The following is a 93,322-nucleotide window of genomic DNA, read 5'->3' as shown; positions in this document are numbered from 1 at the left end:
GTGCTGGCGGCGGCAGCGCCGGCGCAACTGTGGCGGGCGCAGGCGGCGGCACCGCGGCCGCCTCGGCGACGGGCGGCGGTGGCGGCTCGGGCCGCGGTTCAGCCTGCGGTTCGGCAAGGCTCGGCGGCGGTTCGCCCGGCGCCTCCGCGGTCGGCGTGGGAGCCGGTGATTCCGGCGGCGGCGCGGCGGGGGGCGTCGTCTCGGCCGAGTTCTCCGCCGGTTCGCCTTCCGCTGCCTCGGACGTCGTCGCGGCGTCGGCGGCGGCGGGCGCATCGGCCGCCGGCTGTTCCCACAGGATGGCAGCCGCGATCGTCTGCGCCCCGCCGCCTGCCGGCGGCGCGAAGGTCCAGTCGATCAGGACCGCCGCCGCGACGGCGACATGCAGCCCGAGCGAGGCGGCGCAGGCGGTCGTCCGCGCGCCGCGGCCGCTGGCCGCGGCGGTCGGCGGAAGGCACGGCGAGGGAAGCGCCGTCGCCATCGCCTAGAAGGTCAGCGTCACCGCGCCGCGGATATTGCGCCCGACCTCGTAGAAGGGCGGCGGCGGGTTGGAGTTCCAGGTCGAGCGCCGGTAGGCGTGGTCGAACACGTTGTCCACGCCGATGTCGAAGCGCAGGTTCGGCGCGAAGTTCGGCCGCCAGGAGGCATACAGGTCGAGCAGCCCGTAGCCCGAGGTTTCCTCCGCGAGGCCCGGGATGTTGGTCGGGTTGCGGTCCTGCGCCGCGACGAGCAGCCAGCGCGCGCCGACCGTGACGCCGTCATCGAGGAAGCGGTAGCCGCCGGACAGCGTCATCCGGTTCGCCGGCACCGAGGCGAGCGGCTGGTCGTCCGTGAGGTTGTCGCCCTTCAGCGCGCTGGCGGACACGGCGCCGAACCAGCTACCGGCATCGTACTGCAGCTCGGCCTCGATGCCTTCGATGCGCGCCGTCCGCACGTTGCGCGATTCGGTGGTGCGGGCGAAGACGAGCTGCTCGATGAAATTGTCGATCTCGTTGCGGAAGGCGGTGACGCGGATGCGCAGCCGGTCGCCGTCCCTCAGCACGTCGCTGAAGCGCAGGTTCACGCCGGCCTCGATGTTGTGCGAGGTCTCGGGCTGGAGGTTGGGGTTGGGCACGAAGCTGTTGCCCGGGAAATGCTGGCCGGAGACGTAGAGCTCGGTCAGCGAGGGCGCGCGGAAGGCTTCGGCGTAGGCGACATAGGGCTCGAGCCAGGGCAGCACCTGATAGGCGGCGCTGACCCGCGGCGAGAACCGGTCCACGCTGCGGTCGTTGGTGTTGCCGTCGGCGCTCTGGTCGAAGCTGTCGTAGCGCAGCGCGGCGACGAGGGTGAGGTCGCCGATCGCGATCTGGTCCTGCACGAAGAACGCCATCACGTCCTGGTTGGCGCTCGGGAACTGCCCGCGCGGACGGTCGTTCTGCGTACCCTCCTGCTCGTCGCGGTAGATCTCGGTGCCGAGGGTGAGGGTGTGGCGGTCCCAACCGAAGAGCTGGAAGCGGCTGGTGTTCTGCGCATCGATGCCGGTCGTCGTCAGCTCGGTCGTGTCGCGCGCGCGCGTGCCGGTCTGGCGCCGTTCGTCGAGCTGCACATGGTTGCGGTAGGCGACCACCTGCGGTTGCAGCAGCGGCATGCCCGGGTCGTTGTAGTTCCAGCGCAGGGTGTAGACCTGCTGTTCGGTGACGCGGTCGGTCACGCTCGTCGTCGTCGCGGTGTTGGCCGCGATGGGGATGACGTGGCTGTCGCGGAACATCTGCGCGGCGAGGTCGAAGGCGTGGAACCCCGGCCGCCACTGCAGGCGCGCGAGGCCGTTGGCCACCTGGTCGCCGGTATAGGGGATGGTATTGCCCGCGCCGTCGGTGACATAGGCGTTGTTGAAGCCGGAAATCGCGCCGAGCGCGGCGAAGTCGCCCGCCCGCGCGGCCGCCGCGGCGGTGCCGCGCCACATGCCGCCCTGCGATTGGTAGCCGCCGCGCAGGAAGCCTCCGACCGGAAGTTCCGATCCGGGGCGGATCAGGTCGTCGGGCTCGATGGTGCGCATCGAGATGACGCCGCCGATCGCGCCCGAGCCGTAGAGCGTCGAGCCCGGCCCGCGCAGCACGTCCACCTGGCGGAGCAGTTCCGGGTCGACGAAGATGCGGCCGCGATGCCCGGCATTGAAGTTGTTCCGCGCGCCGTCGATGCGGAAGACGATGCGGTCGTCGCCGAGGCCGCGGATCATCGGCTGCATCGCCGTGGTGCGCGGCACGCCCGAGATCTCGACGCCCGGCACGTCGCGGATCAGCTCGCTGACCGAGCGGGAATCGCGCTCGAGGATCTCCTCGCGGCGGATGACGGAGACCGGTGCGGCGCCGTCGCCCGAGACGCCCGGCGTGCGCGTGCCGGTGGCCGTGACGGCATCGAGCGGCGTCGCCGCCGGCGCGTTGGAGGTGGCGGTAGGCGAAGGCGTGGCCGCCGGGGCCGGCGGCACTGCCTCCGCTGCACCTGGGGTCTGCGCCGCGGCCGGCGCGGCGGCCAGCAGGGCAATCGTCGTGACGAGGAGCTGTCGCGAGTCCATGGACGGTCCGATCTGGGGTCGGTGCCTGGCTGGCTCACTTGCGGGGGCACGCTCCGCGGCTGGCTGGCTTGGCCGGAGGGTTGGTGGAGCTACTTGGTGAGGATGAGCTTGTCGTTGTTGGTCAGGCGGAGCCGATAGGTCTCGGCACCATGCTGGATCGCCACCTCCCGCGCACCGCGCAGGAGATCCTCGCTGCTCAACACCCGCGGCTCGGCGGGCGGGGTCTTGGTTTCGTCCGTCATGCGGCGAGACGCGGCGTCGCCGGGACACCTCCCTGGCGACGCGGGTGCAGGCCACGTGCCGGCGCCGGCGAGCCGGCACAGGCGGCGGCGTGCGGCGTCCTGGCAGCACGGCTCGGCGTGCGGCGGATCATCGTGTCGGCTCCTCATTCCTGTCGTGGCGCGCCTCGGCGAACGGCGCTGCCGGTCAGATCAGTATCGCTATTGCGAGTCATTCGCAAGACAACCGCGATGGATCGCACGACATCGTCGTCAAGGCTGGCGAAGTGCAGCGGCAGCCGGCCGCGCGGACCGCCGCGGCGGTGGCCCTGGCTTCGCCGGCGGGGATACAAAATCCCTTGGGTCGATCGAAGAAGCTCTCTCATATCGATCAGATGAATTTGCGATCGTTCGACCTGAACCTCCTGGTCATCCTCGATGCGCTGCTCGACGAGGCCCATGTCAGCCGCGCCGCCGACCGCGTGGGCCTGTCCCAGCCGGCAGCCTCGGCCGCGTTGCAGAGATGTCGGCTCCTCTTCCGGGACAGGCTGCTGGAACGCGGGCGCGGAACGATGCACCTCACCCGGCGGGCGGAGGCGCTGCGTGCGCCGCTGAAGTCGCTGCTCGCCGAGGTCCATCGCCTGGTCGATCCGCCGGAGGTGCCCCTCGCCGAGATCCGGCAGACGCTGCGCCTGGCCATGGCAGACCATCCCGCCGGCCTTGTCCTGCCGTCGCTCCAGCTGGCGCTGGCGCGCTCGGCGCCGGGCATCGACCTCGTCGTCCAGCCCTGGCGCGGCGCGGAGGCGGCACGCATGGCGCTGATCGACGGCGACACCGACATCGCCGTCTCCACCTTCCCGCCGATGGAGGACGAGCTGCATCGGACGGAGCTGCTCCACGAGCACTATGTCGTGGTGATGCGGAGCGGCCACCCGGCCGCCAGGCGCTTCTCCCTCCGGAGCTGGGTGCAGTTTCCGCACATTCTCGTCTCCGGCCGCGGGGAGCGGCGTGGCCCGGTCGATACCGCGCTCGCCGAGCGCGGCCTGGCGCGCCGCGTCGGACTCGTCGTGCCGAGCTTCCAGCTCGTGCCGCCGCTGCTGGCGGCCTCCGACATGATCGCCACGCTGCCCTCCCGCTGCGTGCCGAATGGGCCAGGCTTCGCGACCTTTCCTCCGCCGGTGCCGGTGGAAGGGTTCGGACTCCACCTCGCATGGCATCGGCGGCGTCACGGCGACACGGCCTTGCAGCATGTCGCCGGGCTGCTGAGGCAGATCCTGTCGTAGAAGGCGGGTCGAGCGGGCTCGGCCGCCTCGAACTCCTCCGGCAGGGGACACGGTCCCCTGGACCCGCGGTTGCCTGAGCATCGGTCCCTGGGGCCGTCTCCGGCCGCCTGCCGGGGCGGCTGGAGCGGGCTCAGGCCGCGGTCAGCGGCAGCGCCGCGGCGCCAAGCGCAGCCACCGCATCATCCGGTGCGAGCCCGATCTGCAGCCCGCGCCGGCCCCCGTTGAGGAGGATCTCCGCATGGCCCAGCGCGCTCTCGTCGATGAAGGTGCGCAGGCGCCGGCGCTGGCCGAAGGGGCTGATGCCCCCGACGACGTAGCCCGTCGCGCGCTCCGCCTTCGCCGGTTGCGCCATCTCGGCACGCTTGGCGCCCGCCGCCGCCGCCAGCGCCTTGAGGCTGAGCCGCGCGTCGGAGGGGATCGCGACGCAAACCAGTTCGCCCGTGTCGAGCGCCACCACCAGCGTCTTGAACACCCGCGCCGGATCGATGCCAAGGGCTTCCGCCGCCTGCAGGCCGATCGCCTCGGCCGAGGGGTCGTAGTCGTACTCCAGCACGCGGTGCCGGATCGCGGCCGCGGCGACCGCACGGATGGCAGGGGTGACGCGGACGCTCACGAATGGCCTCGGGAAGTTCCGTCCGGTGGACGCTAGCCCCGCGCAATGCCGGGGACCAGACCAGGCCCCGCCGGCACCTTGCCCTCGGTGAGCCAAGCTTAAATATCCACACGATCGATTTGCGATCCGCCAATCAATCGATTGGATGGATCTGATACGGCCGCGCATCCTCCTCTCTCGACAGGAGGTAGCCATGTGCAAGACCCTCGTTCTTCTCTTCCACCCCAATCTGGCGCGCTCGACGGCCAACGCGGCCTTGGCGGCCGCTGCGTCGTCGCTGCCCGCGGTCGGGCTCCGCGACATGCAGGCCGCCTACCCGGACGGCCGCATCTCGATGGAAGCTGACGGCGCCACGGAGGCGGCACGGCTGCTCGCCGCGGAGCGCATCGTCCTGCAGTACCCCGTGCAATGGTACGCGACGCCGCCGCTGATGAAGGCCTGGCTTGATGCCGTGCTGACCCGGATGGTCTACATCCACGCTGGAACCGAGGGTCGCGCGCTGCGCGGCAAGCCGCTGATGGTCGCGGCGACGGTCGGCAACCTCCCGGAAGCCTACACTCCGGGCGGCGCCAATATGTTCACCATGGAGGCCCTGCTTGCGCCGCTGCGCGCGACGGCGCATCGCTGCGGGCTGGCTTGGCACGAGCCATTCATCCTCTATCGCGCCAACCGCCTCGGCGCGGCGGAGCTGGAGAACGCCGCGGCAGCCTATGCGGCGCGTCTGCGCGCCTTCTTGCACTCGGAGCCAGCGCATGTGGCAGTCGAAGGCTGAACCATGGTACGGCTTTGAGATAGGCTGCGGGAACCCGGCGCGAGGCGGCAGTCTCTCCGCCCGATGGCTTTGGATCCGAGAGGCGCGCCGCCCCACCCGGGCTTACCCGGTCAAAGGCTGACGGCCTTTGGAAACCAATACTTGAGTCGCCGCAGGTGCAGGGGACCGTGTCCCCTGCCGGGGGAGCTCGAGGGGGCAGCGCCCCCTCGACACGTCTCGCTCAACCGCTGACGACGTGCGCATAGTGCAGCCCGCGCGCCAGCCAGCATCCGACCGTGACGCCTTCCACCGCGCCATCCGTGCCCCGCCGGAACGCCAGCGTCCAGTCGCCGGGCGGCGTGTGGTCCAGGGCACGCGGGCAGGGCAGCGCCCACACATCCGGCCCGATCGGGTCGAGCAACTCCATGCGCCCCTGCCCGAGGAAGCCCGAGAAGCCGCCATACAGCGCACCGCCGGCATCGGCGACGGTCAGCTCCGCATCGAGCTCCGCACAGCGATACCGGCCCGCACCTTCGACCCGCGGCGCGCCGTCGATGCGGCGCAGGCGTGTGCTCTGGTTCTCGCTCGGGCGATCCATCCAGAGCCCGTCGGCGGCGCGGCGCAGGCGCGTCCTGCCATTGCCCGCCGTGCCGTCGGCCTGAAGGTCAAGCCGTTCCGCGCTATGACCGAAGCGCAGCCGGACCTGCCCGCCTGGCAGTCCGTCGATCCGAACGGCGAGGCCGGTCTCGGGCTCGACATAGGCGCCGAGCCAATCGGGCTCAGGCAGGTCGGGACGCGGCGCCGGCGGCTCGGCGCCGAGCACGGCCGCGAGAACCTCGAGCGCCGCCGCATGGGCGTCGGAGAGATGGTTGAACATGACCACGACGGAGACGCGCTCCGACGGCACGTAGAGCCGATGGCTGCGCCAGCCGCGAAGGGCACCGCCATGTCCCGTGAAGCTCCGGCCGAAGGCGGTGTTCCGCCCCAGCCCGAAGCCGTATTCGGCGGGCGCCCCGTCGATGAAGCGCACCGGCACGGACAGTCGGCCGTACAGCGACTGCGCGTCGTCGCGCGTCGCGTCGACGTGGCGCTCCCAGGCGATCATGTCGTCGAGCGAGGCGCCGAGCCCGGCATCGCCGGTCCACAGGATGCGGTTCTCCGCCGCGCGGAAACCGCCTGCCTGCGTCCCTTCGTAGCCTTCCGTGCCATCCGGCATGGCGCGCGTATCGGCGGCGAGGATGGCAGTCTCCATCCCCACGCGGTCGAAGATGCGCGTGCGCAGCAGTTCGGCGAAGCTGCGGCCCGTGCGCGCCTCGAGGATGTCCGACAGGATGCGGAAGTTCTGGTTGACGTAGGAGTACCGCGTGCCCGGCGCGAAGTGCAGGCTGCGCGTGCCGGCGATCAGGCGCGCGGCCTCCGTGTCGCCGAACGGCGCCTCGACGGGCGACCCGTGCAGCATCGCCACCGCCCAGTAGTCCCGCAGGCCGGACTGGTTGTGGCAGAGATCGAGCGCGCCGGGCGCCGCCTGCTCCAGCAGAGGCAGGCGGCCGCCCACGTCGCTGTCCAGGACCGTCGGATCCGGGAAGGCGTCGAGCAGCGCGGCGCAGGTGAACTGCTTGGTGATCGAGCACATGCGGAACAGCGTCCGCGGCGTGAAGGGGATGCGCCGCTCCGCATTCGCCCAGCCCCAGGCATGCCGCGCCAGGGTCTCGCCCTGCCGCAGTACGGCCACGGCGCCGCCGGGGCCAGGATAGGAGCGCGGCAGGGAGGCAATGGCACGGTCGAGACGAGAGGGCGAAACGGCTGTCATTCGTCCAGTCTCGCGCGCGGCCGCCGGCGCGGCAATTCCGCGCGGCCGTTCGTGACGGCGCGCCGCCCGCTTCAGGCGGCGGCGGGGCGGAACCGGCGCAGGGCGATCGCGCCGCAGGCGATGAAGAACGCCAGCAGGAGAAGCTGCGCCACGAGGAAGGGCAGCTCCGACTTGGTTGGCGCCAGTGCATGCAGCGTGTCGACCTTCTGGAAGGCCTGCACCGCTCCGACGAAGCAGTTGAGGTAGAGCGAGACCGTGGCGGTGACGACATAGGCCGCCCGCCAGCCGCGGGCGAGGCCCCGCGCATAGAGCGCATAGACCGCCACCAGCAGCGTCACCGCCGTGATCGCGCCAACGATGTGGGAGGGCAGGATGGCACCGATCGGGAACATGAAGCCGGTCGCCACCGTCGCCGCGGTGGTGGTGAGGAAGAGCGCGCTCCACCCCCCGCTCGAGCGCCCCGCGAGCATCGCGCCGAGCGCGACGAGCCCGGCGGCGATGCCGATCAGGCTCAGCACGACATGCAGCGTGACAAAGGTCGAGAAGTCGAGGCCCAGGATCATGGCAGGTCTCCTTCGCGGTGAAGCGGGCGCGCCGGGTGGCACGCCCGCCGGAACAGGTCAGGCCCCCGCGACCGGCCGGCCCTCGACGAAAGCGAGCAGATCGGCATTGAACAGGTCCGGATGCGTCGTCGCAATGCCGTGCGAGCCGCCCGGATAGACCTTCAGCACAGCGCCCTTCACGAGCTTCGCCGTCATCAGGCCGGACGCCCCGATCGGCACGATCTGGTCGTCGTCGCCATGGGCGATCAGCGTCGGCACGTCGAACCGCTTCAGGTCCTCGGTGAAGTCGGTCTCGGAGAACTGGGCGATGCAGTCGAGCGCCGGCTTGATGCCCGCCATCATCCCCTGCAGCCAGAAGGACTGCCGGACGCCCTCCGAGACCTTCGCCCCCGGCCGATTGTAGCCGTAGAAGGGCATCGTCAGGTCGAGGAAGAACTGCGAGCGGTCGGCCAGCGTGCCGGCGCGGATGCCGTCGAACACCTCCATCGGCAGGCCGCCCGGATTGGCCTCGGTCTTCAGCATCAGCGGCGGCACGGCGCCGAGCAGCACGGCCTTGGCGACGCGCTTCGTGCCGTGGCGGCCGATGTAGCGCGTCACCTCCCCGCCACCGGTCGAATGGCCGACCATCACCGCGTCCTTGAGGTCGAGCGCATCCATCACCGCCGCCAGGTCGTCGGCGTAGGTGTCCATGTGGTTGCCCGACCAGGTCTGGTCGGAGCGGCCGTGACCGCGCCGATCATGGGCGATGACGCGGTAGCCGCGCTCGCCGAGGAAAATCATCTGAGCGTCCCAGGCCTCGGCCGTCAGCGGCCAGCCATGGCTGAAGACGACCGGCTGGCCGCTGCCCCAGTCCTTGTAGAAGATCTGCGTGCCGTCCTTGGTGGTGATGCGGGGCATGTGCGTTCTCCTTCACGCTGGCGGTCGGGGGGATGGATCGGAGCGGCACGTCACGGCCGCGCCTCCGGCAGGTGCGTCACGGCCGCGCCTCCGGCAGATGCGTCACGGCCGCGCCTCCGGCGCGAGGGCGAGCAGATGCGTGACCCGCGGCGGCGGACCATCGTGGAAGGCGCGCAGCGCCTGCTGCACGTCGCGGTCGGCCTGCGTCACGCGGGCGTGCTGGCGCTGATGCTCCGCCCAGCTCGCGAGCAGGAACCATTCGACGATGCGCGCCGGATCCTCGGCATCGACGAAGACGCCCCAGGCCATGGCGCCGTCACGCCGCCGTGCCTGGCCGAGCGGCGCGATCGCGGCGCGGAAGGCGGCGTGACGCTCCGGCGGCACGCGGTACTCGACCGTGACCGCGACCGGGCCGTCGCGCGATGGTTCCATCGCGAGCACGGGCTCGGGCCAATGGTGGGATGGATCGAGCGATGCCTCGCCCGCCGGCAGTGGCCGCACGCGCATGGCGATGGCGGCGAGCGCACCGGCACTGGCCGCGACCAGCAGCGCCGGCGCGATGCCGATGACCGTCGCAAGCTGCCCCCAGCCGATGCTGCCCACCGTCATGCCGCCCGAGAAGACCGTCAGGTAGAGCGCGAGCCCCCGCCCCCGCACCCAGTCCGGCAGCACCGCCTGGGCGGTGGCGTTCAGCGTCGTCAGCGCCATGATCCAGCCGATGCCGGCGAGGATGCAGATGCCGATCGCGAAAGGCGCCGAGGGCGTCAGCGCCAGCCCCGCCTGCGCCGCCGCCGAGGCCAGGCTGCCCGCGACCAGCACCGCATCCCCGCCACCGAGCCGCGCGCGCAGCAAGGGCAGCAGCAGCGCGCCGCCCACCGCCCCGAAGCCGATGCCGCCGAGCAGCAACCCGTAGAGCCCCGCGCCGCCTTCGAGCACCTGCCGCGCGACCAGCGGCAGCAGCGCCCAATGCGCCGCGCCGAAGGCGAAGAACACCGCCGCGCGCAGCAGCACCCGGCGCAGCGGCGGCGCATGCAGTGCGTAGCGCAGCCCCGCCCGCAGCGCGCCCGGCACGCTTTCCGGCGGCACCGTGCTCTGCGGCACCTCCCGTCGCCACCACAGCAGGGCTGCGATGACGGCGACATAGCTCAGCGCATCGGCGGCATAGGTGGCGGCGACGCCGAGCGTCGTCAGCACCAGCCCGCCGAGCGCCGGCCCGACCGCGCGGCTGACGTTGAAGCCAGTGGAGTTCAACGCGACGGCGGCGCGCAGATGGGCGCGCGGCACCAGTTCCGGCACGCTGGTCTGCCAGGCCGGCGCGGCGAGCGCCGCAGCCATGCCGCCCGCCAGCACCAGCGCCAGCAGCAGCCAGGGCGTCAGCAGGCCGGCGCCCGCGAACACCGCAAGCACCAGCGACACGCAGGTCAGGAACACCTGCACCTGCAGCAGCAACCGCCGGCGGTCGATGAGATCCGCCAGCACCCCGGCCGGCAGGGCGAGCAGCATGGCCGGCAGGCTCGCCGCCGCCTGCACCAGCGCGACCATGACCGGGGAGGGCGAGAGCGAGGTCATCACCCAGCCCGAGGCGACGTCGCGCATCCAGGTGCCGAGATTGCCGACGACGCTGGCCAGCCAGATCACCAGGAAGGCACGCGATGCGAAGGGCGCGAGCGCGCTGCCGGGGGCATCGCGCGGCGCCGCCACCTCAGAAGGCCCAGCAGGAGCAGCCGAGCGCGCCCCAGAAGCCGCGATCGGCCCCGGCCGGCGTGCTCGCCGCCCAGGCCCCGGCATGCGCGTGGCCATGCACGCCGCAGGCGCTGTCGCAGCAGCGCGCGAAGGCGGCGGTGCCGCGCTTCGCCGCACGGTCCTGGTAGCCGCCGAAGCGCCGCACCGGCGACCAGTCCGGCATCACCGGCGGCAGCGGCGGGGTGAGCGCCGCGAAATCCCCGGCGCCATGCACGACACGGCCGCCGAGAATGGTCAGCATGGAGGCGATATCCTGGATCTCCTCCCCCGGCACGGAGAAGTAGTCGCGGTCGAGCACCGCAAGGTCGGCGTATTGCCCGACCGCGATCCGGCCCTTGCGCCCTTCCTCGTTGGAGAACCAGGGCACGCGGTCCGTCAGCAGGCCGAGCGCCGTCTCGCGGTCGAGCGCATTCCGCTGCGGCGTGATGCGCAGCCCGCCGATGGTCCGCCCGGTGACCAGCCAGGACAGCGCGACCCATGGGTTGTAGGAGGCGACGCGGGTCGCATCCGTCCCCGCCGAGACCTTCACGCCCATCTCCAGCATGCGCGCGACCGGCGGCGTGCGTTCCGCGGCTGCGGCGCCGTAGCGTTCGACGAAATACTCGCCCTGGAAGGCCATGCGGTGCTGCACGGCGACGCCGCCACCGAGGCGCGCGATGCGCTCCAGGCTGCGGTCGCTGACGGTCTCCGCGTGGTCGAAGATCCAGTGCAGCCCGTCCAGCGGGATCTCCCGATCGACCTTCTCGAAGACGTCGAGCGCGCGGGAGATGGTCTCGTCATAGGTCGCGTGCAGCCGCCAGGGCCAGCGGTTCTGCGCCAGGATGCGCACCACCTGCTCGAGCTCCGGCTCCATCTCCGGCGGCATCTCAGGGCGCTCGACGCGGAAATCCTCGAAGTCGGCGGCGCTGTAGACCAGCATCTCGCCGGCACCGTTCAGGCGGAAATAGTCGTCGCCCTGGCCGTAGCGCGCGCCCGAGGTCCAGCGGAGGAAGTCCTCCTTCTCCTGCTTCGGCTTCTGGGTGAAGAGGTTGTAGGCGATGCGCACCGTCAGCTCGCCATCGGCGGCCAGCCGCTCGATGACGGCGTAGTCGTCCGGATAGTTCTGGAAGCCGCCGCCGGCGTCGATCGCGCTCGTCACGCCAAGCCGGTTGAGGTCGCGCATGAAGTGACGCGTGGAAATGAGCTGGTGGTCGAAGGGCAGCTTCGGCCCGCGCGCCAGCGTCGCGTAGAGGATGCTCGCATTCGGTCGCGCCAGCAGCAGGCCGGTCGGGTTGCCGGCCGGATCGCGGCGGATCTCGCCGCCCGGCGGGTCGGGCGTGGTGCGGTCGTAGCCCACGGCGCGCAACGCAGCACCGTTCAGCAAGGCGCGGTCATAGAGATGCAGGATGAAGACCGGCGTGTCCGGGGCGGCCTCGTTGATCTCCTCCAGTGTCGGCAGGCGCTTCTCGGCGAACTGGTGTTCGGTGAAGCCGCCGACGACGCGCACCCATTGCGGCGGCGGCGTCGCCGCCACCTGGGCGCGCAGCATCGCCATGGCGTCGGAGAGGCTGCGCACCCCGTCCCAGCGCAGCTCCATGCTGTAGTTCAGCCCGCCACGGATGATGTGGATGTGATTGTCGATCAGCCCGGGGATCATCCGCCGCCCGGCCAGGTCGATGATGCGCGTCGCCGGGCCCGCGGCCGGCAGGATGTCGCGCGCCGCGCCGACGGCGGAAAACCGGCCGTCGGTGACGGCGACCGCCTCGGGCGCCGGGTTCGCCCGGTCCATGGTGGTGATCTTCCCGTTGTGCAGGATGATCTGCGGCGCGGCGTCCTGGCTCACGGCGGTTCTCCGGCGATGACGGTATCAGGCGGGCGGGGACGGGGCCTCGGCGCGGCTGCGCTCGGGCAGGCGGCCGAGCACGTGCTCGCCGCATTCCTGCCGCAGCAGGCCGAGGGTGATGCCTTGCCCCTCGATGACGCGCCGCGCGAGCGGGACGACCTGCTCGCCGACCAGCATGCCGAGCAGCCCGACCAGCGCGATCACCGGCGGCGCCGGGGAACGGACCTGCAGCAGGCCGTAGATCACGCCCACCAGCACGCCCGCCCCCAGCGCGAGGAGATAGGCCTTCATCCCGGTCTCCGTGCTCAGCCCTCGTGCCCGCCGAACATGGTCTTCGCGTAGATGATGCCAAGCCCGTAGGCGCCGCCCATCCGCGCCGCGATGCCGGTGGTCAGGCCATAGGTCGCCGCCCGCCCCCAGTCGCGCTGCAGCTCGAGCATGTACTGCAGCGAGGTCATCGGCTGCGCCCCGGCCTGCACCATGCGGTCCATGGCGCGCTCATGCGCTTCCTCCGACACGTCGCCGCAGGCATCGGCGATGACGCAGACCTCGAAGCCCTGCGCGAGCGCCGACAGCGCCGGCCCGACGATGCAGACCGAGGTCCACAGCCCCGCCAGCACCACGCGGTCCTTGCCGACGGCATTGATGCGTGCGATCACCGCCGCATCCTCCCAGCAGTTCATGGTGGTGCGGTCGATCATCGTCTCGTTCGGGAAGGGCCGCGTCACCTCCTCGAACATCGGGCCGGAGAAGGTCTTTTCGGCGACCGTGGTCAGGATGGTGGCGGCGCCGAAGCCGGCGGCGGCCTCGGCCACCATCCCGGCATTGTTGCGCAGCGCCACGGCGTCGATGTTGCGGGTGGCGAAGGCCATCTGCGACTGGAAATCGATCATGACCAGCACGTGATTGCTCGGCGTCAGCAGCTTCGGGCCTGGCGTCGTCGTCGCGGTGATCGGCATCGCGTCTCTCCTTCCTGTGGTCCGCCTGCGCATGCGCCCGCATGCGAGGGCGGCACGGGACGCCGCCGGACATCGCGCGGTCCTGGCCAGGACCGCCTTTCCGTCGCCGTGCCGTGCCGGTCGGGCGGGAGGATGAACTGCGCCGCACGCCGGCCGCGAGTGAATGGACGTGAAGCGCCGTGAAGCCCTGCGCCGGATCAATGCGCCGGCTGGCGCAGCGCCTGGAGCAGCGTGGCCGCGCGGCGCAGGTCGCGCGTCGCGAAACCTTCACGGAAACGGGACAGCACGTCGCCGAGCACGTCCTCCGCCTCGGCCACGCGCCCCTGGGCCCGGCACAGCCGCGCGAGGCTGGCCGCGCCGCGCAGCTCCCAGCCCAGCGCGCCCTGGGCGCGGGCGATGCCGAGGGAACGCCGCAACAGCGCCTCCGCCGCCGCGCCGTCCCGCGGCGCATCGCGCAGCAGCCGCTCGCCCTCGGCCCGCAGGATCTCCGCCGTGCACCATTGCGGCGGCTCGGTCGTCGCCCGCGCGACGGACTCCCGCTGCAACAGGAAGGGCGCGACGGTGCCGAGGCTGTCCGCCTGGAACGGCGTCAGGGTGAAATCGGCGACCAGGCGCTGCAGCCGCAGTGCGCGTTCCGCCTCGGGCGCCTGCAACAGGGCGATGACATGCTCGTAGAGCCGCCCGCCGCGCTGCCAGATGCCGGAGGTGATGCCGGAGGCGACATCGAGCACCCGCCCGACCAGCGCCTGCGCCACCTCCAGCTCGCCACGCCACAGCGCCACCGGGCAGGCGCCGAACACGAGGAAATAGCCGAAGGCGAAGGGCTGATCGATCACCGCCGCCTCCGCGATCGCCTCCTCGACCACCGCCATCGCCTGGTCGGCGAGGCCGCTGACCCAGAGGGCGCGCGCATAGTGCGAGCGGGTGGAGGTCTGGTGGTCATAGAAGAAAATGCTCTCGCCCTGCGTCGGCCGGCCCGGTGCCGGGCGTGCCAGCGCCCGCCGCGCATGCATGAGCGAGCGCGCCTGATCCCCCGCGAGATGGTGCGCGAGGGCCGAGACGCGGTCATGCAGCAACCGCGCCTCGGGGTCCGAGGTGGCATCGGCGACGGCACCGATGCGCGCGACGCAGTCGAAGGCCGCGGCGAGGTCGCCCCGCGTCGAATGGTGGCCGAACAGGGCCCAGAGGATGCGCAGCGCCGCCTGCTCCTCCCCGGCCCGGCGGGCGAGCCGCAGCCCTTCCTCCAGCACCTCCGCCACCTCCGGCACCGGCCCCTGGGTGTGGAAGATGGCATGGCCCAGCGCCGCGTGCAGGCGCAGGACAACCGCATCCTCGATGCCCGGGGCGCTGCGCGCGAGACGGATGGCGCGCTCCAGCCAGCCGCGCAGTTCCGGCACCAGCATCAGCTTGAACCAGAAGGGCGCCGAGGCGGCCGCGAGCTGCGTCGCGAGATGCGCATCGCCTTCCGCCGAAAAGGCCCAGTCGAGCGCCGCGCGCAGATCCGCCGCATCGCCGCGGTGGCGCACCAGCCATTCCTCCGTGCTCAGCGTGGTGACGCGGCCATAGGCAAGTGCGCGCCCGTGGAAGTAGTCCGCATGGCGGCGGCGGAAGCGCGCCTCCTCCCCCGCCGCGGCGAGCTTCGCGGCGGCATGAAGGCGGATCGATTCCAGCATGCGGTAGCGCCGCTCCCGCTCCCGGTTCTCGACCGAGAGCAGGGATTTCTCGACCAGGTCGCCGATGATTGCCGCGAGCGCGCCTTCCTCCTCCGCCGCTTCGCCCGCCAGCCGGCAGCCGGCCTCGAGCGTGAAGGCGCCACGCAGGACGGAGAGCCGGCGATAGGCCACCTGCTCCGCGGGCGTCAGCGTGTCGTGGCTCCATTCGATCATGGCGCCAAGGGTGCGGTGGCGCTCCGCGGCGTTGCGCCGCCCGTTGGTGAGCAGGCGGAAACGCTCGTCGAGCCGCGCCAGCACGGCGGCGAGGCCGAGCACGGCGACGCGCGGCGCGGCGAGCTCGATGGCGAGCGGCAGCCCGTCGAGCCGCGCGCAGAGCTCGGCCGCGAGCGGCATGTCGGCCTCGATCAGCACGAAGGCAGCGTCGCAGGCGGTCACCCGCTCGACCAGGAGCTGCACGGCGGAGAAGCGCAGCAGCTCCTCGGCCCGCGTCGTCAGCGGCTGCGGCGGCACGTCGAGCGGCGCCAGCCGGTGGACCCATTCGCCGGCGGCGCGCAGCGGCTCCCGGCTGGTCGCGAGCAGGTGCAGGCCGGGCGCGGTTGCGAGGATCTCCTCCGCGAGGCGGCTCGCCGCGCCGACGAGGTGTTCGCAATTGTCGAGCACGAGCAGCAGGCGGCGCGGCCGCAGATGATCCAGCACGCCGCGCAGCGGATCGCCGTCGGATATCGGCAGGCGCAGCAGGGAGGCGAGTTGCGGCACCACTTCTGCATCTCGGTCGATGCCGCCGAGGTCGAGGAAGTGCACGCCGTCCGGATAGGCATCCGCGATGCGTGCCGCGACCGCCAGCGCCACCGCCGTCTTGCCGATGCCGCCCGCTCCGGTGACGGTGACGAGACGCCGGCGCCGGAGGTCCTCGGCGATGGCGTGCACCGTCTCGTCGCGGCCGATCAGCCGGGTCGGCGGCGGCACGCTGCCGCGCGGCGGCGCGGCGGCCTCGCCAGCCGAGGCATGCTCCGCCACCACCTCGCCGAGGAAGGCGTAGCCGCGGCCGGGGATGTTGGCGATCAGCCGGCCGGCGCCGCCCTGGTCGCCGAGCGCGCGACGCAGCGCCGCGACATGGACGCGGAGGTTGCTTTCCTCGACGAAGCGGCCGGGCCAGACGATGCCGAACAATTCCTGGCTGCCGACCACCTGCCCGGGCCGCGCCGTCAGGGCGAGGAGGATGTCGAAGGCGCGGTCGCCGAGGCGCACCTTCGTGCCGTCCAGCCGGTGCAGCGCGCGCGCCGCCGGCCGCAGGCGGAATCCGCCGAAGCGGAGGGCCTCGTCGGCCCTCGCACCCCGGCGCCTGGCGGGCTCGGTATCGATCGTGCTGTCCATGCGACCTTCTCCGCTCCACCTTCCTGCCAGGGCCGCCGGGTCCTGGGTGGCACCCTGCCGGGCTACGGCGCCGCCAGCCAGCCCCGCACCAAGGTCAGGTCGGCCTGGGAAAGGCCGTGGCCGGTCGGCAGGGTACGGTGATCGACATCCGCCCCGGCCCCCTGCAACAGCGCCGCGAGGCGCTGGCCGTTCTCCGCCGGCACGATCGGGTCCATGGCGCCGGAGAGGAGCAGCACGCGCCGCCCCGCGAGGTCGGGCCGCGGCGGCGCGCGCAGCGGCACCATGGCGCGCAGCAGCGCGGCGCCCGCCAGCGCCTGCGGATGCAGCAGCAGCAGCGCCGCGGCGATGTTGGCGCCGTTCGAGAAGCCGAGCGCCACCGGCGCCGGCAGGCCGTAGGCCTCGCGCGCCTCGGCGATGAAGCCCGCGAGGTCGTCGGCGCGGCGGCGCAGATCCGCCTCGTCGAAGACGCCTTCCGCCAGGCGGCGGAAGAAGCGCGGCATGCCGGCTTCGAGCACCTGGCCGCGGGGGGAGAGCAGCGCCGCCCCCGGCGCGGCGGCCTGGCCGAGCGGGATCAGGTCGTTCTCGTCGCCCCCGGTGCCGTGCAGCAGCAGCAGCGGCGGCCGGCCCGGCGCGGTCGGCGGAAGGAAGCGATGGGTGAAGGAAAGTGTCGTCGCGGACATCGGGAGTCTCCGGCCGGCCCGCCCTGCCCGTTGCGGCAGGGCGGGCGCGGTCCCAGGGGGGGTCAGGCGAGCTCGGGCAGGACGCGCTCGATCTCGGCGCGGTGCTTCTCCAGCCCACGCGGCAGCTTCAGCACCGTGCCGAGGCTCTCGGCCGGCTCGTCCACGGCGAAGCCGGGGATGTCGGTCGCGATCTCGAACAGCACATGGCCCGGCTCGCGGAAGTAGACGGACCGGAAGTAGTTGCGGTCCATCTGCTCGGTGGTGCGGATGCCGTGGTTCTCGGCCAGGCGCTGCACCATCGCCGCTTCCTCCGCGTCGTCCGCGGCGCGGAAGGCGAGGTGGTGCACCGAACCGCGCCCCAGCCGGGCCGGCAGGAAGCCGCCGACGCTGCGCAGGTCCACCACGCCGCCGATCGCCGTGCCGGGCGCCTGGTAGCGCACCACGTTCCCTTCCTTCGCCGTCTCGGCGAAGCCGAGCACGTCGGACAGGATCGCGCCGGTCCGCGCACCGTCCTCCAGCATCAGGGTGACGCCGTGGATGCCGCGGATGGCGTGCTCCGCCGGGATATCGGCGGTGGCCCAGCCGGGTTCGGACTCGATGCCGGGGAGGGCGACGAGCGCGACGCGCATCGCGTCCGGGTCGCGGAAGGCGATCACCGTCTCGCCGAAGCGTTCGGTGCGCGTCTCCTGCTCGACGCCGCTCGCCAGCAGCCGGTGCGTCCAGAAGCCGATCGCGGCCTGCGGGATGCGGAACACCGTCTCATGCAGTTCGCCCACGCCCTGCCGGCCCGGCGCCGACTGCGCCCAGGGGAAGAAGGTCAGGATGGTGCCGGGCTGGCCGGCCTCGTCGCCGTAGTAGAGGTGCCAGGTGCCGGGATCGTCGAAGTTCACCGTCCGCTTCACCAGCCGCAGGCCGAGGATGCGGGTGTAGAAATCCACGTTCCGGCGGGCCTCGCCGGAGATGGCGGTGACGTGGTGGATGCCATGACGGGTCATGGGGATGTCTCCTGTGCGGGCGGTCCTGCCGCCCTCGTCCGGCACCAGAGATAATCCGATCCGGCCGTGGATCACCGTCAATCGGATTGCGCCGTTGCAATACGGCGGCTGCCTTTTTGCCGTGATGATTGCTATCGTGCCCGCGCAATCTGTCGGGTCCGCCGATGGCCGAAGCGCCGAAAGCCCTGTGCTGGGACGATTTCCGTCTGGTGATGGCCGTGGCGGAGACGGGCGGCCTGCCCGCGGCGGCATTGCGCCTCGGCCTCAACCACTCGACCGTGTTCCGGCGCCTCCGGCAGGTCGAGGCCATGCTCGGCGTCGCGCTGTTCGAGCGCCACCGCAGCGGCTTCACGCCGACCCCGGCCGGCGAGGACATGGTCGCCACCGCAGGGCGGATGGACCGCGACGTCGGCGACGTGCTGCGCCGCCTCGCCGGCCAGGCGCCGAGCCCCGCGGGAGAGCTGCGCGTGAGCACCAGCGACACGCTGTTGTCGGGGCTGCTGCTGCCGGTGCTCGCGCGGTTCCGCGCGGCCTATCCGCGCGTCACGCTCGAACTCGTCATCGGCAATGCGGCGCTGAACCTGTCGCGGCGGGATGCGGATGTGGTGCTCCGCGCGGCGGAGACGGTGCCGGACACGCTGGTCGGGCGGCGGCTCGCGCGCATCGCCTGGGGGCTCTATGGCCGCGCCGAGGATGTCATGGCCCCGGGGCAGGATCCGGTGGCGCAGGCCAACTGGGTCGGGCTGGACGACAGCATGTCGACGCTGAAGCCGGCGCAGTTCCTGCGGCAATCCGTAGCGCCGGAGCGCATCGCCTGCCGGGTCAACAGCGTCCGCGCCGTGGCCGAGGCCGTGGAGGCGGGGCTCGGCATCGGCCACCTGCCCTGCTTCGAGGGGGATATGCGCCCGGCGCTCCGACGGCTCGCGCCGCCCGATCCGTCCTTCGCCTCGACGCTGTGGATCCTGACGCACCCCGATCTGCGGCATGCGCCGCGCGTGCGGGCGTTGATGGACTTCGCCGGATCGGCCCTCGCGCAGCTTCGGGGGCTGATCGAGGGCGATTCACCGCACCTGCTGGCGGCGCGCGAGCAGGTCGGCGACACGCAGCACCGCTGAGGCGGGCATGGCGCGCGTGGCGCGCGGGGCGGCCGCGCGCGAAGCCAGGACCCCGATACCGAACCAGCCGAAAGGCTGGCCGGTGTCAGGCCGTCGCGTCGCGCAGCCTGGCCGCGCGTGCCCCGGCCCGGTGCCGCCACAATGCAAGCAGCAGCGAGGTCAGCGACAGCGTGTCCGAGGCAAGGCCGAAGACCGAGCCCACCATCACGTTGTGCGTCGACCAGAAGACCACAGAAACCAGGAACCACTTGCGCAGCCTCTGGGTGTCGAACTGCAGCCGGCCGATCGCCGAAAGGGCCTGCCCTGCCTGGGAGAGGAGTGAAGGCAGGCCGGCCCAGGTGAAGGCCGTGACCAGGGCCGAGAGGAGAAGGCTGGCGGTGACGACACCGACACGCTTGCGCCGGTCCATCAGGATCACGAGCGCAACGCCCTGCAGCGCGCCCATCACGCACATGGCGGCCGCCGTCGCCGCCCCGAGCAGCAGGTAGTGCAGGCCGAACAGAAGCGAGCCGAGCACCTGGACGCCGAGGATCGCCCTTCGGTCGCGCAGCAGCGGCCAGGTGATGGAAGAGCCGAGCGCGACGAAGCCCGCCAGGTTGGCGGGCTCCAGGAATGCCGCGGCCGGCGGCAGGATGAAGGGAAAGGACACGAAAGGCTCCAGGGTGGGCAGGGCAGCGTCGCCAAGCGCCGCGATCAGTGGGCTTCTGGCAGCAAAGCGCGGCGGATCTGTGTCAGCCCCGACGGCCGGGACTAGGGCCTTGGCGATCGGGCATGACCCGCGGCGCTGGCGCGGGAGCCGCGTGGCAGGTGGGGCGGATCCGGGATGCACAGAGGCCGCCCGCCCGCGCATCCGTATCGGGAGATCCTGCCCCTCGCCGGAGAGGCGCATGCCTCCAATCGCTCAATGCTTCAGCATCGATGGCACAAGCATTTTCCAATTTGCCGAAGTTTTGGGAAATCCCCTGTGCGTCGCCAGCATGTGCCACTGGAAAAGTCATCTCGCAGTTGCGAGATGTTTTTTGCCGCTCATAGTCTGCGGCTCCGAAAACGCCCCTCCGGGCCAGGAGCCGCCATGCCGACAACGCGTCGCCGCCTGCTCGCCGCCCCCGCCCTGCTGCCGGCCCTCGCCGCGATCGGCACGCGGGGCGCCGCCGCCCAGGGTGCCCCCGTCCGCGGCGGCACGCTGATCTACCTGGAGCAGCAGACCTACACGAACCTCTACCCGCCCGCCGGCGGCCACTACCCGGCCGGCGGCGTGCTGAACCAGATCACCGACAAGCTGACCTATCAGAACCCGCAGACGCTCGAGATCGAGCCCTGGATCGCGGAGAGCTGGACGGTCAACGCCGACGCCACCGAATACGTCTTCAGGCTGCGCCCCGGCGTCACCTTCTCCGACGGCACGCCGCTGGACGCTGCGGCGGTGGCGAAGAATTTCGACACCTATGGCCGCGGCAATCGGGACCTGCGCCACGCGGTGTCGGAGGTCATCACCAACTACCAGCGCAGCGAGGTGGTCGATCCGCTGACCGTGCGCTTCGCTTTCCGCGCGCCCTCGCCGGGTTTCCTGCAGGGAACCTCGGTGATCGGCTCCGGCCTCGTCTCGCCGGCCACCCTGGCGCTGCCCTTCGACCAGATGGGCGATGCGACGAAGATCATCGGCTCCGGCCCCTTCGTGGTGGCGCGGCAGGTGCTGGGCCGGGAACTCGTGCTGAACGCGCGGCGCGACTACGCCTGGGGCCCGGCGAAGCACCCGCACCAGGGCCGCGCGCTGCTCGATACCGTGCGCATCATCGTCAGCGGCGAGGACAGCGTGCGCGTCGGTGCGCTGCTCTCGGGCCAGGCGCATGCCGCGCGGCAGATCCCGGCCTTCGACGAGAACCGCATCCAGGGGCGCGGCTTCCAGGTCTTCGCGCCCCCGACCCGCGGCGTGAACAACTCCATCACCTTCCGGCCCGACAATCCGCTGGTCGCGGAACTCGCGGTCCGCCGCGCGCTGCTGCACGGCACCAATGCACAGGAAGTGGTCGATACGCTGTTCTCGCCGAACTACCCGAAGGCGCGCTCGGTCATCGCGTCCAGCGCGCAGGGGTTCGTCGATCTGTCGGACAGGCTGACCTACGACCCGGCGCTCGCCGTGCGGCTGCTCGAGGAAGCGGGCTGGACCATGGGTCCGAACGGCGTGCGCCAGAAGGATGGGCAGGAACTGGCCTTGACCGCTTACGAGAGCCCCAACTACGCGCGCAGCAAGGACACCCTGCAGCTCATCGCCCAGCAATGGGCGCGGCTCGGCGTGCGATTCAGCGTCATGGCGGGGGATCTCGGATCCCGCACCGTGGACAGCCTCGATCCCGCGAAGACGCCGGTCGCCCCCGCCATGGTCGGCCGCGCCGACCCCGACGTGATCCGCAGCAACTACCACCCGCGCACGCGCAACATGCTGCTGCAGACCGGCGGCGTCAGCCGGCGCGTGCAGAGCTTCAACGACCCCGCGCTGAATGCGCTGCTCGAAGCCATCGCCGCCGAGCCGGAGCAGGCGAAGCGGCTGGCGCTGGTGGCGGAGGCGCAGAGCCTCATCATCGACAAGGCCTATGCGGTTCCGCTGTTCGAGGAACCCCAGGTCTTCGCCGCGGCGCCGCGGGTGCGCGGCTTCGGCTTCGAGGCGGTCGGCCGGCCGAGCTTCTACGGCACCTGGCTTGCCGCGCGATGACGGACCATTCCATGCCGTTTTCTCAAAGCCCGCGAAATGGGCAAAATTCTTCCAGAATGCCGAAGTTTTGGAGCAATCCAATCTTCAGCAGCGATTTTGCCTAGGAAATTATCATCCTTTTGTTGCGGGCCGTTTTTCGTCCTGCCTAGTCTTCCCGACCGGTCCTGGTCCCTGCCGAGAGAGCCGCCATGCGCCCCACCCGACGCCACCTCCTCGCCGCCCCCGCCCTGCTGCCGGCCCTCGCCGCGATCGGCACACGGGCCGCCGCCGCCCAAGGCGCCCCGGTCCAAGGGGGCACGCTGATCTACCTGGAGCAGCAGACCTATACGAACCTCTATCCGCCCGCCGGCGGCTTCTATCCGAATGGCGGCGTGCTCAATCAGATCACCGACAAGCTGACCTACCAGAACCCGCAGACGCTCGAGATCGAGCCCTGGATCGCGGAGAGCTGGACGGTCAACGCCGACGCCACCGAATACGTCTTCAGGCTGCGCCCCGGCGTCACCTTCTCCGACGGCACGCCGCTGGACGCTGCGGCAGTGGCGAAGAACTACGACACCTTCGGCCTTGGCAATCGCGAGCTGCGGCAGCCGGTCTCGGAGGTCATCACCAACTACCAGCGCAGCGAGGTGATCGATCCGCTGACCGTGCGCTTCGCTTTCCGCGCGCCCTCGCCGGGCTTCCTGCAGGGAACCTCGGTGATCGGCTCCGGCCTCGTCTCGCCGGCCACCCTGGCGCTACCCTTCGACCAGCTCGGCGATGCGACGAAGATCATCGGCTCCGGCCCCTTCGTGGTGGCGCGGCAGGTGCTGGGCCGGGAACTGGTGCTGAACGCGCGGCGCGACTACGCCTGGGGCCCGGCGAAGCACCCGCACCAGGGCCGCGCGCTGCTCGATACCGTGCGCATCATCGTCAGCGGCGAGGACAGCGTGCGCATCGGCGGGCTGCTCTCCGGCCAGGCGCATGTCATCCGCCAGGTGCAGGCCTATGACGAGGGCCGCGTGACCTCGCGCGGCTTCCAGCTCTTTGCGCCCTCCACGCGCGGCGTGAACAATTCCATCGCCTTCCGCCCGGACAACCCGCTGGTGGCCGACATCCGTGTCCGTCGCGCCCTGCTGCACGCCACCAATGCGCAGGAGGTGGTGGATACCCTCTTCTCCCCCAACTACCCGAAGGCGACCTCGGTCATCGCCTCGACGGCGCAGGGCTATGTCAACCTCGCCGACCGGCTGACCTACGACCCGGCACTCGCCGTGCGGCTGCTCGAGGAAGCGGGCTGGACCCTGGGTCCGAACGGCGTGCGCCAGAAGGACGGGCGGGAGCTGATCCTGACCGCCTATGAATCCCCGCCGCAGCCGCGCAACAAGGACACGCTGCAGCTCGTCGCCCAGCAATGGAGCCGGGTCGGGGTGCGGCTCAACGTGATGGCGGGGGATCTCGGCTCCCGCACGGTGGACAGCCTCGATCCGGCGAAGACGCCGGTCGCCCCCGCCATGGTCGGCCGCGCCGACCCGGACGTGATCCGCAGCAACTACTATCCGACCACCCGCAACGCGCTGCTGCAGACGGGCGGCGTCAGCCAGCGCGTGCAGAGCTTCCGCGACGACGAGCTCAACCGCCTGCTGGAGGCCATCGCCTCCGAGACCGACCCTGCGAAGCGCCTAGCGCTGACCGGCGACGTGCAGCGCTACATCCTCGACAAGGCCTACGTCATCCCGCTCTTCGAGGAACCGCAGGTCTTCGCTGCGGCACCGCGGGTGCGCGGCTTCGGTTTCGAGGCGGTCGGCCGGCCGAGCTTCTACGGCACCTGGCTCGCCGCGCGATGAGCCGGCATCTCGCCCAGCGTCTCGGGCAGGCGCTGCTGGTGCTGCTGGCGGCCTTCACCGTCGCCTTCGTGCTGCTGCAAGCGCTTCCTGGAGACGCGGTGCTGATCAAGTTCCTCGGCTCCGAGATGGGGCTGACGGCGGAACAGATCGCCGAGCTGCGCATCGCCTATGGCGCCGACGCGCCGGTGTGGCAGCAATACCTGCACACGCTCGGCAATTTCCTCTCGGGCGATTTCGGCACCTCGATCCGCGCCGGCGTGCCGGTGGCATCGCTGCTGGCGGAGAACCTGCCGGCCACCCTGCTGCTCGCCGCGCTGGCCTTCGGCACGGCGTCGCTTCTCGCGGTCGCGCTGGCGGTGCTCAGCCAGCTCGGCTTCGCATGGGCGCGCGCCTTCGCGCGGTCGATGCCGTCCTTCTTCGTGGCGGTGCCGGTCTTCTGGCTCGGCATCATGCTGATCCAGGTCTTCTCCTTCCAGCTCGGCCTGGTTTCCGTCATCGCGCCGGAACCCTGGGAGGAGCTGATCCTGCCGGTGCTGACCCTGGCGGTGCCGATCTCCGCCCCGCTCGCGCAGGTGCTGATCCGCAACATGGACCAGGTGTTCGGCGAGCCTTTCGTCGCCGTCGCCCGCGCCAAGGGCGCGACGCATGCCTGGGTGCTGTGGCGCCACGTCGCGCGCAACGCGCTGCCGCCGACGCTGACCATGGCCGGCGTGCTGTTCGGAGAACTCCTCGGCGGCGCCGTGGTGACCGAGACGGTGTTCGGCCTCGCCGGTCTGGGCGGCATGACGCAGCAGGCGGTGGCGAACCAGGATGTCGCGGTGCTGCAGGCGATCGTGGTGCTTTCCGCCGCCGCCTTCGTGACCATCAGCCTGGCGGTGGACCTGCTGCTGCCGCTGTTCGACCCGCGGCTAGCCAACCGCCCGGCAGGTGCGGCGTGAGCGGCGCGACCCTCGGCCTCGCGCCGCTGCGCGCCCTGCGCCTGCCGCCCCTTGGGTTGATGCTGGCCTGGGCGGTGGTCGCGGTATTGCTGGCCTGGGCCTTCGTGCCCGGCTTCTTTGCCTGGCAGGATCCGCTGGCCGGTATCGCCGGCCGCCAGCTCGAACCGCCGAGCTTCGAGCATCCGCTCGGCACCGATGGGCTGGGGCGGGACATGCTGGCACGCGTGATCCACGGGGCGCGGGAATCCCTGCTCGGTGCCTTCCTCGCGGTCAGCGTCGGGCTGGTGTTCGGCACGGCGCTCGGTCTGCTCGCCGGTGCGCGCGGCGGCGTCACCGATGCGGCGGTGATGCGGCTGGTGGATACGCTGCTGGCGATCCCGTCTCTGCTGCTGTCGCTGTCGGTCATCATCCTGCTCGGCTTCGGATCCATCAACGCGGCGATCGCGGTGGGCTTCGTCTCGGTCGCACACTTCGCCCGCCTGTCGCGCACCGAGGTGCTGCGCGTGCGCCGCGCCGAATACGTGGAGGCAGCCTTCGGCAGCGGCGGGCGCTTCCTCGCGGTGCTGTGGCGGCATGTACTGCCGAATGCGATGACCTCGGTGCTCGCGCTGGCGGCGCTGCAGTTCGGCTCGGCGATCCTCGCGCTCGCGACGCTCGGCTTCCTCGGCTACGGCGCGCCGCCGCCCACCCCGGAATGGGGGCTGCTGATCGCCGAGGGGCGCGACTTCCTCGCCACCGCCTGGTGGCTCACCGCCGCGCCGGGGCTGGTCGTCGTGCTCGCCGTGCTCTCGACCGAACGCATCAGCCGCAGCCTGGGGGCCCGCCGGACATGAACGTGGATCTCGCCTCGCGCCTCGCGCCGGCGACGACCGTCGCCGCCAGCGCTCCCCTTCTGGCGGTCGAGGACCTCGCCATCCGCTATGTCAGCGGCGGCACGGCGCGGCGCGTGGTGGATGGTGTCTCCTTCTCCGTGGCGCCCGGCGAAGTGCTGGCGCTGTTGGGGGAATCCGGCTCCGGCAAGACCACCACGGCGCAGGCGGTGCTCGGCCTGCTGCCGCCGAACGGCGCGATCGAACGTGGTGCGATCCGCCTCGACGGCACCGACATCGCGGGCTGGCCGGAGAGGAAGCTCGCCGCGCTGCGCGGCGCGCGCATCAGCCTGATCCCGCAGGATCCCACGACCTCGCTCAACCCGGTGCGCACCATCGGCGCGCAGATCGCCGAGATCCTCGAGATCCATGGCGAGCGCGACCGCACCCGCATCCGCGCGCGGGTGCTGGAGCTGCTGACCCGCGTCGGCCTCGAACCGGCGGAGATGCGCGCGCGGCAATACCCGCACCAGCTCTCGGGCGGCATGCGCCAGCGCGTGCTGATCGCGATCGCCGTCGCGCTGCGGCCCGGCCTGATCGTGGCGGATGAGCCGACCAGCGCGCTCGACGTCACGGTGCAGCGGCGTATCCTCGACCTGTTGGACGAGCTGCGGCGGGAGGACGGCACGGCGGTGCTGCTGGTGACGCACGACCTCGGCGTCGCGGCCGACCGTGCGGATCGCGTCGTCGTCCTGCGCCAGGGCCAGGTGCAGGAAGCCGGCCCGGTGCGCCAGGTGCTCGCCGCGCCGCGCAGCGAGTATGCGCGGCAGCTCCTCGCCGATGCGCCCTCGCTGGCGACGCCGCGCGCGCGGCCGCCGGTGCCGGCGACGGCCGGCATCATGCTGAAGGTGGACGGGCTGCTGCAGGCCTATCCGGTTGCCGGCGAACGCGGCCGCATGTTCCACGCCGCCGACGATGTCAGCTTCGAGGTGCGCGCCGGCACGACCCATGCGCTGGTCGGCGAATCCGGCTCCGGCAAGACCACCACGGCACGCTGCATCGCCGGCTTCCTGCGCCCGACCGCCGGGCGCGTCGAGGTCGGCGGCACCGATGTGGCGCAGCTTTCGGGGGAGGCGCTGCGCCAGTTCCGCCGCAAGGTGCAGCTGGTGTTCCAGAACCCCTTCGCCTCGCTCGACCCGCGCCAGACCGTCGGCGCCATCGTCGAGGAACCGCTGTGGAATTTCGCGCCGGTCGCGAAGGCGGAACGCGAACGCCTGGTGCGCGGCATGATCGAGCGCGTCGGCCTGCCCGATGCCGTGCTGACACGCCCCCCCGCCGCGCTTTCCGGCGGGCAGCGCCAGCGTGTCGCGATCGCGCGCGCGCTGGTGCTGCGCCCGCGCGTCGTGGTGCTGGATGAGGCGGTCTCGGCCCTCGATGTCACGGTGCAGGCGCGCATCCTGGAACTGCTCGCGGAGCTGCAGCGGGAACTGGGCCTGACCTATGTGTTCGTCTCGCATGACCTCGCGGTGGTGCGGCTGATCGCCGACACCGTCTCGGTCATGCGCAGCGGACGGGTGGTGGAATCCGGGCCGGTCGAGCAGGTGTTCCACTCCCCGGCCGACGAGTATACGCGGGACCTGATCGCGGCCATCCCGGGCGGCGCAGGCGAGACAAGGAAGACGGCGCAATGACGGTGCAACCTGGGATCCGGCTCGGCTTCTTCTCGAGGATTCTCGACGAAGGCAGCGCGGCCGAGCGCTATCGCCTCGCGCTCGCGCAGATCCGCCATGCCGAGGCCTGCGGCTTCGACAGCGCCTGGGTCGCCCAGCACCATTTCCACGAGAATGAGGGCGGGCTTCCCTCCCCCTTCGTCCTGCTCGCCCAGGTCGCGGCGATGACGACGCGCATCCGCCTCGGCACCGGCATCGTCACCCTGCCGATGGAAATGCCGATCCGCGTCGCCGAGGACGCGACGGTGCTCGACCTGATCTCGGGCGGGCGGGTCGAGCTCGGCGTCGGCTCCGGCGGCAATCCCGAGGCCTTCGCCGCCTTCGGACTGAAGGATGCCGACCGGCGGACGATCTTCGCGGACAAGCTGGCCGAACTGGTCGCTGCGCTGGGCGGGGAACCGCTGAAGGGCGGCGATCGGCTCTATCCGGCGCATCCCTCGCTGCTCGACCGCCTGTGGTATGCGACCTTCTCGGTGGACGGCGCGCGCGCGGCTGGGAAGCTCGGCGCGGGGCTGCTGCTCTCGCGTACCCAGCCGCGGCCGAAGGATGCGCCCGATGCCGCGCTCGCCGACATCCAGGACCCAATGGTGGACGCCTATCTTGCGGCCTTGCCGCCGGGTGTCGCGCCGCGCATCCTCGCCTCGCGCTCGGTCTTCGTCGCCGACCGGCGGGATGAGGCGATGCGCTTCGCCGAGATCGGGCTGCACCGCCACCATGCGCGCATGGTGAGCCTCGGCCGCATGACCGGCGAGCCGCCGCCGGTGGAGGAAATCATCCGCCGCATGGATGTGCATATCGGGACCGTCGAGGAGGTGATCGAATCCCTGTGCGCCGACCGCGTCATGGACCGGGCGACCGAGCTCGCGGTGCAGGTGCATTCGGTGGACCCGCCGCATCCCTATGTGCTGCGCTCGATCGAGCTGGTGGCCGAGGGGGTGGCACCCGCCTTCGGCTGGCGGCGCGAACCTGCCGAAGCGGCGCGCCGCGTCGCCTGACGACACGAACAGAGACGATGAAGAGATGACCGCACCCGACACCGACCTGATCGACACCCTCGTCGGCATCGCGCCCGGCTCCCCGCTGGGTGCCGCGCGCGCGCGCCGGCCGGCGGCGCGGACGCATGCCGAGGCGAGCTACCGCGCGCTGCTGCTGCCCGCCGAGCCCGGCGATGTCAGCATCGCCGAGCGCTTCGCCGTCGCCGCCTATGTCGTCGGCCTGCACCGTGCGGAGGGAACCTGCGCCCACTACACCGCCGGGCTGCTGGAACATGGCGGGCCCGCGCTGGGCAAAGCCGTTGCGCTGGCCGTTGCCGAGACGCTGGCGGAAGGCCCGAAGGGAAGCTTCCCGCCCGGCCCGCTGAGTGTCGAGGACACCCCCGCGCCCGTCTTCGCCCTGTCCGCGCCGGTGGCGGCCGCGCTCGGCAAGCGGCTGGAGGCGGCCTTCGCGCACGCGCATTTCCTCGTCTTCCATCCGCGCGACGCGGCGGCGGAACGCTTCCGTCCCCTCATCGAGGCCGGCTGGACGACGGATGCCATCGTCACGCTGTCGCAGCTCGTCTCCTTCCTCGCCTTCCAGATCCGCGTCGTCGCCGGCCTGCGCGTGCTGGCCGCGACGCCCTGAACCACGGGACCCACGCCATGCCCGACACCGTCCAGGCCCATACGGCGCCGAACGTCTTCACGCGCGACCAGGTCGATTGGCTGCCCTGGCTCGAACCGATCGCCGAGGCCGACCTCACCGAGCGGCACATCGCCGCCCTGGTCGATGCGGCGCGCGCCAAGTCGCCCTACTTCCGCCTGCTGGCGCGCGACCCGGATGCGCTCGAACATCGCACGCGCACCGACAAGGACATCTTCTACAACACCGATGCCGGTGCGCCGCGGGCGGACCGGGAACTCGCCGCTGCCGCGGTGTCCCGCCTCAACGGCTGCATCTACTGCGCCTCCGTCCATGCGCGTTTCTCCGCGACCTATTCGAAGCGCGAAGCCGATGTGGACAAGCTGCTGGCGGAAGGCGTCGGCGCCGATCTCGGCGAGCGGTGGAACGCCGTCGTCGCCGCCGCCGTCGCGCTGACCGCCATCCCGATGACCTTCGGGCCGGAGCATGTGCAGCGCCTGCGCGCGGCGGGGATGGACGACCTCGCGATCTCCGACATCATCCAGGGTTCCGCCTTCTTCAACTGGGCGAACCGGCTGATGCTCTCGCTGGGCGACGCGGCGATCAAGGGCTGACCGCGCAGGGGGCGGCGGCGCGCGCCGCCGCCCGCGTCACGCGAAGGGATCGGCCGGCCCGCCATAGGGGTAGAAGTCCCGCGGGTCGAGATGCTCGTAGGGCAGCGCATCCAGCCGCACGGTGCCGAGGAAGGGCTCGTCCGGCTCGACCAGCAGGATCGTCTTCGCGAAGCCGCTGTCGTCGAATCCGCGGCGGAAATGCACGCGCGACTTGATGGCGATGACGTCGAAATCCTCCGCGCGCAGGCCGAGGCCCCAGAGCTCGTCGGGCTCCAGGATCTGCACCAGGAAGGGGCTGAGAACGACGACGTTGCCCTCGCCGAAGCGGATGCAGATCCAATCCTGCCCGCGGCCCTTCGCGCGTGCCGTGGTGGCATCGGCCACCAGCAGCAGCTCGCCCGCGATGCGCACCGGATCGCCGGCGGAGGCATCGACACGACCGCCGATCTCCACCTCCACCCTGTCACCTGGCTTCGCACCCTGCGCGACCAGCGGCGCGATCGCCTCCGGCGCCGCGATGGTGGCAACCAGCGTGCGGGACAGGCCTTGGGCGAGGATCTCCCGCAGCAGCCAGGTGGCGTAGCCCGAACGGTCGCTGTGGTCGGCCAGCACCACCGGCACGCGGCCTTCCGCCACGGCCTGTTTCGCTTGCGCGACGCCGTCCGCGATGCGCAGCACCTTGGTCGCGCCGAGCAGCTCCGCCCGCCGCCGCCAGGTCCATTCCGCCATGTCGCGCGCGATGCGCTGCGCCAGGTCGGGCTTGCCGTTGGTCAGCACCTGGAAGGTCATGCCGGCATCGGGGACGTCGCTCCAGGGAAAGCCGAAGAAGACATTGACGAAGACATCGGGTTCGCGCGCTTCCCAGACCAGCGCGCGCTGCACCAGGTCCGACCAGGGCGAGGCGCCCGTCCACATCACCACGGTCGGCGCGAGGATCGGCAGCTTGAGCGTGACGTGCGTGGGAACGAAAGTGCCGCGGATGGCGCGCACCAGCATGCGCGCCGCGCGTTCTCCCTGCAGGTGCATGTCGTAGTGGGGAAAATACTTCACCGTGAACGCCATGTCGGCGTGGCGGAGGAATTCGGCGTCCTCGTTGCCGTGCGGGTCGAAGGTTGCGACGATGCGCGCCTTCGGCCCCAGCGCCTGCCGCACGCGGCGCGCGATCTCGGCTTCCGGCCGCGGCACGCCGCGCACGCCCATCGCGCCATGCAGCGCGAGATAGGCGCCGTCGAAGGGGCCCCGCGCCGTCAGCTCCTCGATCTGGCGGCCGAGAAAGGTCTCGAAGGCTTCGTTGGTGATCCAGCCCGATCCGGTGCCGGTCTTCGGCCAGAGCGGCGATTCGATGCCGACGAGTTCGACGCCGTCGTATTCGCGCGCGACCTGCACGAACCCGCCCATGTAGCCCTTCGGATCGGTGGAGAGCAGCGCCTCGTCGGCAGCCGGGGAACCGGAGTAGCGGAAGTCGTCTTCCGTCGTGTCGAAGGGCAGGAAGGTGACGGTCTCGTGGGTGAATTGCAGGACGGCGATCCGCATCGGCTCTCCTCGTGTCGCTGGAGCGGTTGCCGTTCGCCTCGGCTCACGGGAACCTCTCCAGCCTCTTGCTTGCGCGAGCATCTCACCCGATCAGGTGATTCCGCCTGATCGGGATCTGCTCTGTCGGCCGCTGTCGGGCCGGCGCGGCATCCTGCGCGCACCGTCGCGACCTGCCCAGGGGTGCGCCTTGCCCGTGCCGCGACGCGCGGCCATGGTGCGCGCCGCATGATGATGGCGCCTTGCGGCTTCGTGCCCGCGCCGGTCACGACGGAGTCGATCTCATGGCGCATCCCCCGCATCCCGATGCGGTGCCCGAAGGCTTCGTACCCGCCACGCATGGCGGACCTTATGCGAAGGAACTCGGGCCCTTCTGGTCGAAGCCTGAGGAGCAGCACGTCTCGCTCGGGCTGCGGCTGCAGCGGCGGCACTGCAATTCGGCCGGCGCGGCGCATGGCGGCTTCATCGCGACGCTGGCCGATCTCGGGCTGATCCATGCCGTGGCGGTGATGCGCGAACGCGACGGTCGGCCACGCCACTTCCTGACGACGGTGAACCTGACGGTGGACTACCTGGCGCCGGCGCCGGAGGGCTGCTGGCTGGAAGTGCGGGCGGAGGTGTCGCGCCTCGGTCGCAACCTCAGCTTCACCGAGGGCGTGATGCTCGCGGATGGGAAGCGCGTCGCGCGGGTCAGCGCGGTGATGGCGGTGCTCGGACCGCGCGAGCGGTAGGGGTTGATCGAGGGGGCGTCGCCCCCTCGAACTCCCCCGGCAGGGGACACGGTCCCCTGCACCCGCGAATACCAAGATGTTGGTTTCCAAAGGCCTTTCGGCCTTTGGCGGGGAGAGTTTGAGAGGGGCGGCGCCCCTCTCAACCCCGCAACCGGTCACCCGCGCGGATCGATCGGCGTCGGCATCGCGCAGGCGGCCTCGATCACCTCTGCCGCGTCGAGCGCCAGGTCCTCCCGCCAGCGCGGCGCGATGATCTGCACGCCGACCGGCAGTTCCACGCCGTCCTCCGTCGCCGTGCCGGTCGGAACGGATACGCTGGGCAGGCCGAGCAGCGGCGTTGCCAGCAGCACCTGCTGCGCGCGGTAGACGCCGTCGAAGCCCTGCTGCCCGGCGACATCGAGCCCCTGCGGGAAGGGCAGCGCGCCGGAGGTCGGGCACAGCACCAGCGGCCGTTCCGCCAGGAAGGCGGCCCAGGCGCGCTGATGGGTGGTGCGGCGCGCCAGGGTGCGCAGGAAACCTTCCAGACCGTGCGCCGGCGTGTGCGCCATCATGTAGCGATAGGTCGCTTGCGCGCCCTCGTCGCCATACTTCTCGAAGTTCTCCTTCATGAAGATGCCGGCCTCGCCGTGGCTCAGCGCGTCCCAGTCGCGGGCACAGTCGGCGAAGCCGGGCGGGGAGACCTCCTCCACGACATAGCCGGCGGCCTCCAGGATACGGCCGGCCTGGCGCACCGCGTCCGCCACCGCCGGATGCACGCCCGTTCCGGCGGGATCGCAGGCGAGCGCGACACGGATCGGTCGCGCCGGCGGCGGGCCCTGCAGCGGTGCCGGCATCCACCAGGGGTCGCGCGCATCGCCTGCCGCCATGGGGCCGAGAGCCAGGCGCAGGTCGCGTATGCGCCGCGCCAAAGGTCCCTGCGTCGACATCATCTGGCCCGTGATCGGGCGTTCCTGCGCCATGGTCGGGTTGAAGGCCGGGATGCGGCCGAAGGAAGGTCGCAGCCCCGCGATGCCGCAGGCATAGGCCGGATAGCGCACCGATCCGCCGAGGTCGTTGCCGTGCGCGATCGGCCCGATGCCGGCCGCCACCGCGGCCGAGGCGCCGCCGGAGGACCCGCCCGGCGTGTGGGCGGCGCTCCAGGGGTTCAGGGTGCGGCCGTGCAGCGCGTTCTCGGTGAACCAGCGCATGGACAGGGCCGGCGTGTTGGTGCGCCCGATGATGATGGCGCCGGCCCGGCGGAGATTGGCGACGACGGCGCTGTCGGCCGGCGCGATGAGATCCTTCCAGGGCACGCAGCCATTGCTGGTCGGCAGGCCTTCCTGGTCGACGTTGATCTTCGTGGTGACCGGAACGCCATGCAGCGGCCCGACCTCCTCGCCACGGGCCAAGGCGGCGTCGGCGGCATCCGCGGCGGCGAGCGCCTGGTCGGCAAGCACCAGGACCACGGCGTTGAGCGCCGGGTTCACCGCCGCGCAGCGATCGAGGACGGATCGCACCGCCTCGCGCGCGGAGACGGCCCGCAGGCGGATGGCGCGGGCCAGGTCGGTGGCATCCCAACGCCAGAGGTCGGAAGGCAGGTGCTGCATCATCGGATCCTTGCGCTTGGAGGGATCGACGGAAGCATTCCCGGGGGAAGATGCCCAGGGGGGTGGTCGAGAGGGGCGCTGCCCCTCTCGAACTCTCCCCGCCAAAGGCCGCAGGGCCTTTGGAGACCAACACCTTGGTATCCGCGGGTGCAGGGGACCGTGTCCCCTGCCGGGGGAGTTCGAGGGGGCATGGCCCCCTCGATTCTTCCATGGCGCACCCGCGCCGGACTTATGCCGGCCAGCCTCTCGGCTGACTCGGTATCAGAGCCTTGGTCTCGCGCGGGGCCGCCCCGCCAGCCCCACGCGCCATACCGCTGAACCTCGCCGATGAGGTCATCGGCAAGGTTCGGCGGCACTACTCGCCGCGCCGGAACCGCGCCGCGAAGAACCCGTCCATCCCACCGCGGTCCGCCCACAGGTCCGGCCGCGTGCGCAGCCAGCCGCCCGGCGTGATCGCTTCCGGCAGGCCGGGGAGTTCCGCGGCAGCAAAGGGTTCGTGCACCAGGCCGAGCGACGCCGCGCGCGGGATATGCGCCTCGCCTTCCTCCGGCTGGAGCGAGCAGGTCGCGAAGACGATCCGACCGCCGGGCTTCAGCATCCGCACGGCGGCTGCAAGGAGCCGCGCCTGTGCCTCGGCCGCCGCCTGCACGTCGCGCGCGCGCTTGGTATGCGCGACATCGGGGTGGCGCCGGATCGTGCCGGTCGCGGTGCAGGGGGCGTCGAGCAGGATGGCGTCGAAGGGCTCGGGCGGCGTCCATTCGGCGACGTCGGCGCGGACCACCTCCACCGGCAGGCGCAGACGGGCGAGGTTTTCCGCCAGTCGCGCCACGCGGCCGGCATCGCGTTCGACCGCCGTCACGGCCGCGCCGGCAGCGGCGAGCTGCGCCGTCTTGCCGCCGGGGGCGGCGCAGAGGTCGGCGATGCGCTCGCCGGGCTGCGGCTTCAGCAGCAGGGCGGGCAGGGCGGCGGCGGCGTCCTGCACCCAGAAGCGGCCCTCGGCGAAGCCCGGCAGGTCGGTCACGCGGGTGCCGGCGGCCATGCGCCAGGAACCGGTGGGCAGGTTCTCGGCGCCCTCGGGCACGCTGGCGCCGGGGGCGGGTGTTAGGTCGAGCGGAGCCGGGCCGCGATGAGCCTCGGCGATCGCGCGCACCGCCGGACCGTAGGCCGCGTGCCAGGCGGACCAGAGCCAGGCAGGCGTGTCGAGCCGCGGCGCGTCGAGCCCTTCCAGCGCCGCCGGCCCTTCCGCCGCGACCTTGCGCAGCACGGCGTTGACCAGGCCGGCGAAGGCCTTCGGCGCCAGCGCGACGGCAGTGGCGACGGCGGCATGGGCCGGCGTGTCCAGCAGCAGCAGCTCGGCGGCGCCGATGCGCAGCGCGTGGCGCGCCGGCGGCGGCGGTTCCTTGCGCAGGAAGGGGCTCAGGATCTCGTCGATGCTGCCGAGCCGCCGCAGGACCGTCGCCGCGATGCGGTGTGCCGCCGCGCGGTCGCGCGGGTCGAGCCTTTTCGGCAGATGATCGAGGGCGTCTTCCAGCGGCTTGCGCTGTTCGAGCGTTGCGTCCAGCAGGTCGCGCGCCGCTTTCCGCGTCGGCAATCCGGGCAACGGCTTATGGCCAGTGGTGTTCAATGTCTCACGCGGGGTCCGGGGGGGCGCGCACGCCCCCCGGCGGCTCTGGATCCCATGGCAGATGCCTGCATCTGCCATGGGATCCCGGTGCGGGGGTGGCGCCCTGCCTTCATGGCACCCAACGGTTCCGCGTGCTAGACGCCCCGCGCGATGCGCGCTGCTGCTTTCCTCGACCGGCTGCCCGAGACGCGACGGCCGGCCCTTTGGCTGGTGCTGTTGTGCGTCCTGCTGTGGCTGCCCGGCTTCTTCACCATCCCCGCCGGCGACCGGGACGAATCCCGCTTCGCCCAGGCCACCCGCCAGATGGTGGACAGCGGCGACTATGTCCGCATCCGCCTCGGCGAGGTCGAGCGCAACAAGAAGCCGGCAGGGATCCACTGGGCGCAGGCGGCCGTGGTGCATGGGCTGGAGGCCGTCGGCATTCCCGCGCGCGGATCGATCTGGGCCTATCGGCTGCCGTCGCTGATCGGTGCGCTGATCGCCGTGCTGGCGACCTGCGCCTTCGGCCGCACGCTGGTCGGGCGGCGGGCGGCCTTCGTTGCCGCGGCGATGCTCGCCCCCTGCATGGTACTGCTGGTCGAGACGCATATCGCCAAGACCGATGGCGCGCTGTTGGCGGCCGTTGCGGTGGCGATGGGGCTGATGGGGCGGGCCTACATGGCGCCGGGTTCCTTCACCGCGCCGCAGGCGGCGGCGTTCTGGGCCGTGCTCGGGGTCGGGGTGCTGCTGAAGGGGCCGATCGCGCCGATGGTGCCGCTGCTGGCCGGCATCACTCTCGCGGTGATGGACCGGCCCGCCGGGGCGCCGCTCTGGCGGCTGTCCGCGCCCTGGCTGGCGGCGCTGCGCGCGGGCTGGGGCCTGCCGCTGATGGTCCTGTGCGCCGCCCCCTGGTTCGTCGCGATCGGCATCGCCACCGAAGGCCGCTTCTTCGCCGAGGCGATCGGCGGCGACATGCTGGACAAGGTGGGCTCGGGCGAGGAAGCCCATTGGGGCCCGCCCGGCATGTATGCCGCGATCTTCGGCATCACCGCCTTCCCTTCCGCCTGGATCGTGCTGCGCAGCCTGCCGGGCTCATGGGCGGACCGGATGCAGGCGCCGGTGCGCTTCCTGCTCGCCTGGGCGGTGCCGACCTGGCTGCTGTTCGAGGCGGTGGCAACCAAGCTGCCTCACTACACGCTGCCCGCCTTCCCGGCGCTGATGCTGCTCGGCGCGCGCTGGGCGATGGATCCGCTCCGCCAGGAGGCACCGGCCTGGATGCGCTGGCTCGGCAATGCCGCGCTCGCCGGCGTGGCAGTGGGGCTGCCAGCCGTGTTCCTGGGCGCGGCCTTCTACGCGGGACGCGGCATCGAGCCCTTCGCCGTGCTGGGCATCGCCGCCGGGCTGTTCATGGCATGGGCGCTGCTCCGCATGGCGCGGGACGGGCATTGGGCCCGCGCGGCGCTGGCCGGGGCGATCCTGGCGGTCCCGGTCTATGCCTCGGTGATGGAAGGCGTGATCCCGCGCATGCAGGCCGTGTGGCTTTCGCCGCGGCTGGCGGTGCAGGTGGCGGCCGTGGCGCCCGGCCTGCCGGCGGATCGCTTCGGTGTGGTCGGGCACCACGAACCCTCCCTGCAGTTCGCCATGGGCGGCGGCATCCGCCTGCTGCGGGACGGCCCCGCGGCAGCGGCATTCCTCGCCGAGGCCCCCGGCCGCATTGCCGCCGTGAACGACAGGCAGGAATCCGCCTTCCGCGCGGCTGCGGCCGAACGGGGACTGGCGGTGAAGGAGCTCGGCTCGGTCACCGGCCTGAATTATGTCCGCGGGCGCTGGGTCACGCTCTCGCTGTTCAAGGTGGAATAGATGTTCGAGTGGGTGACGAACATGGTCGCCGCGGGCGGCCTCGCCGGCGTCTTCGCGCTGATGGTGCTGGAGAACCTGTTCCCGCCCATCCCGTCGGAGCTGATCATGGCCGCCGCCGGCTTCTCCGCCGCGCGCGGCGAGATGTCCCTGCCGCTGCTGATCGTCGCGGCGGTCGCGGGCACGGTCGCCGGCAATGTCGTCTGGTACGAACTCGGCCGATGGCTCGGCGTCGAACGCTTCCGGCCGCTGGTGGCACGCTTCGGCAAGTGGTTCGCGGTGGAGGAGGAAGACCTCGACCGCGCGACCGACATGCTGCGGCGCTGGGGACCGGTCGCGATCTGCTTCGGACGCATGTTCCCGGGGGTGCGGACCCTGATCTCGGTGCCCGCCGGCATGGTGCTGATCCCGCGCACGGTGTTCTACGTGTGGACGTCGCTGGGCTCGGCGATCTGGCTGACCTTCCTGGCGCTGGCCGGGTTCTTCCTGGAAGAGCATTACGACAAGGTCGAACACTGGGTGGAACCGCTGGCCTGGGTGGTGATCGGGGCCGCGGTGGGCGGGTACGCGGTGCACCTCGCCTACGCCTTCCGCAGGGCACGGCGGCGGCGGCGGGAACAGCGGCAGCAAGGGTGAGCGCGACCGGAGGGGCGCCGCCCCTCCGGACCACCCGGCCCAAGGCCGGAAGGCCTTGGGGAACCGGGACTTCAGGGGTTCCGTCTTCCGCGGCAGGGGGTGACGGCATGACGGACGGCAAGCTCAGGCACGCCCTGACCGTGGGCGATGTCGCCAGGCGCAGCGGCGTCGCCGTCTCCACGGTCCATTTCTACGACGCCAAGGGCCTCATCGAGGGCTGGCGCACGGACGGCAACCAGCGGCGCTACCACCGCGCCGTGCTGCGCCGCATCGCCATCATCAGGATCGCGCAGCGCGCCGGCATCCCGCTCGCGACCATCCGCGACGCCCTGGCCGACCTGCCCCACGACCACGTGCCGGACGCCGCCGACTGGCGCCGCTTCACCGATGCCTGGAGAAGCATGCTCGAGGAACGGATCCTCGGCCTGACGCAGCTCCGCGACCAGATCACGAACTGCATCGGCTGCGGGTGCCTCTCCCTCGAGGACTGCCCGCTGCGCAACCCTGGAGACGAACTCGGGCGCCAAGGGCCGGGCCCGCGCCGCCTGGTCGCCGGCGGGTCGGCGCGCCCGAGGCGGGGCTCCAAACCCGCTTGACCTCAATCATGGTCGAGGTTCTATGGCGGTGTCGGCTCGCGGCGCTCCGCCGCGCGAAGGAGTGCCGACATGAACCACACCCGCCATGGTCCGGCCACGCCCGGCCCTGCCACCGCAAACCGGCCGCAGCGTGGCCCGGCGCGCCGCCCGCCGCGTCCGTGGTGGAAGGCGGGCGGGCCGCTTCCGGCCCTCATCGCGCTGCTTCTTGATTCGCGCAGTTTCGACATCCTGGCGCGCGTCCTGCTGACCTTCGCCTTCTGGACCGGCGGCTTCGCCAAGCTGTTCGACTTCGGGGAGAATGCGGCGATGATGGAGAGCTTCGGCCTTCAGCCCGGATGGGCGGTGAACCTGGTCGTGCTGGTGGTCCAGATCGGCGCGTCGCTGCTTATCATCCTCGACCGCGGCACTTGGCTGGCGGCAGGCGCTCTCGCCGTCTTCACGGTGCTGACGGTGCCGATCGCGCATCCCTTCTGGGCGAAGGAGGGTGAGGATGCCTTCCGCGACCTGACGGTCGCCGTCGAGCATGTCTCGGTCATCGGCGGCCTTGCGGTCTGCGCGATCCTCTCCCGCCGCCGCGCGCTGCGCCATGAGCGCAACGCCTGGTGATGGGTTGCAAGGGCCTTTCGGCCCCTGCCGGGTCCTGGGCGGAGCCCTGGTCGGGTCAGGGGCGAAGCCCCGCGGACTTCACCGCCGCCGCTGCCGTGTCGTCGTCGCCGGTGCTGCGCTGCGGCGCGCTGGCGCTCTGCCCCGCGCCGGTGTCCGTGAATTCCCGGTCGGCCGTGGCGGCGGCGGCGGCCGGCGGATCAGGTAGCGCTGCTGCGCCGGCGACATCACCATCCAGCGCGCCTGCAGTGCCTCCTCGTCCGGGACATCCTCGCCCAGCCGGGTGAGGCCCTGCTGGGCGCGGCGCTTGTGTTCGTCCGAGAGCTCGGCCCAGGCGATCGGTCCCGGCGCGTAGACGCGTTCCGGCTCAGGGTCGGGCGCGGTGAGGACGACGGGGGGCTCCGGTTCGGGCTGCGCGCAGGCGGCGACGCTTGCGGCCAGGGCGAGCAGCAGCGCCCGCCTGCCGAAGACACCCTTGCTCATGCCGCGATCTCCACCATGACCGGGACGTGGTCGGAGGCCTGGGTCCAGCCCCGGGCATCCTTGAGGACGGCATGCCGCGTGAGTCCACCGACGAGATCCTGGCTGACCCAGACATGGTCGAGCCGCCGGCCGCGATCGGCCGCCCGCCAGTCGCGCGCGCGGTAGGACCACCACGTGTAGAGCTTCTGGTCGGCCGGCACGAAGTGGCGCAGCGCGTCGTGCCATTCGCCGCCGCGCTGCCAGGCGGTCAGAGCCTCGACCTCGATGGGCGTGTGGGAGACGACGTCCAGAAGCTGCTTGTGCGACCAGACGTCGTGCTCGAGCGGCGCGATGTTGAGGTCCCCCACCATGATCGCGCGCCTTGCCGGGCGGGCCGCGGACCAGGCGGTGCCTTCGGCGACGAAATCCAGCTTGTGGCCGAATTTCGGGTTCTTCTCCCGGTCCGGGATGTCGCCGCCGGCGGGGATGTAGAAATTGTGCAGCTCGATCGGCCCACCCGGGGCGTCGAGCGAGACGCCGAGATGGCGGCAATCCCCCTTGCCGCACCAGTCGGGGTCGTCCTCCCGCAGCAGGATCGGTCGCTTCGAGAGGATGGCGACGCCGTTGTAGCCCTTCATGCCGCGGACCAGGCGATGCCCGAAGCCGAGAGCGGCGACGCCCTCATGCGGGAAGAGCTCGTCGGGGCACTTGGTTTCCTGCAGGCAGAGCACGTCGGGTTCGAGCGCCGCGACGAGATCCTTCAGCAGCGGCAGCCGGAGCCGCACGCTGTTGATGTTCCAGGTGGCGATGCGCAGCGGCGCGCGCCCGGCGGCGGCCTTGCGCGGCATCAGACGATCTTCGTGCGGACCTCGCCGACGCCCTCGACGAAGCCTTCGAGGACATCACCGCGGACCACGGCGGCCACGCCTTCCGGCGTGCCGGTCATGATGAGGTCGCCCGGGGCGAGCTCGACGAGTTCGGAGAGGTTCGCGATCACCTCCGGCACCGACCAGATCAGCTTCGACAGGTCGGAGGTCTGGGTGACCTTGCCGTTCACCTTCAGCTCGATCTTGCCCTTGGAAGGATCGACGCCGGCAGCCGGAACCAGCGCACCCATCGGCGCGGAGTGGTCGAAGCCCTTGCCCATGTCCCAGGGGCGGCCGGTCTTCTTGGCCTCGTTCTGGATGTCGCGGCGGGTCATGTCGAGGCCGCAGCAATAGCCCCAGACATGCTTGAGCGCGTCGGCGACGGCGATGTTCCTGCCGCCCACGCCGATGGCGACGACGAGTTCCATCTCGTGGTGGAGCGACTTCGTTACGCTCGGATAGGGCATGTCCGCGCCGTTGATGACCACCGCATCGGCCGGCTTGGCGAAGTAAAAGGGTGGCTCGCGGGTCGGGTCGGAACCCATTTCGATCGCATGCTCGGCATAGTTGCGGCCGACACAGAAGATTCGACGGACGGGAAACATGGCATCGCTGCCCTTGACGGGGATCGCGGCGACCGGGGGCGGGGCGACGACATAGGACACCATGCGGGGAGAACTCCGAAACCTGGACGGGAATAGGTCTATACAGGCCCCCGGCCACACCCGGAAGCCATGTGCCCGCCGCCCGCGGTCAGATGAGTCGTCACATGAGGATCGCGGTGCAAGCTCAAGTATTGGACGATGAATTCGCGAGCAGACCGCGCGAAAAGAAGCGCCCGGTCAGGGGGGTGACCGGGCGCCATATTTTATTCCGATCGGAATGGTCGGGCGAGCCGGCAGGGGACACCGGGGCTCGACCACCGGCCTATTGCGGGCCGGTAAAAAAGAATACCCCGCCCAGGCCGCGGAGGCAAAAGCAAAACCGCGACCATCCCGTGACGTCGGTCACCGCCCCCGGGGGGCGGCAGATTTCATTCGGCGGCCTGGGCAAGAACCTCGAGGCCGCGGCGTGCCAACCGCCGCGTGGTGCAGGCGCGCCCGAAGGCATGGAAGATCGCGCGGCTGTCGGCATCCCGTTCCCAGTCGTATTCCGGGTGCCACTGAACGCCGAGAGCGAAGGCCGTCGCGCCCTCGACACGCACGGCCTCGACAGTGCCGTCGGGCGCCCAGGCTTCCGCGACCAGGCGCGGTGCGAGCCGCTGTACGCCCTGGTTGTGCAGCGAATTCACCGCCAGCCGGCCGGCGAGGCGCGACGGCGGGGTGATGATGGCGGCGAGCGCGCCGTCCCTGTCGATGCGCACCGCATGGGCCTTGCCGGTGCGCACGCGCGGGATGGGCTGGTCGGACGGGGTCGAATGATCCATCCGCCCCGGCAGGTCCTGGATGCGCTGGTCGAGGCTGCCGCCGAGCGCGACGTTCAGTTCCTGCATGCCGCGGCAGATCGCGAGCAGCGGCACGCCGGCGGCGATCGCCGCACGGATCAGCGGCAGCGTGGTGGCGTCACGCTCATGGTCCTCGGGCGTGCCATCGGCATGCGGCGGCCCGTCATAGTGGCCCGGCCACACATTGGAGCGGCTGCCGGTCAGGATCAGCCCATCGATATGCGGCAGGAGTTCGCCCGAGAGATCCTCCCCCGCCGCGGGCAGCAGGACCGGCGTGCCGACCACCGGTCCGCGCACGACGCGGACGTAGCTGTCGGAAGCGGCGTGGTTCGGCGTGGCGAAGATGCCGAACGGCTTCTGGCAACAGGAGATGCCGATGAGGGGTCTCATGGAACGCTACACTTCCGCGACGGCATGTCAGGATCAAGGCGTTCCGTGGGAATTTGATGAATGACCGGCATGCGTTGCACGGATGCCATGCAGCGACGCGCCGCCGCTGCCCGCCGGCGGGGCAATGCCGCCCGGCATCCTCGCCAAGGCTTCACCCTGGCAACGAGGCGCGGCACCAGTGGCGCCGCCGAGCGCGCGGCCCGCATGCCGGTGCCGGCTTCGCACGCGTCCTTCCCCCGTGACGAGGATTCATGCCAGCGGCACGAGTTCTCGACTCGTGCCGAGGCCGCGAATGTGGTCCGACGAAGCCGAGAAAACCGGAGGTTTGCGCCCGGCGCCCGAGGGCTCGAAAAGCCTCATGCCAACGGTCGCGAATAGCGGCCGCTGGTATCAGTTCCCCGCGCCTTGCCGCGCGCCGAAGCCGCCCGGTTCGAAGAACATCGGATTGTTGAACTGGAAGAGGCCGGCGGGAAAGCGCAGGCCAGTCTCGATGCGGGAGAGGGTGACGCGCGTCTCCCGCCGCTGCGCGTCCACCACGGCCCATTGCCGCAGTTCGAGCGGGTCGGGGTTGAAGACCAGGGTGAGCCGGCCCTCCCCGGGTTCCGAGGTGCGGAACAGCGTGACACGCAGGAAGCCGCCGGACCGCTCCACCGCCGTGACGGTGACATCCCCTGACAGGCGCACCTCACGCCGCAGCAGGATGCCGAGCGGCGTGGTGCCGGTCGGCAGCGTCGTCGGGGCGCGGAGTTCGCGGTCGTACATCAGGAATTGGCCGGAATCGGCGACGAGCAGCAGCGGCTCGGGCGGGTCGTATTCGAAGCGCATGCGCCCCGGGCGCCAGATCCAGGCGGTGCCTTCGGCCGCCGCCCCGTTCTGCGCGATCTGCAGGAAGCGCGCACGCAGCGTGGTCATGCCGTTCAGGTAGGCTTCGACGCGCGCCAGGTCGGCGCGGTCGCGCTCGGTCAGGGCGGGGCCCTGCGGCGGGGCGGCGGCGCGCTGCGCGAGCGCAGGCGCGGCGAGCAGGAACGGAGCCAGGATCAGGGAACGGCGGATCATCCGCAGCGATGTGGCGTGCGGCACGCCCGGGGGGAAGACCCCATCGGCACGCGCCGGCTCAAGCCTGCGTGGGACGTCGGCGCGGACGGCGGGTCGAAGCCCGGCGCGGCGCCGATGCCGCATGCACCGCGGGGGCCACGGGCGCGTCGGCAGCCGGCAGCGGAGCGGCGGCGAGGGGTGCCGTGGGCCATGCCGGCGGGGGCTCCAGCGGGCGGAGCAGCGCCGTGCGCAACAGCAGTTCGCGGCGGATGGACATGGTCTTGGCTTCCGGAATCGATTCGCGGGCTGGAAGGTGTTGAACGCCGAGATGGTTGCAACTGAACGGCTTCACCATGGCCGAAAGGTGATATTCCGGATCGGCAAGGGACGGCCGTTTAGCCCGGCAGCTCACGGGATTCCCGCGCAAGGGCTGCATGGCAGGGTCGCGGCATCCGATCCTCGGCCTGTGGCGGCCTGGCGTGCCGCCTCGGCATGGAGCGCCGCCATCGCCGCCCCACGCAGGCGAATGCCGGTGACGGGGACGGGCAGTCCCGCTACGGCCAGTGCCCGCATCACCCAGGTGTTGCAGGTGAAGTCCGGCGCGTAGCGCAGGCGGGAAGGGACCAGCAGCCAGGCGCCGGAGGGCGGCGCGGGCGGCAGGGGCGGGTCGACCTGGCCGGCGATGAAAGCGACGATGGCGGCAAGTCCGCCCTCGGGCAGGCGCAGGGTGACGGACTCCTCGGCCCCTGGCGGCACCGGGCCGGACAGGGCGCGCACGGAAACCAGCGCCGACCCGCCGCCGAGCGCCGCAAGCGCTTCCCCCGAGCCGGGCCGTTCCGCCCGCATCCAGGATTCGAGCCCGAAGCCGAAGGCGAAGGTCGGCGCGCCCGGGGCCTCGGCGGCGAAGGGGGCGAGCGGCCCCGCGCGCACCGTGCGCGCGGCGAGGCAGAGGTCGGTGTGCCAGGATTCCGCCGCGACCTTCAGCGCCTCGGCCCCCAGGACGGGCGGCGCGGCGCGCGGCCCGCCCGCCGCGCAGCCCGCGGTCAGCGAAGCGACGATCAGGGTGCGGCGCCGCGTCACCAGCGCCCTTCATCATGTCCCTCCCCATGCTGTCCAGCCTCGCCCGCGACGTGCGCCAAGGTTTCGGTTTCCAAAGGCCTTTCGGCCTTTGGCGGGGGGTTCGAAGGGGGGTGGCGCCCCCCTTCGTCCCGACCCGTTGTCCGACCCGCGCCCCGGCGCAATGATTCAGGGCGCACCCAGGCGCATTCATTCAAGGCGCGCCCCGGCGCGACGCACCACACCCGGCCAGCGTGCCGCCTCGTTCCGCACCAGCGCGGCGAAGCGCTCCGGCCCATGGGCCGTGACGGTGAAGCCTTGCCGCGTCAGGTCGCCCGCCACCTCCGGCAATGCCAAGACCGCACCAAGCTCGGCCGCGAGGCGTGCGATCGCCGCCGGCGGCGTGCCCGCCGGCGCCAGAATCCCTTGCCATGTCACCACGTCGAAGCCGGGCAGGCCGGCCTCGGCAATGGTCGGCACCTGTGGCAGGGCAGGCGCGCGCTCCGCGGAGGTGACGGCCAGCGCGCGGAGGCGGCCGCTGCGGATATGCTCGATCGCCGCGGGCAAGGTGACGAAGAGCGCCTCGATGTGCCCGGCCACCAGGTCCACCACGGCCGGCCCGCCGCCGCGATAGGGCACGTGGGTGAAGGTGATCCCGGCCTGCTGTGCAAAGAGCGCCCCGGCCAGATGCCCGATCGAGCCGTTGCCCTGGGAGGCGACACTGAGCCGCCCTTCGGCCTCCCGCGCCCAACCGACGAAGGTGGCAAGGTCGGTCGCCGGTGAGCGCGGGTTCACGACGAGAACCTGCGGCGCGCGCACGGCCTCGATGATCGGCGCGAAGTCGCGCACCGGGTCGAAGCCGAGCCGTGGGTAGAGTGCCGGGTTGATGGTCAGCGGGTCGGAGCCGACCAGCAGCGTCAGCCCATCCGGACGCGCCCGCGCGACGAGTTCGAAGGCCAGGTTGCTGCCGGCCCCGGGGTGGTTCTCCGCGACCACGGGCTGACCGAGCCGCGGCGTCAGGTGCCGGGCCAGCAACCGGCCGAGGATGTCGAGGCTGCCGCCCGGGGCGACCGGGACGACGATGCGCACCGCTCGATCCGGCGCCCAGCCAGGATCGGCGGCACGGGCTGGGCGGGGGAGGAGAGGCAGGGCACCAAGCAGGGTGGATCGGAGCAGGAGGTCGCGGCGCAGCGTCATGGCGAGGAGGATCCCGTCGAAAGAGAAGTCTGTTCTCTCAATGACACCACATCTTGCAAGAGAAAGATTTTTCTACTACATGATGCGAGAAATCCGCCAAGGAATTGCCCGGTGACCCGTAGCTTCGAGCCTGACGCAACCGATCGCGCCATCCTCCGCCTGATCCAGCGCGACGCCGCCCTGTCGCTCGCGGATATCGCCAAGGAAGTCGGCCTCACCCCCACGCCCTGCTGGAAGCGCATCCGCAAGATGGAGCAGGAAGGGGTGATCACCGGCCGCGTCGTGCTGCTCGACCCGGAGAAGGTGGGGCTCGGCGTCTCCGTCTTCGTCGCCATCGAGACCGGCGACCACTCCGCCTCCTGGATCGAGACCTTCGCCTCCACCGTCGCGAAGATGCCGGAAATCGTGGAGTGCTGGCGGCTCGGCGGCGACGTGGACTACCTCCTCCGCGTGGTGGTGCCGGACATGCAGGCCTTCGACACCTTCTACCGGCGCCTGACCGCCCAGGTGCCGAGCCTGCGCAAGGTGACCTCGCGCTTCGCCATGGAACGGGTGAAGAGCACGACGGCGCTGCCGATCTGACAGCCGCACCCTGTCCTTCGCCGTGCGGGCGCCGATCTCCTGGCAGGAACGGTGATGCACGGAAGGCATGGAGGGGCGCCGCCCCTCCATGCCACCCCGCCAAAGGCCGAAAGGCCTTTGGAAACCATGACAGGGCGCCAGGACGGGCGGCGGCAGGTTTGCGACCGATTCGCATTCTCCGTATGATTGGTCGTCTGCGTCCAGATCGTCCCGCTTGAGGAGCACGCCCTTGACGACCCGCCGCGCCCTGTTGGGCGCCTGCCTGGCCGGCGCCGCGGCACCCCCCGCCCTTGCCCGGGCCCAGCCTGCCAAGCGCGCCGTGCTCGCCGCCTACGCCGACATCGCCGCCGCCATGTATGCCGATGCGCTGGCCGGCGCGAAGGCGCTGCAGCAGGCGGTCGCACGCCTGGTCGAAGCACCGTCGGAGGAAACCCTCGCCGCCGCGCGCCGCGCCTGGATAGCCGCCCGCGTGCCCTACCAGCAGACCGAGGTCTTCCGCTTCGGCAACCCGATCGTCGATGAATGGGAAGGCCGGGTGAACGCCTGGCCGCTCGACGAGGGGCTGATCGACTACGTCGACGCCGAACGCTACGGCGAGACCAGCGACGAGAACCCGCTCTTCACCGCCAACATCATCGCCTCCCGCCAGATCACCCATGCGGGGGAGACGATCGACGTCTCCACCATCACCGCGGACGTGCTCGGACGCCTGCACGAGGTCGGCGGCGTCGAGGCCAACGTCACCATCGGCTGGCACGCCATCGAATTCCTGCTCTGGGGCCAGGATCTCAACGGCACCGGGCCCGGCGCAGGCAACCGTCCCTACACGGATTTCGTGCGCGGGGAGGGCGGCACGGGCGGCAACCAGGACCGCCGCGCCGCCTACCTCGTCACCGTCACGGCCATGCTGGTCGCGGAGCTGGAGGCGATGGTCGCGAACTGGGGCCACAACGGCACCGCGCGGCGGGCGCTGACCGCGCGCGGCACGGATGCCGGGCTGACCGCCATGCTCACCGGCCTCGGCAGCCTGTCCTACGGCGAGCTGGCGGGCGAGCGCATGAAGCTCGGCCTGATGCTGCACGACCCGGAGGAGGAGCACGACTGCTTCTCCGACAACACGCACAACAGCCATTTCAACAACGTCGTCGGCATGCGCGCGGTCTATCTCGGCGAGTACCGCCGCACCGACGGCAGCATGGTGCGCGGGCCGTCGCTGTCGGACTTCGTGCGCGGCGCCGTGCCGGCACTCGACCGGGAGATGCGCACGCGGCTCGATGCGACGCTCGCCGCCTTCCAGGCGATCAAGACGCGCGCCGAGACAGTCGAGGCCTATGACCAGATGCTCGGCGACGGCAACGCGGCGGGCAACGCCGCGGTGCAGGCTGGCATCGACCGTCTGCTCGAACAGACCCGCACGATCGAGCGCATCCTCGCCGCACTGCATCTGCGCGCGACCTTCGAAGGCTCGGAGAGCCTCGACAACCCTTCGGCCGTCCGGCGGCCATGACGGCATGCGCCGGCTGATCCTGCTGGCCGGCGCGGTGCTGCTCGCCGGCGCCGTGGCGGCGGACGACCGGCCGGACCCGACGGAGCTGATGCCGGGCGGCGCGGCCAGCGTGCGCGTCGCCCGCGACGCCCGCGCCTTCTCGCAGCCCTCGGCGACGCTGCCCTTCGACCGGCTGCTCGATTTCCGCGTCGGCGACGGGGTGTTCCGCAAGCTGTGGGTGTCCTCGCCCTCCTCGACCACGAGTTCGGATGGGCTCGGCCCGCTCTACAACGCGCGCGGATGCCAGTCCTGCCACATGCGCGACGGGCGCGGCCGCCCGCCGGAAGCGGGTGAGGCCGCGTCCTCCCTGCTGGTGCGGCTGTCCACGCCCGATGGCCGGCCGGACCCGACCTACGGCGTGCAGCTCCAGACCTTCGGCATCCAGGGCCATCCGGCCGAGGGCCGCGTCGTGGCCGACTGGAGCGAGGAGGTGGTGGCGCTCGCCGGCGGCGAGACGGCGCGGCTGCGCCGCCCGGCCTGGCGCATCGAGGGCTGGGCCTACGGGCCGCCTGCGCCGGGCGTCCTGCTCTCCCCGCGCGTCGCGCCGCCGATGATCGGGCTTGGCCTGCTGGAGGCGGTGGCGGAGGCCGACATCCTCGCCCAGGCCGACCCGGAGGATCGCGACGGGGATGGCGTCTCCGGCCGCGCCGCCCGCGTGCGCAGCGCGCATCTCGGCACCGCCGCGCTTGGCCGCTTCGGCTGGAAGGCGCTGGCGCCGACCATGGAGGACCAGGTCGCCGACGCCTTCAGCGCCGATATGGGCCTCGCCACCCGGCTGCATCCGGCGGGCTGGGGCGAATGTACGGCAGCGCAGGCGGCCTGCCGCGCGGCCCCGGACGGCGCGCCGGCGCCCGGAGAGCCGGAGGTCGATCCGCGCCTGTTCGACCTGACGGTGTTCTACGCGCGCAACCTCGGCGTGCCGCTGCGCGCCACCCCGACGCCCCAGGCGCTGCGCGGCCGTGCCCTGTTCCGCGACATCGGCTGCACCGCCTGCCATCGCCCGTCCTTCACCACCGCGCAGATGCCCGGACGGCCGGAGCATTCCGGCCAGCGCATCTGGCCCTATTCCGACCTGCTGCTGCACGACATGGGCGAGGGCCTGGCCGACCACCGTCCCGAAGGCGATGCCGACGGCCGCGAATGGCGCACGCCGCCGCTCTGGGGCCTCGGCCATACCCGCACCGTCAGCGGCCACACGCAGCTTCTGCACGACGGGCGCGCCCGCAATGCGCTGGAGGCAGTCCTCTGGCATGGCGGCGAGGCACAGGCGGCGCGCGACCGCGTGGTCGGCCTTTCCCCGGCCGACCGCGCCGCCCTGCTCGCCTTCCTGGACAGTCTGTGATGCCGAACCGCCGGACCTTCCTCGCCGCCGCGCTGCTGGTCCCGGCCTCGGCGCATGCCCAGCCCGCGCGCACGCCCGCGCCCGCACCTGCCGCGCAGCGGGAGGCGCTCCGCCGCGCCGTCGCCACCCACATCCTGCCGCGCCACGCCGCCTTCGCCGAGGCGACGCGCGGCTTCGCCGCCGCCGCGGCGACGGCGGCGCATGGCCCGGCGCAGATGGATGCCGCCCGCACCACCTGGATCGCGGCGGCGCTTGCTTTCCAGGGCATCCGCCATCTGCGCTTCGGCCCGATGGAGGAACGCGACCGCGGCTTCCGCATCGCCTTCTTCCCCGATGTCCGCAACAGCATCGGGCGGGAGATGGCCGAGCTGCTGCGCGCCGCCGACCCCGCCCTGGTCTCGCCCGAGGCCTTCGCGCGCGGCCGCGTCGCCGCGCAGGGGCTGCCGGCGGCGGAGCGCCTGCTCTTCGGCGATGAGGCGGCGCGCCTTGCCGAACAGCGCTTCCGCGGGACGCTGCTTGGCGCGATCGGCGCCAACCTCGCGGTCATCGCCCGCGACCTGGAAACGGCCTGGACCCGGCCGGACGCGCCCTACGGCACCGGGATGGAGGGGACGCCCGACGGACCGTACCGCTCGCCGCAGGACGGCCTGCTCATGCTGTTCAAGAGCCTGTCGGGCGGGCTGGAGTTCCTCGCCGAGCGGCAGGTGGCCCGCACGCTCGGCCCTTCGCTGCGGGAGGCCTTTCCCCGCCGTGCAGAGGCCTGGCGCAGCGGCCAGTCCCTGGCCCTGGTCCGGGCCTCCCTCGCGGCCCAGCAGGAACTCTGGGCGGCAGCCTTCGCGCCGATGCTCGCCGCGGCGAACCCGACCGTGGCGAGGCAGGTCGCGGAGGGCTTCGCCAGATCCGCGGCCGCAGCCGGACGCATCGTCCCGAGCCTTGAGAGCGCGGTGGTCCAGGCCGGCGGCCGCGCCGCGGTGGAGGAGCTGCTGCGCGCATTGGGCACGCTGCGCAGGTTGCTCGGCGAACGCGGGGCGCCGGCGCTCGGCCTGCCGATGGGTTTCAATTCGATGGATGGCGACTGATGACGGGCATCGGACGGCGAAGCGCGCTCGGCCTGGTGGGACTTGCGGCAGCGCGACCCGCGCCGGCGGGCGGGCCGGCCTTCCTCTCCGCCGCGGCGGATGCCGGGGGTGGCTGGCGCGCCGTCGCCTTCGGGCTGGACGGCGCCATGCGCTTCGATCTGCCCCTGCCGGCCCGCGGCCACGGCGCCGCGCTCGCACCCGGCGGCGAGGCGGTGGCGCTCTTCGCGCGGCGGCCGGGTGAGTTCGCGCTGGTGCTCGACCCGGTGACCGGGCGCCGGCGGGCCAGGATCGACCGCGCCACCGGGCGCTGGTTCTGCGGCCACGGTGCCTTCTCCATCGATGGCGCGCTGCTCTACGCGACCGAGATCGATGGCGCGGGCGAGGGCGTGGTGGGTGTCTACGCCGCGCGCCGCGGCTTCGCGCGCATCGGCGAATTCGCGACCGGCGGCGCCGATCCGCACGACATCCGCCTGACGCCCGATGGCCGCCGGCTCTGGGTGGCCAATGGCGGCATCCGCGCGGATCCGCGCCTGCCGCGCGTACGCCTCGACCTCGAGAGCTTCGAGAGCAGCCTCGTGCAGCTCGACGCGACGAGCGGCGCGCTCATCGCGCGGTACCGACTGGCCGAGGAGGAGGAAACGCTGCTTTCGCTCCGCCATCTCGCGATCGGCGCGGATGGCGAGGTCTTCGTCGCCATGCAGCATGAAGGGCCGCGTCACGAGCGCCCGCCGCTCGTCGCCGCCACCAAGGGCGGAGCGCTGGCAGCGCTGGAGGCGGCGCCCGAGCTGTGGCGCACGCTCGACAATTACATCGGCAGCGCGGCGGCGGCACCGGATGGCGAGCTGGTCGCGGTGACCAGCCCGCGCGGCGGCGCCGGCCTGCTGATCGAAGCGCGCACGCGCCGTGTCCGTGCGCGGTTCGCCATGGCCGACGGATGTGGCGTCGCTGCCGCACCGGGCGGCTTCGTGGTGACGTCGGGCCTGGGCGGTGCGGCGCTGATCCATGCGCATGGTGCGCGGACCGAGCTTGCCGGAGAGCGGCTCGGCCGGATGCGCTGGGACAACCACCTGGTGCCACTGTAGCGCAGCCTTTGCTCACGCGGGCGAGAGGGGCGCCGCCTCTCTCGGGCTCACCCTGCCAAAGGCTCAAGGCCTTTGGAAACCGATACTTTGGTATCCGCGGGTGCAGGGGACCGTGTCCCCTGCTGGGGGAACTCGAGGGGGCAAAGCCCCCCCTCGACCCGCACGCTGCGCCCCGCGCAAGCCGAGGCCGCGACGCTACTTCCGCGGCACCGGCGGTTTCATGCGTTCCTGTTCCGGCCGCCGCCGGTGCTTCGGCACGACCAGCGGCGGCTCGACCGCGGCGGGCAGGGGCCGCGCCTCCAGCCCGCGCCGCACCAGGCTCGCCCAGGCTTCCTCCGGGCTGTCCACCACCTCGAAGAGCTCCAAGTCCTTCGGGTCGATCATCCCGTGCTCGACCAGCAGGGGAAAGTTCACCGCGTTCTCCCAGAAGGCGCGGCCGAACAGCACGATCGGGCGGGGAGATGCCTTGTTGGTCTGCACCAGCGTCAGCAGCTCGAACAGCTCGTCGAAGGTGCCGAAGCCGCCGGGGAAGACCGCCAGCGCATTGGCGCGCATGGCGAGGTGCATCTTGCGCATCGCGAAGTAGTGGAAGCGGAAGGTCAGCGCCGGGGTGGACCAGGCGTTGGGATTCTGCTCGTGCGGCAGGGTGATGTTGAAGCCGATGGAGGGAGCACCGGCCTCGGCGGCGCCGCGGTTCGCGGCTTCCATGATCCCCGGGCCGCCGCCGGTGGCGATCACGTTGTCCCGCGGCGCCCCGGTGACCGCGAGCGCCCCGCCGCGCAGCGAGACGATGCGCGCGAAGGCGCGCGCTTCCTCGTACATGCGGGATTGTTCGGCGGCGTGCTTCGCCGCCCGCTTCTGGGCCGGCGAGCGGGCGGTAGCGGCGAGGGCCTGCACCTCCTCCGGGCTCGGCACGCGGGCCGAGCCGAAGACCACGACGGTCGAGCGCACGCCCCAGTCGCGCAGCGCGTATTCCGCCTTGGCGTATTCCATGCCGAAGCGGAAGGGACGCATCTCGTCGCGCAGCAGGAATTCCTGGTCCTCGACGGCGAGCAGAAAGGAACGGGAGCGCTTCTGGGCGCCATTGTCGTGCATGGGCGGTCCTTTTCGCCTGCGGGACGAATCCTGCTTGTCGTTCGACCCCGCGCATTGGATCGTAGTCGCGGGACGGCGGAAAGCCGAACCGGAAAGGGGAAGGAAACGCGATGGACCGTCGTGCCGTGGCGCTGTGCGCCGCCCTCTTGTTCGGCGCGGCCGCGCCGCCGGCCCTGGCGCAGGGGCGGGGCGATCCCAATGCGCTGCGCGTGAAGCTGTTCGGGGACCTGCGCTCGGTCGACCCCTTCATCAGTCCCGAATACATGGCGCGCAACCACGGCTACATGGTCTACGACACGCTCTTCGCGCTGGACGCGCGGCTCGAGGTGCGGCCGCAGATGGTCGAGCGCTGGACCGTCAGCGAGGATGGCAAGACCTGGACCTTCACGCTGCGCGAGGGCCTTGCCTTCCACGACGGCGCGCCGGTGACGACCGAGGATGTCATCGCGAGCCTCCGCCGCTGGGCGGTGCGCGACGGGCTCGGCCAGCAGATCGTCGCGCTCAGCACGGCGATGGAGCCGGTCGATGCGCGGAGCTTCCGCATCGTGCTGCGCCAGCCTTTCGGGCTGATGCTGCAGGCGCTGTCGAAGCCGTCCGGCCAGCCGCCCTTCATCATGCCGGCACGCGTCGCCGCGACGCCGGCGACGACGCCGATCACCGATCCCACCGGGTCCGGCCCCTTCACCCTGCGACGGGAGGATTGGCGCGTCGGCGACCGCGTGACCTACCGCCGCAACGCCGCCTATGTGCCGCGGGCGGAACCGCCGGATGGGCTCGCGGGCGGCAAGCGGGCGGGCGTCGCGCGCGTCGAATGGGTCTACCTGCCTGACGCGCAGACCGCGCTGAACGCGCTGATGACCGGCGAGATCGACATCTTCGAGGAATTGCCGCCGGACCTTTTCCCCGTGGTGCGGCGCAACCGCAACCTGCGCATCGGGCCGCAGGACAGCGTCGGCGTGCAGGCCATCTTCCGCATGAACCAGGCCGTGCCGCCCTTCGACAATCCGCGTCTGCGCCAGGCGATGCGGCTGCTGGTGGACCCCGCCCACGCCATGCCGGCCTACATGACCGAGGCCTCGCTGTGGCGTGACTGCCGATCCTACTACACCTGCACTTCCCCGCACCGGACCGAGGTCGGCTGGGTGACGCCGAACCTGGAGGCGGCGCGGCGCGCGGTGGCCGAAAGCGGCTATGACGGCACGCCGGTCGTGGTGCTGGACGCGCAGGATTCCACCATCTCCCACACCTTCGCGCTGGTCTCGGCGGATCTGCTGCGGCGGGTCGGGATGAACGTGGACGTGCAGGCGATGGACTGGGCGACGCTGATCCAGCGGCGCCTGTCGCGCAATCCGGTGGCGCAGGGCGGCTGGGGGCTGTTCGTGTCGGCGCCCACCGGGCTCGACGGCATGGACCCGTCCGGCCACAACGCGATGCGCTCCGCCTGCGAGCGCACCGCCCTGCCCGGCTGGCCCTGCGACGCGGAGATGGAACGCATCCGCGACGGCTTCATCGCCGCCACCACCGAGGAACAGCGCCGCGCCGCCGCGGAAGCATATCACCGCCGCGCGACGGAGACGGTGCCCTATGTGCCGCTCGGCCAGTTCAGCCTGGTGCGGGGATATTCGGCGCAGCTTCGTGGCATTCTCGACTCGCCGGTGCCGGTGTACTGGAACATCGGCAAGGCCACGGAATAGGAGACGCCATGAAGGACACGACGCGCGCGAAGCTCGCCGAGGTCTCCACCGCCACGCTGACGACCGTGCTGTTCAAGCGTGGCTTCCGCAACGTGTTCCTGGCGCTGAAGCCGTTGGACCCGAAGGGGCCGCGCATGGTCGGCCCGGCCTACACGCTGCGCACCATCCCGGCGCGGGAGGACCTCGATGTGCTCGACGTCTTCAAGGACCCGACGCATCCGCAGCGCAGGGGCGTGGAGGAATGCCCGCCCGGCGCGGTCTTCGTCATCGACAGCCGCGGCGATGCGCGGGCGGCCTCCGCGGGCGGCATCCTCATCACGCGGCTGAAGGCGCGCGGCGTTGCAGGTGCCGTGACCGATGGCGGGTTCCGCGACAGCCCGGAGATCGCGGCGATGGGCTGGCCCGCCTATCATGCGCAGCCCTCGGCGCCGACCAACCTGATCCACCACCATTGCGTGGACCTCGATGTGCCGGTGGCCTGCGCGGGCGTCGGCGTGCATCCGGGCGACGTGATGGTGGGCGACGGGGAGGGCGTGGTCTGCATCCCGGCGCACATCGCCGACGATGTCGCGGAGGAAGCTTTCGAGCAGACGGTGTTCGAGGACTTCGTGCAGGAACGGGTCGCCGCCGGGCATACGATCCGCGGGTTGTATCCGATGACCGATGCCGCCAATCGGCCAATCTACGAGGCGTGGCGGAAGGCGAAGGGGCGGTAGCTCCGCGGAGAGGGGCGCTGCCCTTCTCCGGACCTTGGCGGCCGAGCCGCCAAGCCCGCCAAGGGCCGAAAGACCCTTGGAACCCAGAACGTGAGGCGGCTCCGGCCGCCCCAAGCGCTTCCGAAAGTGATGGTTTCCAAAGGCCTTTTGGCCTTTGGCCGGAGGGGTTCGGGGAGGGCTGAGCCCTCCCTGAAAGCGGCGTGGGGTTCGGGGAGGGCGGAGCCCTCCCTGAAAGCGGCGTGGGGTTCGGGGAGGGCGGAGCCCTCCCCCGATCCGAGGCGAAGGTGCGCCCCGCTACGCCAGGTCCAGCGTCAGGAACTGGTTCTCCGCGCTCGGCACATAGTCCCCGAACGCTCCGCATTCGACGAAGCCATGTCGCCGGTACAGCGCCACCGCCGGCTGGAAATAGGCGCTGGTGCCGGTTTCGAGGCTGAGCCGCGTCATCCCTGTCGCGCGCGCCTCGGCCATGATGTGCCGCAGCATCGCCCCGCCGATTCCGCGCCGCCGCGCGGCCTCGGCCGTGTGCATGGACTTCACCTCGCCATGACCGGGGGAGAGGCGCTTCAGCGCGCCGACGCCGAGCAGCGTGTCGTCCTCCCACGCGCTCCAGAAGGTGATCCCCGGCGCGCGCAGCCCCGAGAGGTCGAGGGCGAAGGCGAAGCCCTCGGCGGTGTTCGCGCGGGCCTTCGCCAGGTGGGTGCCGAGCAGTTCGACGACGCGCCGATCGTCCAGCCCGCCTTCCGTGATCCGCAGCGTCACAGGTGACGTCCGCGTTCGAGGATCTCGAGCGTGTATTCCTTGTAGGTCATGCCGAGCTCCTCCGCCCGCGCCAGCCGCCGCAGGGCGATTTCGGGCGGCGGGGTCTTCCAGGCGCGCTTGCGCGCCCGCCGCCAGCACCAGCTCCGCCAGCCGGCGGGATCGTCGTCATCCTCGAGCGGCGGCCCGCCATTGTGGCCGCGGGGTGGGGGCATGGTCATGCGGCGAAGTATCCACTATCCTGGATGCATGTCCACTATCCTGGACAATGCGGACGCAACCTCGCTCGACCTGCTGATCGCCCGCCGCCTGAAGCGGGAAAGGGAGGCGCGCGGCTGGTCCATCGCCAAGCTCGCCGCCGCCTCCGGCGTCTCCCGCGCCATGATCAGCAAGGTGGAACGGGCCGAGGCCAGCCCGACGGCGGCGCTGCTCGGCCGGCTGTCGGGCGCGCTGCATCTGACCGTCTCGACGCTGCTGGCGCGCGCCGAGGCTGATGCCGGCGCTTCCCGTGTTGCGCGGGCGGCGGCGCAGCCGGTCTGGACCGATCCGGCGACGAAGTACCTGCGGCGCGCCGTCTCGCCGCCCGCCGCCGATCCGGAACTGGTCGAGGTGGAACTGCCGCCGGGGGCGCACGTGGACTACACGGCCAGTTCCTTCGCCTTCCTGCGCGGGCAGGTGGTCTGGGTGCTCGCAGGCCGGCTGACGGTGGAGGAAGGCGCCGAGGAGACGTTGCTGGAAGCCGGGGATTGCCTTGCCTTCGACCTCGAGGCCCCGCAGGGCCACGCCTTCCGCAACCCGTCGCGCTCGAAGCCGTGCCGCTACCTGGTGGCGCTGACGCGGCGCTGAGGTTTTGCACGGTGGCAAGGCCGCGCGGCCGATGGCAGGCTCCCGCGAAGGAACGCGTGGGAGGAAGACGGCAATGACCTTCACCATCGGCCGGCGCGCACTGCCGGCGCTGGGTATGGCGGCGGCGGGCGCGGCTCGGGCGCAGGGAGCGTGGTCGCCTTCCCGCCCCGTCACGATCGTCGTGCCCTTCCCGCCGGGCGGCTCCACCGACGTCACGGCACGGCTGCTGGCGGAAAGGATGGCGCCGCTGCTCGGCCAGAACGTGATGATCGACAACAAGCCCGGCGCGCAGACCGTGATCGGCGCGGAGGCGGTGGCGCGCGCAGCGCCCGATGGCCATACGCTGCTGATGTCCTCCGGCACCACGCTGACGATCAATCCGCTGATCGGCCGCAATCTACCCTACAGGCCGGAGGATTTCGCGCCGGTCGTCCATGTCGCGACGCTGCCCTTCTGCATCGCGGTCCGGCCGGGGATCCCCGACACGCTGGCAGGCTTCGTCGCCCATGTCCGTTCCAACCCGGGCAAGGTGACCTGGGGGCACAACGGCCGCGGGTCCTTCAACCACATCGCCGGCGCGCTGATCCAGGAGCGGCTGAACCTCGACTGGCAGGATGTCGGATATCGCGGCGACGCCCACCAGATGAACGACCTGCTGGCGGGCACGCTCGATTCGATCCTGGTCGGCGGCGCGACTGGGCTCGCGGTGGCGCGCTCCGGCCGCGCGAAGATCATCGGCTGGACCGGTGAGACGCGGCTGCCGAACCTGCCCGACCAGCCCACCTTCGCCGAGCACTATCCGGGCCTGGTGGCCGTCACCTGGTTCGGCCTGCTCGCGCCGGCGCGCACGCCGCCGGCCGCCCTCGCGCGTCTGAACGCAGCCGGCGCCGCCGCGACGGCGGATGCGACGGTGAAGGAGCGGCTGCTGAACGAAGGCATCATCGCCGCCGGCGGCACGCCCGCCGATTTCGAGGCCTTCCTGCGGCGTGAGGCGGAACGCTGGGGGCCGCTGCTGCGCCGGCTCGACATCCGGCTCTGACCGCGGCGCCGTCGCGTCGGAGCCGCGCGCCCGCCGCGCCTCAGCCGAGGCGCATCGCCGCCGACGATGCGCGCGGCGGCACGGCCTGCGACCCATGCGCGAGCGGCTGCGCGATCCGCGCATCGCGCAGCGCATCCTGGTAGCTGGCCGCGAGGGCCGCGCGGAACCAGCGCTCGGCCGGATCGCGATCGACCGAGGCGTTCCACGCCATCCCATGCGGAGCCACGGAGAGAGCGATCGGCAATTCGTCGATCGCGATGCCGCCGCCCTCGGCCATCAGCGCCGCGAAGGGCGCCGGCACGGCGGCAATCAGGTCGGTGCCGGTGACTGCCGGCGCCAGCATCGCGAAATCCGCCACGCCGAGGACGACGGTGCGCCGCTGCCCGACCGCCTCCAGCGCCTCGTCGACGATGCCATGCAGGTCTCCCGCCGCCGTCACCATGGCATGCGGGCGGGCGCAGAACTCGGCGAGGGAGGCGACCGCCGGGCTGCCCGCATCACGCACCGTGACCCAGCGCAGGGATCCGAGGCTCCTCTGCCGCGCCGTGGCCGGAAGGTTGTCGCCGAGAAAGCCGATGACGGTGGAGACCTCGTTCTGCGCCAGCAGGGCGGGAAGCCGACGATGGTCGCCCTCGCGCAGCACCAGACGGCAATGCGGCGCTTCCGTCCGCATCCGCGCGAGCAGCCGCGGCAACAGAATCAACGCCGCCATGTCGGATGCGCCGAGGCGGAAGACCCTCTCGTCATTGGCCGCATCGAAGGGCGTGTCGATGGCAACGGCCCGTTCGAGCGCGCGCAACGCCGGCAGCACCGATGCGTAGAGCGTCTCGGCGAGCGGCGTCGGTTGCAGCGTCTTGCCCACGCTCACCAGAAGCTGATCGCCGAAGAAGGTTCGCAGCCGGGCCAGGCGCTGAGAGGCGGCAGGCTGGGAGAGGAACAGCCTGCCCGCGGCACGGGTGACGTGCCGTTCCTCCATCAGGGCGAGGAAGAGTCGCAACAGATCGAGATCGAGCTTGCGGATATCGCGGGCCGTATCCATTGGGCCGGGTCTGACTCCATTCTTCCCGAGGTCGCCCGGTCCGCGCGACGGCGCCGTCCCCTTGCGGGGTCCGGACGCGTGCGGGCCGCATCGCGCGACCGCCACCATCGACGCCCTGGGCCTCGACCGATCCGACTGAGATGGGTGCGCGACACTGTCGGAAAAGGGCCGGCCTGCCCTTCTCCCCCTCACGCCCGCGGCATCGGGCGATCAGCGCCCGGTGGCATCGTCCCCGGTGGGGGCCAGGCCAGGCGGGCTGACGATCCGCCCATCAGCGGTCGCCAGGCCGTGGAACGCCGCCATCTCCTGCCTGGAGAGGGCGAAGTCGAAGACCGCGAGGTTCTCCGCCGCGCGCGCCGGGCTCACGGTCTTCGAAAGCACGACAGCGCCCTTCTGCCGGATCAGCCGGCGCAGCACGACCTGCGCGACCGACCTGCCGCGGCGCGCGGCGATTCCTGCCAGCACCGGATCGGTGAACACCCTTCCATCGGCCATGCCATGATAGGCGGTCACCGCGACGCCGGCCTCACCTGCGGCGCCGATCACAACCGACCGATCGAGATGCGGGTGGTACTCGACCTGGTTGGTGACGATCGGTGCCTCGCTGAGGCGGATCGCCCCGGCCATCAGCGCCGTGGTGAAGTTGCTGACGCCGATGTGGCGCACCTTCCCCGCCTTCCTGACCATGTTCAGCGCACCGATCTGCTCGACGAGCGGCACGGCGTCGCGCGGCCAGTGCAGCAGCAGGTCGACATGGTCGGTGCGAAGCTTGCTCAGGCTCTCATCGATGGACCGCAGGAAGGCATCGGGCCGATAGTTCTCCACCCACACCTTGGTCGTGAGGAAGATCTCCCGGCGCGGCTCCCCCGAAGCGACGATGCCTTCGCCGACCTCGGCCTCACTGCCTCAGATCTGCGCGGTGTCGATGTGCCGGTAGCCGTGCTTCGGAACCTGCCCAACCATGCGGAGCGTGTCGACGCCGGGGATGCTGAATGTGGCGAAGCCGAGGGCGGGAATGGCCGCGCCATTCGCGTCGACGATGTTCACCGGTCTCTCCTGCATCACAGGCCGGCCGCCAGGCCCGCCCCGCGCGCGGAGCCCATTCGCCCTGCCGCCGACCCGTCATCGGCAGGTCTGGCGATATCAGCCCCCGGCCGAGAAACGCCCGACCAGGCGGTGGCGATCGCCCGGATGCCACAGCCGCGCGAAGGTGACCGGTACGCTGCCGTTCCAGGTGCGGCGTTCGACCACCAGCGCCGCATCGCCTGCCTTCATCCCGAGCAGCCGGGCAACGCGCGCCGGGGCGGCGACGGCGCGGATCGCATGCTCGGCCTCGGTCCAGGGGATGTGGTCGAGCAGCCAGCGGCCGGGCGGCGTCGCGGCGAAGGGCTCCTCCGCGGCGGCCGGCGCGGCGGCGAGGTTGATCAGCCGTTCCTCCACCTGCATCGGCGCGCCGTCCGAAAGATGGCGCGTCGCGATGTCGAGCAGCCGCGCGGCGGCGGGCAGGTCGAGCTCGTCGTCGCCGGCCTGGCGGACGGCCCGCGAGAGGATCTCGAAGCGGTGCGCATGGCCGGCGGCGCGGATCTCGGCGCCGATGTCCCAGATCTCGAACACGGCGCGACCGCGTGCCTCCGGGCTCGCGACCGTGCCGGCGCGGCGGTTGCGGCGCACCAGGCCTTCCGCCGCCAGCGCCGCCAGCGCGCGGTGAACCGTCATGCGGGAGGCACCGAACAGCGTCATCAGTTCGCTCTCCGGCGGGATGCGGCCGCCGGGCGGGATGCGGCCCGTCAGGATGGCGCCGCTCAACGCGCGGCGGATCTGGCCGTGCAGCGGGCCCTCGCCGTCGAGGGTGAAGGCGCTCATGCCGCGAGGATACGGGCGAGCACGGCGCCGACGCGCCGTTCCGCCGCCGCGCGCAGGGGATGGATGCCGTCCTCGACGACGCGGGCGCCGCGCACCCAGACCTCGCGGATCGCGCCGCCGCGGGACGCGAACAGCAGGCTGTCGAGGCGCCGGTCCCCTTCGCGCGCCGCGAAGACGGGGTGGGTGGGGTCGAGCAGCACGAAATCGGCGTAGGCGCCGCGGACGATTCCGGCGGGCCCCGCGGCGAGCGCCTGCGCGCCGCCTTCCACCGCGGCCTGCCACAAGGCACGCCCCGTCGAACCGCCGCGCGGGGCAAGCGCATTGCGCGTGCGCCTCGTCAGGCGCTGGGAGTATTCGAGCGTGCGCAGCTCGGCCGTCGCCGAGATGAGAACGTTGGAATCGGTGCCGACGCCGAAGCGCCCGCCGGCGGCGCGATAGGCCACGGCGGGGAAGATGCCGTCGCCGAGATTGCTTTCCGTCACCGGGCAGAGACCGACCACCGCGCCCGCTTCGGCCACGCGCGCGAGTTCCGGCTCGGTCCCGTGGGTGGCGTGGATCAGGCACCAGCGCGGGTCGATCAGCCCGGCTTCGAGCAGCGCCGCGATGGGCGGCCGGCCGAGGATGCGGACCGAGGCCTCGACTTCCTTCACCTGCTCGGCGGCGTGGATGTGCAGCGGCTCGCCGGGGCGTGCCATGGCGGCGACGACGCGGATCTCCTCGATCGTCGCCGCCCGCAGGGAATGCGGCGCGAGGCCGAAGGCGGCGCCGGGCAGGTCCGCGATGGCGCGACGGCTGCCCTCGACGAGACTCGCATAGCCATCGAGGTCGTTCAGGAAGCGCCGCTGCCCCGGAACGGGCGGCGCGCCGCCGATCTCGCCATGCGCGTAAAAGCACGGCAGCAGGGTCAGGTTGATGCCGGTGGCGTCCGCCGCGGACGCGATGCGCGCGGCCATCTCCGCGCGGTCCGCGTGCGGCGCGCCGTCCGCCGCATGGTGCAGGTAGTGGAATTCGCCGACGCGGGTGAAGCCGGCCTCCAGCATTTCCGCATAGGCGAGCGTCGCGATCGCCTCGACATCCCCGGGCGTGAGGTGGGCGAGGAAGCGGTACATCAGCTCGCGCCAGGTCCAGAAGGAATCCTCGGACTCGCCGGCGTGCTCCGTCAGCCCGGCCATGCCGCGCTGGAAGGCATGGGAATGCAGGTTGGGCAGGCCGGGCACGGCGATGAAGCGGCCCGGTTCGGAATCCGGCACCACCGCGGCGATGCGGCCTTCGGCGTCCAGTTCCACGCGCACGTCGCGCCGCCATCCTTCGGGCAGCAGGGCCTCGGAAAAAACGAGCTTGCGCATCGGTGTGGCTCCGGAGCAAAATAATGTCTATACAATAACTCCGCTGGCCGTGCCTGGCCAGCACAGAAAAGCGGGAGCTGCGGGACGTGGCGGCACTGACGGCCGATCTGCTGCTGACCGGGGCAAGGCTCGCCACCATGGCGGGGCCGGCCGGGCTCGGCGTGGTGGAGAATGGGATGATCGCGGTCGCTGCCGGGCGCATCGCCTGGGCCGGGCCGCGTGCGGAGGCGCCGGAGATCGCGGCAGCGGAGCGGTTCGATTGCGCCGGCCGCTGGGTGACGCCCGGGCTGGTGGATTGCCACACGCATCTCGTCTTCGCCGGCAATCGCGCGGACGAGTTCGCGCGGCGGCTGGCGGGCGAATCCTATGCCGACATCGCACGGTCCGGCGGCGGCATCGCGGCGACGGTGCGCGCCACCCGCGCGGCGGAGGAGGCGGCGCTTCTGGCGGCGTCGGTGAAACGCCTGGACGCGCTGCTGGCCGAAGGTGTCACCACCGTCGAGATCAAGTCCGGCTACGGGCTGGATGAGGAGACGGAGCTGCGCCAGCTCCGCGTCGCGCGGCGGCTGGCGGAAGCGCGGCCCGTATCCGTCGCCGCCACCTATCTCGGCGCGCATGCGGTACCGCCGGGCGGGGATCGTGCCGCCTATCTCGACCTGGTCTGCGAGCGGATGATCCCGCGCATCGCTGCCGAAGGTCTCGCCGATGCGGTGGATGTGTTCCAGGAAGGCATCGCCTTCCGCGCCGAGGAATGCAAGCGCGTCTTCGTCGCGGCGCGCGCCGCCGGCCTGCCGGTGAAGTCGCACGCCGACCAGTTGAGCGACGGTGGCGGCGCCGCGCTCGCCGCAGCGCATGGAGCGCTGTCGGCCGATCACCTCGAATACACCAATGCGGACGGTGCGGCGGCCATGGCGCGCGCCGGCACCGTCGCCGTGCTGCTGCCCGGCGCCTTCCTGATGCTGAACGAGACGCGCAAGCCGCCCATCGCGGCCTTCCGCGCCGCCGGGACGCGCATGGCGGTGGCGACGGACCTCAATCCCGGCTCCTCGCCCATCGCATCGCCGCGCGTGGCCGCTACGCTGGCCTGCGTGCTGTTCGGCATGACGGTGGACGAAGTGCTGCGCGGCTTCACCATCGAGGCCGCGCGCGCCCTCGGCCGCGCGGAGCGCATCGGCAGTATCGAGGCCGGCAAGGATGCCGACCTTGCCGTGTGGTCGGTGGACACGCTGTCCGAGCTCGTCGCGCAGATCGGCCCCTCGCCGCTTTTCATGCGCCTTCACAACGGAGTGCGCGCATGAGCGCGATGCTGACGCCGGGGGCGGTGCCGCTTTCCGCCTGGGGTGCGATTCTCGATGGTGCCGCCTTGCCGCTCGACCCCGCCGCTCGGGATGCGGTGGATCGCGGTGCGGCGGCGGTGGCGCGCGTCATCGCAGCGGGCGAGACGGCCTACGGCGTCAATACCGGCTTCGGCAAGCTGGCTTCCGTGCGTATCGGCGATGGTGATCTCGCGACGCTGCAGCGGAACCTGATCCTGTCCCATGCCTGCGGCGTCGGCGCACCCCTGCCGGCACACATCGTGCGGCTGATCATGGCGATGAAGGCGGCCAGCCTCGGCCGTGGCGCCTCCGGCGTGCGATGGGACGTCGTGGCGCTGATCGAAGCCATGCGTGCCAAGGGCGTGCTGCCGGTGATCCCGGCGAAGGGCTCGGTCGGCGCTTCGGGCGACCTGGCGCCGCTCGCGCACATGACGGCGGCGATGCTGGGCGAGGGCGACGCGCTGCCCGGCATGCCGGCCGCCGAGGCGCTGCGCGCGGCCGGCCTCGCGCCCGTCACGCTCGGGCCGAAGGAAGGACTCGGCCTGATCAACGGAACCCAGGTCTCGACGGCGATTGCCCTGGCTGGCCTCTTCGCCGCTGAGCGCGTCTTCCGTGCCGCGCTCGTCGCCGGTGCGATGACCGTGGATGCCCTGCGCGGGTCGGACACGCCCTTCGATGCGCGCATCCACGCGTTGCGCGGCCATGCCGGCCAGGCGGAGGTCGCCGAGGCGCTGCGCGGGCTGCTGGCCGGCAGCCCGATCCGGGAAAGCCATCGCCTCGGCGATGACCGCGTCCAGGACCCCTATTCGCTGCGCTGCCAGCCGCAGGTGATGGGCGCGGTGCTCGACATGCTGCGCTTCGCGGCGCGCACGCTGGAGATCGAGGCCAACGCCGTCACCGACAACCCCCTGGTGCTGGAGGACGGCAGCATCGTCTCCGGCGGGAACTTCCATGCGGAGCCGGTCGCCTTCGCCGCGGACCAGATCGCCATCGCGCTCGCCGAGATCGGCAGCCTCTCCGAACGCCGCATCGCCCTGCTGGTCGACCCGGCGATGAGCGGCCTGCCCGCCTTCCTCGCGCGCGACGCGGGGCTGAATTCGGGGCTGATGATCGCGCAGGTCACGGCGGCGGCGCTGGCGTCGGAGAACAAGCAGCGCGCGGCACCCGCGAGCGTGGATTCGCTGCCGACCTCCGCCAACCAGGAGGACCATGTCTCGATGGCGACGCATGCCGCGTACCGGCTGCTGGAGATGGCGGCGAACGCCGCGTCCATCATCGGGATCGAGGCGCTGGCGGCAGCGGAAGCGCTGGAGCACCGCCGGCCGCTCGCCTCCTCAGCACCGCTCGAAGCCGTGCACGCGGCGTTGCGCAGGCGCATCGCGCCGTTGCTCGCGGACCGGTTCCTCGCGCCGGATATCGCGGCGGCGACGGAGATCGTGAACCAGGGCGCATTGGCCGCGGCCGCCGGGGTGGCGCTGCCCGGCGTCGCGACGTGATTCGAGAGGGGCGTCGCCCCTCGCGCGCTCACCCCACCGAAGGCCGAAAGGCCTTTGGAAACCGTCACCTTGCGCGCACCGGCACGACAGTCGCGCCCAGTACCAGGTCGAGGTTTCCAAAGGCCTTTCGGCCTTTGGCGGGGTGGCTTGGAGGGGCAGAGCCCCTCCAATCGCCCGCATCGAGGAAGGTCCAGCCATGAGCCGCATCGCCAATTCCCGCATCGTCACCGCCCCGCGTGGCCCTCTCCCCATCTGCCAGAGCTGGGGCGCGGAGGCGGCGATGCGCATGCTGATGAACAACCTCGACCCCGAGGTCGCCGAGAAGCCCGACGAGCTCGTCGTCTATGGCGGCATCGGCCGTGCCGCGCGCGACTGGGATGCCTTCGACCGCATCGTGTCCTCGCTGAAAGGCCTGGAGCCGGAGGAGACGCTGCTGATCCAGTCCGGCAAGCCCGTGGGCATCTTCCGCACCACGGCGGATTCCCCGCGCGTGCTGATCGCGAACTCCAACCTGGTGCCGCACTGGGCGACCTGGGAGAAGTTCCATGAGCTCGATCGCCGCGGCCTGATGATGTACGGCCAGATGACGGCCGGGTCGTGGATCTACATCGGCAGCCAGGGAATCGTGCAGGGCACCTACGAGACCTTCGCCGAGGTCGGCCGCCAGCACTACGGCGGCAGCCTCGCGGGCAGGTGGATCCTGACCGGCGGCCTCGGCGGCATGGGCGGTGCGCAGCCGCTGGCGGCGACCATGGCCGGGGCGTCGATGATCGCGGTGGAATGCCAGCCGAGCCGGATCGAGATGCGCCTGCGCACGCGCTACCTCGATGCGAAGGCCGAGACGCTGGACCAGGCGCTCGCGATGATCGACAAGGCGAAGCGCGAAGGCCGTGCCATTTCCGTCGGCCTGCTCGGCAATGCGGCGGAGGTGTTTCCGGAGATCCTGCGCCGCGGCATCCGTCCCGATGCGGTCACCGACCAGACCAGCGCGCATGATCCGCTGAACGGCTACCTGCCCGCCGGCTGGACGCTGGCCGAATGGGAGGAGCGGCGGGAACGCGACCCGGCCGGCACGGTGCTTGCGGCCAAGCGGTCGATGGCCGTGCATGTGGAAGCGATGCTCGGCTTCCACGGCGCCGGCATCCCGACGCTCGACTACGGCAACAACATCCGCCAGATGGCTCTGGAGATGGGCGTCGAGCACGCCTTCGACTTCCCGGGCTTCGTGCCGGCCTATATCCGCCCGCTCTTCTGCCGCGGCATCGGGCCGTTCCGCTGGGCGGCGCTGTCCGGCGACCCGGAGGACATCGCGCGGACGGATGCGAAGGTGCGCGAACTGCTGCCGGATGATGCGCATCTGCACACCTGGCTCGACATGGCGGGCAAGCGCATCTCCTTCCAGGGCCTGCCGGCGCGGATCTGCTGGGTGGGCCTGGGCGACCGGCACCGTCTGGGTCTCGCCTTCAACGAGATGGTGGCGACGGGTGAGTTGAAGGCGCCGATCGTCATCGGGCGCGACCATCTCGATTCAGGCTCCGTCGCCTCGCCCAACCGGGAGACGGAGGCGATGAAGGACGGCTCGGACGCCGTCTCCGACTGGCCGCTGCTGAATGCGCTGCTGAACACGGCTTCGGGCGCGACCTGGGTGTCGCTGCACCATGGCGGCGGGGTCGGCATGGGCTTCTCCCAGCATGCCGGCGTGGTGATCGTGGCGGACGGCACGGAAGCCGCGGCGAAGCGCCTGGCCCGCGTGCTGTGGAACGATCCCGGCACCGGCGTGATGCGCCATGCCGATGCCGGCTACGACATCGCCATCGAGCACGCGAAACGGATGGGCATGAAGTTGCCCGCGCTCGGGATCGGCGCCTGATACCGGGCAACCTTTCCGCGGCATGGCGCCTACCCCGCCTCCAGCGCCGCCACCCATTGCTCGAGGTAGCGGCGCAACCTGGCGGCGCGCCGATCGCCGATGCGCGCCGCGACGCGGGCCTCGGCCTCGGCGCTGAGGGCAAGCAACTCCGCCAGCACGCGTTCCCCCTTCGGCGTCAGCCGCACGATCCGCGCCCGGCCATCATCCGGGTCGGGCGTGCTGGTGACATGCCCGGCCGCGGCAAGGCCATCCACCAGATAGGCCATGGATTGCTTGGTCATGCCGGCGCGCTCGGCGAGCGTCGTCAGCCGCGACCCGTGCAGCCCGATATGCCGGAAGACCGCGGAATGCGCCGGGCGGATCTCGGGAAAGCCGCGGGCGGCGAGGCTGCCGTAGATCTCCCGCTGGAGGGCATCATGGGGCAGGCGGAGGAGGGCACCAAGGGTGCGGCGCTGCTCGGTCACGGGGCGCGTCTCCATGCCCCCATTCTTGACAGATCGTCAGTCTCTCTGTCGAGCAATAGTCAAATCATATGACAAAATGATGCCGACATGGACGCGATCGCCCGCAATCTTGCGGTGGTCGCCTCGCATATCAGCGACGAGGCCGGCGCCCCCGACGCAGTGATCCGACGAGGTGGTGCTGGAGACGCCTGCGCGCGGCATCACGCTGACCAGCAAAGCGGCGATCGGGGCGAACTGCCGCGCCAGGTTCGGCGCCATGGCGGAGCTCGGAATCACCGCCCGGCACGCGCTTCGCCACCGCCGAGCAGGTGGCGGACGATTGCACGGTGCGCTTTCGCCTGACCCGGGAAGGCGTGGCGAATGCGCCGCTGCCCGCGGGCGGCCAGGTGGAGCTTCGTCTGTGCGCCTCTTTGCCACGCGCGACGGCCGCATCGCGCGGGGAACCGTCCATGAGGGCTGGCGCCGCCGTCGGCCGAGATCCGGCCGGGCCTCGGGATTCACGCCGCAAGCGGCACGCAGGGCAGCCCCAGTGCGGCCGCGACCGCCGGATGCGTCACCGCACCGCCCTGCACGTTGACGCCGGCGGCAAGGTGCGGGTTCTCCGCCGTCGCGCGCTTCCAGCCCTTCTCGGCGATCTGCAGGGTGAAGGGCAGGGTCGCGTTGTTGAGCGCGACCGCGCTGGTGCGCGCGACCGCCCCGGGCATGTTCGTCACGCAGTAATGCACCACGCCGTCCACCACATAGGTCGGCGCGGCATGGGTGGTGGGGCGGGAGGTTTCGAAGCAGCCGCCCTGATCGATCGCGACATCCACCATGACGCTGCCCGGACGCATGCGCGCGACTGTCTCCCGGCTGACGAGCCGCGGGGCGGCCGCCCCCGGCACCAGCACCGCGCCGATCACCAGGTCGGCGTCGAGCACGGTACGCTCCACCGCGTCGCGCGTGGCGAAGAGCGTGTCGACCATGCCGTTGAACTCGACATCGAGCGCATTGAGCACCCGCGGGTTGCGGTCGAGCACCGTGACATGGGCTCGCATGCCCGCGGCGATGCGTGCGGCGTTCGACCCGACCACGCCGCCGCCGATGATGGCGACGCGGCCCGAGGGCACTCCCGGCACGCCGGAGAGCAGGATGCCCGCGCCGCCGGCCTCCTTCTCCAGGCAGCGGGCACCGACCTGGACGGCCATGCGGCCGGCCACCTCGCTCATCGGCGCGAGCAGCGGCAGGCCGCCCTGCGCGTCGGTGACGGTCTCGTAGGCGATGGCGGTGCAGCCGGACTGCATCAGCCCGCGGGTCTGCTCCGGGTCGGGGGCGAGGTGCAGGTAGGTGAACAGCACCTGGTCGGGCTTCAGCCGCGCCCATTCGAAGGGCTGCGGTTCCTTCACCTTCACGATCAGCCCAGCCTCGGCGAAGACCGTCGCCGCGTCGGGGGCGATGCGCGCGCCGGCGGCGAGGTAAGCCTCGTCCGGGAAGCCGATGGCGGCGCCGGCGCCGGTCTCGACCACCACCTCGTGGCCCTGCAGCACCAGTTCCCGTACCGACCCGGGCACCAGGCCCACGCGGTACTCGTGGACCTTCACTTCCTTGGGTACGCCGACGCGCATGCTGGCCTCCTCTGGCTACTTCACCGGCAGGAAGATGAACCCGACCGCGGCGGCGAGACAGACCGCCGCGGCCGCGAAGTTCCAACGCAGGGGCTCGCCCAGGAACAGCACGCTGAAGCCGGCGAAGACCGACAGCGCGATCACTTCCTGCATGACCTTGAGCTGCTGGCCCGTGAAGGCGCCCGCCGTGAAGCCGATGCGGTTGGCCGGCACCGCGAGGCAGTATTCCAGCAGCGCGATGCCCCAGGAGACGACGATCGCGAGCCAGAGCGGCCAGTGCGGCGCCTTGAGATGCCCGTACCAGGCGAAGGTCATCAGCACGTTGGACCCCAGCAGCAGCAGCGGGGTGGCGATCCAGGGGCTCATCCGGACGGGGTCTCCTTGGGCGGGGGCGGCGGCAGGTTCTTCAGCAGCCAGAGCATGATGCCCATGGCCGGCAGCGCCGCAGCCGTCGTGAGCAGGAAGAAGTTGGGCCAGCCCAGCATCTCCGCCAGCCAGCCGGAACTCGCGCCGAGCGTGCGAAGCGGCACGGCGGCGAGCGAGGACAGCAGCGCGTACTGTGTCGCGGTGAAGGAGCGGCTGGTCAGCGCCGAGAGGTAGGTCACGAAGGCCGCGTCGGCGAGGCCGTCGGTGAAGTTCTCGACCCCCACCTGGGCGAACAGCATGCGGATATCGTGGCCGGCATGGGCCAGCGCCACATACATCAGGTTGGACAGCATCTGCGTGATGCCGGTCAGGACCAGTGCCCGGCCGGTACCGATGCGCGCCACCAGCCAGCCGCCCGCCAGCGCCCCCAGCAGGGTCGCGAACAGGCCGAAGACCGAGGAGACCGAGGCCACCTCCAGCCTGCTGAAGCCAAGTTCCCGGTAGAAGGGCGCCGTCATGATGCCGGCCAGCGCCTCGCCCAGCTTGAACAGGGCGACGAAGGCAAGAATCGCGAACCAGTAGCGGCGCCTGAGGAAGTCGGCGAAAGGTTCAACGATGGCGACGCGCAGTCGGCCGGCCCAGTCGGGCGGCGCCTCGGGCGGCGCGCGCCCGGGTTCGGGGGCGGCGAGCACGGCGGCGAAGCCCACGCCGACCATCGCCGCGCAGGCGGCGAAGGCAAAGGACCAGCCACCGAATTCCGCCATCGCCAGCGCGCCGCCGCCGGCGGCGAGCAGCGCCGCGCGATAGCCCCAGACATAGCAGGCCAGGCCGTAGCCCTGTTCGCGCTCCTCCAGCACCTCGATGCGGTAGGCATCGATGACGATGTCCTGGCTGGCCGAAAGGAAGGCCACGGCCACGGCGACTGCCACCGTGACGGCGGCGTCCGCCCCCGGGTTGGTCAGCCCGAGCGCAAGGATGGCGAGCGCGAGGACCGGCTGGATCGAAGCGAGCCACCCCCGCCGTCGCCCCAGCGCCCGGAACAGCGGCGGTGCCGCGTGGTCGAGCACCGGGGCCCACAGGAACTTCAGCGAGTAGGCAAGGCCGATCAGCGCCGTCAGCCCGATCGCGCCGAGCGAGACGCCGGATTCCGAGAACCATTGGCGCAGCGTGAAGGCGGTCAGCGGCAGCGGAAGGCCGGCGGAGAAGCCGAGCGCCAACAACACCAGGAAGCGGCGGTCGCGCCAGCGGGGCAGGGCCGAATCGGACATGGCCGGCAGGCTGGCAGAAGCCCCGCCGCCCGGCCAGCGCGCCGACCCTTGCGGCAGCGCGGCACGCCTGGGCAGTATCGCCGCAGGAACGAGGCCTGAAGGGGACCGCATGGAACAGCTGATCGCACGTGTGAAGGGGATGATCCTGTCCCCGGCAGAGGAGTGGCGCACCATCCAGCGGGAGCCGGTCGAGCTCCTGCCGCTCTTCACCCGCTACGTCATGATCCTCGCGGCGATCCCGGCGGTGGCCGGGATGCTGATGATGATGATGTTCGGCTTCTTCTTCACCGCGATCAGCGGCGCGATCGTGGGCTATATCCTTTCGGTCGCCAGCGTCTTCGTGACGGCGAAGATCATCGAGATCCTGGCGCCGAATTTCGGCGGCCCGCAGGATGGGGATGCGGCGCTGAAGCTCGCCGCTTTTGCGCCGACCGCAGCCTGGGTGGCGGGGGCGGCGATCATCATCCCGATCCTTGGCGGGTTGGTCGCGCTCGCGGGGGCGATCTACGCGCTCTATACGCTCTATATCGGCGTGCCGACGGTGATGCGCGTGCCGCAGGAGAAGGCACTGACCTTCACGCTGGCGGTGATCGGCGTCGCCATCGTGGTGAACATCGCTGTTCGGCTGCTGACGGGGGTCTTCATCTAGAAGACTGTTCCGAGAGGGGCGCCGCCCCTCTCGGGCTCTCCCTGCCAAAGGCCGAAAGGCCTTTGGAAACCGATATTTGAGTCACCGCGGGTTCAGGGGACCGTGTCGCCTGGTGGGGGAGCTTGAGGGAGCGACGCCCCCTCAAACCGCAGCCTGATCAGGCCTTGTCATCCGGCCAGAAGCTGCGGGAGACGATTCCCGCCACCACCGCGCCGGCGATCGGCGCGACCCAGAACAGCCAGAGCTGCTGCAGCGCCCACCCGCCGACGACCAGGGCCGGCCCCGTGCTACGTGCCGGGTTTACCGAGGTCTGGGTGACCGGGATGCTGATCAGGTGGATCAGCGTCAGGCCGAGCCCGATCGCGATCGGCGCGAAGCCCGCCGGCGCCTTCGAATGCGTCGCGCCCAGGATGATGATCAGGAAGAAGAAGGTCATCACGAACTCGGTGACCAGCGCCGCGTTCATGCTGTACTTGCCGATGGAATGGTCGCCGAAGCCGTTGGCGGCGAATCCGCCGACCTCGAAGCCCGCCTTGCCGCTGGCGATGACATAGAGGATCCCCGCCCCCGCAATGGCGCCGAGCACCTGCACGATGATGTAGGGCACTGCCTCTCCGGCCGAGAAGCGTCCGCCTGCCACCAGGCCGAGCGTGACCGCCGGGTTGAGATGGCAGCCCGAGACATGCCCGATCGCGAAGGCCATGGTCAGCACGGTGAGGCCGAAGGCGAAGGACACGCCGAGCAGCCCGATGCCCACATCCGGAAAGGCGGCCGCCAGGACCGCCGAGCCGCAGCCCCCGAGCACGAGCCAGAGCGTGCCGAGAAATTCGGCGGCGAGTTTTGGTGCCATGCGACTGCTCTCCGTTTTGATTGCAACGTCGCAATGTTAGCGCCGTCGCATGACGGTTCGGCAAGCCCTGGGGAGCGTGGCCGGCATGGACGCCACATTCTGGTACGCCGGGTCTCGCTGTTGGAGGCAGGCATCCCGCGGCTGATGGCGTCGGTGCGCGCGCCGGTGATGAGAACGATGGCGGCTGACGGACGATCGCGGCCGCGGGCGGAGGATCGGGCACGTCCGCCGGCTCGGCACTCCTCCTGTGTCCAAGCGACCCAAGGCTCGCCGCGGCAACAGGCCGCGAACCCCCAGGCTAGCGCGGTTTCCGTTCGCCTTGGCACACGGCAACCGCTCCAGCCTTCTGTTTTCGCGAGCATCTTTGCCCGATCAGTGACTCCACCTGATCGGGATCTGCTCTAGGAGCCGCGGCCGCGCGAAACCATCAGGCGGCGACCGGACGTCCCCATCTCGCCAGCACCGGTCAACCCCAGGTGTTCTGGGGGCTTCGGGGAGTATCACCAAAGATGACCGGCGGCGGAAGGCGGGCATCTTCAAGGCGATCGAGAAAGTCCGCGTACCACGCAAGAGCATTCCCGAGCCCGCGAAGAATGAGCCAGAGTCCCAATACGCCGACCAGCATGTAGGTCGCGACCATCGAAAAGGCCATTTTAGCTTCCCCTCGCGCATTCTGCGCGGCGCAAACGATGCAGGGGCTGCCGGACCGTGCCGGCCCGCCCCACGCCAACGATGATCGGGGAAAATGCTTACTATTCCGTGAGCGGTGGCGCGCGCGCTTCAGGATGGTGGCGCGTGGTCGCGGATGTCCGGCGGGTGGCTTGGTCGGACGTACAGGGCGAGCCTCGCGATGGCGACCGCTGCACCTGCGGTGGTTGGCGCTGGCAGGCCTCGGCGCCGATCCTGGAAGGTTGGGCTTCCACGACGTACCAGCCTCAGCCATATCGACGGCGAGTACCTGTGTCCGTCGCCCGACGGGACGCTTTGGACCTACGACTCGTTCGCGGGCGCGTGGGACAAGAACGTCGCCCGCGCCAACATCCGACTTGCACGTCGCCTCATGAAGGCGAACCCCCTTCCGTCTCGTCGCCGTAAGCAGGCGCGCGAAACAGCGAAGATGGAAATCCGCAAGCGCCTGATCATCGGGCTTCAGCGGCGCGACCTCCGGAGGACCGGCATGGTCGAACTGGCACTCTCGGGCGTCCCCGATCACCAGATCGCGTCCCTGTCCGGACACAGCATCGAAACGACCAAGCGGATTCTCGACACCTACATCCCGAGGCGCTCGGAACTCGCCCTTGCGGCCGTCGAGCAGTGGGAGGCCAGCGGAGGCACCGGGAAGGTGATCGCCCTTCACACCCTGCCGGTCCAGCGTTCCTTGGAGGCCGCCATCGAACGGGTGGTGAATGCCTCTGCAAACCGGACTGCAAACCCCAGCCGGGGCGCAAACCGGAAAAAGGCCGTAAGTCCTTGAAAAAATGGTGCCGGCACGCGGATTTGAACCGCGGACCTACTGATTACGAATCAGTTGCTCTACCACTGAGCTATGCCGGCCCCTGCCGCCGTGCATCCCTGCACGATCCGGGCGGCGCCTTCTACCCGTCAGGGCGCCCACCCGCAACCGGGTTTCATCCCCAGGCCCCCCGCCCCGTGCTAAGTCATGCGCCGCCATGCGCCGCCGCATCCTTCTCCTGGTCCTCCTGGCCGTCGCCGCGGGCGCCGCCTGGGTCTGGTGGGCGCTGCCGCCGGCCGTCTCCATCGCCCTGGCGACCAGCGGCCCGGCACTGCGCGCCATCTATGCCACCGGCAGCGTGGAACCGGTCACCTGGGCCAAGGTCGGCCCGGCCGTCCGTGCCCGCATCACCGAGGTCCTGGTCGAAGAAGGCCGGCGCGTCACCGCCGGCCAGGCCATGGCCCGCCTCGACGACCGGGAAGCCCAGCACCGCGCCGTGGAAGCCGAGGCCCGCGCCCGCTTCGCGGAGGAGGAACTCACCCGCATCCGCACCCTGGTCACGCGCGACGTCGCCTCCCGTTCCGCCCTCGACCGAGCGGAGGCCGAGGCCCGCGCAGTCCGCGCCGCCGCCGAGGCCGCGCAGCGCCGCCTCGACGACTACGTCGTCCGCGCGCCCTCCGACGGTCTGGTGCTCCGCCGCGATGCCGAGGTGGGAGAGGTGGTCGACACTCCCGCCGCCCTGTTCTGGATCGGCGAGCCCCGCCCGCTGCGCATCACCGCCGAAGTGGACGAGGAAGACATAGCCCAGGTGCGCGAAGGCCAGCGCGTGCTGCTGCGTGCCGACGCCTTCCCCGGCCGCGTCCTGACTGCGACCGTCGCCCAGATCACCCCCAAGGGCGATGCGTCGCGCAAGGCCTACCGCGTCCGCCTGGCCCTGCCTGACGACACTCCGCTGATGATCGGCATGACGGTCGAGGCGAACATCGTCCTGCGGGAAACCGACGATGCCGTGCTGATCCCGCCCGCCGCCATCCGCGACGGCCGCGTCTTCGTCGTGCGGCAGGAGACGGTCGAATCCCGCACGGTCGAGCTGGGCGTGCAGGGACCCCGCGCCGTCGAGATCCTGCGCGGCCTGGTCCGTGGCGAAGCGGTCGTTCTCAACCCTCCGGCCGGGCTCTCCAGCGGGCAGGCGGTGCGGCTGCGGCCGTGATGGGCATGGCGCCGTGAAGCTGATCCTCGACCTCGCGCGCGGCATGCTCTCACGCCGCCGGCGGCAGACGCTGGTCAGCGTGCTCGGCGTCGCGCTCGGCGTGGCCTTCTTCATCGCCATCGCCTCGCTGATGCGCGGCTTCCAGACCTACTTCATCCAGCAGGTCATCGACGTGCAGCCGCACATCGTCATCAAGGACGAAACCCGCACGCCCCTGCCCCAGGCGGCCGAAATGGCGGTGACGGACGGCGCCGTCTCGGTGAACGGCGTCAAGCCACGGGACCGCGTGCGCGGCATTCGCGCCTCGGGCGACAAGCTCGCCATCCTCGAAGCCATCCCGGGCGCGGCCGCGGCACCGATCCTCACCGGATCGGCCCTGCTGCGCTATGGCGCGCGCGATGTCACGGTCACCATCACCGGCATCGACCCGCCGCGCTACCGCCGTGTCGCCAATCTCGAGAAGGACCTCATCCGCGGCAGCCTCGAGGACCTGCGCTCCGCCGCCAATGGCCTGATCATCGGCGATACGCTGGCACAGCGGCTCGGCGTGCAGCTCGGCGATACGGTGATCGCCGTCTCGCCGCGCGGCGTGTCGCTGCAGATGAAGATCGTCGGCATCTTCCACACCGGCATCGTCACGCTGGACCAGACGACCGGATATGCGCTGCTCAAGGTCAACCAGGTGCTGCAGGACCGGCCCAACGTCGTGAACCAGATCCTGCTGCGGCTGGCGGACGTGACGCAGGCCGAACCGCTCGCCCGCCAGATCGAGGCGCGCTTCGGCGACCGCACCGAAAGCTGGGAGGAGCAGAACGCCAACATCCTCACGGTCTTCGTCATCCAGAACGCCATCATGTACAGCGTGACCGGCGCGATCCTGCTGGTCGCCGCCTTCGGCATCTACAACATCATCTCCACCGTGGTGTTCGAGAAGACGCGCGACATCGCCATCCTGAAATCGCTCGGCTTCACGGAAGGGGACATCCAGCGGCTGTTTCTCGTGCAGGGGATCATCGCCGGGGTCCTCGGGGCGGCGCTCGGCTGTGTGCTCGGGCAACTGATGATCGAAGGGCTCGCGCAGGTGCGCTTCCAGACCGAGACGCCCGCCGGCAACGACCGCTTCCTGCTGGCGCGGGACTGGCGGATCTTCGCGGTGGCGTCGTTTTTCGCGGTGGCGTCGGCGGCGCTGGCCGCGGTGATTCCGGCTCGGCGGGCGGCGCGGCTCGATCCGGTGCAGGTCGTCAGGGGGGCAGCGTGAAGGAAGGTCGGGGGAGTGAACTCCCCCGATCCCCCTCCTTTCTTTGGCCGTTGGGAACTGACGTCGGAGGCCGGCACCAGGTGACAGGGAAGGGAGGGGGTTCGGGGGAGGTTCCCCTCCCCCGACCTTCCCCATGACCCTCCTCTCGGCCGAGGGCGTGACCAAGCGCCTTGCGGAAGGTGTCACCCTGGTCAGCGACATCTCCCTGTCCATCGAGGGCGGCGAGTTCGTCGCCATCACCGGCCCTTCGGGTTCGGGGAAATCCTCGCTGCTCTACCTGCTCGGCCTGCTGGACCGGCCGAGCGAAGGGCGCGTGCTGCTGGAAGGCCGTGACACCGCGGCGCTGCCGGCGCCGGAGCTCGCGGCACTGCGCCTCGCGCGGCTCGGCTTCGTCTTCCAGTTCCACTTCCTGCTGCCGGAGTTCTCGGCCCTCGACAACGTGCTGATCCCGATCCGCCGGCGCGGCGCGCTGAAACCAGCGGCGGCGGAGGCGCGCGCCATGGCGCTGCTCGATGCCCTGGGCCTGGCGGAGGCCGCGGCGAAGCTGCCGGAGCAGCTCTCGGGCGGCATGCGCCAGCGCGTCGCCATCGCCCGCGCCCTCGCCAACGACCCCGCGCTGCTGCTCGCCGACGAGCCGACGGGCAATCTCGACACCAGGAATGCCGCGGCGGTCTTCGACATCTTCGCCCGCCTGGCGCGGGAGGACGGGCGCGCCGTGGTGGTCGTGACGCACGACGCGGAACTGGCGCGGCGCACCACGCGGCGGATCCACCTGGTCGATGGCCGGATCGTCAGCGACGAATGCGGCTGAAGCTCAGCGCCCCTTCGAGAACGTCCGGCACCGGCCCGCACCCCTTCCCGGCCGCCCGACGACAGCATCCTGAAAGGGTGGCCAGGTGGGCGTGCGGGCCGGTGCCGGACACGAGCATGCGCCGAATGGCGCATTCTCGAACGGGCTCTCAACCCTTCGCCGTCGCCGCCAGGATCCCGCCGCCCACCACCAGCACCGCCGCGGCGCCGGTACGCCAGTCGAGCACCCCTTCCCCCGCGACCACCAGCAGCAGCGTGGAGGCGACCGGCACCGCATAGGCAAGCGTGCCGAGCAGCCGCGGATCGCCCCGCTTCATCCCCGCATCCCACAGGAAGAACGCCGCGCCGAGCGGTCCCGCGCCGAGCGCCAGAACCGATGCCCATTGCCGCGCATCGGGTACCACTGTCGTCTCGAAGGCCAGATGCGCGACGCCGGCCAGCACCGCCGTCGCCAGGCAGAAGCCGGCGAGAGCTTCGGTCGGCACCGCCGCCATGCGCTTCGATGTCACCGAATAGACCGCCCAGACCACCGCGCAGCCGAGCGCGCAAGCGAAGCCAAGCGCCGCTCCGGCCGGAAAGGACGCGCCGGCGCCGACCAGCAGCACGCAGCCCGCGAAGCCGAAGCCGACGCCCGCCAGGCGTTGCGGTCCGAGATGCAGCCCGAGCACCGGACCCGAGAGCAGCACGATCAGCAATGGCCAGAGGTAGTTGAGCAGGTTGGCCTCGACCGGCGGTGCCAGGGCCAGCGCGGCGAAATAGAGCGCGTGGTAGCCGAACAGCCCGCCCACCCCATGGACCCAGGCCAGGCGACCCTGGCGCAACAGCTTGAGCCGCCCCTGCGCCGCCACGACGCCGAGTGCGAGCAGCCCGCCCACGGCGAATCCCAGCGTGGTGAGCTGCAGCGGCGGCAGGCCGCTCGCGGAGCGCGCCAGCAGGGCCAGGAATGCCCAGAGCAGCAGGGCGCCGGCCCCGGCGAGTGTGGCGGAAGTCATGGCGCGGGCGGGGATCCTGCGGTAAGGAATTCGAGAAAGGTCGGTGCGTTGCCTTGCCGGCCGCCCGTCATAGGACAGTTCATGTCCGGCGCGAAACCGCCGGGCAGCCCGGATTGGGGCAGGACAAACCACCCGCACCGGCGCCATCACCCGGGCGGCATTAAGGGGGAGGAGCGGGGCAGGATGCTCGGCTTCATCGTGCGCACCGTGATCATGGCGGTTGCGCTGTGGGTTGCGGTTTCCATCGTGCCGGGGCTGGAGGCGAGAGACTGGCGGACCCTGCTGCTCGCCGCCATCGTCCTCGGCATCGTCAATGCGACCATCCGGCCGGTCGCCCTGCTGTTCTCGATCCCCATCACCATCCTGACCTTCGGTCTCTTCGTGCTGGTGGTGAATGCCGGGATGCTGGCCCTGGTTGCCTGGCTGGTGCCGGCTTTCACCATCTCCGGTTTCTGGGCGGCGGCGTTGGGCGCGATCGTCGTGTCGCTCGTCTCGGCAGCGATCAATGGCGGGCTGACGACCGGCTGATGCCGGCCGGCTTTCGGTCAACCCGGTATCCGCGTTCGGGTCTTGCATGCAGCCGCCACACCTGCGCGGCGCGCCACGCTGCCGGCGCCGGCATCAGAACGGCGCCAGCGTGCCGGCCGGCGTGCAATCGGCGAGCGTGATGCCGTCGAGCGTCCGGTAGAAGGCCGCCTCCGCCCCCGCCAGCGCGCCCTTGAGCCGGCAGCGCGGCGTCAGACTGCAGGCGCCGCCATCGGCGCGGAAGCACTCGACGATCGCCTGGCCTTCTTCCATCCGCCGCACCACCGCGCCGATGCTGATGCGCTCGGGCGGCAGCGCCAGCGTGACGCCGCCCTGCGCGCCGCGCAGCGTGCGCACCAGCCCGGCGGCGGAGAGCGACTGCACGACCTTGTGCAGATGGTTGCGCGACAGGCCGAGTTCGCGCGCCAGCACCTCGGTCGAGAGGCGCCGTTCCGGCTCGGCGGCCAGGCGCATCAGCGCCCGCAGGGCGAAATCGGTGGCGGCGAGAAGGCGCATCGGGATGGATCCTGAATTGGTATTGACGATACCAGAAACGCAGGGCAGCTTAATTGGTATTGGAGATACCAATATGCAGCCCAGCGCCCCCATCCCCGAAGGCGCGGCCCGCCGCGCCGCGCTCTCCGCCGAGATCGCCGCTGCGACCGGCCTGAGCGACGCCGGCATCACCGCCCTGCTGCGCGACTTCTACGCCCGCGCCCGTGCCGACGACCTGCTCGGCCCCGTCTTCGCCCGCGTCGCGCACTGGGACGACCACATCGCGAAGGTCAGCGATTTCTGGTCCTCGGTCGCGCTGATGACCGGGCGCTACCACGGCCAGCCGATGCGCGCGCATTTCGGCCTCGGCCTGACGCCGGCGCATTTCGCCCGCTGGCTCGCGCTGTTCTCCGCCACCGTCGCCGAGCATTGCACCGAAGCCGGCGCCGCGCTGCTCACCGCCCGTGCCCGCACCATCGCCAGCAGCCTGGAAATGGGCATCGCCGTCGCCGATGGCGTGCTGCCCACGCGCCATACGCCACCTCAGCGCCCCGCATCGGGCGGGGCAGGAGCCGACGCATGATCCCCACCGCATCCCAGGGCCTCGCCGGGCGCACCCTGTCCGACATCGCCGCCAGCCTGCCCGGCGCCACCGCGGTCTTCCGCGCGCGCAAGATGGATTTCTGCTGCGGCGGCGGCGTGCCGCTCGCCGAGGCCGCTGCGGCCAAGGGCCTCGACCTCGCGGCGCTGGAGACGGAACTCGCCGCCCTCGACGGCAATGCCGCCCCGGCGGACGCCGATCTCCCGACCGAGACGCTGATCGGCCGCATCCTCGAACGCTACCACGCCGTCCATCGTCGGGAGTTGCCGGAACTCGTCCGCCTCGCCCGCCGCGTCGAGGCGGTGCACCGCGCCAATGCCGACGTCCCCGCGGGCCTCGCCGACCTGCTCGAAGAGATGGAGGCGGAGATGGCCAGCCACATGATGAAGGAGGAGCGCATCCTCTTCCCCATGATGCTCGCCGGACAAGGCGCCATGGCCGGCGGTCCGATCGCCGTCATGCGTCACGAGCACGACGACCACGGCGACCGGCTGGGGCGCATCCTCGCGCTGACCAGCGACGCGACCCCGCCCGAAGGCGCCTGCACCACCTGGCGCGCGCTCTATGCCGGCATCCGCAAGTTCGCGGAGGATCTGACGGAGCACGTGCACCTCGAGAACAACGTCCTGTTCCCGCGCTTCGCGTGACCCAATGATGACCGCTTCGGCGCCGGATTGAAGCCGGCGCCGCCTTCTGCGAGGGTTCCCGGGCCGCAAGCCCCGGGAACCCTCGCATGAGTACAGGACTGCTCGCCCTGCTGGACGACGTCGCCGCCATCGCCAAGGTGGCCGCGGCCTCCATCGACGACATCGCGCTCCATGCCGGCAAGGCAGGGAGCAAGGCCGCCGGCGTCGTGATCGACGACGCCGCGGTGACGCCCCGCTACGTCGTCGGCTTCGACGCCTCCCGCGAATTGCCGATCATCGGGCGCATCGCGCTCGGCTCGCTGCGCAACAAGCTGCTGATCCTGCTGCCCGCGGCCCTCGCGCTCTCGGCCTTCGCGCCCTGGGCGATCACGCCGCTGCTCGTCCTCGGCGGCATCTACCTCTGCTTCGAGGGCACCGAGAAGGTCGCCGAATGGCTCTTCCCCCACGCCGCGCAGGAGGACGCCCCCGCCGCAGCGCCGGCGAGCGCGCAGCACCTCGAGGACGCCAAGGTCGCCGGCGCGATCAAGACCGACTTCATCCTTTCGGCCGAGATCATGGCCATCACCCTCGCCTCCATGCCGGAGGCCGGCATCGGCACCCAGGCCGTGGTGCTGGCGCTGGTCGGCGTGGTGATCACCTTCCTCGTCTACGGCGTGGTCGCGATCATCGTGAAGGCGGACGACATCGGCGTGGCGCTGGCGCGGCGCGGCAACGGCGCGGCCCGGGCCGTCGGGAACAGCCTGGTGCGCGGCATGCCGGTGCTGCTGAAGGTCCTGTCCATCATCGGCACGGCAGCGATGATCTGGGTCGGCGGCGGCATCATCCTGCACGGGATGGAAGCCTTCGGCCTCGGCGCCCTGCCGCACCTGATCCACGACATCGCGGCGGCGGCCGGGCACGGCGCGCTCGAATGGATCATCGGCGCGACACTCGCGGGGGTGGTCGGCCTGATCGTGGGGGCGGCGACGATCCCGGTGGCGACGCGCCTCCTTGTCGGGAAGGGAGCGCATTGAGAGGGAAGGTCGGGGGGAGTTCCCTCCCCCCGATCCCCCCACCTTCTCCGGCACCTCCGCGCCGCCTGCGCCGGCGCGGCTATTTCGGGAAGAAGGGGTTCGCGGGCGTCTCCAGGCCCAGGTGGCCGCGCAGAGTCGTTGCGGTGTAGGCCGTGCGAAACAGGCCGCGACGCCGGAGCTCGGGCACCACCTCGTCCACGAAGCCGTCGAAGGCGCCGGGGAACCATGCGGGCAGGATGTTGAAGCCGTCTGCCGCGCCGGTCTCGAACCACTCCTGCAAGGTGTCGGCGATGTCGGCGACAGTGCCGGCTATCACCCAGTGGCCGCGCGCGGCACCGGTCAGGTTGTGCAGGTCGCGCCAGGTCATCTCCTCCCGCCGCGCCTTGGACAGCATCGCGCGCGCGAAGCCGTGGGAGGTGTCCGGCAAGGGCAGGTCCGGCACCTTCTCGTCGAGCGGGAAGCCCGAGACATCGACGCCGAGGCGCGAGGACAGCAGCGACGCAGCATTGGTCGAGGTGACGAAGGACTGCAGCCTGTCGAGCGTGTCGCGCGCCTCCTGCCGCGTCCTCCCCAGGATGGGCATGACACCGGGCAGCACCGCGATCTCCTCCGGCCGCCGCCCGTAGCGCGGCATGCGTGACTTCAGCGCGGCATAGGCGGCCTTCGCCTCATCGAGATCCTGCACCACCGAGAACACCACATCCGCGGTGCGCGCGGCGAGGTTCAGCCCGGGCTCGCTCGACCCCGCCTGCAGGATGATCGGCCGCCCCTGCGGGCAGCGGCCGATGTTGAGCGGGCCCTTCACGCGGAAGAACTCGCCCTCGTGGTCCAGGCTGCGGACCTTGGAGGCGTCGATGTAGCGGCCGGTGTCGCGCTCGGCGACGATCGCGCCGTCATCCCAGCAATCCCACAGGCCCATCACCACATCGACGAATTCCTCGGCGACACGGTAGCGCGCCTCATGCGGCGGATGCTCCCGCCCGAAATTCGGCGCCGCGCGCGGGTTGGAGCTCGTCACCGCGTTCCAGGCCGCGCGTCCGCTGCTCAGGTGGTCGAGCGAGGCGAAGAAGCGCGCGACGTTGTACGGCTCCTGGTAGGAGGTCGACATGGTCGCGCCGAGGCCGAGATGCGTCGTCGTCGCGGCGAGCGCCGAGAGCATGGTGATCGGCTCGAACCGCGCGGTGAAGGAGGGATGGTCGTTCACGCCCGCCTGCAGCCCGTCGCCAAGGAAGAGCAGATCGAAGCAGCCGCGCTCGGCGATGCGCGCGATGTGCTGGATGACAGGCAGCGACTGGAAGGAATCATAGGCGCCGGGCATCCGCCAACCGGCGATATGGTTGCCGGTGCCGAGCACGAACACGCCGAGATGCATCTGCCGCTGCGCCATCAATCCTCTCCGCTGCGAGCGCCCAGGGTGACCGCGGCGGCCGCAGTCGGCAAGTCGCGGTTCCTTCTCCGGAGCGACGCGGAATCTTAACCGGCCGTCACCTTGAGATCAGGCCGTCGGACCGGACACCTTCCCGGCCCGACGCCGCGCCGCCCCGCCGGCCCCGCCTGGAGGAATGCATGAGCACGACCTACCACGTCCTCGCCGCCGGCGATTTCAGCCAGAACTGGAGCGATTCCGGGCTCATCGCCGCGAATGACGACTGGAACGGCGTCGCCTCCATCGTCGGCTACCGCGGCGACGACCTCACCACGGCGACCGGCGTCGATCCCCGGACGCTTCTCGGCGCGGATCCGCTGCAGGTCCTGGACGTCAACGCGAACCAGACCAATCCCTCCACCTACACGGCCGGCGGCCTCGCCGAGTTCGAACTTGCGGATCCGACCGTCGCGCTGAACGGCTCGGGTACGGCGGATGCCCCCTATCTCGTGCTCTTCCTCGATACCACGGCGCGCAGCGCGGTCACGCTGAGCTTCAACCTGCGCGACCTCGACGCTTCCACCGACAACGCCGTGCAGCAGGTCGCCGTGCAGTACCGCCTCGGGGAGGCCGGCAGCTGGACCGACCTGCCGTCCGCCTATGTCGCGGATGCGACCGCCGGCCCTTCCCTCGCCACGCTGGTCACGCCGGTCAGCGTCGTGCTGCCGACCGCGGCCGAGGACCAGGCCCAGGTGCAGGTCCGCATCATCACCACCAACGCCGCGGGCAATGACGAGTGGGTCGGCATCGACGACATCCTCGTCACCTCCACCGGCGTGCCGGTCGAAACCCTCTCGATCGCCGCCGGCGCCGACAACGCCGAGGGCGATGCCGGCACCACGGATTTCACCTTCACCGTCACCCGCGCAAACGGCGCGGGCGAGGCCGGCGCGAGCTGGACCGTCATCGCGCCGGGCGGCGCAGGTCAGGCTTCCGCCGACGACTTCGCCGGTCCGCTTGGCGGCACTGTCGCCTTCGCCGAAGGCGAGACCGAGAAGACCATCACCATCGCGGTCGCCGGCGACACCGAGGCCGAGGCGGATGAGGGCTTCACCGTCGTCCTGTCCGACCCGACCGGCGGTGCCGTGCTGGGCACGGCCAGCGCCGCCGGCACCATCCGCAACGATGACATCGCGGTCACGCGGATCAGCGAGGTGCAGGGCGCCGGCGACACCAGCACCATGGTCGGCCGGACCGTCACCATCGAGGCGATCGTCGTCGGCGACTTCCAGACCGGCGACGGCGACGCAACACGCAACCTGCGCGGCTTCTTCCTGCAGGAGGAGGACGCCGACGCCGATGGCAACGCCGCAACCTCCGAAGGCATCTTCGTCTTCGAGAACGCGCTGCTCGCCGATGTCGCGATCGGCGACAAGGTGCTCGTCACCGGCACCGTCAGCGAATACTTCGGCCTGACGCAGCTCAACGCCCAGTCCGTCACGGTCCTCGGCTCCGGCCATGAGCTGCCGACCGCCGCGGTCATCGAGCTGCCCGCCGCCGACGTCACGCTGAACCAGAACGGCGCCTGGCAGCCGGACCTCGAAGCCTTCGAGGGCATGCGCGTCACCATCCCGCAGACGCTGACGATCTCCGAGCAGTTCAACCTCGACCGCTCCAACGAGATCCGCCTCGTCGCCGGCGACCGGGAGACCTCCTTCACCCAGGACAACGACCCCTCGGTCGAGGGCTATGCCCAGCATCTGCAGGAGCTCGGCGCGCGCACCATCGTCTATGACGATGGGCAGAACGCGCAGAACCTGCCGATCGCCAACCTCGACGGATTCGGCCCTACCTACGATGCCACGACCGCGCCGCGCATCGGCGACCAGGTGACGGATCTCTCGGGCGTGCTGGACTACCAGTGGGCGGGCTTCTCCTCATCCGGCTCGACCTGGCGCATCCGCTCGACCGTCGATGGCGAGAACAGCTTCGACAGCGTCACCGAACGCCCCGAGACGCCGCCCGATGTCGGCGGCACGCTGCAGGTCGCTTCCTTCAACGTCCTGAACTTCTTCCCGACGCTGAACAGCAACCCCGGCGACGACAGCACGAACTCCGACCCGAGCGACAACACGGCCCTCGGCCTCGACTCCCGCGGCGCCAACAGCGCCGCCGAATACGAGCGCCAGTTCGAGAAGCTGCTGACCACCCTCTCCGCGATCGATGCGGAGGTCATCGGCCTGATCGAGCTCGAGAACGACTTCCTGGAAGGCGCCCCGGGCAACGCGATCGAAACCATCGTCAACGGCCTCAACGCGCTGGAAGGCGCCGAGGTCTGGTCCTGGGTCAACCCGGACACGCGCTTCCTCGGCGGCGACGCCATCGCGGTCGGCATGATCTACCGGAATGACGCGGTGCGCCTCGCCGAGGGCACGACCGTCGCGACCCTCGACGATTCCGACCTCGCCGGCCTCGGTCTTCAGCATCTGATCGACGACAGCACGGTGGGCGGCGTCTTCAACGGGCTCAACACCAGCCGCGTGCCGCTCGCCGCCACCTTCGAGCATCTCGACAGCGGCGAGACCTTCACCGTCGCCGTCAACCACTTCAAGTCCAAGAGCGGCACCGGCACCGGGGCCGATGCCGATGCGCTCGACGGCCAGGGCAACTGGACCCAGCAGCGCGAGTTCGCCGCCACCGCCCTCGCCGAATGGCTCGACACCGACCCGACCGGCTCGGGCGACGAGGATGTGCTGATCATCGGCGACCTCAACGCCTATGCGCGGGAGGACGCGATCGGCATCCTCGAGGATGCGGGCTACGTGAACCTCGAACAGCCGGGCGACCACTCCTACGTCTTCGACGGGCAGACCGGCTCGCTCGACCACGTGCTCGCCTCGGGCTCGCTGCTCGACCGTGTCACCGGCGCGGAGCCCTGGAGCATCAACGCCGATGAGGCGGATGCGCTCGACTACAATACCGATTTCGGTCGCGATCCCGCCATCTTCGACGGCGGCACGCCCTACCGCACCTCCGACCACGACCCGCTGCTGGTGGGGCTTGACCTGCGGCCCGCCGAGGCGATCGAATTCGCCCTCGCCGCGGGCCGCCTCGACTCCACCGCCCTGCTCTACCGGAACACGGCGGTGGTCGGCGTGCAGGACAGCGCCGACCTGGACGACAGCACCGGCGCCGATCTCGGGCGCTTCCTCCAGACCGACGGGGACGTCACCGTGCTCCGCGTCGAACTGGAGAACGGCCGGACCGTCGGCGGCTTCTTCGGCGCACAGGCGCGGCTGGACTGGCAGGAGCCGGGCGTGGCCACGCTGCGCGATGCCGGCATCCTCGGCGTGGACGGCGTGACGGTGACCGACTTCGTCGGCAGTGCGCTGACGGTGAAGGATTTCGCGACGGTCGACCTGACCCTGACGCGCAGCCAGGACCTGTCGCTCCGCCTCCAGGATGCCAGGCAGGCCACGATCGTGACCGGCGCCGGCGACGACACGATCCGCATCGATGGCGACACCGGCCTGGCCTGGCGCCCGTCGCGCTACGAGGTCGATGCCGGCGCCGGCGACGATCGCATCGTCCTGGACCTCGATGATTGCTGGTCCTGGGTCGGCTCGCTGGCTCGCACGACGCTCTCCGGCGGCGCGGGCGAGGACACCATCCACGGCGCTCGCTCCGCCGACACGATCGATGGCGGTGCCGGCGCCGACGACCTCTCGGGCCATGGCGGGCGCGATGTCTTCGTGCTGCGGGCCGGCGAGATCGACGGCGACGTCATCCGCGACTTCGACACCGCCCGTCACGCCCATGCGGACCGCGACCTGCTGCTTTTCGAAGGCTTCGCACCCGGCGCCGTGCTCGCGAATGCCGGCGGCGATCTCTGGACGATCGGGGGCGAGACCTTCGAGCTCTCGGGCGTGCTCTCTCTACGCGCGAGCGACTACGCCTTCGCCTGACGGCGCCCCTTCGGCGGTAGGACCCCCGCGGGCGCGGCACCGCGGGCGGTGCCGTGCCGCCCTGCCGGATGCCGAACCCGCGCCAGGCCGGCCGGCGGTCCCGCCCGCCAGGGCGGGGTGCCGCCGTCACCTCGCCTCAGCCCCCGGCAGCCAGACCCGGAAGGTGGTTCCGACGCCTTCCTCGCTCTCGATCGTCAGCGTCCCCCGGTGGCGGTTGACGATGTGCTTGACGATCGCGAGCCCGAGCCCCGTTCCGCCTGCCCGCCGGGACCGGCCCCTGTCCACGCGGTAGAAGCGTTCGGTCAGCCGGGGGATGTGCTCGCGTGGAATCCCCGGCCCGTCGTCGGCGACGGCCAGGTTCACGCCGGCGCGTCCGTCGGGCGCCGTGGCAGGCGCCACCGAGAGGCGGACATGGCCGCTGTCCCGCCCATGTCGGACCGCGTTCTCCAGCAGGTTGCGGATGACTTGCGCAAGCTGGTCGGCATCGGCCGGCTCGGCGGCGGCCGGCGCCACCTCCAGCTCGAGCCGCGCCTTCCGCGTTGCCAGGATCGGCGCCATGGCATCCGCCTCAGCCCGCGCCAGCGCCGCCACGTCGACGCGGCCAGAGGGTGCCTGGTGCTCCGTCAGCTCGATGCGCGAAAGGCCGAGAAGGTCGTCGATCAGCCGCCGCATGCGGTCGGACTGCTCGGCCATGATCTCGAGGAAGCGCTGCTGCGCCGCGGGGTCGTCGGCCGCGGGGCCGCGCAAGGTTTCGATGAAGCCGATCAGGCTGGCGAGCGGCGTGCGCAGCTCATGGCTCGCATTGGCCACGAAGTCCGCGCGCATGCGTTCGACGGCCCGTTCCCGCGTGCGGTCGGACAGCAGCACGATGACGCGCCCGCCATCGGCCAGCGGCGGGTCCATCGGGATGACCTGCGCGGCGATGTCGCGGGCCACCGGCACGGCCAAAGCGAGATCCGCCAGCGCCGGCGTGCCGGCCGCATAGGCGTGGTCCAGCGCCTCGGCGAGCGCGGGGTGGCGCAGCAGGGCCGCGGCATCGGCCGGGGCCGCGGCGGCCGGGGCAGGGCCGAGCATCTCCCGCGCTGCGCGGTTGGCGCGCAGCGGCACGCGCTCGGCGGAGAGCACCAGCAACGGGTCGGGCAGGGCTTCGATGATGGCGGCATCGGCACGGCGCAGCCGTTCGACCAGCGTCCCCCGTTCCTCCAGACTGCGCGCAAGGCGCGTGACGTCGTCCGCCACCTGCTGCACAGACGGCATCAGCGGCCGGCCGGTCGGGCTCGGCACCGCGCCGCCGGACGCCGCGGCGCGGATTTGCAGTGCCAGCCGCCCGAGATGGCCGAGCCAGAGCCGCGCCACCACCGCGCCGCTGGCCAGCGTCACGCCCAGCGCGACGAAGCCCGGCCGCGGCGCGACGGCGCCGGTCGCCATCATCGCCAGCAGCACAGCGGAAGGCGGGCCGGCGACAAGCAGGCTCGAGCGCAACCACGCGCCGGCGGCCGGCCGTTCCCCCAGCACGGCGAAAGTCAGGATCCGGCGGTGCCGGGCACCGGTGCGCGTTCGACCATCCGCGCCTCGCCGCTCGGTTCGATGGCGAAGAGCGCCAAGCCGCGCTGTACCTGGCCTTCGGGCTGCAGCCGCACGGGGCCGTCCACGCCGTCGAAAACCTCCCCGGTATTGGGGCCAGCCTGGCCGCGCGGGGTGAGCACCACGCGCGCGGCGACGCCGGCTGCATCGTAGGCGACGCCGGCGAGGCGCGGCGGGCGTTCCCCGAAGGCGCCCTCGTAGCGGGAGTCGAAGCTCGCGCGGCTGCGTGGGTCCGGCGCGGCGAAGAGCGCCCCGTGCAGCGCCGGCTCCTGCCCGAGCGTCGCATCCTGTGCCCAAAGCGCATGGCCGAGGATGCGCGGGGCCGGGGTCGCGGCGGCCGCGATGCCCCCGGCCACCCCCCGCGCCAGCGCGCCTGTGCTGCCGATCAGCACCGCATCGACCCCACCCGAGGCGCGGCCCATGAGGTCCTGCGCCACGCTCGATCCGTTCGCGCGCACCGGGTGCATCACCATCACCGGGTCCGGCAGCCCCCATTCCGAGGTCATGTGCCGCATCGCCGTCGCCAGGGCGCGGCCGAAGGCGTCGTCCGGCGCGGCAAGGGCGAAGCGCTGCGCGCCGCCCGCCATTGCCGCCCCCATGGCGCGCCGCACCTGCTGCGCGGGCGTGACGCCGAGCGTCCAGACACCCGGCCCGGACTGCGCCGCGTCGTTGGTGAAGGCAAGGATGGGAATGCGCGCCGCCCGCGCGGGCGTCGAGGCGGCCGAGGTTTCCGCCGCGGTCAGCGGCCCGACGATCACGCGCGCGCCCTGACCGGCGGCGCGCCGTGCCGCCGCGGCCGCGCCCGAGGTGGTGCCGCCGGTGTCCATCGGCAGGAAATCGACCGAGCGGTTGCCGCGCTCGAACAGCGCGAGCTCCGCAGCCTGCTGCATGGCGGCGCCAAGCGGTGCCTGCGGGCCGGTCAGCGGCAGCAGCAGCGCGATCCGGTTGCGCGGCGGCTCCTGCAGCGGCCCGGCCGTCATCGGCCCGGAGGCTTGCGGGCCACATGCCGCGAGGCCCACAAGGGCACCGAGCATCAGCACGGGAAGACGGCGTGGTAGGCGTAGGCGAGGCAGAAGGGACACGGTCCGTGGATCCTCCCGGTGGTCCGGCGACGCCGGGCCTTGTGCTCGTCGCGACGCCGATCGGCAACCTCGGCGACCTCTCGCCGCGGGCGCTGGCGGCGCTCAGGGACGCCGACGCCGTGCTGTGCGAGGACAGCAGAGTGACCGGCGGCCTGCTCGCGCGCCAGGGCATCGCGGCAACCATGATCCCCTTGCACGATCACAATGAGGCGGCGCAAGCCCCGAGGCTGGTCGAACGCATGAAGTCGGGCGAACGCTTCGCGCTGGTCTCGGATGCCGGCACGCCGCTGGTCAGCGACCCGGGCTATCGGCTGGTGCGCGCGGCGATCGAAGCGGGTGTCGCGGTGTCCGCCGTGCCCGGGCCGAATGCGGCGGTCACCGCGCTGGCGCTGTCCGGCCTGCCGCCGCACCCTTTCCTGTTCCTCGGCTTCCTGCCGGCCAAGGCCGGGCCGCGTGCGGCGGAACTGGCGCGGCTGCGCGCGGTCGAGCGCGCCGGCCTGTCCGCCACGCTGGTCTTCTTCGAGGCACCGCACCGGCTGGGCGAGGCACTCGCCGCCATGGCCGGGGCCTTCGGCCCCGACCGCCCCGCCGCCGTGGCGCGGGAGATGACGAAGCGCTTCGAGGAGGTGCGGCGGGGAAGGCTCGCCGATCTCGCCACGCACTACGCCACGGCCGAGGCTCGGGGCGAGATCTGCGTGGTGGTCGGCCCGGCGCCGGAGGAGACGGCCGGCGAGGGCGAGCTCGACGAGCGCCTGCGCGATGCCCTCGCGGCCGGGATGAGCCTGCGCGACGCCGCGGCCAGCGTCGCCGCCGCGACAGGCCTGCGGAGGCGGGAGGTCTATGCCCGCGCCCTGGCGCTGGCAGGCGAAGCGGAGCGCGGTTGAGCGACCACGACTGCCGCTGCCACGCCTCGGCCAAAGTCGGAGATGCGGGGGAGGAGAACCTCCCCCGCTCCCCCTCCCTTCCTTGGCATTTGGAGACTGACGGCCGCAGCCGGCACCAGGTGACAGAAAAGGGAGGGGATCCGGGGGAAGTTCTCCTCCCCCGACCTTCTACTCGGCCCTCGGCACCATCCGCCCGATCCGCCGCCCACCGAAGATATGCACGTGGAAATGCGGCACTTCCTGCCCGCCATCCTCGCCCATGTTGGTGAGCACGCGGTAGCCGGCGCCTTCCAGCCCGAGGTCCTTCGCGACCTTCCCGACCGCGCGCCAGAACCCGGCGATCTCGGCTTCCGATGCGCTGGCGCTGAAATCCGCGAGCGACACGTAGCGCCCCTTCGGGATCACCAGCACATGGACCGGCGTCTGCGGGTTGATGTCGCGGAAGGCGAGGGCGTGATCGTCCTCGTGCACCTTCGTCGCCGGGATCTCGCCGCGGAGGATGCGGGCGAAGACGTTGGAATCGTCATAGGGGGGCAGTCCGGTCACGGACATGGCGGGGCTCCTGGTTCGGGTGCCGCATCCTGTCGCGCCACGCCGAAGGCGCAAGCGTGGCGAACCTCGCTGCGGGTGCGGCGGCAGGTTCGGCTTCGGCCCGGCCGCCGAACGCAGCGCGGAGCAGATCGGCAATGGCTGCCGCATCGGCCGGCCGCGCCTCGCGCAGGGCCGGCGGGGTCACGGCAATTTGCGCGTCCCGGCGGCACGGAGGATGCCCTGCGGGCGCGACGCCTTCTCGGCGATGCCGGAGATGCCCTGCCGCCGCGCAAGTTCGCCCCAGACCTCCTGCGGCCGGATGCCGGCATCCACCCAGACGACCACCAGGTGGTAGAGCAGGTCCGCGCTCTCGAGCACCGTTGCCTTGCGGTTGCCGATCGCGGCTTCGATCACGCACTCCACCGCTTCCTCGCCCAGCTTCTGCGCCACCTTGGCGGTGCCGCGGGCGATCAGCCGGGCGGAATGGGAGGTCATGGTGTCGCCCGACCGGCGCCGGTCCTCCACCACCTCCCACAGGCGGTCAAGGATGCCGGCCTCCGCCCCCTCGATCGCGGTGGTCAGCGGAGCAAGGATGCGCTTCTCCGCCTTGCGCAGGGTCTTCGGCGCCTTGGCCTTGGCGGTGGCGGGCGCCACCGGAAGGGTGCTGGGCAGCGGCAGCTTCGGCTTCTTCGCCACCGCCCTCTTCGCGGTCTTCACGGCGACGGCCTTCTTCTTCACGATCTTGGCCATCAGGCAGCCCTCATGTGTCGGGGGGCGTGGCGCACCGGCAGGCCGGCGGCCTCGAGCGCGGCCTTGGCGTCGGCAATGCGGAATTCCCCGTAGTGGAAGACGGATGCGGCGAGCAGCCCGGTTGCCCCGGCCCGCGCGCCTTCGACGAAGTGCCCGACCGTGCCGACGCCGCCGGAGGCCACGATGGGCAGGCGCGTGGCCGCGCGCACCGCGCGGGTCAGCGGCAGGTCGAAGCCCTGCTTCGTGCCGTCGCGGTCCATGGAGGTGAGCAGGATCTCGCCCGCACCCAGGCTTTCGACCCGCCTTGCCCATTCCACCGCGTCGATGCCGGTGCCACGGCGGCCGCCATGGGTGAAGACTTCCCACCCCTCGCCGGTCTCGCGCCTGCGGGTGTCGATCGCGACCACGATGGCCTGGCTGCCGAAGGCCTCGGCGGCGCGGCGCACCAGGTCGGGATCGCCGACCGCCGCCGAGTTGATCGAGACCTTGTCGGCACCGGCGAGCAGCAGGCGCCTGGCATCCTCCACGCTGCGCACGCCGCCGCCGACGGTCAGCGGGATGAAGACCTCCGCGGCCGTGCGGGAGACGACGTCGAGGATGGTGTCCCGGTTCTCGTGGCTGGCGGTGATATCGAGGAAGGTGACCTCGTCGGCGCCTTCGGCATCGTAGGCGCGGGCCTGCTCCACCGGGTCCCCGGCGTCGCGCAGCTCCACGAAGTTCACGCCTTTGACGACGCGGCCGTCCTTCACGTCGAGGCAGGGGATGACGCGCAGCGCAAGCACAGCGGCGGATGATCCTTTCACTTGTCCGGAAAACGGCGCCCGATCGCGGAGCACCGTTGGATCGAAACCGTCTCGGACGGAATGATGCCCGAGGTCAAGAGAAGCTATGTTGAGCGAAGGGAAGGTCAGATGCGCGGAATCGGCGGGCTCGGGGACGGGTTCGCATTCACCGAGGCGGAGATCGAACGCGGCACGGCCCGCTTCTGGTGGAGCGCGCGGCGGAAGGCAGCCTATCGCGCGGCGCTGGACCGGCAAGGTCGTAGGGAAAGCGCGGGCCAGCAGGACGGCGGTTGGGATGGCGGCTGGCGGCCCGACGACAACACGTTGACGCGTGGTGCCGCCGCCGGGGCCATCGCCACCCTACCCGAAGCGTTCGAGGACAAGCGCCACGCCGATGGCGGCGGCTCGCCGGCCGGCGATGTCGATACGGGCAGCAGTTCCGGCGGCACCAGCTCGGACAGCGGCGGCGGCAGCTCCGAATGACTACCTTGCCGCCGTCAGCGCAGCCCGCGGATCGATCCGCCCGTCATACAGCGCCCGGCCGATGATCGCGCCTTCGATCCCGGCGCCGGCCGCGCGCAGCGCGACCAGGTCCTCGACCCCCGCGACGCCGCCCGAGGCGATCACCGGCAGGCTCACCGCCCGCGCCAGCGCCGCTGTCGCCGCAACGTTCACCCCGCTCAGCATCCCGTCCCGGGCGATGTCGGTGTAGATCACCGCGGCAGCGCCGGACGCCTCCAGGCGCTGCGCGAGCTCGGTCGCGGAGACATCGCTCGTCTCCGCCCAGCCCTCGGTCGCGACCATGCCTTCCCGTGCGTCGATCCCGAGCGCCACCCGACCGGGAAACGCCTTGCACGCCGCCCGCGCGAAATCAGGATCCTTCACCGCCGCGCTGCCGAGGATGATCCGCGTCACCCCCGCCGTGAGCCATGCCTCGGCCACCGCCATGGTGCGGATGCCGCCGCCGAGCTGCACCTTCGCCCCCGGCACGGCGGCGAGGATACCGCGCACCGCCTCGGCATTCGCCGGCTTGCCGGCGAAGGCGCCGTCCAGGTCCACCACATGCACCCAGGAGAAGCCCGCCTCGACGAAGGCCCGCGCCTGCGCCGCCGGATCCTCGGCATAGATCGTCGCCTGGTCCATCTCCCCGCGCTTCAGCCGGACGACCTGTCCGCCCTTAAGGTCGATGGCGGGATAGAGCGTCAATGTCACGAAACCTGCCCCCAGCATGCCTGACCGCGCCAGAAGCGCCGGCTACAGCACCACGTCAAGGCTGGCGCGCGCGCCATACCGTGGCAGCATGGCGCTGTGACCAGCTCACCCGCCAACGCCTTCCTGCCGGGTCTGCGCGAGGCCCTCGGCGCCCCAGGCGTCGCGATGGCCGCGACCTTCCTCGCCTTCGGCGCAGCGGTCCGGGAGGCCGGGCTTTCCCCCGGCTGGGCCCTGCTCGCCTGCTGGGGAATCTACGGCATGCCCGGTCAACTCGTGCTGGTGCAGGCCGCGGCGACCGGATGGGCGGGCGGCATCGGCGCGGCGGTCATGGGCGCCGTTGCGGTGAACGCTCGCTTCCTTCCCATGGCGGTTTCGCTCACGCCCGTCCTCTCCGCGCGCCGCCGCCGTGCCCTGCTGCCCGCCGTCCCCTTCATCGCCGTGACACCCTGGGCCGCAGCCATGCGCGCCCTGCCGGCGGTGGATCGGCCCGCGCGGGTTTCCTGGTTCATCGGCTTCGGGCTGACCTCCTGGGTGGTGGCGGGCGCGGCCTCCCTGTCGGGCTTCTACGTCGCCGGTGCCTTGGGGGCTGACGCGCGCGCGGCCCTGCTCTTCGTCAATCCGCTCTACTACGCGCTCCTGCTGGCGGCCGACCTCGACAGGCCGGCTCCACGGCGGGCCGTGCTCTGCGGCGCGGCGGCGGCTTCGCTCGCCTTCGTCCTACCGGCCTCGATCGCACTGCTGGCGGCCGGGCTTGCCGGCGGCACGGTGGCCTTCCTGCTTGGACGAGGGCATGACGGCCGCTGACCTCGCACTTGCCCTGACGGCACTCGCCTGCCTGGGGCTGCGCCTTGCCGGCGTCTGGCTGGCCGGTGGGCTCACCAGCGAACACCCGGCCATCGCCTGGGCGACAGCGGTGGCGCAGGCGACCCTCGCAGCCTTCGTGACGCTGGCCATCGTCGCGCCAGCGGGGGCATTGGCCGAAGTGCCGCTCGCAGCACGGCTGGCAGGGCTCGCGGTCGGGATCGCGGCCTGCCTCGCGATGCATAGGCGGATGCTGCCGGCGCTGATGGCAGGGCTCGCGGCGATGGTGGTTGTCCGGGCGCTGCTGTAGAGGGAAGGCGCCGCGGGAGGGAACTCCCCCAGCACCCCCTCCTTCCTTCGGGACTCCGACCTCGGGGATGGCCTACGCCAACAGCGCACCGTGCTGGCGGAGGAACCCGAGCAGGGGCAGCAGCGGCAGGCCGAGGATGGCCGAGTGTTCGCCCTGCACGCGGTCGAAGAGCTGCACGCCGGGACCCTCCAGCCGATAGGCCCCGACGGATTGAGTCACATGCTCGGCTTCGGCCGCCAGATAGGCATCGAGGAAGGTCTCGG

General features: G+C 71.5%; 90 protein-coding genes, 1 tRNA gene and 2 pseudogenes (1 of these 93 only partly in view). 42 read left to right on the top strand and 51 right to left on the bottom strand.

The genetic code is table 11. The features are described 5' to 3' along the window. From GXW74_RS15455 to hemP, 3 genes and pseudogenes are all read right to left on the bottom strand, one after another. Positions 1 to 478: pseudogene (locus tag GXW74_RS15455) on the bottom strand (hypothetical protein); the annotation flags it as partial. Positions 479 to 481: 3 nt separating this feature from the next. Next, the gene (locus tag GXW74_RS15450) at positions 482 to 2,548 is read right to left on the bottom strand and encodes a TonB-dependent hemoglobin/transferrin/lactoferrin family receptor (protein WP_211847407.1); all 2,067 of its coding nucleotides are present in this window, start codon (positions 2,546 to 2,548) and stop codon (positions 482 to 484) included. Positions 2,549 to 2,637: 89 nt separating this feature from the next. Further along, a complete protein-coding gene (gene hemP, locus GXW74_RS15445) occupies positions 2,638 to 2,790 on the bottom strand; it encodes a hemin uptake protein HemP (RefSeq protein ID WP_211847406.1) in 153 nt (50 codons plus the stop codon). Between the two features lie 371 nt (positions 2,791 to 3,161). On the opposite strand from hemP, the gene GXW74_RS15440 reads away from it, so the two are divergent. Beyond that, positions 3,162 to 4,049, top strand: coding sequence for a LysR family transcriptional regulator (locus GXW74_RS15440; protein ID WP_211847405.1), 888 nt, complete (start codon positions 3,162 to 3,164; stop codon positions 4,047 to 4,049). Between the two features lie 130 nt (positions 4,050 to 4,179). Here the strand turns inward: GXW74_RS15440 and ybaK are convergent, their stop codons facing one another. Beyond that, the gene (ybaK, locus tag GXW74_RS28020; RefSeq protein ID WP_338148251.1) at positions 4,180 to 4,662 is read right to left on the bottom strand and encodes a Cys-tRNA(Pro) deacylase; all 483 of its coding nucleotides are present in this window, start codon (positions 4,660 to 4,662) and stop codon (positions 4,180 to 4,182) included. A 193-nt stretch (positions 4,663 to 4,855) separates the two neighbouring features. Between ybaK and GXW74_RS15430 the strand changes: the two genes are divergently transcribed. Further along, positions 4,856 to 5,434, top strand: coding sequence for an NAD(P)H-dependent oxidoreductase (locus tag GXW74_RS15430; protein ID WP_211847403.1), 579 nt, complete (start codon positions 4,856 to 4,858; stop codon positions 5,432 to 5,434). Positions 5,435 to 5,654: 220 nt separating this feature from the next. On the opposite strand, the gene GXW74_RS15425 is transcribed toward GXW74_RS15430, so the two are convergent. From GXW74_RS15425 to GXW74_RS15380, 10 genes are all read right to left on the bottom strand, one after another. Continuing rightward, positions 5,655 to 7,223, bottom strand: a complete 1,569-nt coding sequence (locus GXW74_RS15425) for a D-aminopeptidase (RefSeq protein WP_211847402.1) — start codon at positions 7,221 to 7,223, stop codon at positions 5,655 to 5,657. 71 nt (positions 7,224 to 7,294) lie between these two features. Beyond that, positions 7,295 to 7,786 carry a hypothetical protein gene (locus GXW74_RS15420; RefSeq protein WP_211847401.1) on the bottom strand — a complete coding sequence of 164 codons (492 nt, stop codon included), beginning with the start codon at positions 7,784 to 7,786 and terminating at the stop codon, positions 7,295 to 7,297. A gap of 57 nt (positions 7,787 to 7,843) precedes the next feature. Then, on the bottom strand, positions 7,844 to 8,683 hold the full coding sequence (locus GXW74_RS15415; RefSeq protein WP_211847400.1) for an alpha/beta fold hydrolase: 840 nt from the start codon (positions 8,681 to 8,683) through the stop codon (positions 7,844 to 7,846). Between the two features lie 102 nt (positions 8,684 to 8,785). Then, the gene (locus tag GXW74_RS15410; protein WP_338148250.1) at positions 8,786 to 10,384 is read right to left on the bottom strand and encodes an MFS transporter; all 1,599 of its coding nucleotides are present in this window, start codon (positions 10,382 to 10,384) and stop codon (positions 8,786 to 8,788) included. A gap of 1 nt (position 10,385) precedes the next feature. Then, a complete protein-coding gene (locus GXW74_RS15405) occupies positions 10,386 to 12,248 on the bottom strand; it encodes an amidohydrolase (RefSeq protein ID WP_338148249.1) in 1,863 nt (620 codons plus the stop codon). A 24-nt stretch (positions 12,249 to 12,272) separates the two neighbouring features. Next, the gene (locus GXW74_RS15400) at positions 12,273 to 12,539 is read right to left on the bottom strand and encodes a XapX domain-containing protein (RefSeq protein ID WP_211847399.1); all 267 of its coding nucleotides are present in this window, start codon (positions 12,537 to 12,539) and stop codon (positions 12,273 to 12,275) included. A gap of 14 nt (positions 12,540 to 12,553) precedes the next feature. Next, the gene (locus tag GXW74_RS15395) at positions 12,554 to 13,207 is read right to left on the bottom strand and encodes a hydrolase (protein ID WP_211847398.1); all 654 of its coding nucleotides are present in this window, start codon (positions 13,205 to 13,207) and stop codon (positions 12,554 to 12,556) included. A 197-nt stretch (positions 13,208 to 13,404) separates the two neighbouring features. Further along, positions 13,405 to 16,254 (bottom strand): ATP-binding protein, encoded by a 2,850-nt coding sequence (locus GXW74_RS15390; RefSeq protein ID WP_211847397.1) that lies wholly within the window; start codon positions 16,252 to 16,254, stop codon positions 13,405 to 13,407. Between the two features lie 62 nt (positions 16,255 to 16,316). Next, the gene (locus GXW74_RS15385) at positions 16,317 to 16,934 is read right to left on the bottom strand and encodes an alpha/beta hydrolase (RefSeq protein ID WP_211847396.1); all 618 of its coding nucleotides are present in this window, start codon (positions 16,932 to 16,934) and stop codon (positions 16,317 to 16,319) included. A gap of 62 nt (positions 16,935 to 16,996) precedes the next feature. Further along, positions 16,997 to 17,929, bottom strand: a complete 933-nt coding sequence (locus GXW74_RS15380) for a ring-cleaving dioxygenase (protein ID WP_211847395.1) — start codon at positions 17,927 to 17,929, stop codon at positions 16,997 to 16,999. Positions 17,930 to 18,093: 164 nt separating this feature from the next. Here GXW74_RS15380 and GXW74_RS15375 point away from each other — a divergent pair, with 164 nt between their 5' ends. Next, positions 18,094 to 19,044 (top strand): LysR family transcriptional regulator, encoded by a 951-nt coding sequence (locus tag GXW74_RS15375; RefSeq protein WP_211847394.1) that lies wholly within the window; start codon positions 18,094 to 18,096, stop codon positions 19,042 to 19,044. Between the two features lie 85 nt (positions 19,045 to 19,129). On the opposite strand, the gene GXW74_RS15370 is transcribed toward GXW74_RS15375, so the two are convergent. Beyond that, positions 19,130 to 19,693, bottom strand: a complete 564-nt coding sequence (locus tag GXW74_RS15370; RefSeq protein ID WP_211847393.1) for a YgjV family protein — start codon at positions 19,691 to 19,693, stop codon at positions 19,130 to 19,132. Positions 19,694 to 20,116: 423 nt separating this feature from the next. Here GXW74_RS15370 and GXW74_RS15365 point away from each other — a divergent pair, with 423 nt between their 5' ends. From GXW74_RS15365 to GXW74_RS15330, 8 genes are all read left to right on the top strand, one after another. Next, the gene (locus GXW74_RS15365; RefSeq protein ID WP_211847392.1) at positions 20,117 to 21,754 is read left to right on the top strand and encodes a TIGR04028 family ABC transporter substrate-binding protein; all 1,638 of its coding nucleotides are present in this window, start codon (positions 20,117 to 20,119) and stop codon (positions 21,752 to 21,754) included. A gap of 188 nt (positions 21,755 to 21,942) precedes the next feature. Next, complete coding sequence (locus GXW74_RS15360) at positions 21,943 to 23,580, top strand: TIGR04028 family ABC transporter substrate-binding protein (protein ID WP_211847391.1); 1,638 nt, start codon at positions 21,943 to 21,945, stop codon at positions 23,578 to 23,580. Next, positions 23,577 to 24,518, top strand: coding sequence for an ABC transporter permease (locus GXW74_RS15355; RefSeq protein WP_211847390.1), 942 nt, complete (start codon positions 23,577 to 23,579; stop codon positions 24,516 to 24,518). The genes GXW74_RS15360 and GXW74_RS15355 overlap by 4 nt, the downstream gene beginning before the upstream one ends. After that, positions 24,515 to 25,351 carry an ABC transporter permease gene (locus GXW74_RS28645; protein WP_211847389.1) on the top strand — a complete coding sequence of 279 codons (837 nt, stop codon included), beginning with the start codon at positions 24,515 to 24,517 and terminating at the stop codon, positions 25,349 to 25,351. The genes GXW74_RS15355 and GXW74_RS28645 overlap by 4 nt, the downstream gene beginning before the upstream one ends. A 2-nt stretch (positions 25,352 to 25,353) precedes the next feature. Then, positions 25,354 to 27,018 carry an ABC transporter ATP-binding protein gene (locus GXW74_RS15345; RefSeq protein WP_338148248.1) on the top strand — a complete coding sequence of 555 codons (1,665 nt, stop codon included), beginning with the start codon at positions 25,354 to 25,356 and terminating at the stop codon, positions 27,016 to 27,018. Then, positions 27,015 to 28,052: a putative FMN-dependent luciferase-like monooxygenase gene (locus GXW74_RS15340; RefSeq protein WP_211847387.1), complete on the top strand. Its 1,038-nt coding sequence runs from the start codon at positions 27,015 to 27,017 to the stop codon at positions 28,050 to 28,052. The genes GXW74_RS15345 and GXW74_RS15340 overlap by 4 nt, the downstream gene beginning before the upstream one ends. Positions 28,053 to 28,077: 25 nt before the next feature. Further along, positions 28,078 to 28,677, top strand: a complete 600-nt coding sequence (locus GXW74_RS15335; protein WP_211847386.1) for a CMD domain protein — start codon at positions 28,078 to 28,080, stop codon at positions 28,675 to 28,677. Positions 28,678 to 28,694: 17 nt separating this feature from the next. Beyond that, the gene (locus tag GXW74_RS15330) at positions 28,695 to 29,288 is read left to right on the top strand and encodes an alkylhydroperoxidase domain protein (RefSeq protein WP_211847385.1); all 594 of its coding nucleotides are present in this window, start codon (positions 28,695 to 28,697) and stop codon (positions 29,286 to 29,288) included. Positions 29,289 to 29,324: 36 nt separating this feature from the next. Here GXW74_RS15330 and GXW74_RS15325 read toward each other — a convergent pair whose 3' ends face one another. Then, complete coding sequence (locus GXW74_RS15325; RefSeq protein ID WP_211847384.1) at positions 29,325 to 30,821, bottom strand: M81 family metallopeptidase; 1,497 nt, start codon at positions 30,819 to 30,821, stop codon at positions 29,325 to 29,327. 281 nt (positions 30,822 to 31,102) lie between these two features. On the opposite strand from GXW74_RS15325, the gene GXW74_RS15320 reads away from it, so the two are divergent. Then, on the top strand, positions 31,103 to 31,549 hold the full coding sequence (locus GXW74_RS15320) for a PaaI family thioesterase (protein WP_211847383.1): 447 nt from the start codon (positions 31,103 to 31,105) through the stop codon (positions 31,547 to 31,549). A gap of 155 nt (positions 31,550 to 31,704) precedes the next feature. On the opposite strand, the gene GXW74_RS15315 is transcribed toward GXW74_RS15320, so the two are convergent. Together GXW74_RS15315 and GXW74_RS15310 are read right to left on the bottom strand one after the other, a co-directional pair. Further along, entirely contained in the window at positions 31,705 to 33,135 is a 1,431-nt protein-coding gene (locus tag GXW74_RS15315; protein ID WP_211847382.1) for an amidase family protein, read from the bottom strand. A 355-nt stretch (positions 33,136 to 33,490) separates the two neighbouring features. Continuing rightward, positions 33,491 to 34,837 (bottom strand): RsmB/NOP family class I SAM-dependent RNA methyltransferase, encoded by a 1,347-nt coding sequence (locus GXW74_RS15310; RefSeq protein WP_211847381.1) that lies wholly within the window; start codon positions 34,835 to 34,837, stop codon positions 33,491 to 33,493. Between the two features lie 72 nt (positions 34,838 to 34,909). On the opposite strand from GXW74_RS15310, the gene GXW74_RS15305 reads away from it, so the two are divergent. The 4 genes from GXW74_RS15305 (at position 34,910) to GXW74_RS15290 (ending at position 38,433) form a co-directional block, all read left to right on the top strand. Next, entirely contained in the window at positions 34,910 to 36,598 is a 1,689-nt protein-coding gene (locus GXW74_RS15305) for a glycosyltransferase family 39 protein (protein ID WP_211847380.1), read from the top strand. Continuing rightward, positions 36,599 to 37,231, top strand: a complete 633-nt coding sequence (locus tag GXW74_RS15300) for a DedA family protein (RefSeq protein ID WP_211847379.1) — start codon at positions 36,599 to 36,601, stop codon at positions 37,229 to 37,231. It abuts the gene before it with no gap. A 107-nt stretch (positions 37,232 to 37,338) separates the two neighbouring features. Next, positions 37,339 to 37,827, top strand: coding sequence for a redox-sensitive transcriptional activator SoxR (gene soxR, locus GXW74_RS15295; protein ID WP_211847378.1), 489 nt, complete (start codon positions 37,339 to 37,341; stop codon positions 37,825 to 37,827). A gap of 69 nt (positions 37,828 to 37,896) precedes the next feature. Continuing rightward, a complete protein-coding gene (locus GXW74_RS15290) occupies positions 37,897 to 38,433 on the top strand; it encodes a DoxX family protein (RefSeq protein WP_211847377.1) in 537 nt (178 codons plus the stop codon). A 78-nt stretch (positions 38,434 to 38,511) separates the two neighbouring features. On the opposite strand, the gene GXW74_RS15285 is transcribed toward GXW74_RS15290, so the two are convergent. The 7 genes from GXW74_RS15285 to GXW74_RS15255 form a co-directional block, all read right to left on the bottom strand. Further along, positions 38,512 to 38,913 (bottom strand): hypothetical protein, encoded by a 402-nt coding sequence (locus GXW74_RS15285; RefSeq protein WP_211847376.1) that lies wholly within the window; start codon positions 38,911 to 38,913, stop codon positions 38,512 to 38,514. Next, positions 38,910 to 39,740 (bottom strand): exodeoxyribonuclease III, encoded by an 831-nt coding sequence (locus GXW74_RS15280; RefSeq protein WP_211847375.1) that lies wholly within the window; start codon positions 39,738 to 39,740, stop codon positions 38,910 to 38,912. Before GXW74_RS15280 ends, GXW74_RS15285 begins: the two co-directional genes overlap by 4 nt. After that, a complete protein-coding gene (locus GXW74_RS15275; RefSeq protein ID WP_211847374.1) occupies positions 39,740 to 40,426 on the bottom strand; it encodes a fumarylacetoacetate hydrolase family protein in 687 nt (228 codons plus the stop codon). The genes GXW74_RS15280 and GXW74_RS15275 overlap by 1 nt, the downstream gene beginning before the upstream one ends. Positions 40,427 to 40,791: 365 nt before the next feature. Next, a complete protein-coding gene (locus GXW74_RS15270) occupies positions 40,792 to 41,592 on the bottom strand; it encodes a gamma-glutamyl-gamma-aminobutyrate hydrolase family protein (protein WP_211847373.1) in 801 nt (266 codons plus the stop codon). A gap of 390 nt (positions 41,593 to 41,982) precedes the next feature. Further along, positions 41,983 to 42,648, bottom strand: coding sequence for a LolA family protein (locus GXW74_RS15265; protein ID WP_211847372.1), 666 nt, complete (start codon positions 42,646 to 42,648; stop codon positions 41,983 to 41,985). A gap of 387 nt (positions 42,649 to 43,035) precedes the next feature. After that, the gene (locus tag GXW74_RS15260; protein ID WP_211847371.1) at positions 43,036 to 43,707 is read right to left on the bottom strand and encodes a DUF2459 domain-containing protein; all 672 of its coding nucleotides are present in this window, start codon (positions 43,705 to 43,707) and stop codon (positions 43,036 to 43,038) included. A gap of 186 nt (positions 43,708 to 43,893) precedes the next feature. Next, positions 43,894 to 44,880 carry a Bug family tripartite tricarboxylate transporter substrate binding protein gene (locus GXW74_RS15255; protein ID WP_211847370.1) on the bottom strand — a complete coding sequence of 329 codons (987 nt, stop codon included), beginning with the start codon at positions 44,878 to 44,880 and terminating at the stop codon, positions 43,894 to 43,896. Between the two features lie 111 nt (positions 44,881 to 44,991). On the opposite strand from GXW74_RS15255, the gene GXW74_RS15250 reads away from it, so the two are divergent. The 5 genes from GXW74_RS15250 to GXW74_RS15230 all read left to right on the top strand — a co-directional run bounded on the left by GXW74_RS15250 (position 44,992) and on the right by GXW74_RS15230 (position 50,511). Next, positions 44,992 to 45,462, top strand: a complete 471-nt coding sequence (locus GXW74_RS15250) for an Lrp/AsnC family transcriptional regulator (protein WP_211847369.1) — start codon at positions 44,992 to 44,994, stop codon at positions 45,460 to 45,462. Between the two features lie 229 nt (positions 45,463 to 45,691). Continuing rightward, positions 45,692 to 46,969 (top strand): imelysin family protein, encoded by a 1,278-nt coding sequence (locus GXW74_RS15245; RefSeq protein WP_246523393.1) that lies wholly within the window; start codon positions 45,692 to 45,694, stop codon positions 46,967 to 46,969. A 4-nt stretch (positions 46,970 to 46,973) separates the two neighbouring features. After that, a complete protein-coding gene (locus tag GXW74_RS15240; RefSeq protein WP_211847368.1) occupies positions 46,974 to 48,350 on the top strand; it encodes a di-heme oxidoreductase family protein in 1,377 nt (458 codons plus the stop codon). Then, entirely contained in the window at positions 48,350 to 49,429 is a 1,080-nt protein-coding gene (locus tag GXW74_RS15235; protein ID WP_211847367.1) for an imelysin family protein, read from the top strand. Before GXW74_RS15240 ends, GXW74_RS15235 begins: the two co-directional genes overlap by 1 nt. After that, on the top strand, positions 49,429 to 50,511 hold the full coding sequence (locus GXW74_RS15230) for a DUF1513 domain-containing protein (protein WP_211847366.1): 1,083 nt from the start codon (positions 49,429 to 49,431) through the stop codon (positions 50,509 to 50,511). The genes GXW74_RS15235 and GXW74_RS15230 overlap by 1 nt, the downstream gene beginning before the upstream one ends. Before the next feature lie 195 nt (positions 50,512 to 50,706). On the opposite strand, the gene GXW74_RS15225 is transcribed toward GXW74_RS15230, so the two are convergent. After that, the gene (locus tag GXW74_RS15225; RefSeq protein WP_211847365.1) at positions 50,707 to 51,606 is read right to left on the bottom strand and encodes an LOG family protein; all 900 of its coding nucleotides are present in this window, start codon (positions 51,604 to 51,606) and stop codon (positions 50,707 to 50,709) included. A 110-nt stretch (positions 51,607 to 51,716) separates the two neighbouring features. Here GXW74_RS15225 and GXW74_RS15220 point away from each other — a divergent pair, with 110 nt between their 5' ends. Then, a complete protein-coding gene (locus GXW74_RS15220; protein WP_211847364.1) occupies positions 51,717 to 53,300 on the top strand; it encodes an ABC transporter substrate-binding protein in 1,584 nt (527 codons plus the stop codon). A gap of 8 nt (positions 53,301 to 53,308) precedes the next feature. Next, on the top strand, positions 53,309 to 54,016 hold the full coding sequence (locus GXW74_RS15215) for a ribonuclease activity regulator RraA (protein WP_211847363.1): 708 nt from the start codon (positions 53,309 to 53,311) through the stop codon (positions 54,014 to 54,016). Positions 54,017 to 54,310: 294 nt separating this feature from the next. Here GXW74_RS15215 and GXW74_RS15210 read toward each other — a convergent pair whose 3' ends face one another. Beyond that, entirely contained in the window at positions 54,311 to 54,775 is a 465-nt protein-coding gene (locus GXW74_RS15210) for a GNAT family N-acetyltransferase (protein WP_211847362.1), read from the bottom strand. Further along, a complete protein-coding gene (locus GXW74_RS15205) occupies positions 54,772 to 54,993 on the bottom strand; it encodes a hypothetical protein (RefSeq protein WP_211847361.1) in 222 nt (73 codons plus the stop codon). The genes GXW74_RS15210 and GXW74_RS15205 overlap by 4 nt, the downstream gene beginning before the upstream one ends. Before the next feature lie 28 nt (positions 54,994 to 55,021). Here GXW74_RS15205 and GXW74_RS15200 point away from each other — a divergent pair, with 28 nt between their 5' ends. Together GXW74_RS15200 and GXW74_RS15195 are read left to right on the top strand one after the other, a co-directional pair. Then, the gene (locus GXW74_RS15200; RefSeq protein WP_211847360.1) at positions 55,022 to 55,618 is read left to right on the top strand and encodes a helix-turn-helix domain-containing protein; all 597 of its coding nucleotides are present in this window, start codon (positions 55,022 to 55,024) and stop codon (positions 55,616 to 55,618) included. Between the two features lie 73 nt (positions 55,619 to 55,691). Further along, the gene (locus GXW74_RS15195; protein WP_211847359.1) at positions 55,692 to 56,657 is read left to right on the top strand and encodes a Bug family tripartite tricarboxylate transporter substrate binding protein; all 966 of its coding nucleotides are present in this window, start codon (positions 55,692 to 55,694) and stop codon (positions 56,655 to 56,657) included. Positions 56,658 to 56,697: 40 nt separating this feature from the next. Here the strand turns inward: GXW74_RS15195 and GXW74_RS15190 are convergent, their stop codons facing one another. The 5 genes and pseudogenes from GXW74_RS15190 to GXW74_RS15175 form a co-directional block, all read right to left on the bottom strand. Further along, positions 56,698 to 57,696: a LysR family transcriptional regulator gene (locus tag GXW74_RS15190; RefSeq protein ID WP_211847358.1), complete on the bottom strand. Its 999-nt coding sequence runs from the start codon at positions 57,694 to 57,696 to the stop codon at positions 56,698 to 56,700. Positions 57,697 to 57,906: 210 nt separating this feature from the next. Continuing rightward, positions 57,907 to 58,587 (bottom strand): annotated as a pseudogene (locus tag GXW74_RS15185) (aldo/keto reductase); the annotation flags it as partial. A gap of 15 nt (positions 58,588 to 58,602) precedes the next feature. Then, a complete protein-coding gene (locus GXW74_RS28010; protein WP_246523391.1) occupies positions 58,603 to 58,743 on the bottom strand; it encodes a hypothetical protein in 141 nt (46 codons plus the stop codon). Positions 58,744 to 58,839: 96 nt separating this feature from the next. Continuing rightward, the gene (locus GXW74_RS15180) at positions 58,840 to 59,559 is read right to left on the bottom strand and encodes a UTRA domain-containing protein (protein WP_211847357.1); all 720 of its coding nucleotides are present in this window, start codon (positions 59,557 to 59,559) and stop codon (positions 58,840 to 58,842) included. After that, complete coding sequence (locus tag GXW74_RS15175) at positions 59,556 to 60,905, bottom strand: formimidoylglutamate deiminase (protein WP_211847356.1); 1,350 nt, start codon at positions 60,903 to 60,905, stop codon at positions 59,556 to 59,558. Before GXW74_RS15175 ends, GXW74_RS15180 begins: the two co-directional genes overlap by 4 nt. 86 nt (positions 60,906 to 60,991) lie before the next feature. On the opposite strand from GXW74_RS15175, the gene hutI reads away from it, so the two are divergent. From hutI to hutU, 3 genes are all read left to right on the top strand, one after another. Next, positions 60,992 to 62,203, top strand: a complete 1,212-nt coding sequence (gene hutI / locus GXW74_RS15170; protein WP_408903878.1) for an imidazolonepropionase — start codon at positions 60,992 to 60,994, stop codon at positions 62,201 to 62,203. Next, positions 62,200 to 63,717 (top strand): histidine ammonia-lyase, encoded by a 1,518-nt coding sequence (gene hutH / locus GXW74_RS15165; RefSeq protein ID WP_211847355.1) that lies wholly within the window; start codon positions 62,200 to 62,202, stop codon positions 63,715 to 63,717. Before hutI ends, hutH begins: the two co-directional genes overlap by 4 nt. Positions 63,718 to 63,913: 196 nt before the next feature. Continuing rightward, positions 63,914 to 65,587, top strand: coding sequence for a urocanate hydratase (gene hutU / locus GXW74_RS15160; protein ID WP_211847354.1), 1,674 nt, complete (start codon positions 63,914 to 63,916; stop codon positions 65,585 to 65,587). A gap of 29 nt (positions 65,588 to 65,616) precedes the next feature. On the opposite strand, the gene GXW74_RS15155 is transcribed toward hutU, so the two are convergent. The 5 genes from GXW74_RS15155 to GXW74_RS15135 all read right to left on the bottom strand — a co-directional run bounded on the left by GXW74_RS15155 (position 65,617) and on the right by GXW74_RS15135 (position 69,289). Then, positions 65,617 to 66,066, bottom strand: coding sequence for a MarR family winged helix-turn-helix transcriptional regulator (locus tag GXW74_RS15155; RefSeq protein WP_211847353.1), 450 nt, complete (start codon positions 66,064 to 66,066; stop codon positions 65,617 to 65,619). 21 nt (positions 66,067 to 66,087) lie between these two features. Beyond that, positions 66,088 to 66,309, bottom strand: coding sequence for a hypothetical protein (locus tag GXW74_RS15150; RefSeq protein WP_211847352.1), 222 nt, complete (start codon positions 66,307 to 66,309; stop codon positions 66,088 to 66,090). 239 nt (positions 66,310 to 66,548) lie between these two features. Further along, on the bottom strand, positions 66,549 to 67,655 hold the full coding sequence (gene ald / locus GXW74_RS15145) for an alanine dehydrogenase (RefSeq protein WP_211847351.1): 1,107 nt from the start codon (positions 67,653 to 67,655) through the stop codon (positions 66,549 to 66,551). Positions 67,656 to 67,670: 15 nt separating this feature from the next. After that, positions 67,671 to 68,021: a DMT family protein gene (locus tag GXW74_RS15140; protein WP_211847350.1), complete on the bottom strand. Its 351-nt coding sequence runs from the start codon at positions 68,019 to 68,021 to the stop codon at positions 67,671 to 67,673. Next, positions 68,018 to 69,289 (bottom strand): AmpG family muropeptide MFS transporter, encoded by a 1,272-nt coding sequence (locus tag GXW74_RS15135; RefSeq protein WP_211847349.1) that lies wholly within the window; start codon positions 69,287 to 69,289, stop codon positions 68,018 to 68,020. The genes GXW74_RS15140 and GXW74_RS15135 overlap by 4 nt, the downstream gene beginning before the upstream one ends. A 109-nt stretch (positions 69,290 to 69,398) precedes the next feature. On the opposite strand from GXW74_RS15135, the gene GXW74_RS15130 reads away from it, so the two are divergent. Beyond that, positions 69,399 to 69,938, top strand: a complete 540-nt coding sequence (locus GXW74_RS15130; protein ID WP_211847348.1) for a Yip1 family protein — start codon at positions 69,399 to 69,401, stop codon at positions 69,936 to 69,938. A gap of 157 nt (positions 69,939 to 70,095) precedes the next feature. Here the strand turns inward: GXW74_RS15130 and aqpZ are convergent, their stop codons facing one another. Both aqpZ and GXW74_RS15120 read right to left on the bottom strand, forming a co-directional pair. Next, positions 70,096 to 70,788, bottom strand: a complete 693-nt coding sequence (gene aqpZ / locus GXW74_RS15125) for an aquaporin Z (RefSeq protein WP_211847347.1) — start codon at positions 70,786 to 70,788, stop codon at positions 70,096 to 70,098. A gap of 466 nt (positions 70,789 to 71,254) precedes the next feature. Beyond that, positions 71,255 to 71,440: a hypothetical protein gene (locus GXW74_RS15120; RefSeq protein WP_211847346.1), complete on the bottom strand. Its 186-nt coding sequence runs from the start codon at positions 71,438 to 71,440 to the stop codon at positions 71,255 to 71,257. A gap of 198 nt (positions 71,441 to 71,638) precedes the next feature. Here GXW74_RS15120 and GXW74_RS15115 point away from each other — a divergent pair, with 198 nt between their 5' ends. Beyond that, positions 71,639 to 72,262 carry a hypothetical protein gene (locus GXW74_RS15115; protein WP_211847345.1) on the top strand — a complete coding sequence of 208 codons (624 nt, stop codon included), beginning with the start codon at positions 71,639 to 71,641 and terminating at the stop codon, positions 72,260 to 72,262. A 5-nt stretch (positions 72,263 to 72,267) separates the two neighbouring features. Here GXW74_RS15115 and GXW74_RS15110 read toward each other — a convergent pair. Continuing rightward, positions 72,268 to 72,342 (bottom strand) — tRNA-Thr (locus GXW74_RS15110). Positions 72,343 to 72,458: 116 nt separating this feature from the next. On the opposite strand from GXW74_RS15110, the gene GXW74_RS15105 reads away from it, so the two are divergent. From GXW74_RS15105 to GXW74_RS15095, 3 genes are all read left to right on the top strand, one after another. After that, entirely contained in the window at positions 72,459 to 73,451 is a 993-nt protein-coding gene (locus GXW74_RS15105; RefSeq protein WP_211847344.1) for an efflux RND transporter periplasmic adaptor subunit, read from the top strand. Positions 73,452 to 73,464: 13 nt separating this feature from the next. Beyond that, entirely contained in the window at positions 73,465 to 74,709 is a 1,245-nt protein-coding gene (locus GXW74_RS15100) for an ABC transporter permease (protein WP_338148247.1), read from the top strand. 133 nt (positions 74,710 to 74,842) lie between these two features. Continuing rightward, positions 74,843 to 75,520 (top strand): ABC transporter ATP-binding protein, encoded by a 678-nt coding sequence (locus GXW74_RS15095; protein WP_211847343.1) that lies wholly within the window; start codon positions 74,843 to 74,845, stop codon positions 75,518 to 75,520. 148 nt (positions 75,521 to 75,668) lie between these two features. Here the strand turns inward: GXW74_RS15095 and yddG are convergent, their stop codons facing one another. Further along, entirely contained in the window at positions 75,669 to 76,511 is an 843-nt protein-coding gene (yddG, locus tag GXW74_RS15090) for an aromatic amino acid exporter YddG (protein WP_211847342.1), read from the bottom strand. Positions 76,512 to 76,694: 183 nt separating this feature from the next. Between yddG and GXW74_RS15085 the strand changes: the two genes are divergently transcribed. Further along, complete coding sequence (locus GXW74_RS15085) at positions 76,695 to 77,039, top strand: phage holin family protein (RefSeq protein WP_211847341.1); 345 nt, start codon at positions 76,695 to 76,697, stop codon at positions 77,037 to 77,039. Positions 77,040 to 77,132: 93 nt separating this feature from the next. Here the strand turns inward: GXW74_RS15085 and GXW74_RS15080 are convergent, their stop codons facing one another. After that, on the bottom strand, positions 77,133 to 77,552 hold the full coding sequence (locus tag GXW74_RS15080; protein WP_211847340.1) for an RrF2 family transcriptional regulator: 420 nt from the start codon (positions 77,550 to 77,552) through the stop codon (positions 77,133 to 77,135). 73 nt (positions 77,553 to 77,625) lie between these two features. Here GXW74_RS15080 and GXW74_RS15075 point away from each other — a divergent pair, with 73 nt between their 5' ends. The 3 genes from GXW74_RS15075 (at position 77,626) to GXW74_RS15065 (ending at position 79,792) form a co-directional block, all read left to right on the top strand. After that, the gene (locus GXW74_RS15075) at positions 77,626 to 78,114 is read left to right on the top strand and encodes a group III truncated hemoglobin (protein WP_246523389.1); all 489 of its coding nucleotides are present in this window, start codon (positions 77,626 to 77,628) and stop codon (positions 78,112 to 78,114) included. Beyond that, complete coding sequence (gene ytfE, locus GXW74_RS15070) at positions 78,111 to 78,779, top strand: iron-sulfur cluster repair protein YtfE (RefSeq protein WP_211847339.1); 669 nt, start codon at positions 78,111 to 78,113, stop codon at positions 78,777 to 78,779. Before GXW74_RS15075 ends, ytfE begins: the two co-directional genes overlap by 4 nt. Before the next feature lie 86 nt (positions 78,780 to 78,865). Further along, positions 78,866 to 79,792 (top strand): DUF808 domain-containing protein, encoded by a 927-nt coding sequence (locus tag GXW74_RS15065; protein ID WP_211847338.1) that lies wholly within the window; start codon positions 78,866 to 78,868, stop codon positions 79,790 to 79,792. 79 nt (positions 79,793 to 79,871) lie between these two features. Here the strand turns inward: GXW74_RS15065 and GXW74_RS15060 are convergent, their stop codons facing one another. Beyond that, positions 79,872 to 81,179 carry an LLM class flavin-dependent oxidoreductase gene (locus tag GXW74_RS15060; protein ID WP_211847337.1) on the bottom strand — a complete coding sequence of 436 codons (1,308 nt, stop codon included), beginning with the start codon at positions 81,177 to 81,179 and terminating at the stop codon, positions 79,872 to 79,874. Between the two features lie 179 nt (positions 81,180 to 81,358). On the opposite strand from GXW74_RS15060, the gene GXW74_RS15055 reads away from it, so the two are divergent. After that, on the top strand, positions 81,359 to 85,123 hold the full coding sequence (locus GXW74_RS15055) for an ExeM/NucH family extracellular endonuclease (protein WP_211847336.1): 3,765 nt from the start codon (positions 81,359 to 81,361) through the stop codon (positions 85,121 to 85,123). 126 nt (positions 85,124 to 85,249) lie between these two features. On the opposite strand, the gene GXW74_RS15050 is transcribed toward GXW74_RS15055, so the two are convergent. After that, on the bottom strand, positions 85,250 to 86,638 hold the full coding sequence (locus GXW74_RS15050; protein WP_338148246.1) for an ATP-binding protein: 1,389 nt from the start codon (positions 86,636 to 86,638) through the stop codon (positions 85,250 to 85,252). 8 nt (positions 86,639 to 86,646) lie between these two features. Continuing rightward, the gene (locus tag GXW74_RS15045; protein ID WP_211847335.1) at positions 86,647 to 87,687 is read right to left on the bottom strand and encodes a penicillin-binding protein activator; all 1,041 of its coding nucleotides are present in this window, start codon (positions 87,685 to 87,687) and stop codon (positions 86,647 to 86,649) included. 107 nt (positions 87,688 to 87,794) lie between these two features. Here GXW74_RS15045 and rsmI point away from each other — a divergent pair, with 107 nt between their 5' ends. Next, positions 87,795 to 88,673, top strand: coding sequence for a 16S rRNA (cytidine(1402)-2'-O)-methyltransferase (gene rsmI, locus GXW74_RS15040; RefSeq protein ID WP_338148245.1), 879 nt, complete (start codon positions 87,795 to 87,797; stop codon positions 88,671 to 88,673). A gap of 168 nt (positions 88,674 to 88,841) precedes the next feature. Here the strand turns inward: rsmI and GXW74_RS15035 are convergent, their stop codons facing one another. The 3 genes from GXW74_RS15035 to hisF all read right to left on the bottom strand — a co-directional run bounded on the left by GXW74_RS15035 (position 88,842) and on the right by hisF (position 90,736). Continuing rightward, positions 88,842 to 89,225, bottom strand: coding sequence for a histidine triad nucleotide-binding protein (locus GXW74_RS15035; RefSeq protein ID WP_211847333.1), 384 nt, complete (start codon positions 89,223 to 89,225; stop codon positions 88,842 to 88,844). A gap of 180 nt (positions 89,226 to 89,405) precedes the next feature. Further along, a complete protein-coding gene (locus tag GXW74_RS15030; RefSeq protein WP_246523387.1) occupies positions 89,406 to 89,954 on the bottom strand; it encodes a phosphoribosyl-ATP diphosphatase in 549 nt (182 codons plus the stop codon). Continuing rightward, the gene (gene hisF, locus GXW74_RS15025) at positions 89,954 to 90,736 is read right to left on the bottom strand and encodes an imidazole glycerol phosphate synthase subunit HisF (RefSeq protein ID WP_211847332.1); all 783 of its coding nucleotides are present in this window, start codon (positions 90,734 to 90,736) and stop codon (positions 89,954 to 89,956) included. Before hisF ends, GXW74_RS15030 begins: the two co-directional genes overlap by 1 nt. A gap of 84 nt (positions 90,737 to 90,820) precedes the next feature. Between hisF and GXW74_RS15020 the strand changes: the two genes are divergently transcribed. Next, a complete protein-coding gene (locus GXW74_RS15020) occupies positions 90,821 to 91,219 on the top strand; it encodes a hypothetical protein (RefSeq protein WP_211847331.1) in 399 nt (132 codons plus the stop codon). Here the strand turns inward: GXW74_RS15020 and hisA are convergent, their stop codons facing one another. After that, positions 91,220 to 91,948, bottom strand: coding sequence for a 1-(5-phosphoribosyl)-5-[(5-phosphoribosylamino)methylideneamino]imidazole-4-carboxamide isomerase (hisA, locus tag GXW74_RS15015; protein WP_211847416.1), 729 nt, complete (start codon positions 91,946 to 91,948; stop codon positions 91,220 to 91,222). 96 nt (positions 91,949 to 92,044) lie between these two features. On the opposite strand from hisA, the gene GXW74_RS15010 reads away from it, so the two are divergent. Both GXW74_RS15010 and GXW74_RS15005 read left to right on the top strand, forming a co-directional pair. Then, the gene (locus GXW74_RS15010; RefSeq protein WP_211847330.1) at positions 92,045 to 92,752 is read left to right on the top strand and encodes an AzlC family ABC transporter permease; all 708 of its coding nucleotides are present in this window, start codon (positions 92,045 to 92,047) and stop codon (positions 92,750 to 92,752) included. After that, complete coding sequence (locus tag GXW74_RS15005) at positions 92,739 to 93,059, top strand: AzlD domain-containing protein (RefSeq protein ID WP_211847329.1); 321 nt, start codon at positions 92,739 to 92,741, stop codon at positions 93,057 to 93,059. Before GXW74_RS15010 ends, GXW74_RS15005 begins: the two co-directional genes overlap by 14 nt. Positions 93,060 to 93,131: 72 nt before the next feature. On the opposite strand, the gene GXW74_RS15000 is transcribed toward GXW74_RS15005, so the two are convergent. Further along, positions 93,132 to 93,322, bottom strand: partial view of a Maf family protein gene (locus GXW74_RS15000; protein WP_338148244.1) — the end only. Its footprint extends 421 nt past the window's final position; only the last 191 of its 612 coding nucleotides appear in the window; the start codon falls outside the window, past its right edge; the stop codon is at positions 93,132 to 93,134.

The organism is Neoroseomonas eburnea, assembly GCF_018129005.1.
In the GTDB taxonomy this organism is placed as follows: Bacteria; Pseudomonadota; Alphaproteobacteria; order Acetobacterales; family Acetobacteraceae; genus Neoroseomonas; species Neoroseomonas eburnea.
This window is presented reverse-complemented; position numbering and strand designations above follow the sequence as displayed.

Bases quoted from the DNA above. Each gene is read 5' to 3' on its own strand.
- GXW74_RS15080 (WP_211847340.1), bottom strand. From the start codon at position 77,552: ATGCGCCTTCTCGCCGCCACCGATTTCGCCCTGCGGGCGCTGATGCGC.
- GXW74_RS15150 (WP_211847352.1), bottom strand. From the start codon at position 66,309: ATGGCGCCGAACCTGGCGCGGCAGTTCGCCCCGATCGCCGCTTTGCTG.
- GXW74_RS15280 (WP_211847375.1), bottom strand. From the start codon at position 39,740: ATGCCGCGCAAGGCCGCCGCCGGGCGCGCGCCGCTGCGCATCGCCACC.
- GXW74_RS15055 (WP_211847336.1), top strand. From the start codon at position 81,359: ATGAGCACGACCTACCACGTCCTCGCCGCCGGCGATTTCAGCCAGAAC.
- GXW74_RS15230 (WP_211847366.1), top strand. From the start codon at position 49,429: ATGACGGGCATCGGACGGCGAAGCGCGCTCGGCCTGGTGGGACTTGCG.
- GXW74_RS15415 (WP_211847400.1), bottom strand. From the start codon at position 8,683: ATGCCCCGCATCACCACCAAGGACGGCACGCAGATCTTCTACAAGGAC.
- hemP (WP_211847406.1), bottom strand. From the start codon at position 2,790: ATGACGGACGAAACCAAGACCCCGCCCGCCGAGCCGCGGGTGTTGAGC.
- GXW74_RS15320 (WP_211847383.1), top strand. From the start codon at position 31,103: ATGGCGCATCCCCCGCATCCCGATGCGGTGCCCGAAGGCTTCGTACCC.
- GXW74_RS15045 (WP_211847335.1), bottom strand. From the start codon at position 87,687: ATGACGGCCGGGCCGCTGCAGGAGCCGCCGCGCAACCGGATCGCGCTG.
- GXW74_RS15270 (WP_211847373.1), bottom strand. From the start codon at position 41,592: ATGAGACCCCTCATCGGCATCTCCTGTTGCCAGAAGCCGTTCGGCATC.
- GXW74_RS15215 (WP_211847363.1), top strand. From the start codon at position 53,309: ATGAAGGACACGACGCGCGCGAAGCTCGCCGAGGTCTCCACCGCCACG.
- GXW74_RS15275 (WP_211847374.1), bottom strand. From the start codon at position 40,426: ATGGTGTCCTATGTCGTCGCCCCGCCCCCGGTCGCCGCGATCCCCGTC.
- GXW74_RS15105 (WP_211847344.1), top strand. From the start codon at position 72,459: ATGCGCCGCCGCATCCTTCTCCTGGTCCTCCTGGCCGTCGCCGCGGGC.
- ald (WP_211847351.1), bottom strand. From the start codon at position 67,655: ATGCGCGTCGGCGTACCCAAGGAAGTGAAGGTCCACGAGTACCGCGTG.
- GXW74_RS15365 (WP_211847392.1), top strand. From the start codon at position 20,117: ATGCCGACAACGCGTCGCCGCCTGCTCGCCGCCCCCGCCCTGCTGCCG.
- yddG (WP_211847342.1), bottom strand. From the start codon at position 76,511: ATGACTTCCGCCACACTCGCCGGGGCCGGCGCCCTGCTGCTCTGGGCA.
- GXW74_RS15360 (WP_211847391.1), top strand. From the start codon at position 21,943: ATGCGCCCCACCCGACGCCACCTCCTCGCCGCCCCCGCCCTGCTGCCG.
- GXW74_RS15120 (WP_211847346.1), bottom strand. From the start codon at position 71,440: ATGGCCTTTTCGATGGTCGCGACCTACATGCTGGTCGGCGTATTGGGA.
- GXW74_RS15220 (WP_211847364.1), top strand. From the start codon at position 51,717: ATGGACCGTCGTGCCGTGGCGCTGTGCGCCGCCCTCTTGTTCGGCGCG.
- GXW74_RS15175 (WP_211847356.1), bottom strand. From the start codon at position 60,905: ATGCGCAAGCTCGTTTTTTCCGAGGCCCTGCTGCCCGAAGGATGGCGG.
- GXW74_RS15115 (WP_211847345.1), top strand. From the start codon at position 71,639: ATGGCGACCGCTGCACCTGCGGTGGTTGGCGCTGGCAGGCCTCGGCGC.
- hutU (WP_211847354.1), top strand. From the start codon at position 63,914: ATGAGCCGCATCGCCAATTCCCGCATCGTCACCGCCCCGCGTGGCCCT.
- GXW74_RS15325 (WP_211847384.1), bottom strand. From the start codon at position 30,821: ATGCGGATCGCCGTCCTGCAATTCACCCACGAGACCGTCACCTTCCTG.
- GXW74_RS15235 (WP_211847367.1), top strand. From the start codon at position 48,350: ATGCCGAACCGCCGGACCTTCCTCGCCGCCGCGCTGCTGGTCCCGGCC.
- GXW74_RS15030 (WP_246523387.1), bottom strand. From the start codon at position 89,954: ATGGCCAAGATCGTGAAGAAGAAGGCCGTCGCCGTGAAGACCGCGAAG.
- GXW74_RS15440 (WP_211847405.1), top strand. From the start codon at position 3,162: ATGAATTTGCGATCGTTCGACCTGAACCTCCTGGTCATCCTCGATGCG.
- GXW74_RS15330 (WP_211847385.1), top strand. From the start codon at position 28,695: ATGCCCGACACCGTCCAGGCCCATACGGCGCCGAACGTCTTCACGCGC.
- GXW74_RS15430 (WP_211847403.1), top strand. From the start codon at position 4,856: ATGTGCAAGACCCTCGTTCTTCTCTTCCACCCCAATCTGGCGCGCTCG.
- GXW74_RS15400 (WP_211847399.1), bottom strand. From the start codon at position 12,539: ATGAAGGCCTATCTCCTCGCGCTGGGGGCGGGCGTGCTGGTGGGCGTG.
- GXW74_RS15065 (WP_211847338.1), top strand. From the start codon at position 78,866: ATGAGTACAGGACTGCTCGCCCTGCTGGACGACGTCGCCGCCATCGCC.
- GXW74_RS15355 (WP_211847390.1), top strand. From the start codon at position 23,577: ATGAGCCGGCATCTCGCCCAGCGTCTCGGGCAGGCGCTGCTGGTGCTG.
- GXW74_RS15075 (WP_246523389.1), top strand. From the start codon at position 77,626: ATGCAGCCCAGCGCCCCCATCCCCGAAGGCGCGGCCCGCCGCGCCGCG.
- GXW74_RS15155 (WP_211847353.1), bottom strand. From the start codon at position 66,066: ATGGAGACGCGCCCCGTGACCGAGCAGCGCCGCACCCTTGGTGCCCTC.
- GXW74_RS15265 (WP_211847372.1), bottom strand. From the start codon at position 42,648: ATGATCCGCCGTTCCCTGATCCTGGCTCCGTTCCTGCTCGCCGCGCCT.
- GXW74_RS15420 (WP_211847401.1), bottom strand. From the start codon at position 7,786: ATGATCCTGGGCCTCGACTTCTCGACCTTTGTCACGCTGCATGTCGTG.
- GXW74_RS15085 (WP_211847341.1), top strand. From the start codon at position 76,695: ATGCTCGGCTTCATCGTGCGCACCGTGATCATGGCGGTTGCGCTGTGG.
- GXW74_RS15255 (WP_211847370.1), bottom strand. From the start codon at position 44,880: ATGACGCTGCGCCGCGACCTCCTGCTCCGATCCACCCTGCTTGGTGCC.
- GXW74_RS15450 (WP_211847407.1), bottom strand. From the start codon at position 2,548: ATGGACTCGCGACAGCTCCTCGTCACGACGATTGCCCTGCTGGCCGCC.
- soxR (WP_211847378.1), top strand. From the start codon at position 37,339: ATGACGGACGGCAAGCTCAGGCACGCCCTGACCGTGGGCGATGTCGCC.
- GXW74_RS15180 (WP_211847357.1), bottom strand. From the start codon at position 59,559: ATGAGCGCCTTCACCCTCGACGGCGAGGGCCCGCTGCACGGCCAGATC.
- GXW74_RS15305 (WP_211847380.1), top strand. From the start codon at position 34,910: ATGCGCGCTGCTGCTTTCCTCGACCGGCTGCCCGAGACGCGACGGCCG.
- GXW74_RS15240 (WP_211847368.1), top strand. From the start codon at position 46,974: ATGCGCCGGCTGATCCTGCTGGCCGGCGCGGTGCTGCTCGCCGGCGCC.
- GXW74_RS15385 (WP_211847396.1), bottom strand. From the start codon at position 16,934: ATGTCCGCGACGACACTTTCCTTCACCCATCGCTTCCTTCCGCCGACC.
- GXW74_RS15335 (WP_211847386.1), top strand. From the start codon at position 28,078: ATGACCGCACCCGACACCGACCTGATCGACACCCTCGTCGGCATCGCG.
- aqpZ (WP_211847347.1), bottom strand. From the start codon at position 70,788: ATGGCACCAAAACTCGCCGCCGAATTTCTCGGCACGCTCTGGCTCGTG.
- GXW74_RS15380 (WP_211847395.1), bottom strand. From the start codon at position 17,929: ATGACCCGTCATGGCATCCACCACGTCACCGCCATCTCCGGCGAGGCC.
- GXW74_RS15130 (WP_211847348.1), top strand. From the start codon at position 69,399: ATGGAACAGCTGATCGCACGTGTGAAGGGGATGATCCTGTCCCCGGCA.
- GXW74_RS15225 (WP_211847365.1), bottom strand. From the start codon at position 51,606: ATGCACGACAATGGCGCCCAGAAGCGCTCCCGTTCCTTTCTGCTCGCC.
- GXW74_RS15310 (WP_211847381.1), bottom strand. From the start codon at position 34,837: ATGGCAGATGCAGGCATCTGCCATGGGATCCAGAGCCGCCGGGGGGCG.
- hutH (WP_211847355.1), top strand. From the start codon at position 62,200: ATGAGCGCGATGCTGACGCCGGGGGCGGTGCCGCTTTCCGCCTGGGGT.
- GXW74_RS15195 (WP_211847359.1), top strand. From the start codon at position 55,692: ATGACCTTCACCATCGGCCGGCGCGCACTGCCGGCGCTGGGTATGGCG.
- GXW74_RS15190 (WP_211847358.1), bottom strand. From the start codon at position 57,696: ATGGATACGGCCCGCGATATCCGCAAGCTCGATCTCGATCTGTTGCGA.
- GXW74_RS15285 (WP_211847376.1), bottom strand. From the start codon at position 38,913: ATGAGCAAGGGTGTCTTCGGCAGGCGGGCGCTGCTGCTCGCCCTGGCC.
- GXW74_RS15005 (WP_211847329.1), top strand. From the start codon at position 92,739: ATGACGGCCGCTGACCTCGCACTTGCCCTGACGGCACTCGCCTGCCTG.
- GXW74_RS15140 (WP_211847350.1), bottom strand. From the start codon at position 68,021: ATGAGCCCCTGGATCGCCACCCCGCTGCTGCTGCTGGGGTCCAACGTG.
- GXW74_RS15095 (WP_211847343.1), top strand. From the start codon at position 74,843: ATGACCCTCCTCTCGGCCGAGGGCGTGACCAAGCGCCTTGCGGAAGGT.
- GXW74_RS15375 (WP_211847394.1), top strand. From the start codon at position 18,094: ATGGCCGAAGCGCCGAAAGCCCTGTGCTGGGACGATTTCCGTCTGGTG.
- GXW74_RS15395 (WP_211847398.1), bottom strand. From the start codon at position 13,207: ATGCCGATCACCGCGACGACGACGCCAGGCCCGAAGCTGCTGACGCCG.
- GXW74_RS15290 (WP_211847377.1), top strand. From the start codon at position 37,897: ATGAACCACACCCGCCATGGTCCGGCCACGCCCGGCCCTGCCACCGCA.
- GXW74_RS15205 (WP_211847361.1), bottom strand. From the start codon at position 54,993: ATGACCATGCCCCCACCCCGCGGCCACAATGGCGGGCCGCCGCTCGAG.
- GXW74_RS15340 (WP_211847387.1), top strand. From the start codon at position 27,015: ATGACGGTGCAACCTGGGATCCGGCTCGGCTTCTTCTCGAGGATTCTC.
- GXW74_RS15060 (WP_211847337.1), bottom strand. From the start codon at position 81,179: ATGGCGCAGCGGCAGATGCATCTCGGCGTGTTCGTGCTCGGCACCGGC.
- GXW74_RS15135 (WP_211847349.1), bottom strand. From the start codon at position 69,289: ATGTCCGATTCGGCCCTGCCCCGCTGGCGCGACCGCCGCTTCCTGGTG.
- GXW74_RS15200 (WP_211847360.1), top strand. From the start codon at position 55,022: ATGTCCACTATCCTGGACAATGCGGACGCAACCTCGCTCGACCTGCTG.
- GXW74_RS15315 (WP_211847382.1), bottom strand. From the start codon at position 33,135: ATGCAGCACCTGCCTTCCGACCTCTGGCGTTGGGATGCCACCGACCTG.
- GXW74_RS15390 (WP_211847397.1), bottom strand. From the start codon at position 16,254: ATGGACAGCACGATCGATACCGAGCCCGCCAGGCGCCGGGGTGCGAGG.
- GXW74_RS15020 (WP_211847331.1), top strand. From the start codon at position 90,821: ATGCCCGAGGTCAAGAGAAGCTATGTTGAGCGAAGGGAAGGTCAGATG.
- GXW74_RS15425 (WP_211847402.1), bottom strand. From the start codon at position 7,223: ATGACAGCCGTTTCGCCCTCTCGTCTCGACCGTGCCATTGCCTCCCTG.
- GXW74_RS15300 (WP_211847379.1), top strand. From the start codon at position 36,599: ATGTTCGAGTGGGTGACGAACATGGTCGCCGCGGGCGGCCTCGCCGGC.
- GXW74_RS15035 (WP_211847333.1), bottom strand. From the start codon at position 89,225: ATGTCCGTGACCGGACTGCCCCCCTATGACGATTCCAACGTCTTCGCC.
- ytfE (WP_211847339.1), top strand. From the start codon at position 78,111: ATGATCCCCACCGCATCCCAGGGCCTCGCCGGGCGCACCCTGTCCGAC.